The sequence below is a fragment of the Armatimonadota bacterium genome (assembly GCA_016869025.1).
Lineage (GTDB): Bacteria > Sysuimicrobiota > Sysuimicrobiia > Sysuimicrobiales > Humicultoraceae > VGFA01.
The window spans coordinates 56615-171597 of the sequence record VGFA01000002.1; the positions used below are offsets into that span (position 1 = coordinate 56615).

110 protein-coding genes, 3 tRNA genes, 1 other RNA gene and 2 pseudogenes (1 of these 116 cut by a window edge) are annotated in these 114983 nt (G+C 67.9%); 7 read left to right on the plus strand and 109 right to left on the minus strand.

All coding sequences use genetic code 11. The features are described 5' to 3' along the window. From FJX73_01600 to FJX73_01685, 18 genes are all read right to left on the minus strand, one after another. Positions 1–264: the 5' portion of a methyltransferase gene (locus tag FJX73_01600; GenBank protein MBM3469479.1), read on the minus strand. Its footprint begins 597 nt before the window's first position; only the first 264 of its 861 coding nucleotides appear in the window; the start codon lies at positions 262–264; its stop codon lies beyond the left edge, outside the window. 99 nt (positions 265–363) lie between these two features. After that, the gene (gene ftsY, locus FJX73_01605) at positions 364–1272 is read right to left on the minus strand and encodes a signal recognition particle-docking protein FtsY (protein ID MBM3469480.1); all 909 of its coding nucleotides are present in this window, start codon (positions 1270–1272) and stop codon (positions 364–366) included. Between the two features lie 6 nt (positions 1273–1278). Further along, a complete protein-coding gene (smc, locus tag FJX73_01610; protein ID MBM3469481.1) occupies positions 1279–4986 on the minus strand; it encodes a chromosome segregation protein SMC in 3708 nt (1235 codons plus the stop codon). Further along, entirely contained in the window at positions 4987–6255 is a 1269-nt protein-coding gene (locus FJX73_01615; GenBank protein ID MBM3469482.1) for a glycosyltransferase family 4 protein, read from the minus strand. It lies immediately after the preceding gene. A 98-nt stretch (positions 6256–6353) separates the two neighbouring features. Then, positions 6354–6431, minus strand: a tRNA-Pro gene (locus FJX73_01620). Between the two features lie 42 nt (positions 6432–6473). Further along, a complete protein-coding gene (locus FJX73_01625; GenBank protein ID MBM3469483.1) occupies positions 6474–7760 on the minus strand; it encodes a S1 RNA-binding domain-containing protein in 1287 nt (428 codons plus the stop codon). A 97-nt stretch (positions 7761–7857) separates the two neighbouring features. Next, entirely contained in the window at positions 7858–8898 is a 1041-nt protein-coding gene (locus tag FJX73_01630) for a histone deacetylase (protein ID MBM3469484.1), read from the minus strand. Continuing rightward, the gene (rpe, locus tag FJX73_01635; protein MBM3469485.1) at positions 8895–9545 is read right to left on the minus strand and encodes a ribulose-phosphate 3-epimerase; all 651 of its coding nucleotides are present in this window, start codon (positions 9543–9545) and stop codon (positions 8895–8897) included. The genes FJX73_01630 and rpe overlap by 4 nt, the downstream gene beginning before the upstream one ends. A 32-nt stretch (positions 9546–9577) precedes the next feature. Further along, positions 9578–11605 (minus strand): PASTA domain-containing protein, encoded by a 2028-nt coding sequence (locus FJX73_01640; GenBank protein ID MBM3469486.1) that lies wholly within the window; start codon positions 11603–11605, stop codon positions 9578–9580. Continuing rightward, positions 11602–12639, minus strand: coding sequence for a 23S rRNA (adenine(2503)-C(2))-methyltransferase RlmN (gene rlmN, locus FJX73_01645; GenBank protein MBM3469487.1), 1038 nt, complete (start codon positions 12637–12639; stop codon positions 11602–11604). The genes FJX73_01640 and rlmN overlap by 4 nt, the downstream gene beginning before the upstream one ends. A 70-nt stretch (positions 12640–12709) precedes the next feature. Beyond that, on the minus strand, positions 12710–14086 hold the full coding sequence (gene rsmB / locus FJX73_01650) for a 16S rRNA (cytosine(967)-C(5))-methyltransferase RsmB (GenBank protein ID MBM3469488.1): 1377 nt from the start codon (positions 14084–14086) through the stop codon (positions 12710–12712). Further along, on the minus strand, positions 14076–14759 hold the full coding sequence (locus FJX73_01655; GenBank protein ID MBM3469489.1) for a zinc metallopeptidase: 684 nt from the start codon (positions 14757–14759) through the stop codon (positions 14076–14078). The genes rsmB and FJX73_01655 overlap by 11 nt, the downstream gene beginning before the upstream one ends. A gap of 35 nt (positions 14760–14794) precedes the next feature. Next, positions 14795–15748 (minus strand): methionyl-tRNA formyltransferase, encoded by a 954-nt coding sequence (locus FJX73_01660; GenBank protein ID MBM3469490.1) that lies wholly within the window; start codon positions 15746–15748, stop codon positions 14795–14797. 11 nt (positions 15749–15759) lie between these two features. Beyond that, a complete protein-coding gene (gene def / locus FJX73_01665) occupies positions 15760–16266 on the minus strand; it encodes a peptide deformylase (GenBank protein MBM3469491.1) in 507 nt (168 codons plus the stop codon). Between the two features lie 79 nt (positions 16267–16345). Next, positions 16346–18472, minus strand: a complete 2127-nt coding sequence (gene priA / locus FJX73_01670; protein ID MBM3469492.1) for a primosomal protein N' — start codon at positions 18470–18472, stop codon at positions 16346–16348. Further along, positions 18469–19005 (minus strand): cytidylate kinase, encoded by a 537-nt coding sequence (locus tag FJX73_01675; protein ID MBM3469493.1) that lies wholly within the window; start codon positions 19003–19005, stop codon positions 18469–18471. The genes priA and FJX73_01675 overlap by 4 nt, the downstream gene beginning before the upstream one ends. Before the next feature lie 13 nt (positions 19006–19018). Beyond that, positions 19019–19285: a DUF370 domain-containing protein gene (locus FJX73_01680; protein ID MBM3469494.1), complete on the minus strand. Its 267-nt coding sequence runs from the start codon at positions 19283–19285 to the stop codon at positions 19019–19021. A gap of 22 nt (positions 19286–19307) precedes the next feature. Then, positions 19308–20189 carry a YicC family protein gene (locus tag FJX73_01685; GenBank protein ID MBM3469495.1) on the minus strand — a complete coding sequence of 294 codons (882 nt, stop codon included), beginning with the start codon at positions 20187–20189 and terminating at the stop codon, positions 19308–19310. Here FJX73_01685 and FJX73_01690 point away from each other — a divergent pair. Continuing rightward, complete coding sequence (locus tag FJX73_01690; protein ID MBM3469496.1) at positions 20155–21996, plus strand: fibronectin/fibrinogen-binding protein; 1842 nt, start codon at positions 20155–20157, stop codon at positions 21994–21996. The genes FJX73_01685 and FJX73_01690 overlap by 35 nt on opposite strands. Positions 21997–22178: 182 nt before the next feature. On the opposite strand, the gene FJX73_01695 is transcribed toward FJX73_01690, so the two are convergent. The 8 genes from FJX73_01695 to FJX73_01730 all read right to left on the minus strand — a co-directional run bounded on the left by FJX73_01695 (position 22179) and on the right by FJX73_01730 (position 31241). Then, on the minus strand, positions 22179–23783 hold the full coding sequence (locus tag FJX73_01695) for a hypothetical protein (protein ID MBM3469497.1): 1605 nt from the start codon (positions 23781–23783) through the stop codon (positions 22179–22181). Continuing rightward, positions 23594–24550: a CRISPR system precrRNA processing endoribonuclease RAMP protein Cas6 gene (locus tag FJX73_01700; GenBank protein ID MBM3469498.1), complete on the minus strand. Its 957-nt coding sequence runs from the start codon at positions 24548–24550 to the stop codon at positions 23594–23596. The genes FJX73_01695 and FJX73_01700 overlap by 190 nt, the downstream gene beginning before the upstream one ends. A 44-nt stretch (positions 24551–24594) precedes the next feature. Next, positions 24595–25137: a bifunctional pyr operon transcriptional regulator/uracil phosphoribosyltransferase PyrR gene (pyrR, locus tag FJX73_01705; GenBank protein MBM3469499.1), complete on the minus strand. Its 543-nt coding sequence runs from the start codon at positions 25135–25137 to the stop codon at positions 24595–24597. A gap of 8 nt (positions 25138–25145) precedes the next feature. Then, entirely contained in the window at positions 25146–26171 is a 1026-nt protein-coding gene (locus tag FJX73_01710) for an RluA family pseudouridine synthase (protein ID MBM3469500.1), read from the minus strand. A 5-nt stretch (positions 26172–26176) separates the two neighbouring features. Then, on the minus strand, positions 26177–26947 hold the full coding sequence (locus FJX73_01715; GenBank protein MBM3469501.1) for a hypothetical protein: 771 nt from the start codon (positions 26945–26947) through the stop codon (positions 26177–26179). 4 nt (positions 26948–26951) lie between these two features. Then, entirely contained in the window at positions 26952–27569 is a 618-nt protein-coding gene (gene lspA, locus FJX73_01720) for a signal peptidase II (GenBank protein ID MBM3469502.1), read from the minus strand. Continuing rightward, entirely contained in the window at positions 27449–27973 is a 525-nt protein-coding gene (locus FJX73_01725) for a hypothetical protein (GenBank protein ID MBM3469503.1), read from the minus strand. The genes lspA and FJX73_01725 overlap by 121 nt, the downstream gene beginning before the upstream one ends. An 85-nt stretch (positions 27974–28058) precedes the next feature. Further along, positions 28059–31241, minus strand: a complete 3183-nt coding sequence (locus FJX73_01730) for an isoleucine--tRNA ligase (GenBank protein MBM3469504.1) — start codon at positions 31239–31241, stop codon at positions 28059–28061. A 363-nt stretch (positions 31242–31604) separates the two neighbouring features. On the opposite strand from FJX73_01730, the gene FJX73_01735 reads away from it, so the two are divergent. Then, positions 31605–32609 (plus strand): glycosyltransferase family 4 protein, encoded by a 1005-nt coding sequence (locus tag FJX73_01735; protein ID MBM3469505.1) that lies wholly within the window; start codon positions 31605–31607, stop codon positions 32607–32609. Here FJX73_01735 and FJX73_01740 read toward each other — a convergent pair. The 33 genes and pseudogenes from FJX73_01740 to FJX73_01900 form a co-directional block, all read right to left on the minus strand. Further along, the gene (locus FJX73_01740; protein ID MBM3469506.1) at positions 32591–33940 is read right to left on the minus strand and encodes a glycosyltransferase family 2 protein; all 1350 of its coding nucleotides are present in this window, start codon (positions 33938–33940) and stop codon (positions 32591–32593) included. The two genes, FJX73_01735 and FJX73_01740, sit on opposite strands and share 19 nt — an antisense overlap. After that, positions 33937–34989 carry an S-methyl-5-thioribose-1-phosphate isomerase gene (mtnA, locus tag FJX73_01745; GenBank protein MBM3469507.1) on the minus strand — a complete coding sequence of 351 codons (1053 nt, stop codon included), beginning with the start codon at positions 34987–34989 and terminating at the stop codon, positions 33937–33939. Before mtnA ends, FJX73_01740 begins: the two co-directional genes overlap by 4 nt. Before the next feature lie 38 nt (positions 34990–35027). Beyond that, positions 35028–35429 (minus strand): cell division protein SepF, encoded by a 402-nt coding sequence (locus FJX73_01750; GenBank protein MBM3469508.1) that lies wholly within the window; start codon positions 35427–35429, stop codon positions 35028–35030. 89 nt (positions 35430–35518) lie between these two features. After that, positions 35519–36202, minus strand: coding sequence for a YggS family pyridoxal phosphate-dependent enzyme (locus tag FJX73_01755; protein MBM3469509.1), 684 nt, complete (start codon positions 36200–36202; stop codon positions 35519–35521). Between the two features lie 9 nt (positions 36203–36211). Further along, a pseudogene (gene pgeF / locus FJX73_01760) lies at positions 36212–36939 on the minus strand (peptidoglycan editing factor PgeF). Positions 36940–36991: 52 nt separating this feature from the next. Beyond that, on the minus strand, positions 36992–38158 hold the full coding sequence (gene phnE, locus FJX73_01765) for a phosphonate ABC transporter, permease protein PhnE (protein ID MBM3469510.1): 1167 nt from the start codon (positions 38156–38158) through the stop codon (positions 36992–36994). 55 nt (positions 38159–38213) lie between these two features. After that, the gene (gene phnC / locus FJX73_01770; protein MBM3469511.1) at positions 38214–38984 is read right to left on the minus strand and encodes a phosphonate ABC transporter ATP-binding protein; all 771 of its coding nucleotides are present in this window, start codon (positions 38982–38984) and stop codon (positions 38214–38216) included. A 77-nt stretch (positions 38985–39061) separates the two neighbouring features. After that, complete coding sequence (locus FJX73_01775) at positions 39062–40024, minus strand: phosphate/phosphite/phosphonate ABC transporter substrate-binding protein (GenBank protein ID MBM3469512.1); 963 nt, start codon at positions 40022–40024, stop codon at positions 39062–39064. A gap of 101 nt (positions 40025–40125) precedes the next feature. Continuing rightward, on the minus strand, positions 40126–40629 hold the full coding sequence (locus FJX73_01780) for a hypothetical protein (GenBank protein ID MBM3469513.1): 504 nt from the start codon (positions 40627–40629) through the stop codon (positions 40126–40128). 812 nt (positions 40630–41441) lie between these two features. After that, positions 41442–43238: pseudogene (locus FJX73_01785) on the minus strand (adenosylcobalamin-dependent ribonucleoside-diphosphate reductase). 27 nt (positions 43239–43265) lie between these two features. Next, positions 43266–43787, minus strand: a complete 522-nt coding sequence (gene nrdR, locus FJX73_01790) for a transcriptional repressor NrdR (protein ID MBM3469514.1) — start codon at positions 43785–43787, stop codon at positions 43266–43268. Positions 43788–43912: 125 nt separating this feature from the next. Continuing rightward, positions 43913–45130: an ABC transporter permease gene (locus tag FJX73_01795; GenBank protein ID MBM3469515.1), complete on the minus strand. Its 1218-nt coding sequence runs from the start codon at positions 45128–45130 to the stop codon at positions 43913–43915. Positions 45131–45139: 9 nt separating this feature from the next. Further along, positions 45140–46231 carry a site-2 protease family protein gene (locus FJX73_01800; GenBank protein MBM3469516.1) on the minus strand — a complete coding sequence of 364 codons (1092 nt, stop codon included), beginning with the start codon at positions 46229–46231 and terminating at the stop codon, positions 45140–45142. Positions 46232–46244: 13 nt separating this feature from the next. Then, a complete protein-coding gene (ftsZ, locus tag FJX73_01805; protein ID MBM3469517.1) occupies positions 46245–47300 on the minus strand; it encodes a cell division protein FtsZ in 1056 nt (351 codons plus the stop codon). Between the two features lie 42 nt (positions 47301–47342). Then, positions 47343–48581 carry a cell division protein FtsA gene (gene ftsA / locus FJX73_01810; protein MBM3469518.1) on the minus strand — a complete coding sequence of 413 codons (1239 nt, stop codon included), beginning with the start codon at positions 48579–48581 and terminating at the stop codon, positions 47343–47345. A gap of 60 nt (positions 48582–48641) precedes the next feature. Beyond that, the gene (locus FJX73_01815) at positions 48642–49418 is read right to left on the minus strand and encodes an FtsQ-type POTRA domain-containing protein (GenBank protein ID MBM3469519.1); all 777 of its coding nucleotides are present in this window, start codon (positions 49416–49418) and stop codon (positions 48642–48644) included. Between the two features lie 15 nt (positions 49419–49433). Beyond that, positions 49434–50354: a UDP-N-acetylmuramate dehydrogenase gene (gene murB / locus FJX73_01820; GenBank protein ID MBM3469520.1), complete on the minus strand. Its 921-nt coding sequence runs from the start codon at positions 50352–50354 to the stop codon at positions 49434–49436. Beyond that, the gene (locus FJX73_01825; protein ID MBM3469521.1) at positions 50351–51730 is read right to left on the minus strand and encodes a UDP-N-acetylmuramate--L-alanine ligase; all 1380 of its coding nucleotides are present in this window, start codon (positions 51728–51730) and stop codon (positions 50351–50353) included. The genes murB and FJX73_01825 overlap by 4 nt, the downstream gene beginning before the upstream one ends. Further along, entirely contained in the window at positions 51727–52869 is a 1143-nt protein-coding gene (murG, locus tag FJX73_01830; protein MBM3469522.1) for an undecaprenyldiphospho-muramoylpentapeptide beta-N-acetylglucosaminyltransferase, read from the minus strand. Before murG ends, FJX73_01825 begins: the two co-directional genes overlap by 4 nt. Next, on the minus strand, positions 52866–53969 hold the full coding sequence (ftsW, locus tag FJX73_01835; protein MBM3469523.1) for a putative lipid II flippase FtsW: 1104 nt from the start codon (positions 53967–53969) through the stop codon (positions 52866–52868). Before ftsW ends, murG begins: the two co-directional genes overlap by 4 nt. Before the next feature lie 17 nt (positions 53970–53986). Continuing rightward, complete coding sequence (murD, locus tag FJX73_01840; protein MBM3469524.1) at positions 53987–55519, minus strand: UDP-N-acetylmuramoyl-L-alanine--D-glutamate ligase; 1533 nt, start codon at positions 55517–55519, stop codon at positions 53987–53989. After that, a complete protein-coding gene (locus FJX73_01845) occupies positions 55519–56508 on the minus strand; it encodes a phospho-N-acetylmuramoyl-pentapeptide-transferase (protein MBM3469525.1) in 990 nt (329 codons plus the stop codon). Before FJX73_01845 ends, murD begins: the two co-directional genes overlap by 1 nt. After that, a complete protein-coding gene (locus tag FJX73_01850) occupies positions 56496–57917 on the minus strand; it encodes a UDP-N-acetylmuramoyl-tripeptide--D-alanyl-D-alanine ligase (GenBank protein ID MBM3469526.1) in 1422 nt (473 codons plus the stop codon). Before FJX73_01850 ends, FJX73_01845 begins: the two co-directional genes overlap by 13 nt. Next, on the minus strand, positions 57901–59373 hold the full coding sequence (locus FJX73_01855) for a UDP-N-acetylmuramoyl-L-alanyl-D-glutamate--2,6-diaminopimelate ligase (GenBank protein ID MBM3469527.1): 1473 nt from the start codon (positions 59371–59373) through the stop codon (positions 57901–57903). Before FJX73_01855 ends, FJX73_01850 begins: the two co-directional genes overlap by 17 nt. Positions 59374–59422: 49 nt before the next feature. After that, positions 59423–61240: a penicillin-binding protein 2 gene (locus FJX73_01860; protein ID MBM3469528.1), complete on the minus strand. Its 1818-nt coding sequence runs from the start codon at positions 61238–61240 to the stop codon at positions 59423–59425. Next, positions 61237–61710, minus strand: coding sequence for a hypothetical protein (locus tag FJX73_01865; protein ID MBM3469529.1), 474 nt, complete (start codon positions 61708–61710; stop codon positions 61237–61239). Before FJX73_01865 ends, FJX73_01860 begins: the two co-directional genes overlap by 4 nt. Further along, entirely contained in the window at positions 61701–62873 is a 1173-nt protein-coding gene (gene rsmH, locus FJX73_01870; protein ID MBM3469530.1) for a 16S rRNA (cytosine(1402)-N(4))-methyltransferase RsmH, read from the minus strand. Before rsmH ends, FJX73_01865 begins: the two co-directional genes overlap by 10 nt. Beyond that, on the minus strand, positions 62783–63205 hold the full coding sequence (mraZ, locus tag FJX73_01875) for a division/cell wall cluster transcriptional repressor MraZ (protein ID MBM3469531.1): 423 nt from the start codon (positions 63203–63205) through the stop codon (positions 62783–62785). Before mraZ ends, rsmH begins: the two co-directional genes overlap by 91 nt. Before the next feature lie 260 nt (positions 63206–63465). Then, positions 63466–64194: a hypothetical protein gene (locus FJX73_01880; GenBank protein MBM3469532.1), complete on the minus strand. Its 729-nt coding sequence runs from the start codon at positions 64192–64194 to the stop codon at positions 63466–63468. Positions 64195–64270: 76 nt separating this feature from the next. Continuing rightward, the gene (locus FJX73_01885; GenBank protein ID MBM3469533.1) at positions 64271–67843 is read right to left on the minus strand and encodes a hypothetical protein; all 3573 of its coding nucleotides are present in this window, start codon (positions 67841–67843) and stop codon (positions 64271–64273) included. A gap of 95 nt (positions 67844–67938) precedes the next feature. After that, the gene (locus FJX73_01890) at positions 67939–69177 is read right to left on the minus strand and encodes an HD-GYP domain-containing protein (GenBank protein ID MBM3469534.1); all 1239 of its coding nucleotides are present in this window, start codon (positions 69175–69177) and stop codon (positions 67939–67941) included. Then, positions 69174–70478, minus strand: a complete 1305-nt coding sequence (locus FJX73_01895) for an HD domain-containing protein (GenBank protein MBM3469535.1) — start codon at positions 70476–70478, stop codon at positions 69174–69176. Before FJX73_01895 ends, FJX73_01890 begins: the two co-directional genes overlap by 4 nt. Positions 70479–70778: 300 nt before the next feature. Continuing rightward, positions 70779–72296 (minus strand): MFS transporter, encoded by a 1518-nt coding sequence (locus tag FJX73_01900; GenBank protein ID MBM3469536.1) that lies wholly within the window; start codon positions 72294–72296, stop codon positions 70779–70781. Here FJX73_01900 and FJX73_01905 point away from each other — a divergent pair. After that, on the plus strand, positions 72295–73674 hold the full coding sequence (locus tag FJX73_01905) for a DUF1343 domain-containing protein (protein ID MBM3469537.1): 1380 nt from the start codon (positions 72295–72297) through the stop codon (positions 73672–73674). The genes FJX73_01900 and FJX73_01905 overlap by 2 nt on opposite strands. A gap of 40 nt (positions 73675–73714) precedes the next feature. Here the strand turns inward: FJX73_01905 and rnpB are convergent. The 5 genes from rnpB to FJX73_01930 form a co-directional block, all read right to left on the minus strand. Next, positions 73715–74083: RNase P RNA component class A (gene rnpB, locus FJX73_01910), an RNA gene on the minus strand. Between the two features lie 41 nt (positions 74084–74124). Next, positions 74125–75006: a hypothetical protein gene (locus tag FJX73_01915; protein MBM3469538.1), complete on the minus strand. Its 882-nt coding sequence runs from the start codon at positions 75004–75006 to the stop codon at positions 74125–74127. A 27-nt stretch (positions 75007–75033) separates the two neighbouring features. Continuing rightward, positions 75034–76344, minus strand: a complete 1311-nt coding sequence (locus tag FJX73_01920) for a reverse transcriptase-like protein (GenBank protein ID MBM3469539.1) — start codon at positions 76342–76344, stop codon at positions 75034–75036. Next, positions 76341–77045 (minus strand): hypothetical protein, encoded by a 705-nt coding sequence (locus FJX73_01925; GenBank protein ID MBM3469540.1) that lies wholly within the window; start codon positions 77043–77045, stop codon positions 76341–76343. Before FJX73_01925 ends, FJX73_01920 begins: the two co-directional genes overlap by 4 nt. A gap of 84 nt (positions 77046–77129) precedes the next feature. Further along, the gene (locus FJX73_01930; GenBank protein ID MBM3469541.1) at positions 77130–77840 is read right to left on the minus strand and encodes a hypothetical protein; all 711 of its coding nucleotides are present in this window, start codon (positions 77838–77840) and stop codon (positions 77130–77132) included. Positions 77841–78079: 239 nt separating this feature from the next. Here FJX73_01930 and FJX73_01935 point away from each other — a divergent pair. The 4 genes from FJX73_01935 (at position 78080) to FJX73_01950 (ending at position 82894) form a co-directional block, all read left to right on the plus strand. Then, positions 78080–78154: transfer RNA gene (locus FJX73_01935), tRNA-Val, on the plus strand. A gap of 34 nt (positions 78155–78188) precedes the next feature. Continuing rightward, entirely contained in the window at positions 78189–79733 is a 1545-nt protein-coding gene (locus FJX73_01940) for an efflux RND transporter periplasmic adaptor subunit (protein MBM3469542.1), read from the plus strand. Position 79734: 1 nt separating this feature from the next. Continuing rightward, positions 79735–80481 carry an ABC transporter ATP-binding protein gene (locus FJX73_01945; protein MBM3469543.1) on the plus strand — a complete coding sequence of 249 codons (747 nt, stop codon included), beginning with the start codon at positions 79735–79737 and terminating at the stop codon, positions 80479–80481. Position 80482: 1 nt separating this feature from the next. Continuing rightward, a complete protein-coding gene (locus tag FJX73_01950; GenBank protein MBM3469544.1) occupies positions 80483–82894 on the plus strand; it encodes an FtsX-like permease family protein in 2412 nt (803 codons plus the stop codon). 42 nt (positions 82895–82936) lie between these two features. Here the strand turns inward: FJX73_01950 and murA are convergent, their stop codons facing one another. The 45 genes from murA to rpoB all read right to left on the minus strand — a co-directional run bounded on the left by murA (position 82937) and on the right by rpoB (position 114878). Then, the gene (murA, locus tag FJX73_01955; protein MBM3469545.1) at positions 82937–84214 is read right to left on the minus strand and encodes a UDP-N-acetylglucosamine 1-carboxyvinyltransferase; all 1278 of its coding nucleotides are present in this window, start codon (positions 84212–84214) and stop codon (positions 82937–82939) included. Between the two features lie 30 nt (positions 84215–84244). Then, on the minus strand, positions 84245–84517 hold the full coding sequence (locus FJX73_01960) for an IreB family regulatory phosphoprotein (protein ID MBM3469546.1): 273 nt from the start codon (positions 84515–84517) through the stop codon (positions 84245–84247). 29 nt (positions 84518–84546) lie between these two features. After that, positions 84547–84622 (minus strand) — tRNA-Met (locus FJX73_01965). Positions 84623–84631: 9 nt separating this feature from the next. Then, positions 84632–85411 (minus strand): tRNA pseudouridine(38-40) synthase TruA, encoded by a 780-nt coding sequence (truA, locus tag FJX73_01970; GenBank protein MBM3469547.1) that lies wholly within the window; start codon positions 85409–85411, stop codon positions 84632–84634. 6 nt (positions 85412–85417) lie between these two features. Then, positions 85418–86254 carry an energy-coupling factor transporter transmembrane protein EcfT gene (locus FJX73_01975; GenBank protein MBM3469548.1) on the minus strand — a complete coding sequence of 279 codons (837 nt, stop codon included), beginning with the start codon at positions 86252–86254 and terminating at the stop codon, positions 85418–85420. Continuing rightward, positions 86208–87080 carry an energy-coupling factor transporter ATPase gene (locus FJX73_01980; protein MBM3469549.1) on the minus strand — a complete coding sequence of 291 codons (873 nt, stop codon included), beginning with the start codon at positions 87078–87080 and terminating at the stop codon, positions 86208–86210. The genes FJX73_01975 and FJX73_01980 overlap by 47 nt, the downstream gene beginning before the upstream one ends. Next, a complete protein-coding gene (locus tag FJX73_01985) occupies positions 87073–87939 on the minus strand; it encodes an energy-coupling factor transporter ATPase (GenBank protein ID MBM3469550.1) in 867 nt (288 codons plus the stop codon). The genes FJX73_01980 and FJX73_01985 overlap by 8 nt, the downstream gene beginning before the upstream one ends. Positions 87940–87952: 13 nt before the next feature. Next, positions 87953–88300 (minus strand): 50S ribosomal protein L17, encoded by a 348-nt coding sequence (locus FJX73_01990; protein MBM3469551.1) that lies wholly within the window; start codon positions 88298–88300, stop codon positions 87953–87955. Positions 88301–88323: 23 nt separating this feature from the next. After that, positions 88324–89286, minus strand: coding sequence for a DNA-directed RNA polymerase subunit alpha (locus tag FJX73_01995; GenBank protein MBM3469552.1), 963 nt, complete (start codon positions 89284–89286; stop codon positions 88324–88326). A 57-nt stretch (positions 89287–89343) separates the two neighbouring features. Then, the gene (gene rpsD / locus FJX73_02000; GenBank protein ID MBM3469553.1) at positions 89344–89967 is read right to left on the minus strand and encodes a 30S ribosomal protein S4; all 624 of its coding nucleotides are present in this window, start codon (positions 89965–89967) and stop codon (positions 89344–89346) included. Between the two features lie 9 nt (positions 89968–89976). Beyond that, a complete protein-coding gene (rpsK, locus tag FJX73_02005) occupies positions 89977–90363 on the minus strand; it encodes a 30S ribosomal protein S11 (protein ID MBM3469554.1) in 387 nt (128 codons plus the stop codon). Positions 90364–90380: 17 nt separating this feature from the next. Continuing rightward, positions 90381–90779, minus strand: a complete 399-nt coding sequence (gene rpsM, locus FJX73_02010; GenBank protein ID MBM3469555.1) for a 30S ribosomal protein S13 — start codon at positions 90777–90779, stop codon at positions 90381–90383. Positions 90780–90789: 10 nt separating this feature from the next. Next, positions 90790–90903 (minus strand): 50S ribosomal protein L36, encoded by a 114-nt coding sequence (gene rpmJ / locus FJX73_02015; protein MBM3469556.1) that lies wholly within the window; start codon positions 90901–90903, stop codon positions 90790–90792. Between the two features lie 27 nt (positions 90904–90930). Then, positions 90931–91149 (minus strand): translation initiation factor IF-1, encoded by a 219-nt coding sequence (gene infA, locus FJX73_02020; protein ID MBM3469557.1) that lies wholly within the window; start codon positions 91147–91149, stop codon positions 90931–90933. Then, a complete protein-coding gene (locus tag FJX73_02025) occupies positions 91149–91403 on the minus strand; it encodes an RNA-binding protein (protein ID MBM3469558.1) in 255 nt (84 codons plus the stop codon). The genes infA and FJX73_02025 overlap by 1 nt, the downstream gene beginning before the upstream one ends. A 39-nt stretch (positions 91404–91442) precedes the next feature. Further along, the gene (gene map / locus FJX73_02030; GenBank protein MBM3469559.1) at positions 91443–92174 is read right to left on the minus strand and encodes a type I methionyl aminopeptidase; all 732 of its coding nucleotides are present in this window, start codon (positions 92172–92174) and stop codon (positions 91443–91445) included. A gap of 47 nt (positions 92175–92221) precedes the next feature. After that, entirely contained in the window at positions 92222–92878 is a 657-nt protein-coding gene (locus FJX73_02035; GenBank protein MBM3469560.1) for an adenylate kinase, read from the minus strand. Between the two features lie 13 nt (positions 92879–92891). Further along, positions 92892–94148: a preprotein translocase subunit SecY gene (gene secY, locus FJX73_02040; GenBank protein ID MBM3469561.1), complete on the minus strand. Its 1257-nt coding sequence runs from the start codon at positions 94146–94148 to the stop codon at positions 92892–92894. A gap of 14 nt (positions 94149–94162) precedes the next feature. After that, complete coding sequence (locus FJX73_02045; GenBank protein ID MBM3469562.1) at positions 94163–94627, minus strand: 50S ribosomal protein L15; 465 nt, start codon at positions 94625–94627, stop codon at positions 94163–94165. Positions 94628–94685: 58 nt separating this feature from the next. Further along, positions 94686–95198, minus strand: coding sequence for a 30S ribosomal protein S5 (locus FJX73_02050; GenBank protein MBM3469563.1), 513 nt, complete (start codon positions 95196–95198; stop codon positions 94686–94688). Positions 95199–95216: 18 nt separating this feature from the next. Then, positions 95217–95585 (minus strand): 50S ribosomal protein L18, encoded by a 369-nt coding sequence (locus tag FJX73_02055; protein ID MBM3469564.1) that lies wholly within the window; start codon positions 95583–95585, stop codon positions 95217–95219. Between the two features lie 19 nt (positions 95586–95604). Continuing rightward, on the minus strand, positions 95605–96156 hold the full coding sequence (locus FJX73_02060) for a 50S ribosomal protein L6 (protein ID MBM3469565.1): 552 nt from the start codon (positions 96154–96156) through the stop codon (positions 95605–95607). A gap of 24 nt (positions 96157–96180) precedes the next feature. After that, positions 96181–96585 carry a 30S ribosomal protein S8 gene (gene rpsH, locus FJX73_02065; protein ID MBM3469566.1) on the minus strand — a complete coding sequence of 135 codons (405 nt, stop codon included), beginning with the start codon at positions 96583–96585 and terminating at the stop codon, positions 96181–96183. A gap of 13 nt (positions 96586–96598) precedes the next feature. Beyond that, positions 96599–96784, minus strand: a complete 186-nt coding sequence (locus FJX73_02070; GenBank protein MBM3469567.1) for a type Z 30S ribosomal protein S14 — start codon at positions 96782–96784, stop codon at positions 96599–96601. 21 nt (positions 96785–96805) lie between these two features. Next, the gene (gene rplE, locus FJX73_02075; GenBank protein MBM3469568.1) at positions 96806–97372 is read right to left on the minus strand and encodes a 50S ribosomal protein L5; all 567 of its coding nucleotides are present in this window, start codon (positions 97370–97372) and stop codon (positions 96806–96808) included. 25 nt (positions 97373–97397) lie between these two features. Further along, positions 97398–97739, minus strand: coding sequence for a 50S ribosomal protein L24 (locus FJX73_02080; protein MBM3469569.1), 342 nt, complete (start codon positions 97737–97739; stop codon positions 97398–97400). A 27-nt stretch (positions 97740–97766) separates the two neighbouring features. After that, on the minus strand, positions 97767–98135 hold the full coding sequence (gene rplN, locus FJX73_02085; GenBank protein ID MBM3469570.1) for a 50S ribosomal protein L14: 369 nt from the start codon (positions 98133–98135) through the stop codon (positions 97767–97769). A gap of 27 nt (positions 98136–98162) precedes the next feature. Then, positions 98163–98420 carry a 30S ribosomal protein S17 gene (gene rpsQ / locus FJX73_02090; GenBank protein ID MBM3469571.1) on the minus strand — a complete coding sequence of 86 codons (258 nt, stop codon included), beginning with the start codon at positions 98418–98420 and terminating at the stop codon, positions 98163–98165. 16 nt (positions 98421–98436) lie between these two features. Continuing rightward, positions 98437–98631 (minus strand): 50S ribosomal protein L29, encoded by a 195-nt coding sequence (gene rpmC, locus FJX73_02095; GenBank protein MBM3469572.1) that lies wholly within the window; start codon positions 98629–98631, stop codon positions 98437–98439. 2 nt (positions 98632–98633) lie between these two features. Continuing rightward, positions 98634–99047: a 50S ribosomal protein L16 gene (rplP, locus tag FJX73_02100; GenBank protein MBM3469573.1), complete on the minus strand. Its 414-nt coding sequence runs from the start codon at positions 99045–99047 to the stop codon at positions 98634–98636. Continuing rightward, complete coding sequence (rpsC, locus tag FJX73_02105; protein ID MBM3469574.1) at positions 99025–99789, minus strand: 30S ribosomal protein S3; 765 nt, start codon at positions 99787–99789, stop codon at positions 99025–99027. Before rpsC ends, rplP begins: the two co-directional genes overlap by 23 nt. Positions 99790–99818: 29 nt before the next feature. Further along, positions 99819–100160 carry a 50S ribosomal protein L22 gene (locus FJX73_02110; GenBank protein MBM3469575.1) on the minus strand — a complete coding sequence of 114 codons (342 nt, stop codon included), beginning with the start codon at positions 100158–100160 and terminating at the stop codon, positions 99819–99821. A gap of 27 nt (positions 100161–100187) precedes the next feature. Next, positions 100188–100472, minus strand: coding sequence for a 30S ribosomal protein S19 (gene rpsS / locus FJX73_02115; protein ID MBM3469576.1), 285 nt, complete (start codon positions 100470–100472; stop codon positions 100188–100190). Positions 100473–100496: 24 nt separating this feature from the next. Beyond that, the gene (rplB, locus tag FJX73_02120) at positions 100497–101321 is read right to left on the minus strand and encodes a 50S ribosomal protein L2 (protein ID MBM3469577.1); all 825 of its coding nucleotides are present in this window, start codon (positions 101319–101321) and stop codon (positions 100497–100499) included. 21 nt (positions 101322–101342) lie between these two features. Continuing rightward, on the minus strand, positions 101343–101636 hold the full coding sequence (locus FJX73_02125) for a 50S ribosomal protein L23 (GenBank protein MBM3469578.1): 294 nt from the start codon (positions 101634–101636) through the stop codon (positions 101343–101345). Further along, positions 101624–102250 carry a 50S ribosomal protein L4 gene (gene rplD / locus FJX73_02130; GenBank protein MBM3469579.1) on the minus strand — a complete coding sequence of 209 codons (627 nt, stop codon included), beginning with the start codon at positions 102248–102250 and terminating at the stop codon, positions 101624–101626. Before rplD ends, FJX73_02125 begins: the two co-directional genes overlap by 13 nt. An 8-nt stretch (positions 102251–102258) precedes the next feature. After that, on the minus strand, positions 102259–102873 hold the full coding sequence (rplC, locus tag FJX73_02135; protein MBM3469580.1) for a 50S ribosomal protein L3: 615 nt from the start codon (positions 102871–102873) through the stop codon (positions 102259–102261). A 12-nt stretch (positions 102874–102885) separates the two neighbouring features. Further along, positions 102886–103197, minus strand: coding sequence for a 30S ribosomal protein S10 (gene rpsJ / locus FJX73_02140; GenBank protein ID MBM3469581.1), 312 nt, complete (start codon positions 103195–103197; stop codon positions 102886–102888). A gap of 4 nt (positions 103198–103201) precedes the next feature. Beyond that, positions 103202–104419, minus strand: coding sequence for an elongation factor Tu (gene tuf / locus FJX73_02145; protein ID MBM3469582.1), 1218 nt, complete (start codon positions 104417–104419; stop codon positions 103202–103204). A 47-nt stretch (positions 104420–104466) separates the two neighbouring features. Further along, the gene (fusA, locus tag FJX73_02150; protein MBM3469583.1) at positions 104467–106545 is read right to left on the minus strand and encodes an elongation factor G; all 2079 of its coding nucleotides are present in this window, start codon (positions 106543–106545) and stop codon (positions 104467–104469) included. A 38-nt stretch (positions 106546–106583) separates the two neighbouring features. Beyond that, positions 106584–107057 carry a 30S ribosomal protein S7 gene (gene rpsG, locus FJX73_02155; protein ID MBM3469584.1) on the minus strand — a complete coding sequence of 158 codons (474 nt, stop codon included), beginning with the start codon at positions 107055–107057 and terminating at the stop codon, positions 106584–106586. 16 nt (positions 107058–107073) lie between these two features. Beyond that, positions 107074–107448 (minus strand): 30S ribosomal protein S12, encoded by a 375-nt coding sequence (locus FJX73_02160; GenBank protein ID MBM3469585.1) that lies wholly within the window; start codon positions 107446–107448, stop codon positions 107074–107076. A 309-nt stretch (positions 107449–107757) separates the two neighbouring features. Continuing rightward, positions 107758–108036, minus strand: coding sequence for a 50S ribosomal protein L7Ae-like protein (locus FJX73_02165; protein ID MBM3469586.1), 279 nt, complete (start codon positions 108034–108036; stop codon positions 107758–107760). A 47-nt stretch (positions 108037–108083) separates the two neighbouring features. Continuing rightward, on the minus strand, positions 108084–111524 hold the full coding sequence (gene rpoC, locus FJX73_02170; protein ID MBM3469587.1) for a DNA-directed RNA polymerase subunit beta': 3441 nt from the start codon (positions 111522–111524) through the stop codon (positions 108084–108086). A gap of 3 nt (positions 111525–111527) precedes the next feature. Continuing rightward, entirely contained in the window at positions 111528–114878 is a 3351-nt protein-coding gene (gene rpoB / locus FJX73_02175) for a DNA-directed RNA polymerase subunit beta (protein MBM3469588.1), read from the minus strand. Positions 114879–114983: the final 105 nt, after the last annotated feature.

A 114983-nucleotide genomic window follows, 5' to 3' on the forward strand; every position in this document is an offset into this window, starting at 1 on the left:
CGAACGCGGCACGCTCGTGGAGTAGTGATCCTGCCGCGCCGCGAGCCCCAGAGCCCCTTCCAACCGTTCCATCGCCACCAGCGCCCTGCGCAGGCCGTCGTGGATTGCCTGCCGCGTCACGCTCATCTCCGCGGCGATCTCGCCTAGCGAGAGGTCGTCCTGGTAGTAGCGGCGCAGGAGGTGCTGCTGCTGCGCGGTCAGCAGCGCCCCGTATGCGTCGAACATCCGGTTGGCCCGGTCGCGGTCGGCGAGTGCGCGCTCCATGTGGCTCCACCTGTCAAGGCAAACCCCTTGACAGCCCACCTACGATAGCGCAGGGGCGGGCGCGCCGTCAAGGACTGAGGGGCCTGCGCGTGGAGGGACCTACGCTGCCAGGAGCGCGTCAACAAAGGCGGCGGGATCGAACGGCACGAGATCCTCCAGACCCTCCCCGGTGCCGACGAAGGCGATCGGGACGCCCAGGTCCCGGGTGACGGCCACGGCGATCCCGCCCTTCGCGGTCCCGTCGAGCTTGGCGAGAACGACACCGGTCAGGCCCACCGCCTCGTGGAAGCGGCGCGCCTGGGCCAGGCCGTTCTGGCCCGTGCCGGCGTCCAGAACCAGCAGGCGCTCGACCGGCGATCCGGGCAGCGCGCGTGCCACCACCCGGTCCATCTTCTTGAGCTCCTCCATGAGGTTGACCTTGGTGTGCAGCCGGCCGGCGGTGTCCACGATGAGCACATCCGCACTCCTCGCCATCGCTGCCTGGGCGGCATCGAAGACCACGGCGGCCGGGTCTGCTCCTGCCTTATGCCGGATGACCGGAACACCCACCCTCTCGCCCCACAGTTCGAGCTGCTCGATGGCCGCGGCACGGAAGGTGTCTGCCGCCGCCATCATGACGCGGCGGTCTTCCTGGCGCATCCTGAAGGCAAGCTTGCCGATCGTCGTGGTCTTGCCCGAACCGTTCACGCCCAGAACCAACACCACAGCCGGAGGCGGATCGAGGCGCAACGAACCAGGCGTGCCCAGCAGGTCGCGCAGAACCGTTCCAAGCGCGGCGCGGACCGCCTCGGCGGTGCGGGCCCCAGGTTCGCGGCGCAGCCGCTCCACGACCTCGGCACTCAGAGCAGCGCCCACGTCAGCCTGAATGAGCACCTCCTCCAGGCCGGCGAAGAACGCGTCGTCAAGGGGTGCCAGCAGGAGGGCATCGAGACGCGAGGAGATCGCCTCGCGCGTGCGCCCAAGCGAGGTGCGCAGCCGGGCAATCCAGCCAGGGGTCTCGGACGACACGGCCGCCTACTCGCCCGGAAGGGCGACCGCCTCACGCTGCCGCAAGGGCTCTCGCGCGCCGAGGTCCTCGCGCGGCTCGGGCTCCCCCCCGTTCTGGGACGGCACCAGCCGCAACGAGACCAGCGACGAGGTGCCCAGCTCCTGCATCGTCACGCCGTAGAGCACGTCGGCCGCGGCCATGGTGCCCTTGTTGTGGGTGATGATGAGCACCTGGGTCTGCCGGGCCAGGTCCCGCAGAAGGCCGGTGAAGCGCCGCGTGTTCTCGTCGTCGAGGGCGGCTTCCACCTCGTCGAAGATACAGAAGGGGCTGGGGTGCACCCGCAGAAGCGCGAAGATCAGGGCCAGGGCCACGAGCACCCGCTCCCCTCCGGAGAGCGCGACCAGGGATCGGCGCTTCTTGCCTGGAAGCTGGGCGATCACCTCCAGCCCTGGCTCCGCGCCCAGCTCGTCCTCCACCAGCTCCAGTGAACCCTGTCCTCCGTCGAACAGCTGCTGGAAGAGCCGGCCGAACTCCCGGTCAACCTCCACGAAGGCCTGATCGAACCGCACGCGCAGCGCGGCGTTTATCACGGCGATCGAGTGCCTCAGCGCGTCCGCGGCGGCGCGGACATCCTGGGTGCGGCCGCGTAGTGCCTCCAGGCGCACCGTCAGGGTGGCGTGCTCCTCGATCGCGCGCAGGTTCACGGGCCCCAGTTCGCGCAGCGCGGTCCGCAGTTCGTCCAGCCGCCGCCGTGCCTCATCGCGAGACGCCTCGAGGCGGCGGGAAGCCGCCTCTTCAAGAGTGATGCCGTATTGCTCGTCGAGGCGAGAAGCGGCCGCGGCCAGTTCGGCGTCCGCCTGCGCGCAGCGGAGCTCGGCGCGATGCAGCGCCGCCTCCGAGGCCCGGGCTGCCTCGATAGCGGCGTGGAGTTCCGCTCCTTTGGCCTGAAGGCAGTCGCGCAGCCCTGCCCTCTCGGCGGCCAGGCGCTCCAGCCTGGCCTTCCCTGCGGCCTGTCCGGCGAGGACCGCATCGTGAGCAGCAGCCGCCTCACGCAGGTGTTCCTCTGCGGCACCCAGGTCTGCGGAGATGCGCTCCGCGTCCCGGGCCAGTCCCGCCCGGCGTGCCTCAATCTCATCCACCACGGCGGTACGGTCTCGCAGCCGCCCGCGCAGGGCCTCCAGGTTTCCGTCAACCTGCGCCATGGCGACCTGGCACGCGGCCACCGCCTGCGCCGATGCTTCCCGCGCACCACCCAGCCGCCTTGCCTCCTGTTGGAGTTCTGCCAGGCGGGTCTCCAGATACCCGGTCTCGTCCTCAAGCCGCCGCACGTCGCCTGCGAGGCGGTCCACCTCGGCACGCCTGCCGTGAAGCTCCAGGCCGCGCGACGCCGCCTCCGCGGCCAGCGCGGCCTCGTCCCCGGCCAAACGCGCGGCCTCGGCTTCCAGTTGTGCCAGACGCTGAGCGCGCTCCGTCAGGGCCGTGGCCGCTGCACCGCGGGCGGTCCTATGCGAGGAGAGCGCGGTCTCGGCGGCCGCCGCCTGCTCGGCGGCGGTCAGATACTGCTTCTGGGCCATCTCCCGGCGAGATGAAGCCCTTGCCGCGTCTGCCCGCAACGCGGCGAGCGCCTGGTTGCGTCCCAACGGCATGACGTCACGACCGCGCCGCCCGCGCAGCGACAGCACGCCGTCAGGGGAGAGGAGCGTGCCGTCAAGGGTGACGACCCGGCCAGAGAAGCCGGATCCGAACAGCCCCCAGGCGCAGTCCAGATCGGCTACGATCGCCACGTCGCCCAACAGGGCATCCACAGCAGTACTGATGGACGCGTCGGAGATCACCACCTCGGCCGCGCGTACATGGGCGCTGCCATCCATGACGGGTGCCAGAGGCCGACTGGCGCGGACCGAGTCCAGGGCCAGGATGGCGGCTCCTCCATTCCCCTCTGCCTCAAGAAAGCCGCAGATCACCGGGATCGCTGCCCTGCTGTCCACGACCAGGCAGTGGAGCCTCCTTCCCAGTGCCGCGGCAACGGCGGGCTGGTATTCACCCGGCACCTCTATCAGGTCGGCCACCGCGCCCCGCAGCCCCGGGAACCGGGCGGGATCGGCGCGGGCAGCCAGCAGCACACCGCGTGCGCCCTCCTCGAAGCCCGCGAACTGGGCGTGTGCCTCTTCCATGGAGGCCAGGCGGGATTGGAGCCCGTGCTCTTCCATTTCAGCGGCGCGCAGCCGTTCCGCGGAAGCATCCAGGCAGCGACGGCCCTCATCCGCCGTCCGCGTTGCGGATGCCAGGGCATCCTCCGCGTGTTCGAGCGTCGCTCGCGCCTCACCGCAGGCCTCGCGCGCAGATTCGAGGGCATTCGTAATCCGCGCCGCGGCCTCGCGAAGGTCTTCGACCCTCTTCTCGGCGGCAGCGGCCGACTGGCCCAGCACCTCGGCGCGCGCGGAGAGCGCGGCCAGATCGCTGCGCGCCTGTGCCAGGGTCCGCGCGACGCCCGCTGCTTCTGGGCGGGCAAGGGACAACCACGCCTCCACCTCGTCTGCCGCGGCCTCGGCCTCAGAGAGACCGGCGACCGCGGCCGCCATCTCGCGCTGCTGCACCTCACGCTGGTCCTCCACCGCCGAGGCATCCTGGCGCAGCACCTCTGCGTCTGCCGCCACGCGGGCCTGCTCCTCCAACAGGCGGCCGGCCTCGTCCTTCAGGTGCTGGTGTTGCGCGCGCAGGGCATCGAGCCGCCGCTCCGCCTGCTGAACCTCGGCCGCACGGACCGCGAGCTCCTCGGCCCGGCCAAGGAGCGCCTGTTGGCCCTCCTCCCACTGGGCGGTCAGGGAGGCAACCTGCGCCTCGACCTCTGCCAAGGCGGCCGCCGCGGCGTCCGCCCTCGCAGCCGCGGCTGCGGCCTGTTCCCTTTCAGCGACTTGCTGGGAGGCCAATCGGCGCGCGGTCCCAACCAGGCGGCGCGCCTCGTCCGCGTACAGCGCCAGCTCCAGATCGCGCAGCTCCTCGCTGTGACTGCGGTATTGAGCCGCGGCCTCGGCCTGCGCCGCCAGCACCAGCTGCTGCGCCTCCAGCTCGGAAAGCAGATCGCCGGCACGGTCAAGGTGGGCCTGGACGTGGCCCAGCCGGCGCTCGGCCTCGGTGCGCTGCCGCTTCTGCCTTGCCAGGCCTGCGGCCTCCTCCAGCCACTGCCGGCGCTCGAGTGGTGTGGCGCGCAGGACCGCGTCCACCTCGCCCTGTCCGATCAGCGCGTATGAACGACCACCTAGTCCGGTACCCAGGAACAGCATCTGGATGTCGCGCAGGCGGCAGTCCACACCGTTGATGGCGTACTCTCCTTCGCCTCCCCGCGTCACGGTGCGCGACACGGTAACCTCGTTGAACTCCAGAGGAAGATCGCCGGCGCCGTTTTCCAGGGTGAGCGAGACTTTGGCCAGGCTGTGGGGCCGGCGAGAAGCGGTACCGGCAAAGATGATATCCTCCATCCGGGCGCCCCGCAGCAGCCGGGCGTTGGTCTCGCCCAGGGCCCAACGGATGCTGTCCATGATGTTGCTCTTGCCGCTACCGTTGGGACCCACTATCGCTGTGATTCCGGGATGGAACTCGAGTTCCGTGCGGTCCACGAACGTCTTGAATCCTACGAGCTCCAGCCTCCGAAGCTGCACGCTCCGTCTCCTCCTCGACTCGGACCGCCTGCGCGGCCCGCCCGTTGTCCGACCGCCGCCAGGGGCGGCGAGAATCTAATCGGGTGCTGCGACGACAGGTGTAACCATTGCAGCCTGACGATACAACCCAACCAACCTCTCGGTAAGCGTTTCAATGGCGTAGGCCCGGGCCGCGACCCGACCGGCGGCGGCAAGGCGGCTCCGCAACGCATCGTCGCCCAGGAGCCGGTGAATCGCCACACCCAGCGCCTCGGCGTCCAGGCCGGTCAGGAGTCCGGTCAGCCCGTCGCTGACGACCTCGGACACCCCTCCTGCGCCCACCGCGGCGACCGGCAGGCCGGCCGCCATCGCCTCCACCACGACGAGCCCCTGCGTCTCCGTGGGCGACGAGAAAGCAAACAGGTCAGCGGCCGCGTAGCAGTCGAGGACCCGGTCGTGATCAAGCGGGCCGGTGAAGATCACCTGCCCGGCTATGCCTCGGTCCGCGGCGGCGCGCCGGAGGGCAGCGGCCTCAGGTCCGCCGCCCACCACCAGCAGGCGGGCCGGCGTCCCCTGGGCGGCCATGGCAAAGGCCGCCAGCAGCACGTCGAAGCGCTTCTCTCGCGCCAGGCGACCGACCGTGATGACCAGGGGCACGCCCGCAGGGATCCCGAGCCGGGGCCTGACCCAGAGAGGGTTTAGGCGATCGAACCGGTCCAGGTCGAACCCCGCGGTCGCGAGTACCTCGACCCGAGCGGATACCCCGCGCGCCAACAGCCAGTTCCGCACCGCATGGGAGGGCGCGACAACTAGCGAGCAGCGGTTGCAGTATCTTATCGTGTACCGCGTGACCACCTCACGGGAGAACCGTTGGGACACGATCGGGACGTAGTGCACGTACTCCGAGTACATCGTGTGATGCGTGAAGACCAGCGGCAACCCAAGGCGGCGGGCCGCGAACAGGGCGGCGGTCCCCATGAGGAACGGCGAGTGGGTGTGGATCACGGAGAGACGCCGTGCGCGCAGACCGGCCGTGAAGCGCCGGGCCACCGGGATGGCCAGCGGGAAGTCAGGGATCCCGGGCGCGCGAACCGAAGGAAACCGAACCACGTCGGGGTCGGCGTCCCTGTAGCCCGGATACGCGGGCGCGAAGATCGAGGCCTGATGTCCCTGGCGCCGGAGCTCCGTCACCAGGGCCTCGATGGAGCGCACGACACCGCTGATCCGCGGGAGGTAAGAATCGGAGAACACCCCCACGCGCACGGCGTCGCCCCCGCAGGGCATCCGCTTGATGTTCCACCTCCGCTCGCCACGAGAACGTCGGACGCCCGGGCCGGCCAATACACCTATCGTTCGCGACGTCACACCGTTCTCCTTCGGTCCGATCCGCCTGCCCGCGGCACCGTCAACGCGACGGGGCAGCGCTCGTGCGCCGCCCCGCGCATCCACGTTCCTAGGTTGTCTGGTCGGGGAGGGGGGATTTGAACCCCCGGCCTCAGCGTCCCGAACGCTGCGCGCTAACCAAGCTGCGCCACTCCCCGCTGCGCTCCATTGTAGTGGCGGGAGCGCCGACGGGCAAGTCATCACTCCTTCTGCTCGGACTCCTCCGCGGACTCATCCGGACCGGATTCCTCGACCGCGGGTGCTTCGGGCTCTGCCTGCTCCGCCCTGGCTTCCGCCGCCTGTCGGAGCAGGGCGCCCATGGCGTCACCAACCGCGTCGCCGATGGTGATCCGCCCTTCGTCTTCCTGCGTCCGCATGTAGTCCTTGACGCGCTTGCGCTCGGCCTCTCTGGCCAGACGCCGAAGACTGAGCAGCATCCTGCGCTCCTCGGGCCTGATCTCGGTGATCATGGCCTCGATCACCTGGCCGACCTCAACCACATCCTCCACCTTGCCGACGCGTCGCTCCGCCAGCTCCGCGATCGGGAGGAACGCATCGAGGTCGCGGAGACGCACGAACGCCCCGGACGGCACGATGCGCACGACCTTGCCCTTGGCGACCTCGCCCGCGCGATGCCGCTCGGACACCTCGGCCCAGGGATCGTCCAGGATCTGCTTGAGCCCCAGGGAGATCTTTCCGCTCTCCCGGTCCACCCGCAGCACCTGCACGCGCAGGTGCTGGTTCCGACGGACCACCTCGGAGGGATGCCGGATGTAGGTCCAGGCCATCTCGCTGATCGGCAGCAGGCCGTCCACGCCGCCGAGGTCCACGAACGCGCCGAAGTCGGTGATGCGCTTCACCGTGCCCTCGACGATTGCCCCTTCGACCAGACTGCCCAGGACCTCCTCGCGCTTGGACCTGCGGTCTTCCTCCACAGCCATCCGGTGAGACAGGATGACCCGGCCCTTGCCGCGGTCCACCTCGATCACTCGAAGAGGGATGGACTGGCCCACGAACCACTCAAAGCGCCGGCCCTTTGCCTGGGTAAGGTCCACGTGCGAGCCGGGTACGAACCCGCGCACGCCCAGATCCACCACGAGTCCACCCTTGACCTTGTCAACGACCATCGCGTGGAGGATCGCGCCCGATTCCTTCATCTGGGCGATCCGATCCCAGGTGTGAATGAAGTCGGCCCGCTTCTTGCTGAGGATGATGTTGCCTTCCTCGCCCTCCACCCGCATCACCATGACGTTGATCTGATCGCCCACCGATACCGCGTCCACTTCTTCCCCGCGACGGGTCATCTCTTTTGGCGGAATCAGCCCTTCGGACTTCGCACCCACGTCCACAAGAATGCCCTCGGTATCAATGCGCACGACCGTCCCCTTGACGATCTGCCGCTCCCGGAGTCTTGGTACGGCGTCTCCCAGGTCCAACGCTTCGCTCCCAGGAGTCTGATCGCCGTACACCATGATCTCTTCGCTCATGCCTGCCACGCCCTCTCACGCGAACTCCAGCCCGGGCCATTGATTCGTCCGGGCGTACCGTGCGATCTTCGCCGCGACAGCGGGGTTTCCTCCCACTCTATATCCGCCAGTAGTTCAGCAACTGGCGCCGCGCAGCCCTCAGCCGCGGGCGGATCGCCGCGGACGGGGCTTCTGGCGGCGGCTCCTCGTCTGGGATGCCCCAGGCCGCGCGACCGACCAGCGCCTCCAGCGTCGCCACGCAGGAAGCCCCCAGCGCCGCCAGATCGTAGCCGCCCTCCAGCGTAACGAGCAGTGGCGCCCCGGACGCGCTGGCTGCTTCATCGAGCAGCCGTGCCAGCCGGCCGAACCCCCGGGCGGTCACGACCATGCCTCCCAGCGGATCGGCGAAGTGGGCATCGTACCCTGCCGAGACAACCAGGAAGTCCGGGTTGTAGACCGAGCCGAGCGGCAGCACAACCTCTGTGAAGGCCTCCTCGTATCCGCCGTCTCCTGTATCGGCCGGAAGCGGCAGGTTCACGGTGAACCCCTCTCCAAGATCCTCGCCGACGTCGCCCAGAGCACCGGTACCTGGGTACCAGTATTCCTGGTGCAGAGAGACGAAGAGCACGCCTGGATCGCGCCAGAAGACGGCCTGCGTTCCGTTGCCGTGGTGGACGTCCCAGTCAACGATCATGACGCGCTTCCGGCCCAATCGGCGCGCCGCGGCCGCGGCCACCGCAGCGTTGTTGAACAGGCAGAACCCCATCCCCTGCTCCGGCAGGGCATGGTGACCAGGAGGACGGACCGCAAGGAAGGCGCGGGCGGCCCCTCCGGCGCACAGCACCTCTGCCGCATGCGCCGCGGCGCCGGCCGCATGGGCGGCGGCGACCGCCGAGTCCGCGCTGACGCGGGTATCCTGATCCAGCCACCCGCCCCCGCGTTGCGCCATTGCCTCCAACCCGTCAACGTACGCGGCCGAGTGAACCGAGAGCAGGAGATCCCTCTCAACCGGCGGGAACTCGGAGGTCTCCACCAGATCGGCCAGCCCGCTCTCTCCGATCGCCCGCTGGATCGCCGGGAGGCGCTCCGGTCGCTCGGGGTGTCCTGCGCCGGTAAGGTGCCGGGCACACGCGGGATGGGTGAGGTGGAGCACGCTCACGGTCGGGCGGCTGCCCGCAGGGCGGAGATGGCCGACTCGATCCCCACAGGGGCGCTGAAGATCGCGGAAGCGGCGATAAGAACGTCCGCGCCGGCGGCAACGGCAAGGCCTGCGGTCTGCGGCGATATGCCCCCGTCTATGCCCACCCAGCCGGACCAGCCGGCCAGAAGCGCTCTCAGGCGCCCGATCTTGGGCAGGACGCCCGGCAGGAAGGCCTGCCCGGCGTAGCCCGGGTTGACGCTCATGACGACCACGAAATCCAGGACGTCCCCCAGCTCGGCGCAGGCCTCCGGGGGCGTGCCAGGGTTGAGGGCGATCCCGGCCTGGACGCCGAGGGCCCGGATCTGGGACAGCACGCGGTGTGGGTGCGCGGTCGCCTCAGGATGCACGGCCAGGCAGGAGGCGCCGGCGAGGGCGAACGCCTCCAGGTGGCGCTCGGGCCGGCAGATCATCAGGTGGACGTCCAGCGGCAGGGTGGTGGCGCGGCGCAGCGCCTCAACGATCACGGGGCCCATGGTTATGGGCGGGACGAAGCATCCGTCCATGACGTCCACGTGGATCATGTCGGCGCCGCCCCGCTCGGCAGCGGCCACGGCCTCCGCGAGGTGGACCAGGTCGGCGCTAAGTATGCTCGCCGCGATTCGCACATGCGCCTGGTAGGCCGACGGCCGGGGGGCGGTCACGGCCGGATCTCCTGGACCAGACGGCCGTCCACGTAGACCTGGATGATCGTGTACCCCTGGCTGCGCACGGTCTGATCAACCCGGTCCCCAGGCGAATGTGGGGCCTGATAGGCGGTGCGCACGCCGGTCTCGTCAATGACCACGATCCTGACCTCCTGCAATCCGCCTTCCGGGACGATGACCTGCACTCGTGTGCGCCGTACCAGGCCCGGCGAAACCGCGGGCGAGGGCTGCGGCGACGGCAGGACGCGGGGGCCTGGTGCCGGTGTTGGCGCTGGTGGAACGCGTTGTCCGGGCGTCGGCACAGGCGTGGGCAGAGCGCGGGGTGCCTGCGTCGGAGGCCGCTGGGGTTCCACGATCTGAGGCTCGGCGGTGATGACCGGAGCCCGCGGAGGCGCGCTCTCCTCTCCGGGCCGGGCACTGACGGTTAGTATGATCTGGACCGCCCCCGGGCGCAGGGGCGTCGCGGCCGGCGGCGACTGCTCGAGTACCGTTCCCGGTTCGGCTGCCGTGGTCGCCAGCGTGCGGAGATGCGTGATCACCAGGCCCCGCTCCTCCAGGAGCAGCCTGGCATCTGCCAGCGCACGGCCCACGAGCGACGGCATCTCCACCTGTGGAGGACCGCGACTGATAACCAACAACACCGGCGTGTCCAGGGGCACGCGTGAGCCCGCCGGCGGATCCTGCCTGATTACCGTGCCTGCCTTCGCGATCTCGTCGTGCGCCTCCTGAAGCGTCCCGGCCTGAAGACCCGCCCCTTCCAGTGCAAGTTGCGCCTCCTGAAGCGTCCGCCGCACCAGGTCGGGCACCGTGACAAGCTGTGCTCCCAGGCTGAGCACCACGCCGATGCGCCGTCCCCGCTTGACGCGCTTGCCGGGTGGCTGGTCCTGCGAGAGGACGATGTCCTGCGAGACGGTTGGGCTGTAAGCCCGCTCTGTGACCGCGATCGTCAGGCCCGCCTGCTGCGAGATCAGCTCGGCCTGGGGCAGCGTCCGCCCCACCAGGTCCGGCATCTCGACCTCGGGGACGTTGAGGTAGCCGTTCACCGCCTGCCAGCCGGCCCATGCGCCCAGAGAGACGATGACCAACACGGCGGCGGCGATCCGGAGCGCGGCGCCTCCCGGTCGAGTCGGCGCCACTTCGCCGGGGAGCGCGAACCGGCGGGTGGTGCCCTCGTCGGTCGCGGCCGTCTCTCTCCACAACTCGGTTTTTCCCTCCAGGTCGCCTGCCATCTCGCGGGCCGAGCCGTAGCGGTCCTGGCTTGACTTGGCCATGGCCTTGAGGATGATCCCCTCGAGCCGCAACGGAATGCTGGGCTCGATCGCACGGGGAGCGGGAGGCGGTTCATGCAGGTGCTTGAGCGCTATAGCGATCGGGCTGTCACCGGCAAACGGCAGCCTGCCCGTCAGCATCTCGAAGAGCACCACGCCCAGCGCGTAGATGTCTGACCCGCGGCCGACGGCGGCGCCGCGCGCCTGCTCGGGCGAGAGGTAGTGAACGGTCCCTATCACCGTACCGGGCTGCGTGATCGTGCTGGTGGCCAGGGCCCGGGCGATCCCGAAATCGGCCACCTTCACGCTGCCGTCGGGAGCCAGGAGTATGTTCTGAGGCTTCACGTCGCGGTGGATGATTCCCTGGCGGTGGGCGTAGTCCAGCGCCTCGCAGACCAGCAGGGCTATGCGCTCCGCATCGGCCGGCTCGAGGCGGCCGACCCGTCGGAGGTAGGCCTTCAGGTCCGGGCCGTCCACGTACTCCATAGCGATGAAGTACGTGTCGCCGTCCTGCCCGCTCTCTAGAACGCGAACTATGTTCGGGTGAGCCAGGGCTTCCGCTGCGCGGGCCTCGCGGGCGAATCGCTCGATGAACTCGTGGTCGGCGGCGTACTCCCCACGCAGGATCTTGAGCGCCACAACCGCGCCGTCGTCCAGCCGGCGCGCGCGGCAGACCGTGGACATCCCGCCCTCGGCGATGCGCTCGGCCACCTCGTACCGTCCGGCGATGACGGCGCCGTGGTTTGCGCTCATGCCGGAACCCCCGCGGCCCGGGTTTGGTGGAGCTGCCCGCAGGCGGCCTGGATGTCCACGCCGCGGTCCAGGCGAACCGTGGCGGACGCTCCGCCCCGGCGCACCAACGCCGCGAAGCGGTGCACCGCGTGGGCCGGTGGCCGCGCGTATTGCAGCCCGTAGACCGGGTTCCAGGGAATCACGTTCACGTGCGCGCCACTCCCCGACAGCAACGCCGCCAGGCGGCTTGCATGGTCGTCGTGATCGTTGACGCCGTGCATGAGCACGTACTCGAAGGTAACCCTGCGACCCGTGGTGGCCGCGTAGTCGCGCGTGGCCGCCATCAGCTCGACAAGCGGCCACCGCCGGTTGACCGGCACGAGCTGCGACCGCAGGTCGTCGGAGGGCGCGTGGAGCGACACGGCTAGGGTGAGCTGCAGCCGCTCCTCTGCCAGGCGACGGATCTGCGGCACCAATCCGACCGTCGAGATGGTCATGTGACGCATCCCGATGTGCGGCCCGTACTCCTCGTTCAGGAGGCGCACCGCGCGCAGCGTCGCATCGTAGTTTGCCAGTGGTTCGCCCATGCCCATGAACACGACGTGGGTGATGCGATCGTCGGTCTCGCCGCTGATCAGCAGGACCTGGTCCACTATCTCCCCGGTGGTGAGGTTCCGCACCAACCCGGCCATGCCCGTGGCACAGAAGGTACACCCCATGCCGCACCCCACCTGCGTCGAAACACAGACCGAACGACGGCCGTCGTCGTAGCCCATCAGCACCGTCTCGATCGCCCGGCTATCGGGTAGATCAAGCAGGAACTTGGTGGTGAGACCGTCCGGGGAGTCCGAACGCGCGGCCACGCGCAGACGCGTCAGGGTTGCCCCCTCCCCCAACCGCTGGCGCAGCGCTTGGGGCAGGTCGGTCATCTCGTTGAAGTGGGCCGCGCGTCGCTGGTAGATCCAGCGTGCGATCTGGAGGGCGCGGTAGCGTGGCTCACCCATCGGCGCGAGCGCGCCCTCTATCTCCTTCAGTGTGCAGCCCACGAGTTCGATCGGCACCACCGTTCCACCGGCCGCCGCAACCGGCGGCCTCCTGATTATAGCGTCCTCCTGCCTGTCGCGTTCATCGCCGCCGCAGCCGGGCTATGTAGAAGCCATCGGTGCCGTGCAGGTGGGGCAGGAGATGGACCTCCCCTGCCTCCACGCCGTCTACAAGGCAACCGCCTGCCGACCGGGGAAAGGTGCCGGCGAACGGGGCAAACCCAAACGACGGGTGCTCTGAGAGGAATCCCCTGACCACGTCTGGGCCTTCCTCCGGCTCGTTGCTGCACACGCTGTACACGAGCGTGCCGCCGGGCCGGACCGCACCGGATACCCCGCGCAGGATTGCCTGCTGCACCTCGGCGCATCGGGCCGGCGACCGCTCATCAAGGCGCCACTTGATCTCTGGGCGGCGCCGGACGGTGCCCAACCCTGAGCAGGGCGCGTCCACCAGCACGGCGTCTGCCGCTTCGAGCCACCGCACTCCAATCTCATGCGCATCCAGGTTGTGAACCTCGACGCAGGTCGCGCCGAAAGCGGCCGCCCGTCGCGCCAGCGCCCGGGCCTTGCCCGGATGAACGTCCACGGCCAGCACGCGGCCGCGATTCGCCATCAGGGCCGCCAGGTGCAGCGACTTGCCACCGGGCGCGGCGCACGCGTCAATGACCGTGGAGCCGGACACCGCCACATCTGCGAGGGCATGGACCACGAGCATGGCACCCTCGTCCTGCGGGGCACACAACCCCTGGTCGTACAGCGGCAGGCGGCCGACGAGCGAACCATGGACGCGCATCGCCTCGGGCACGATCCCGGGGCCGGCATCCAGGCCCGCCGCACGGAGCAGACCCAACAGATCGTCCCGCGTTGTCCGCAGGGTGTTCACCCGGAGGGTCGCCGGCACCGGGCGCGCGTTGGCCGCCAGCAGCGCCTGCGCCTCTTCCATCCCCCACCGGGCCACCCAGCGGCTCACCAGCCAGCCGGGATGCGAGTGCACCACGGAGAGGTGCCCTACCGGGTCCGATCCGGCGTCCGGGGGTGGTGCCGGGCCTTCGGCGGCGAGGCGGCGCAGCACCGCGTTCACCAGCCCCGCGGTCCCGGCGTGTCCATGCCTGCGGGCCAGTGCCACGGCCTCGGACACGGCGGCAGGCGCGGGCACGCGATCGAGCTCCATGACCTCGAAGGCGCCCATGCGCAGGGCCGTCCGAATCGCGGCCGGCAGCGTGTCCAGGGGTCGCGCCAGCAAGGCGGCCAGCGCGTGATCGAGCCGCGTGCGGTGGCGCAGTACCCCCAGCACGATCGTCGTGGTCAGCGCCCGATCGGCATCGGACAATGACGAGCGGGCCAGGGTCCGAAAGAGCAGGGCGCCGACAAATGCTTCGGCCGCCTCCGCGCGGTACAGCACGGCGAAGGCGGCCTCGCGCGCGGGCGTCGCCGCCGGGACTGCCGGCCTACTCGTCACGCATGTTGCGCAGCAGAACCAGGCGCACGAGCTGCATTACCGCCATGGCTGCGGCGGCCACATATGTCAGCGCGGCCGCGTTCAGCACGGCGCGGGCTCCGTCGGCCTCGCGGGGCATCACCAGGCCCTCTCCCTGCAGCACGGCCACGGCGCGGCGGCTGGCATCAAACTCCACCGGTAGTGTGACCAGGGCGAACGCGATGTAGCCCAGGAACAGCAGGACGCCCAGGTCCATCAATGGGCGACTGCTCGTGAACATGCCGATCATGAAGAGTATCCACGCCGCGTTCGAGCCGATGCTCGCCACGGGCACGATCGCGGATCGCAGGGCCAGCGGTGCGTACTTCTCGTGATGCTGGAGCGCGTGGCCGCACTCGTGCGCTGCCACGCCAACGGCCGCGACCGAGTCGCTCCCGTACACCTCAGGGGAAAGTCGCAGCGTCTGGGTCCTGGGGTCGTAGTGGTCGGCCAGCATGCCCTCCACCGGCTCGATCTTCACGTGCCGCAGCCCGCGGCGCCGCAGCAGCTCCGCCGCCACCTCGGCACCGGTGCGACCGCCCGCGGTGCGCACCTGGCTGAACCGCCCGAAGGTGCTCCGAACCTTGAACTGAGCGTACGCCGCGAGCACCAGGGCGGGTATGAGGATCAGGAACGTGCCGTCACCGAAGAACATCTGCTTCCCCCCGTTGGATCTTGTCCTTCATTCTATCACAGGCCTCCTTGTGCTACTGTCTCGCCTAGCCGGTCGCCCTTGGCCACGCGGTGACCGCGCGCAAAGGCGGCCGCGGACATGCGCCGGCCTCCCTCGGGCTGAACCTCGACTAGCGCCACGGCACCCTCGCCCGCGGCGACCGTGATCCCGGCTTCGCCTGCTTCCAGCACCTGCCCCGGCAGGCCCTGTCCATCCATCACCTTGGCCCGCCAGATCTTGAGGACGCCGCCGCGCCAGGTCGTGTGAGCGCACGGCCAGGGGTTCATCGCTCGCACCAGGTTGATCAAAGTCTGGGCCGGGCGCGCCCACTGGATCGCGCCGTCGGCCTTCGAGAGCTTCCCCGCATAGGTCGCGCGCGTGTGGTCCTGCGTCCGGCGCTGCGCCTCGCCCCGGGCGATCTGGCCTGCGGACTCGAGGAGAAGAGCGGCTCCCTCCTCGGCCAGTCGCGCCTCGAGTTCGCCTGCGGTCTCCTCGGGCCCGATCTCGACCCGGCGCTGGAGGATGATGTCGCCGGCATCGAGATCCTCGGACAGGTGCATTACCGTGACGCCGGTGGCGGCAGCGCCGTCGGCTATCGCCCGCTGGATCGGCGAGGCACCCCGGTACTCCGGGAGTAGCGACGGGTGGAGGTTTATGCAGCCCATCGGCGGGAGCGCAAGCACTGCGCCGGGCACGAGCCGACCATACGCCACGGTAACCAAGAGGTCCGGCCGCAGTGCCGACAGATCTGCCAGCGCCTCCGCCGACCTCAGGCTTTCGGGCTGAAGCAGCGCAAGCCCCATCTCACGCGCCGCCACGGCCACCGGAGGCGGCGCCTGAACAAGACCTCGGCCCGAGGGACGGTCGGGCTGGGTCACGACGCCGACTACGACTGCGGCTTGGGCGAGCGCGCGCAGCGAGGGGAGCGCGAACGCGGGGGTGCCCAGGAACACCACCCGGAGGGAGTCCAGCCGCCCCACGGTCACTCGGCCGCCGGGGCGGCCTCGCCAGGAGCGGTCACGCTTCCAATGGTGCTGGGGTCGCGGACCCGGTCGAGGAACAGGATGCCATCGAGGTGGTCAATCTCGTGCTGCAGAACGCGCGCCAGCAACCCGGTGGCCTCGATCGTTACCCGGCGGCCGCGGCGGTTCTTGCCCCGCACCGAGATCGTAGCGGCCCTGGGAACGTCCCCGTACATGCCTGGGACCGAGAGACAGGCCTCGACGGCAGTCTCCTCGCCGGAGGACCGGATGACCTCAGGGTCTACCAGCGTCACGGTGCGGTCCTCGACCTGCGCGACTACCACGCGCACGCCCTCGCCTATCTGCGGCGCGGCAAGACCCAACCCGTTGGCGGCGCGCACGGTGTCCAGCATCGTCTCGATGAGCCGCTGGATTTCCCGCGTCACCCTGCCAACCGGGGCCGCACGCTTCCGCAGGACCGCCGCCTTGGGGTCCCAGACCGTGATGATGTCTCTTGCTGCTACGATTTCCACCACGCCCACCACGATAGCACGGGCAGGGCGATGGCTTCAACGCGTTCTCGAGCGCTCGGGCCTCCTTGCCGCCTCACAGGTCGTGCGGGTCAACATCGGCGCTGGTCCGCACGTCACGGGGCACGCCGGTTCCCAGCAACAGCGGCCGCACCAGGCGGTTCGCGGCCGACCGATCGGCGGCTTTGACGACGATCTCCCAGCGCGCCCTTCCCTCCAACGGCGCGCCCGCCTCTGGGATCGGGCCCAGGATCTCGATCTCCGGCGGCGCGGAGGCGGCGAGTCCGGCCGCGACTGCCTCAACGGCCGCCTGCGTCCGGGCGGTGATGCGGAGTGCCGTCAGGGACCGGAACGGTGGATACCCCAGCGCTGATCGCATTTCGAGCTCGCCGGCGTAGAACGGCCTGAGACTGGTGGCCGCGGCCGCGCGAACGGCCGGATGAGAGGGATCGGCGGTCTCCACCAGCACCAACGCCCGGGTTGCCATGCCCACGGTCCGGATCAACGCTAGCGCCCGCTCCGCGGCCCGATACTCGGGCCTGTGCAGCATCCGGTCGGCGGCAACGAAGCCGACGAGATCGGGCCGGAGCGCCCCCAGATAGGGCAACACGAGTGAGGTGGCGACCAGCACGCCGCCGCGCTCGCGAAACGGCGCAAGCAGCGCGGCCGGCTCGGCGCCCGAACCGAGCATATCGCTGTCGAACCTCCAGACGGCAGGGGTGATCCGGCGCAGGAGCGCGACGAGACGCTCGGAGCCCGCACCCATGGGCATCAGACGCGCGGCGCCGCACCGCGAGCAGACATGGGGCGCGGCCTCGGTCAGCGCGCAGAACCTGCAGCGCAGCCGGCGCCGACTGCGATCGTAGGGCATAGCCACCCCGCACCGGCGGCAACGTTCAACCGCGCCACACTCGCCGCACTGCAGACCTCCGGCATAGCCCTTGCGGTCGCAGAAAAGCACGACGCGGCCGGATTGTCGCACGGTCCTCCGAACGGCGTCGAGGAGCGGGCGGCTGATTTCCTGCCGCGGATCAGGGCGGCGCCTAAGATCAACTATACCCAGGCGGACGCGCGGCGACGGGAGCGCAAACAGGCGCAGGCTGCCATCACGCACCCTGGCGTAGGTGGCAACCGGCGGCGTCGCTGCCCCAATCACCAGTACGCCCGCGGCCCGAGTGCGCTCGGCGGCCACCGCGCGCGTCACGTACCGCGGCGCGCGCTCCTCCTTGTGGCCGCCGCCGTCCTCTTCGTCCACTATCGCGAGCACCGGACCGGCGAGCGGCGCGAAAACGGTCGCGCGCGTCCCTACCACCAGGGCCTGCCTCGCACCCTTCGCGCGGCGCCAGGCGCCAAGCCGGGCCGACGCCGGGAGATCTCCGTGCGACAGTACGGGTTCCAGACCGGCGTCATCCGCGGTCCGGGCGAACTCGGATGCGGCATCCACCGAGGCAAACGCCGCCACGGTGGACCACCCTGCCGTGCGCGCACACTCGATGGCTGCGATGTACGCGGGGGTCCTGTTCCATCCGGCGACCAAGATCTGGCGTGGCCCGCCTGTCATCGCCTCGCGGACCGCGAGCCCCAGGCCGCCTCCCACCTGTGGCTTTGCCGCGCCTTCCGGCTGAGCCGCCTCGACCCCAAGGGCGCCTTCCGCGGCCTCCGGCCAGACGACCTTCAGGGCGCCGCTCTCCGCAACTGGCCCCAGTGCCTCCCACGTCGCCGCGAGCAGGCGGGCCGCCCGCGCCAGCGATACAGGCTTCCGCTCCATTGCCTCCAGCGCGGCCCTGGCCGGGGCGGGCAGGTCCGCGGTCATCGGGCCCTCGCAGCGAATCCGCGCGCCTGACCACAGCGCGTCCCACGGCACTGCCGCGGCAAGGGCCTCGCCCACCGAGGAGAGGTATTCCTGCGCGACCCACTCAGCCAGTTCCACGACCTCGGGGGGAACGAGCGGGGCAGCACCTGCCAGCGCCAGCACAGGGCGAAGATCGTGACGCGGCGCGCCTTCTCCAAGCACGATGCCGGGCAGGAGCCGGCGGCCGAACGCCACGATGACCCCTGCCCCGCGCTGCGCGCCCGCAGCAACGCCGACTGAGAAGGTAAACGCCGCGTCCCCGGCACGCAGCGGTAGGTCTAGCGCTACGAGAACAGGACCTTCACCCGGCATCTGGCTGGCACCCGGAGCGCGGCCTGTGCCGCGCGTCATCTCGCTTCGGAGACCGCGCGCAGCCCGCGCGACAGCAAGACCAGGGTCTCGACAATGACCTCGGGGGACCAGCGGCTCGTGTCCACGATCAGGTGAAAGGGCGCGCGGTCGGCGAGGTCAATGTCGTAGAGGGCCTTGTATCGCGACCACTCGCTGCGTTCACGCACCAGCAACTCCTCGCGGGCACCCCCGACGTCCTTTCCTTCCCTTCCGGCCACGCGGGCCGCGCGGACCTCGAGGGGCGCGTCGAGCCACACCTTGAAGTCGGCATCTATCATCCACCCGGCCAAGCGCGACTCCACGACGCACGGCCCGGATCGGGCCAACTCGGCCTGCAGCTGGTCGAGGTCACGGTCTATGGACGGGTCGCCCTCGGCCAGGCGGTTGAGCTCTACTACCGAAACCCCGCGCCGGGCCGCCAGCTCCCGGAAGACGCCGCCGGCCGAGACGCACGGAATCCCCAGCCTTTCGGCCAGCCCGAGCGCCACCGTGCTCTTCCCCACACCGATGGGTCCACCGATGGCAACGATCACGACGGCCGGTGCCTCACTCGGCTGGGTCCTCGCCCGCCTCGCGCGCGGCGTAGCGGTTTGCCAGCGTCTCCGGCTGCACCGCCGATAGCACCACGTGACCGCTGTCCGTGATCACGACGGCGCGGGTGCGGCGGCCGTAGGTGGCATCTATCAGGCTGCCGCGCTCCCTGGATTCCTGGACGATGCGCTTCACCGGTGCCGAATCAGGGCTGATGATGGCCACGATCCGGTTGGCGGCCAGGATGTTGCCGTGGCCGATGTTGATCAGGCGGGTCTCCATCTCGCGTTGCCAGCTCCGTTTCTTACTCGATGTTCTGAATCTGCTCGCGCAGGCTCTCGATCTCGCCCTTCATCTCGATCACGGCGCGGGTGATCTCCAGGTCGTTGGCCTTGGATCCTATGGTGTTCGTCTCGCGGCCCATCTCCTGGAGGATGAACTCCAGCTTCCGCCCCACCGCGCCCTCTTCCGCGGTCACCACCTGGCGGAATTGCTCCAGGTGGCTGCGCAGCCGCGTCAGTTCCTCGGTGATGTCGCTCCGGTCCGCGAAGACCGCGATTTCGGCGGCGATCCGGGCTTCGTCCACCGGCGTCTCGCCCAGGAGCTCGGCAAGCCGCCCGCGCAGCCGCTCTCCGTAGGCCTGCGCCACCCCGCGGCTCCGCGCGGCGATCGCCTCGGCCATTCGCTCCACCGCGCCTGCGCGGGCCAGCATGTCCTCGGCAAGCCGCGCACCCTCGGTTATGCGCATCGCCACCAGCGCCCCAATCGCGGCCCGGACCGCTTCCTCAAGCGCGGGCCAGAGCGCTTCCACCTCGACGCGGTCCTCTTCCAGGCGCAGCACATCGGGTAGGGCGGCGAGCTGGGCCAGACTGATCTCACCGCTTACGCCCACGCTTGCCGCCAGATCCCGCAGGGCCTGCGTGTAGGAAGCGGCCAGGTCCACGTCGGCGCGAAACGCGCGCTGTCGGCGCGTGCCGTTGTCGCGCGAGATGATTGCCTCAACACGACCCCGGCGTATCTGCTCCATGACCAGCGCGCGGACGCGCTCCTCCAGAGCGCCGAGGTCGCGCGGCAGCCGCACCTGGGCCTCACTGAACCGGTGGTTGACCGACTTGATCTCCACGGCAAGCCGCCCGCCCGTCACATCGGCGGTGGCAGTCCCGAACCCGGTCATGCTGCGGATCACGCGCTTCACTTCGGCCCGCCCGCGGATCGTTCCTGCCCCCAGGAACCCGCACGGGCTTGCGAGAGGACGGCGGGGATTGTATCGTAGCACCGAAATGGCCATCCCCCATTCGTCCTTCGACAGCGTGGTCCTGGCTGCGGTCGTAGCCGAGTGCCAGGACCTGATCGGAGCGCGTCTTCATCAAGTGCTCCAGGAGGGCACGGACGGTCTTGTGCTCGCGCTGCGCCGCGGAGGCCGGGCCCGCAGGCTGCTGCTCTCGGTACACTCCCGCCTCGGCCGGGTTCACCTGGTTGAGGCGATTGAACCCGGGGCCCCTACCCCATTCGCGCAACTCGTGCGCGCACGGCTGGAGGGCGCGCGGTTGACGGCGATCGCATCGCCCGCGTTCGAGCGGATCGTCACCTGCACGTTCGAGACCCTCGAGGGTCCCTACGACCTGATCGCGGAGATCATGGGCCGGCACTCCAACCTGATCCTCTGCTCCGGCCGCATCATCGTAGGCGCGCTCAAGCAGATCGGCCCGGATCGGTCGCGCGTACGCGAGGTCCTGCCCCAGCGGCCCTACACGAGGCCCCCGCAGCCCCGTCCGACACCGTTGAGTGTCACCACCGCCGATCTGGCTGCTCCCAAGGACAAGGCCGCCTGGCGCGCGGTGTTCGAAGCGGTCTCAGGCATCGGTCCTGCCCTGTCGTGGGAAGTGTGCGTGCGGGCAGGTGCTGAGCCAGAGAGCCCGCTGGATGAGCGTGCCGCGAGTGATGTGGTCTCGGCGCTACGCGCGATCGGCGATGTTGTCACCGCGGCGCGGTTCGACCCGGTGCTGTACCGCGGTCCGGACGGCGAGCCCGCGGCCTATGCGCCGTTCCCGCTGGACGGCGTGAGACACCTCCTGCCCGAGCGGTCCTCGATGAGCGCTGCGGTAGAGGCGGTGGCACAGAGCGCAGCCAGGAGGGCACGCTTCGAGGAGATGCGCCAGGGACTCGCCGCAACGGTCCGGCAGGCACTGGATCGCGTTCACCGCACCCTGGCCGCCGTGGCCGAGGACGCGCGGGAAGCCGAAGGCGCCGACCAGTTGCGGGAGCAAGGCGAACTCATTTTGGCTTACCTCTCGCAGATCGCGCCCAGAGCCGCGGTGCTGGAGGTGCCGGGATTCGACGGCCGGCCGGTCAGCATTCCGCTCGATCCTGCACGGTCAGGCGTCGAGAACGCCCAGGCCTGCTTCAAGCGCTACGCGAAGGCGGCCGCGGCCCGCCGACGCCTTCCGGCGCGTCAGGCCGCGCTGGGAATCGAGCGCGCCTTCCTCGAGGAGTCTGCCACGGCTATCGTCCAGGCGGAGGACGCGGACGATCTCTGGGAGGTCGAGCAGGACCTAGTCTCGGCCGGGGTCAGGAAGAGGACGCGGCCTGCCGGACGGCCGCGCGCGGTCGCCTCCGGCCGCTCCTTCGACCTGCCCGGCGGAGGACGGGTCCAGGTGGGCCGCAGCGCTCGGGAGAACGACCACCTGACCTTCGAGGTCGCCGGCCCGGACGACCTCTGGCTGCACGCACGAGGCATGCCGGGAGCACACGTGATCCTGCTGGCCCCAGGCCGGCGCAAAGACGAGCCGATCCCTGAGGCAGCCGTGGAAACCGCGGCCCGGATCGCGGCCTACTACAGCGACGGCCGGTCTGCCACGCGCGTGCCGGTGGACGTAACGAAGCGCAGGTTCGTACGCCGCATCCGGGGCGGCCGGCCCGGTCAGGTACACTACAGCCACGAGCGGACGCTCACGGTCGTACCGGGTCTTCCGTCAAAGACGTCTCGCTCCTGATTCGGTTCTCCCTTCCGCTAACGGGAGCGCGACTTCATGCTTCCAGTCCCCTATTCACAGGGTCATAGCGTGCGACGTCTACAAACACGTTGAATCCCAATTAGTATAATCAGAATTAGATTAATTACGATTATACACTTGCCTCCTCGGCGAAGCCAGCCATCGCCCCGCAGCGAGCCGGCTCACGGCCGCTCCAGGCCCAGCTCCCCCCACATCCACCCGAAGTCATACGCCGGCCGCCCCTCGCGGCGCAGCCGCTCTGAACTGTTTTCGAACTCCTTGAGCAGCGCGATCAGCCGCGGGCGCATGGTCTTGAGACGGGCCGCGTGGCGGGGGGTCCGGTTTCCCAGCGCGGGTACCGTTTGGTCGAGCCAGTTTCGATAGTGCCGCTCGTAGTACTCGCCCACGATCTGCGCTTCCACTTCCGGAGGAACCCGCTCAGCGGGCGGGGGTGCGGGTGAAGCGCGGTGTTTCTCAAGCGCCCGCTCGACATCCTCGTAGCGGGTCGCCCGGAACCTGACCACGCCCCTTGCCGTATCTTCGAGCAGCCGGCGGCCGCGCTCGGCTCGCTCCCGTGACGTGGTCTCGAACACGACGCGCTCCCCCTTGAGGACGAATGTGCCGAGGCCCCGGCGGCCGGGCGGGGCGTCCTCCAGCCACGCGTAGGCGCCGTCGTCCTGGTCTTCAAGATCGGGGTGACTTGCCATCGCGCGTACGAGCGCGGGCCGGTCGAGCACGTCAAAGATCACGCGAGCGAACACCACCGGATCACCTTCTGGCGTCACGAAGGTGGGCAGCGACGGGAACACCACCCAATCCAGCCACCACTTGTGAAACAGCATCCCGGCCCTCTTGAAGAAGATCGTGAGGTCGGCGGCGGGGCTACGGCGTGCGAAGGTCCGGTGCGCCCGCCGCAGCTCCCTGAGCATCTCGGCCCGGGCGCCGGCCGGGTAGAGGTACGGCGCGCCGTCGAGGATCAGATCGCCTCCGGTCCCTGGCACGACCCTCGCAGCCAGCAGATCCCACCGCACGAGCTGATGAGTGGCCTTCCGCTCGCGGACCCACAGTCGCTCGTCAGACCATAGATCGACGAGGTGAAGCCCTTGCTCGGGCGTGACCTCCGCCACCTCATAGAGCCGCAGGTGGCTGTCGCGCATCGCCTCCAGGTATCGGCGTTCGGCGGCGGTGAGGCGGGCGCCCTCGCGCTCGAGAAAGAGATCGACGAGTGTCCGGTCGGGTTCAATCGGAAGGTCGAAGGCGAACCAGGCATCGTATGCCGCTTGGCTCTGCGGGAGCGCGAGCACTTCCCTGACCCGCTTGTCTGGACGCCCGGCCAGCCGGCTCCCCCAGAAAACGATCTGGGCGACCTGGTGGTCGGTCTCGAACTCCGGGCGGACTGCGAATCGCCCCAGCCTGGCCAGGGCGCTGTCACGGTCCGCGGATGTGTAGGTTCCGTCTCGGGGCGTGCAGGCCCCATCTCCGGACGTGTGGGGACCTGGGGTTGGCCGGGCCTTCTCCAGGCAGCACTTCTTGAACTTGCGGCCGCTCCCGCACGGGCACGGGGCGTTGCGACCGACGGCACTCACGGGCCTGTGCCTCACCGCATATCTCCCATGGAATACCGGCCATTCCCAAACACACAGTGCCTCCCCACATGTACTCCTTCCCCCGCCCACAGCAGCGGCAGCAACGGCCCTACCTCGCCCTCGTAGACCGCCTCGCCCACAATCCCACCGAATTTCATCGTGGTCTGCTGCCGGCTGCTGAACCGCTCCCAGTCCACCCACCTGACGTCGCTGCGGGCCAAGCGCACCTGCTTCGCGGTCCGGATGAGCCCTGGGATCTCCCTGTCCGGTGGCCACTTCGCGCCGCAGTGGAAGAGGCTGAGTGCCGTGACCCTGTGAATGAGGTTGCGAATCAGGATGCCCATCTCCGGGCGATCTACCAGCCGCCCATCACGGCGGAGCGTCGTTGGTGTGTGGAACCTGAGTGCCAGGGAGCGAGGATCGGATGGGAGTTCGAGGCGCGGCTGCAGGATGTGGTCAACGGTCACGGTGCAGTCGTGGTTGCGCACGAGGCGGTCGCGCTCGGTGTAGACCTCCACCGGCGAGCCGTCACCGTTGCGCGCCGTGATCTCCAGCGCCCCGAGACGTCCACGGCGGAACCCCAGGCCCTGCTCACCAAGGTCGCGCAAGGTCACGATGAAGTGCGGCAGGAAGTCGATTCCGCGGCCTATGAGGACCAGGCCGAGTTCGAACGGCGCCCCGGGCTCGTAGATCTCCGATGTGTCCTCTGGAGGCTCGAACACGAACGGGCGGGGAATGTCGGTCAGCTTGCGGAGAGCGACAGACCCTGGCAGGGGCGCGGTCTCAAAGATGTAGTGATAGGGGCAGCGGTCAGGGACCTTGCAGGGAGGGCAGAGGCGGCCGCCGACGCACGCCAGGCGGCGGAAAACGTGACCGAAAGCGCCGCGCAGGGCTGAGCCTTTCCAGACAGGAAGGCGCAGGCGCTCCAGCGCGGTGAAGCGGATCCAATACTGCGCGAATCGCAGCATGGGCTCCCATCATCTGAAGGTGCGGACCTATTCGTCTAATGACCCTAAACTCCTTCTGGCTCCTCGATTACCACCTCGTCCCGCCCATCCGTTTCCATTAGCCGCACGGCCACGTGCTCCCGCGCGCTCGTGGGCACGTTCTTCCCGACGTAGTCCGGCCGGATAGGCAGCTCGCGGTGGCCGCGGTCAATCAGCACAGCGAGCTGGATGCTGGCCGGCCTGCCCAGGTCAATCAGCGCGTCCATCGCGGCCCGCGCCGTGCGGCCGGTGAACAGTACGTCGTCCGCCAGCACTACGTGGCGTCCTGCCACCGGGTGTGGGATCGCAGCGGCCTGCGCCGACTGACTGTCGTCTGCGGGCCGGTCGTCCCGATACCGCGCAACATCGAGCGCCCCAGATGGCGGCCGCACGCCCTCGATCGCCGCTATGGCGTCTGCCAGGCGCGATGCAAGGTGCACGCCGCGGGTGCGGATGCCCAGCAGCACCAGGCTCTCAGGGGTCTTGTTGCGCTCCAGGATCTCGTGGGCCATCCGCACAACTGCCCTGCGGATGCTCTCGGCGTCAAGCACGCGTGCCTTCTCGCGCATCGGCGGGGTCATCGCACACATCCTGGATCTCCTGCTGCGGCGCGCAGCAACCCCAGGGCGACCCCGATGTCCGTGGGCAGGGGCGCGTCGAACGCCATCTCGTACCCGCCAACCGGGTGGGCAAATACAAGGCGGCGCGCGTGCAGCGCCTGCCGCCGCATCCCCCACTGGTTGGGCCGCCTGGCGTAGACCGGATCGCCCACCACCGGGTGGCCGATGTGCGCGCAGTGCACCCTTATCTGGTGGGTCCGGCCGGTTTCGAGCTGGATGTCGAGCAGCGTGGCCCCGGGAAAGCGCTCCACGGCCCGGTAGTGAGTGACGGCACGCCGGCCCGAGGCCACGACGGCCATGCGCGTGCGGTGTCGGGGATCTCGACCGATCGGTGCGTCCACCGTCCCCTCCGATCGCGCTACACTGCCGTGCACCAAAGCCAGGTACTCGCGCCGGATGCGCCTGGCCTGGAGCTCGGCCTGGAGACGTCGCATCGCGGCATCGTTCTTGGCCACGACCAGCAATCCTGATGTGTCCTTGTCCAACCGGTGCACGATCCCGGGCCGGTGCTCACCGCCGATCCCGGCCATATCAGGGCACCGGGCCAGCACAGCGTGAACCAGCGTGCCGGTCTGCCGACCTGCGCCAGGATGCACCGTCATGCCGGCCGGTTTGTCCACGACCAGCAGGTGCTCGTCCTCGTAGACAACCGAGAGCGGGATGGGCTCGGGCTCCAGGGCCGTGGGAACGACCGGCGGGATCACGACCTCGATCCGGTCGCCCGCGCGCACCCGATCCGCCGGCCGGGGGCGTGTCGCCGCGGTCTCCGCGGCAGCCGGCAGGTGCTGCGAACCCCCGATGCGCTGCCCCGCGGACTCTCTCTCGGCTACCGTAACGTGCCCGGTGGCTATCAGCCCCTGAAGGCGCGCGCGCGACACGTCTGGAACCCGCTCCGCCAGAAAGACGTCGAGACGCCGGCCCGCGGCCGCCGCCTCGACGAGAAACACGTGCCGCCCGGCGAAACCCGGGGCGGCCGATGGCACAGCGCCTACGCCGGCGCCTCGGCCGCAGGCTCGGGCGGAACCGCCGGCGCCTGGCGCTGCAACCGGACCAGCAGGACCGCGGTCACCAGCACGACGGCGCCGCTGGCCAGTTGACCGGCCGTCAGCGGGCCTATCACCGCGGGCGCTTCGACGAAGAAGTCCACCGCAAACCGGGCCACCGCCTGCAGGAAGAGGGCCAGGACGAACAGGGCCCCGGAGGCGAGCTGCTGTCCGCGCTGAGCCCGCAGGATCGCCAGGATCGCGACCGATGCCAGCATCAGGTAGATCTGCGTAGGGTGCCGCCGCTCCAGGAATAGCTCGATCGCCCAGGGCACCCCTGTCGGTCTGCCTGCAAACAGGCCGTGCAGGAGCGCGCCGATCATGGCGACGCCGTAGCCCAGCACAAGCGCGGGCGTGAAGGCGTCCAGCAGACCTGCGCACGATATCTGCTTGCTCCGGACCGCTCCCCGGATCAGCAGCAGGGCCGCGGCCAGTGCCCCGTAGTAGACGAGCCCGCCGTCGCGCCAGATCGTGACCATCTTCACGGGCTCTACGATGAACTGGCCAAGGTTGGCGGCTATGTAGCCAATGCGGCCGCCCACTATCCCAGCAATAATCGCGTAGAGCGCAAGGTCCAACGTCCAGTTCGGGTCGACCCCGAGCCGCCGCTGGGCGCTCCCGCGGGCCACGCTGATCGCCACCAGGAATGCCAGCAGCAGGAAGACGCCGAACGCCGAGATCGGGATGCCCCACAGGTCGTACAGGATTGGCCGCACTCGTTCACCTCCGGGATTGCGCCTGCCGGCCCTCGCGTGCCATCACCAGCACCAGGAGCCCGGCGCCAACAACTATTGCCACATCGGCCAGGTTGAACACCGGCCAGATGTGCAGATCAATGTAATCTACCACGTGCCCCAGCCGCGCGCGGTCGAGCAGGTTGCCGCAGGCACCACCCGCCATCAGCGCGAAGCCACAGCCCGCGGCACGGGTCGTCAACCAGCGGCCTCTATTGTAGAGAACCAGGAAGAACAGGGTCAAGGCGACGAGCGCTGCCGCGACCGGCGGGATCCCGCTCAGCAGGCCAAACGCCACACCGGGATTCTGTACATGGGTGAGGCTGAGCACTCCCGGGAGAACAGGAATGCTGGCCGAGGGAGGAAGGGCGCGGGCGACCAGCGCCTTGATCACCTGGTCGGCCGCGGCCACCAGCAGCGCGGCGCCCAAGAGCACAACCCGGGATTGGTGCCCGGCGCCCGCCCGGGATGGGCGCGCAGGCGCTACCTGGGGGCCGTTCGTTCCTCGCGCTCCTTGCACCGGATGCAGAGCATGGCGTAGGGCAGGGCGCGCAGGCGGTCGGGGTGGATGGGCTGTTCGCACACCTGGCAGATCCCGTAGGATCCTCCCTCTACGCGAACCAGAGCCTCCTCGATCTGATGCAGTAGTTGGTGCACGCTGTTCTCTATCGCGAGCCCCTTCTCGCGCTCGAAGGTGTCGCTCGCGACATCTACGAGGTCCTCGTCGTAGCTGCCGCTGGCGTCCAATCCCACCTGCTCAACCTCGGGCAGGCGCTCCTCGATCGCCTTCAGCTCCTCGTTCAGGCGCACCCTCTCGGCCTCTAGAAGACGGCGGAGTTCCTCCACCTCTCGCCGGGTGAGGGATCGGGCGGGCCTGTGCGCTGGCTTCTGCGCCGGCTTCTGCCTGGTGCCGCGTGTTGCGCTGGCTCGCACAGGGCTCTTGCGTACCCCGGCCTTTGCAGTCCGTCCCGGGTTCTTCTTGGGACGGCGGGCTGGTTTGGAGGCCATTCGCCATCTCCCATCAACGCGCTGGGATGAAAACCGGCCATATATTACCCGACCGCCATGGTGCTGGCAAGAGCACGAAACTGCCCTATGTGAAACGCGCCACCGCCATCCGGACGCGGAGACCGTCCAGCCGGACCTCCCGCGCAGGCACTGTCGCCGGCGCTGCTTGTACGACCTCTTGTGCGAGGGTCTCGGCCCGGACGTACTGCCCGTGCGCGGCCAGCAGGTCTTCGAGTTCTGGACCTCCTTCGAGGTACAGGACGATTCGATCGCTGACTTCCAGGCCTTCCTCCTTACGGAGCTGTTGGATGTGGTGCACCAGCTCGCGCGCCTGGCCTTCCCGCGCCAGATCCGGACCGAAGGCGGTCTCGAGGATGACGACCTGGCCGCCGGCCGCCTCTGCCGCGTAACCTGGCGCCGTGTGCAATCTGACCTCCACCTCGTCCGGCTCCACGACCAAGGGCTCGCCTTCCACCTGGAGCGTGAGGCCGGCGCCAGAGGCCAGCGCCGCGGCCGCGGCCTCCGGCGGCAGTGCCCGCAGGGCCGCGGCCACCGCCTGCACCCGACCGCCGTGCTTGGGGCCCAGCCGGTCGAACCGCGGCTTGACCTCGTGCCGCACATAGGCCGAAGCATCTTCCACGAAGCGGACCGCCTTGACGTTGAGCTCATCCGCCAGCAGCTCGATCAGCTCTGGCCGTTCAATCAGGTTCCGGTCGCGAGAGGCAATAAGGACCGCGGAGAGCGGCTGACGCACGCGGATCTTCGCGGCGCCGCGCGTTGCTCTCCCCAGACTGACGAGATCGCGCACGACGGCCATCGCGGCCTCCAGATCGGCGTCCAGGAGGGCCGGATCGGGCTCGGGGTAATCGCACAGGTGCACGCTCTCGGGCGCGCCCGCCTCCACGGTGCGGACGAGATTCTGGTGCATGGCCTCGGTAATGAAGGGAACGAACGGCGCCAGGACCTGCGCCAGCGTGCGCAACACCACGTACAGCGTGTGGTAAGCCGCGCGCTTGTCCGCGTCGTCCTCGCTCTTCCAGAACCGCCGGCGGCTGCGGCGGACATACCAGGTGGACAGCTCCTCCACGAACGCCTCCGCCGCGCGGCAAGCGCTCGCCGTATCGAAATCGTCCAGCCGCTCGCGCAACGTTGCCACCAGACGTGTCGTCCGGGAGAGTATCCAGCGATCGAGCAAGCCCGGAGGCGGAGGCGACTCCAGCATCGCGGTGAAGTCGAGGGTCTCCAGGGAAGCGTAGGTAACGAAGAAGGCGTAGACGTTCCACCAGGGCAGGACGAACCGGCGGCGAACCTCACCGGCGGGCCCGTACCCAAAGTTGACGTTCGCGGCAGGGTTCTGCGCCGCAAATACCCACCGTGCGACGTCGGCGCCGATCTGGTCGGCGGCTTCCTCGAACGCGATGGCGTTGCCCCACGACTTGTGCATCTCGCGGCCGTCCTCGCCGCGGACCATGGCATGGCCCAGGCACACCTCGAAGGGCGGCCGGTTCTCGAGCACGGTGCTCATCACGAGCAGCGAATAGAACCAGTTGCGGTACTGCCCTGGAAACGCCTCGGTGATGAAGTGGGCCGGGAACCAGTCGCGCCAGTACCGCTGACCGCCCACGTAGGAGACCCCACCGGTGTCGGGATCGGTGAGCGTTGAGAATGACACGATGCCGGCATCCAGCCACGGATTGCCCACGTCCGTGATGCGGGAGACGGTCGCCCCGCAGGAGGCGCATGCGATCCGCACCGCGTCCACCCAGGGCCGGTGTGGGGAGCGGCCCTCGAACGACTCCCACCCCTCCACGGCCCGCGCGCGCAGCTCTTCGCGCGAGCCGATGACCTCGAACTTGCCGCAGTCCCCACATTCGTAGATCGGCAGGACCAGTCCGTAATAGCGCTTTTTGCTGATCATCCAGTCGTGCATGTTGCGCAGCCAGTCAATCTCGCGGTCCAACCCGAAGGAAGGGATCCAGCGGATCTGCCGGGTCACGTCCATCATGGCCTCGCGCACGGGGTCCATGGCGATGAACCACTCATCCACCAGGCGGAATACCAGCTCGCTCCCGCAGCGCCAGCACACCGGATACCGGTGGGTGTAGGGCTCGACGCGGTAGAGCAGGCCGCCCGCGCGCAGGTGGGCCTCGATCGGTTCGGTGACCTCGTAGACAGATTGTCCCTCCAACCAGCCGTAGGGCCCTTCGAACACCCCGAACTCGTCCAGCGGAGCCAGGACCGGCAAGCCGTTTTCCTTCCCCAGGGCGAAGTCCTCGGCGCCGCATCCCGGCGCGATGTGGACGATGCCGGTGCCTTCCTCGGCACTGACCTCGCGCCAGGCGATCACCCGATGCTCCACCCCGGCCTGCGCCGGTAGATCGTCGAACGGGCCGCGGTAGCGCCGGCCCACCAGGGCGGCCCCCGGCAGCGTCTCGACCGTTTCGTACGGACCTGCAAGGGTGCCCAGCGCGCCCTCGCAGACGTAATACTCCTCGTCCCCCTGCCTGACGCGCGCGTAGGTCAGGTCTGGATGAACCGCGGCGGCGACGTTGCTGGTGAGCGTCCAGGGCGTCGTGGTCCACACCAGTAGCGACCGTCCGGGCTCGTCAACCAGCGGGAGTCTCACCGTCATCCCCGGATGCGTCAGCTCACGGTATCCTTCCGTCACGATCTCGTGTTCAGAGATACCGGTACTGCAGCGCGGGCACCAGGGCATCACGTCGTGGCCCTTGTGGATCATCCCGCGCTCCCAGCACTTCTTCAGGAAGTGCCAGATCGTGTAGTTGTTGTCGTCCGACAGCGTGTGGTAGGAGTGGTCCCAGTCCATCCAGTAGCCCAGCCGCAGGGACTGCTGGGTGATCAGATCGGCGAAGCGGTGCACGCGCGCCTTGCACTGCTCGACGAACGGCGCGATTCCGTAGACCTCGATGTCGCGCTTGGAGCGGAAGCCCAGCTCGCGCTCGACCTCCACCTCCACCCACAGTCCCTGTCCGTCGAATCCGTTCTGGTAGCGTTGCCTGAACCCCCCCATCGTCTTGTAGCGCTGGAACAGGTCCTTGTAGGTCCTGCCCCAGGCGTGGTGTATGCCCATCGGGTTGTTGGCGGTGATCGGGCCGTCCAGGAAAGAGAATCGGCGCGGCGAGTCCTCGTTGCGACGCAGGTAACGCGTCAGGATCCCCTGCTCGTCCCACCAATCTTGGACCTCTCGCTCGAGCGCGGGGAAGTCCGTCTTTGAAGACACAGCGGCGAAGCGTGGCATCGCAACCATCCCCCTGACAACAATAAAGCACCCCGCCCTCAAGGACGGGATGCGCCCGTGGTACCACCCTGATTCCGGTCGACATCTACCCAGCGTGTCGGCCGGCGCTCCAGCTCCTGATCTCGGCGGAGTCCCCGGCGGCGCCTACGCGAACGATCCGTTCGGGCCGCGGCTTGGGGGTGATGAGGATCGGCATCCGCGCCGCCGGGCTCCCACCGGCTCCCGGCTCGCTCGCGCGCGGGATCGCCGCCCCGTCCCCGTCATCGCCAAATGTGGCGGTAGTGTAGCACGGTCCGCAAGCGCGCGTCCAGCGGTAGGGCGGCCTTGCAGGGAGATTGAGGGCCGCGGCGAACACACCCACAGGACTGTCACGTGCGGTCGGGGAGACTCGTGAAGGTCTGCCTGTACCTCGAGCACAGCCAGGACTCCTCCTGGAGCGGCGGCATCCGCCAGGCCTACGAGAACCAGGTGCGGGCGCTCCTGGCAGAGGGCATCTCGGTCACGAGCGACCCTTCCGAGCCGTTTGACATCTTGGACCTGCATACAATCGGACCGCGATCGTTCTACCTGGCAGAGAAGTACAGCGGCCACCGACCGCTGGTCATCCACGGCCACACGACGGCCGAGGACTTCGCTAACTCCTTTGTCATGAGCGACGCGCTGGCCCCGATGTTGGGACGCCTGCTCACCCATTACTACAACAAGGCCGACCTCCTCATCGCACCATCGCAGTACACCGAGCAGGTACTGCGACGGCACGAGGTGGACCGTCCGATCGAGGTGGTCAGCAATGGCGTGGACCTGCGCCGCTTCGAGTCGTTGCGCCGGGCCCGGTCGCTGGGGCGGGGCCGGTACCGACTGCGGGGCACCGTGCCGTTCTCGGTGGGACTCGTGCTGCTGCGCAAGGGGGTGGATCTGTTCTGCGATACCGCGCGCCTTCTTCCTGACCTCACGTTCGCGTGGTTCGGCCGCATACACAAAGCGGTGAAACCCGAGACGCTGCGCATAGTTGAAACGGCACCGCAGAACGTGCGCTTCACCGGCTACGTGGAGAAGGTGGAGGAGACCCACGCATCCGGTGACATCTTCTTCTTCCCCAGCGCCGTGGAAAACGAAGGGATCGCGATCCTGGAGGCCGCGGCGTGCGGCCGCCCGCTGGTGCTGCGCGATGCTGAGTGCTTCGCCGGCCGCTTCAGGAACGGCGTCAACTGCCTGATGGCCAAAGACCCGGACGGGTTTGCTTCCCACCTGCGGCGCCTTGCCGACGATGTCGCCCTGCGGGTGCATCTGGGCGAGGAGGCACGGCGGTTCGCCGCGGCGCACTCGCTCGAGCAGGTAGGGCGGAGATTGCGCGAGATCTACGCCCGGCTGTCGTAGGGCTGCGAGCGCGCGCCCTCGTGGCTGGTCTTGCGCCAGTCCCGAGCGCCCGTCAGCGCGCCGTAGATGTACCGGCGGATGGCCAGCGGCACGATCACCATCGTGTGGAACGAAAACAGGGTCCACCGCACCAGGACGCCGGCCAGCCGCCACGGCGAGAACCCTACCTCGGCGGTGATCGCGGCGAGCATGCCGACCGTCAGCAGGCCTGAGGCGGCCGCCATGACCGCACGAGGGAGTTGGAGGTAGACAACCGCCTCGTACGCCAGGCCGATCATGGCGTAGATGTATCCCGTGAGGACCGCCAGCGCGCTCAGCAGGGCCCCCGATAGGAAGAACAGCATGTCCACCCGCCGCAGCAGCGGGACCCGGCCGAAGAGAATCTGTGGCAGGTAGTCGCCCAGACAGAGCAGGGCGCCTTCGAACCACCGCTCACGCTGCCGTATCAGGTCACGCAGCGCGACGACCCCCTCCTCCCACACCTGTGCCTCGTAGCAGTACCGGATCTCCCACCCGCGCAGCGCCAGCCGCACGCTGAGGTCAATGTCCTCGGTCAGGGCCTCCTCGTTCCAGCCGCCCACATCCTCCAGGGCCTCGCGCTTCACGATCAGGCCGTTGCCGGCCAGACAGACGAAGGCGCCCACGGCCTGTCGCGCCCGCTGCAGCAGCGTTTGGAACACGCGGTACTCGTCGGCCTGCACGCGCGTCAGCCAGTTGCGGCCGGGGTTGTGCACAAGCCGGCGGCCCTGCACCGCGCCCGTGCCCGGATCGGCCAGGTGTGGGACCATCTGCGCGACCACGTCCGGGCCCAGCCGCGCGTCGGAATCAAAGACCGCCAGGAGCGCGCCCCGGCTCTGGGCAATCCCAACCTGCAGCGCCGCGGCCTTGCCGATGCTACCCGGCACGGTCTGCACCACCTTCACGGGTAGCTCGGTCTGGAGCCCTTCGAGCAACTCGAGGGTGCCGTCGGTGGAGTGATCGTCCACGACGATCACCTCGATCTCGCCGTCGTAGGACTGTGCGCAGGCGGAGCGCACCGAGCCCTCGATGACGCAGACCTCGTTCTTGGCCGGGATGATGATGCTCACCATCGGTGCAACCGGCCACCGGCCGGGCGAGGGGCGGCGGGTTGCCACGCCGAGCAGCAGCACTGCACCCCCGAAGATGGCCAGCACCAGGAACAGGTACTGCAGCCAGACAAGGTCCACAACGTAGTAGCGGAACCAGAGGGCGTCCCGGTAGGTGATGCTCGCTGCCACCAGGGCGATCCAGCCCGCGGCCAGGCTGGCGAGCACCAGGTGCCGAACCGTAGCTGGCCGCATGCGCATCATCCGCTTCCCCTGACCCTGCCGGCAAGCGCGGCCAGGCTGCGGTCGAACGGTGGAGTCGCCACGCCGGCCTCGGTGACGATCGCGGTGACCAGGTCGTGGGGGGTTACATCGAAGGCCGGGTTCCGGACCTCGACGCCCTCAGGTGCGATTCGGGATCCCGCGACGTGGGTGACCTCGGCGGCGGCGCGCTCCTCGATGGGAATCGCGGCGCCGTCCGGGCAGGCCAGGTCCACGGTCGAGACGGGCGCGGCCACGACAAACGGCAGGGCGTGGGCCCGCGCCAGCACTGCCAGCGTGTAGGTCCCGATCTTGTTGGCGACGTCGCCGTTGGCCGCGATCCTGTCCGCGCCCACGATTACCCGGTCCAACTCGCCGCGGGCCATCAACGCGCCGGCCGCGTTGTCGGTAATCAGCGTGGAGGGGATGCGGTGTTGCAGCAGTTCCCAGGCGGTCAGGCGGGCACCCTGCAGCACCGGGCGCGTCTCGCACGCGAACACGTGTATCCCCTTGCCGGCCTCGCGTGCCGCCCGCAGGATGCCGAAGGCCGTCCCGTACCCTGCGGTCGCCAGCCCGCCGGTGTGGCAGTAGGTCAGGATGCGCTCGCCCGGGCTGATCAGCGCCTCGCCCAGCTGGCCTATCGCCCTGTTGGCGGCGCGGTCTTCCTCGGCAATCGAATCGGCCTCGCGGCGCAGCAGTGCCGCGAAGGCATTACCGTCCTCCTCTTGCGCCTCCCGCGCCGCCGCGAGCATCCGCTCCACTGCCCAGCGCAGGTTGACGGCCGTGGGGCGGGCCGAGGTCAAGATCGCCCCTGCTGCCTCCACCGCGTGAAGACGGTCGGCGCGCGGGAGCGTGGCGGAGCGGGCGGCGGCCAGGGCGACGCCGTATGCAGCCGCCATACCGATCGCCGGCGCTCCACGCACGCGGAGACCCCGGATCGCGCCGGCCACCTCTTCGGGCGTGGCGCAGGAGACCACCTGCACGTCGTGCGGCAGCAGCGTCTGGTCCACCAGACGCACAACGCGGTCGTCCAGCCATACGGTCTCAAACATGACTGCCTTCTGCGAAAGAGCGGGTGGCGGGCGTGACGTCAAGTCATGGGAAAGAGGGCGCGCGGCTCGTCGCGCGCACTCTCGGCCGTAACCGTAACGGTGTTGGGAGCAAACAGGAAGATCTCCTCGCCCACGCGCTGCATCTGCCCGTCCACGGCATAGGCAACACCGCAGACGAAGTCCACTATCCGCCTGGCGAGTTCGCGCTCGGCATCCTGGAGATTGACGATGACCGGCCGGCGGGCCTTCAGGCACTCCGCCGCGGCCAGGGCATCGTCGAGACTACGCGGTTCCAGCACGACAATCTCCATCTGCCGGTTCGCGTGCAGGCTCAGCACGGGCGCGCGGCGGGGCTTCGTCTCCCCGTCCTCGCCCGGTGCGGCGGCCGCGTCCTCCTCGGCAAAGCCCAGGAACGACCAGAACCTCTGCATCGCACTCACCTCACACCTCCCGCTCTCTCCTCCCTCCCTGGATCCGGCCTCTCCCGTGGCCTTGGACTATCGATCAACGAACCGGGCGCCTGAATGGACTACCGATCGCCGAACAGGGCGCGCCCGATGCGTACCATTGTCGCGCCTTCCTCGATCGCCACCTCGAAGTCGCCCGACATGCCCATCGAAAGATGGCAGAATCCCTCGCCGGCAACCCCGGCCCGCAGGCTATCCCGAAGCGCCCGTAACTCCCGAAAGACCGGCCTGACTGTCTCCGGGTCGCTGGCAAGCGGCGCCACCGTCATCAGGCCGATCGGGTCGAGGGACCTGCACGAGCGCAGCCGCCCTACCAGATCCACCGCCGCACCAGGAGCGAGTCCGTGCTTCGTGACCTCGCCGGCGACGTTCACCTCTACAAGGACCCGGATCCGCCGGCCGGCCTCACCCGCTGCCCGATCCACTGCCTCCGCGATCCGAAGGCCGTCGAGGGAGTGGATCACCTGAAACCACCCCACGGCCAGCCTCGCCTTGTTCCGCTGCAGGTGTCCGACCAGGTGCCAGCGAGGGCCTGGACCGACCGCCTCGATCTTGGGAACTGCCTCCTGGACCCTGTTCTCGCCCAGATCCCCCAGCCCTGCGGCTACGGCCTCGCGCACCCGCGCAGCGCCGACGCCTTTCGTCACTCCTATCAGCGTCACCGAGGCCGGGTCACGACCGGCCCGTTCGGCGGCGCGGGCGATGCGTTCCACGACCGCCCTGTACCGTTCCTCAATGCCAGTCACGCCACGGCGTTATTCGGCAGTAGGGAGGGAATCCCTGCGCTCGGGTGCGGCGATGAAGGCGGCCATCCTGCCGGTCCGCCCGGATCGGCGGTGCGAGAAGAACAGGGCAGGATGGCAGACAGTGCACAATCCTGCTCCGGCGATCGCCAGGGGCCGCACGCCGGCGGCCTCCATCTGGCGGCGGTTCGCCTCCCAGAGATCGAGGAACCATCGGCCTCTCGAGGACGGCCGCAAGACGGCATCGCGCCAGGGCCAGCAGGCAAAGGCCTCCGCGACGTCCGCGCCCACCTCGTAGCAGCAAGGGCCGATCGCCGGACCGATCGCTGCGGCCAGGTCCTCTGGCCTGCTGCCGAACGCGTCTGCCATTGCCCGGACCGCTGCCGGAGCAGCACCGACCGCGGTCCCGCGCCAGCCCGCATGGACCGCGGCCACGGCGCGACTGGTCGGATCAAGGATCAGGACCTGCGCGCAGTCCGCGGAGTGCACGGCCAGGACGACAGCAGGGTCGCAACGGCCACGTCGCGCCCGTGCACCTGTGAGGCCTCGACCTGGCCGGATGCGTCGCGGCCGAGGGCCGCCAGAGCCCGCGCCCGGTTCTCGCGCACGGCCTCTGCCTCGTCACCCGCGCCGCTGCCGAGGTTCAGGGTATCAAACGGAGGTCCACTGACGCCGCCAGCGCGGGTGGTGAAAGCGTGAAGCGCGCCCGCTGCCTCCAGCGCCTCCGAAACCAGCAGCAGCAGACCGCCGCGGCGCTCCCAGCGCCAACCCGGAGGCAGGTCGGGCAGCGTGCTAGACGACCTTCTCGCGCACCACGGCGCTGAGGTAGTCCATCGCGGCGACCACGAGCGTGATCGCCCAAACCGCTGTGGCCGCCTGCTTCCACTGCAGCAGGTTGATGTACTGCATCAGCAGGAAGCCGAGCCCGCCGCCGCCCACGAACCCGATCACCGTGGACATGCGCACGTTGATGTCCCACCGATAGATCGTGAACGCGATGAAGGGCGGCACGATCTGGGGCACGACCGCGTAGCGCACGACCTGCAGCATCGAGGCGCCGGTCGCGGTGATCGCCTCGATCGGCCCGGGGTCTATGGACTCGATCTGCTCCGAGTACAGCTTGCCCAGCGAGGCGATCGAGTGAATGCCCAACGCCAGTACCCCGGCGAACGGGCCGATGCCGACCCACACGGCGAACACCGTCGCCAGGATCAGGGGCTCGATGGAGCGGGCGATGTTGAAGACGGTTCGGATCATATAGTAGACGAAGGTCCCGATGGGGTTGCGTGCCATCAAGTTCTTGGCGCCCAGGAACGACAGCGGCACGGCGAGGACCACGCCCAAAGTGGTGCCCATAAGCGCCAGAAACACGGTCTCAACCATCCGGAACAGGGTCAGGCGCAGCGCGTTGCTGGGTCCCAGCGTCGTGCCTTCCAGGCCGACCTGGGCCATGATGTGGTGCGCCGCGCCTATGACGTTGGGCACCGTTACGGTCGCCTGGAACCGGCCCGAGGCATCGGTGCTCGCCTTGGTGAGATGCACCTTCACGCCGGATTGGTCGAACCAGATCACGTCAACCGGGCGCGACGGCGCAAAGCCCTCGCCTGAGACGGTCACGCGAGCGCCGATCGCCGCCTGCGTGGGACTAATGGTGATGCGACCGGGACCGCGGGTCTCCAAAGGAGCCGGGGCCGCGGCGCCGTCCAGGCCGATGCCGGTGTTCGCTACCTGCACGCGGGGCCGGCGTTCAATCAGGTCGGGACGGATCAGGTCGGTGAGCAGCGGCGTGATCAGGTAGGCCTTGCGTCCGAGCTCGCCCAGGTTGATCTGGGTGACCTGCCAGCCGTAGGCGTAGATCACGCCCACGAAGATCAACCACAGGATGACACGCAGGGCCCCGGCACCCGGCCGCGGGACCTCCGGCGCGCGCGGGGTCCGTGTCTCGGTGTTGGATCCCATGTCGCTCCCTCTCGCAGGCGTCTGCCAGGCGACCGGCGGGCCGGCCGATGCTGGCCTACGCTATCTCGACCTCTACCGCCTCTTCCCCGAAGATCTCCTTGAAGCGCTGCTCGTCAATATCCGCCGGCAGTCCCTCGAAGGCTATCTCGCCGGCCTTGAGGGCTATCAGCCGCGTGCCGTAGCGCCGCGCCAGACTCAGGAAGTGCAGGCTGCACATCACGGTAATGCCGTCCCTGCGGTTGAGCTCCTCCACGTACCTCAGCACCGAGTGCGAGGTCGCCGGATCCAGGCTGGCCACCGGTTCATCGGCCAGGATCAGTTTCGGGTCCTGCATCAGCGCCCGGGCTATCCCTACCCGCTGCTGCTGGCCGCCAGAGAGCTGATCGGCCCGCGTGTGGGCCTTCTCAGGAATGCCGACCGTGGTGAGGTGTGCGACCGCCTGCTCGCGCAGGTCGCGCGGGAAGTAGTTGTAGAAAGACCACGCCGGCGGCACGTACCCGAGCCGTCCGGACAGCACGTTGGTGATGACCGGGGAACGCTTGACCAGGTTGAACTGCTGGAAGATCATCCCGATCTGGCGGCGCATGCGGCGCAGCTCGTCTGGACGCAGAGCCGTTACCTCGACATCGTCAACGAAGATCTTGCCCGAGGTCGGCTCCACGAGCCGGTTGATGCAACGCATCAGCGTGGACTTTCCGGACCCGGAGAGCCCTATGATGATGAGAAACTCGCCGGGAGCTACCGAGAAGCTCACCCCGTCTAGCGCCCGCGTTCCGTCTGGGTAGATCTTTGTGAGGTTCTCGATCCTCACCGCTGCTCCACGCATCAGGCCACCTCACAGAACGGAGGAGAGCGGCGTACCCTCTCCTCCGTCTGATACCATTCGGTGCTTCGCTCGATCCGCTACCTGGGCCGTACCATCTGCTCCAGATCGAGACCAAGGAGCTTTGCCGCATCCCTCACCGACTGGAACAGGTCGTCCATGGACTTCAGTTTCGGCATCTTGTGGGCGGTCTGGAGCGCGGCCAGATCGGCGTACCCCTCGTGCTGGTAGAGGGCGAAGATCGTTTCCCGACCGGGCGCGGTGGCCGCGATGCGGAACAGCGCCTTCGTGGCCTTCTCCTTGACCTCATCCGGGAGGTCGCGGCGGAACGAGACCGTGTCGTTGGGAATCGGGTCCGTGTACATCAGGACCTTGACCTTGTCCCGTACGTCCGGGTACTGCGCGACCACGCGCTCGCGGGCCTCGAAAACCAGGTTGTCAGGATCCCCAAACGTGGCGCCGGCATCCACGGATCCGGTGTAGATCGCCAGCACCACCTTGTCGTGCCCGCCGGCGAAGAGAACCTGGCTGAAGAACCGGTCCGGGTCTATCCCGTTCTTCTTGAGAAGGGCGGCTGGGAAAAGGTAGCCGGACGCCGACGCCGGGTCAACGAAGGCAAACTTCTTGCCGCGCAGATCGGCCAGCGTCTTGGCGTTGAGGTCGGCGCGATAGAGGATCTGCGCGACGTAGAACGGCTTGTTCTGCCGGAGGCTGACCAGACGGGCCTCTGCTCCGCACCGACGGTTGGCCAGGACATAGGCAAACGTCGCGAAGAGCGCGATGTCCACCCTTCCCGCGCACATCGCCTCGATCACCGCGGCGTAGCTGGTCGGAACCTCGGCCCGGATCCGGTAGCCCGTGGCCACCTCCAGCATCCTGGCCAGCGTGCTGCCCGTGGCCAGCACCCGGCCCGCGTCCACCGAGGGCATGAACGCAACCACGAGACTGGTCTGGCCGGCGGCGGGCTGCGGGGACCAGACTCCCGTACCCAATGCCACTGCCATGATGAGAACAACGGTCAGGAATCGCACGGTTATCTTCACCTTCCATCCTCCTCCTGCGGGACGCCCGGCATGTGTCCCGGCTCTCTCGTTGCTGCTTCCACCTCGTCCAGGCCTAGAATAGCACAACGACCTGACGGCCGTTACTTGCGAGGAACCACCGTCATCCCGGTCACGCGTCCATCGCTGTCGAGCCTGAATCGGATGCCCTGCGCCTCATATGCAAGCACGACCGAGCTCCTGCCCCCACCCGCGAGACGGTCGGGCGCCCCGTAGTGTGTCAGGATGTCCTTGAACGTCGAGTTTGCGAAGGACACGCCCTTGCTGGTGACATAGCGCGGATTGTCGGTGAAGATGAAGTCCGCGCCGCCGGCCTCGCCGTGCCGCTTTGTCCAGGACACGACAAGAACGGATCGCTCGGTCTGCTGGTACGTCCAGTACACGTTGACGGAGCCGTCGCCCGCGCGATCGTTGGAGATCTCATCGGGCATGCCCAGCCGGTTCAGCACTTGCTGCTGGGTCATGCCGAGCTGTATGTCTCCGACCGCGTGGCCCGGGATCACTATCCAGTTCGCGGGCTGCGCTCCCGCAGGAGCCATGATCGCGAGCAGTGCGATAAGCACGACCGTTCCAAGCACAATCCGCACGTTGGACCCCCCTCTGACCGCGCCATGTCATGCCATCAGTCTAGCACGGCGCGGGAGGCTCCGGCTGGGCGCCCGGGCGCCCGTCAGCACTTGGCGTACCCGCACTGCCGGCAGGTCGCGCAGCCGTTCTCGCGGATCAGGGAGGCGCCGCAATCAGGGCAGACGCCAACGAACCCCAGCGCAACGCCCCTTTCGGCCGACCAGCCACCCTCGTGGCGACCGCCCTCCCCTCCTCCATTGCCACCTATCACCGGAACCAGAGCCGGCTCACCGGGGGGCGCGGGAACAACCGGCGGTGGAGCGAATCGGAGCATCTCCTGGCGAACCCGCGGGCCGGGCTTCGGCAGAACATCGGCGCGCGGGAAGACCTTGTCCGGCCGGAATCCATCGCCGTAGAGCGCCCGGCCCAGCGCCAGGGCCACCGCCTGCGCGATCGTCGAAACGCGCACCACCGTGCCGTCCGCGGAGCGGTCAAACGCCACCTCGGTGCTCTGGACGCGCCAGAGTTGCTCGATCACCTCCCTGGCGTCAATCCCTCCGCGCAGCGAGAGCGAGACCATGCGGCCGATCGCCTCCGCCTCGACGTCGAGCGAATGCACGAACACCTCGCAGATGCCAAGTTCGTCCTCGTTGATGACCACGTAGATGCGCCCGCGAGGCGTCTCGATGCGCTCGGTCCTCCCGGAGGTCACCTTGGGCCTTGCGCGCGGCGCGGCTCTCGATGACGCGGCCGGCGCCGCTGCCGCGGGTGGCCCACCTGCCGCGTGCTCCCCTGCTGCCGCTGGCATGCTCTTGGCCTGTCCCTCGGTGATGAGGATCCCGTCCCGGCTCCCTTCCCGGTAGACGGTGATGCCCTTGCACCCTGACTTCCAGGCCAGGAAGTAGACCTTCTCAACATCATCGGGCTGCGCGTCCTGCGGCAGATTCACCGTGGACGAGATCGCGTGATCAATGTGGCGCTGGACGGCGGCCTGCATCCGGACGCGCATCTCCGGGCGGATCTGGTGTGCGGTAACGAAGCAGTCGGGCAGGTCGCTCGCCCGCTCGATTCCGTAGCGGTCCATGAACTCCCGGACGAGCGGGTGGTAAACGGTGAAGAACTCCTGCGAGAGGGACTCCGACCGCCGTACGTACGACAGGTCGAAGATGGGCTCGATGCCGCTGGTGACGCCTGCCAGCGCCGCCCCGCTTCCCACCGGGGGAACGGTTAGCAGCCCGACGTTGCGCAGCCCGTGCCGGTGGATTCGCTCCAGAACCTCGGGGCTGAGCGCCCGAACGAACGCCTGGCTCGTATGCGATCCCGCGTCGTACCCGGGAAATTGGCCCTTCTCCATGGCAAGATTGACGCTCTCGTCGTAGACGACGTTCTTGATCCTGTCAAAGAGCCCGTCGGCAAAGGCGATCGCTGGCTCGGAATCATACTTCAGCCGCAGCATCACCAGCATATCGCCCAACCCGGTGAAGCCCACGCCTATGCGGCGCGAGTACAGACTCGCCTCCCGGTGCTGGGGCAGGGGATGCCTGTCGGAGTTGTAGTCGAGCACGTTGTCGAGGAAACGCACGGCATACCGCAGCGCCCGATCCAGTTGCTCCCAGTCCACGCGCGCCGATGATGTGAACTCGTCCCGCACGAAGCGGGGGAGGTTGACGCTACCAAGGCAGCAGTTTCCGTAAGGTTCAAGGGGCACCTCTGAGCAAGGGTTCGTGGTGACCACGCCCATGCCGTTGTATTCGGAGGTGGACCAGCGCTTGACCGCGTCCCAGAAGATCACGCCGGGCTCCGCGAAATCGCGGGCCCCGCTGATCAGATCCCGCCAGACCTCCCGGGCCCTCACGGTTCGCCGCATCGTGGCGCGCTCGTTCTCAAAGACGAGGTCGTGGGTGCCGTCATCCTCGACGGCGCGCATGAACGCATCGGAGATCCGTACGCTGAGGTTGGCGTACCGGACCTTCTCCAGATTGCGCTTCACCTTGATGAAGTCCAGAACATCGGGATGGTTGTCGGCGATGGTGATCATCAGTGCCCCACGCCGTCCCGACTGCCCGATCGTACCCGTGGTCAGCGAGAAGAGCTCCATGAACGACACAGACCCCGTGCTGCTGCGGGCGGCGTTGTTCACCGACGCGCCGCGAGGCCGCAGCACGGAGATGTCGGTACCCACGCCGCCGCCCAGGCTGTAGGTACGGGCCGCCTGCTTCATCCAGTCGAATATGGACTCTATCGAGTCGTCCTGGACGGGGATGACATAGCAGTTTAGCGCGGTAACGCGGCGCGAGTTGCCGGCGGCGTGCATGATCCGACCGCCGGGTATGAAGCGGAACTCGCCCAGCAGCCAGTAGAAGTTCTGCGCCCACTCCGCGCGGCGGTCCGGGTGCTCGACCGATGCAATCTCCCCTGCGATGCGGTGCCACATCTGGTCAGGGGTGCGCTCCACGACGTTTCCGTCGCGGTCACGGAGGGCGTACTTGTCATGGAAGACACGGGCGCGGAGCTCGTCACCCCCAAAGGCGGCAAGCGTTTCGGCAGGTATGTTCAATGCTGCGGGCGGCCCAGGCAGATCGTGGGACGGGGCCAGGGGCTGGGACGAAGAGGACGATGCGCCTTCCATGCAGGTCACCCCCGGGGGTGCGTAGTGTCATCGAGCGGTTTGTGTGTCGGTCAGCGAGATAAGGGGAACCTGGTCGCGGAGCGCATCCTCCCGGCGCTTGCGCTCCTTGAGGGTCTCTATCTCCTCCGCTATCGAGTCCACGTCGCGGAACCGGCGGTACTCAGAGGCAAACCGTACATAGGCGACGTCATCAATCCTGCGAAGGCGTTCCATTACGAGGTCTCCGATCGTGGCCGTCGCCACCTCGGGGCTGCCGGACTGGCGGACCTCGCGTTCCACCTCTTCTACCAGCGCATCCATCGCCTCTACCGAAACAGGCCTCTTCCCGCAGGCGCGTATCACGCCCCCCAGCACCTTGGACCTGTCAAAGGGCTCGCGCCGCCCGTCTCGCTTCACGACCATCAGGGGAGAAGGATCGGCCCGCTCGTAGGTGGTGAACCTTCTGCTGCAGCCCAGGCACTCCCGCCGCCTGCGTATGGACCGCCCGTCCAGCATGGGACGGGAGTCGAGGACCTTGCTCTCTTCGTGGCCGCAGAGCGGGCAGCGCATTACGACACCACCGGTAGAGGCAGCGTGATTCTAGAATCCCACATCTAGCGTGTCAATGCCCGGGGTAGCCGCCTTGCTCGCGCGCACGCTCCCGGACGGCCGCTTTCTCCCCCACGGGTGCCCATTCATCGAATCCGTCTTTCAGGGTCTTCCATCGCCCGGGTCCCCAGGCACAGGACCGGCACGGTCAGCACCGCCAGCGAGCCGGCGGTCCAGGCCAGGGCAGAGGCAGGGGTCGCGCCCACCAGAATGCCCCTGAAGGCCACCACGGCGTTCACCACAGGCACGAAGGCCACCCACGGCTGTGACAACTCCCCCAGGAGGGGAATCAGCATCACGGGCAGGGCAACCGCCAGGTAGAGGGCGGTGAATCCCTGCTGGGCCTCGCGCAGCGACCGGGCCCGGAGGCTGACCCAGAGCTGGCAGGCCGACAGGAACCCTCCCAGCATGGTCGCCACGAGCAGGAGCTCGAGCGCGGTCCCGGCCGGCAGAGAGACCTCGACCGGGGTGGTTGTGAGCAGGAAAGAGCCGAACCGGAGCGTGGCGACGCCTGCGGCCAGCATGAGACCCACCGCCATCACAGCGGGTGCCAGCACGGCCAGGAACTTCCCGGCAACGACCGCCGATCGGGGCGCCGGCGCGGTCAGCAGGGCGTCCAGGCTGCCCCGTTCCCGCTCGCCCACGCCCACGTCGAGGGCGGCGTACTGCCCTCCCAGGAGCAGCCACACCGCCAGGAAGAACGGCAGGGCAGCGGCCAGCAGCGCGCCTCCCATCCGCTCTGGCGAGGCCGCGTTCCGGGGTTCGATCACCACCTGCACCAGGGCCGCCGGGTCCACGCCCTGCCTGCGCGCCGCGGACTCCAGATCTCGCAGCGCGAGCCTGGCCGCCACCCCGGCAATGCGCTGGACCGCAGCACGGGAGGCCGGCCTGGACTCGTCGTACCACACGGTCACGACCCTGGGGCCGCGGCCAGAGGGTTGCTGGTCGGCCAGGACCGCCTCGATCTCGCCCCGGAGCAGCGCTGCCCTGGGCTCGGGCACCGCAATCAGGCGGAAGGTCCCTTCCCTGGAGCCGAGAGCGGCCAGGCCACCGGCATCCCCGCCTTGCAGGACCACGCGCACCGGCCGGTCGCGCAGGGCCTCCTGCTGGCGCGCTGCCAGGACCGGCATTACCAGCACGACCAGGGGCATGGTCAGTACCGGGAGCAGCACCGCGGCCACCAGGGTCCGGCGGTCCCGTAGCGTCTCGGCTGCCTCCCTGCGAAAGACGGCCAGGGCGGTGCGCCCCCAAAGGCCAGGGCGGCTGATGGAAGACCGGAAAGGCGAGTCGCCGGGGGTACCCATGGCCCGGCGCTAGAAGGGCGGCGGGAAGACGACGGCGCTCAGAACGAAGACGGCGATCAGGATCGCCCCGATCAGCCGGCGGGAGGAACTCAGGGGGGACAGGTCGTCCAGCGGTCCCACGTGCCCCCGGCGCATCAGCAGCGCTATGAGGATTGCCATCGGGTAGAAGCCCATCAGCACTGCGATGGCCACGCCCGCGTACGAAAGCAGGGCGTGGGCGCGGGGGCCAAGCGCAGCCCGCACGGCGTGCCCTCCGTCGAGCATCCCGGCCGGCAGCAGGTTGATGCTGGTTACGACCAATCCAATCCACCCGGCGAACAGCGCGGGATGCCCCAATACGACGTGGCCAGCAGGCGGGTCCAGGATCAGGCGTATCATGGCTTGAATCAGCAGCGGATCAGGAATGGAGACGGCTGCCCCAAGGCGCTCAGGATGCACGACGAACGATCGGCTGACCCCGTAGAGCAGCACCGGGATGGCAACCAGGAACCCGGCGATGGGGCCCGAGGCGCCGAGGTCCATCAGGCTGTCCCGATTGGGGGCCGGGGTGCGCGTCACGATGACGGCACCCATTGTGCCTATCGGGGGAGCCATCGGCAGGAAGTACGGCAGGCTGGCATCTATGCCGCGGCGCATGGCCACGAGCTTGTGACCCATCTCGTGGGCTCCCAGGATCACCAGAACTGAGAGCGAGAACGCGGCCCCACCTGCCACCGCGCTGTTCAGGAAGCCGGTCCGAACCAGCACCTCCGATTGCAGGTAGCCGGCGTAGAAGGTCGTGGCAACGGTCGCGAGCAGGAGCAGCAGGCTCGTCTGCCATGCCCAACGGCCCGGCGGCGGAGTGGGCACGAGCACGAGCGTCGGGCGGCCGGAGTGCGTGCGCAGCATCGGCGTCAGCCCCAGCGGCGCCAGTCGCCCCCGGAGGACCATGAACCGCCCACCCAGCCCACTGCCTGTTGGGAGTACGTAAAGCGGTTGCCGGCCTTCGGCTGCTACCGCCCCGGGCAGAACCGCCTCGATGTGCTGCCTGGCAAGGTCCAGCCTGGCGTCGAGGTCAGCCGGTTCCTGCAGCGATGCCCCGGGCAGGCCGCCGTATCCCACGCCGGGGACCGCCCTAGCGCCTGCGGAGGAACGCCGGGATGTCGAGGTCGTCAATCAGCTTGACCGGTTCCTTGACCCGGTCGTCCTGCGCCGCGTCGAACATCTCGACCCGGCGAGCAGCCTCGAATCCGGTTGCGATCACGGTGATGCGCACCTCGTCGCGCGCTTTCTCGTCAATCACGGCTCCGAAGAAGATGTTGGCATCCGGGTCGGCCGCGTCGCGCACGATCTGGGCGGCCTCGCTCACCTCGAGCAGGCCCAGGTCGAGCCCACCGGTCACGTTGATGAGCACCCCGCGCGCGCCGTCCATCGAGGTCTCCAGGAGCGGGCTGTTGATCGCGGACTGTGCCGCGCGGGTCGCCCGTTCCTCACCCGAGGCGACACCGATTCCGATGAGCGCGCTGCCGGCCTCGGTCATGATGGTCCGAACATCGGCGAAGTCTAGGTTGATCAGCCCGGGTATCGTGATGAGATCGGCAATCCCCTGCACGCCCTGGCGCAGCACGTCGTCGGCGGTGCGGAACGCGTCCACCACGGTGGCCTGCCGGTCAATGATCTGCAGGAGCCGGTCGTTGGGAATCGTGATCAGGGTGTTGACCTTTTGCTTGAGCGTGCGCACCCCTTCGTCGGCGGTGGCCGCGCGCCGCTTGCCTTCGAACCCAAACGGGCGCGTTACTACGCCGACGGTCAGCGCGCCCAGATCGCGTGCCACCTCGGCAACCACCGGCGCGCCCCCGGTACCGGTCCCGCCGCCCATGCCGGCGGTGATGAAGACCATGTCCGCGCCGACCAGGGCCTCGCGAAGATCCTCCTTGCCCTCCTCGGCGGCCTGGCGACCCACGATGGGGTCACCGCCGGCGCCCAAGCCCTTGGTGGTCTTCGCGCCGATGTGGATCTTCTTGTCGGCCGAAGAAAGGGCCAGCGCCTGGACGTCGGTGTTGACCGTTATGAACTCCACGCCGCGCAGCCCGGCGGAGATCATGCGGTTGACGGCGTTGTTGCCCCCGCCGCCCATCCCGATGACCTTTATCGCCGCATACCGATGAAGGTCCCGCTCCATCTTGGTCATCACCGTTCCTCCCAACCTGGCGTGGTATGCCCGGCTCCTGCCTCACCCACCCTGCAGCAGATCGCGAACCCACGCGCGGGTCCGATCCCATAGGGAACTCGTGCCGTTCCTGTGGGCGGCGCCCGCCCTGGTCCTGCCGCGCGCTCCGAACAGCGCGAGCCCGACCCCCGTGCTGAATGCAGGGCTCCGAACCGTCTCCACCAGACCGGTGATCTGGTCGGGCGCGCCTAGGCGGGCAGGAAGCCCAAGCCGAGCCTCGGCGTGCTCTATCAGTCCATCGAGAAGGGCGGTCCCACCCGTCACCACCACGCCCGCCGGCACCCGGTGCGTGTAGCCGCTGCGACGGATCTGGGCCTGAACGAGCGAGAAGATCTCGTCCAGACGCGGCTCGATGAACTCTGCCAGTATCCGGCGTGGGATCACGCGGGGCTCGCGGCCTCCCACGTTGAATACCTCGATCATCTCGCCCTCGGACACAGAGGCGGGCGAGGCCGCGCCCCAGCGGACCTTCAGTTTCTCCGCCTCGGCCATCGGAGTCCGCATCCCCACCGCTATGTCGCTGGTGATGTGGGCGCCGGCCACCGGGAGAATCGCCACGTGGCACAGGCCGCCGTTGGCGAACACCCCGATGCTCGTGGTGCCGCCGCCTATGTCCACCAGGACCACGCCTATGTCGCGCTCCGACGGCGTGAGCACGGCCTCTGCCGAAGCCAGCGGCTCCAACACCATCTCCGCGACCTCCACGCCTGCCAGTTGCGCGCACTTGGCCACGTTGGCCAGTGCCGTGGCAACGCCCGTAACGATGTGGGCCTCGACCTCCAGGCGGGTGCCGTACATTCCAACCGGCCGCTTGACGCCGTCCTGTCCATCAACGACGAAATCGCGCGGGAGGAGATGGATGATCTCGCGGTCTGAGGCCGGCAGCGCCGCCATCCGGGCGGCGTCCACGACCCGCGTTACGTCCGCGTCCGCGATCTCGTGATCCCCGCGCGCCACCGCCACCACGCCCCGGCTGTCGGACGAGGTGATGTGCTCGCCGGAGACCGCCACGAAGGCAGAGGTAATGCTGGTCCCGGCCATGCGCTCGGCGCGGTCGGTGGCCTCCTCGATCGCGCGGGCAGTGGAGTCAAGGTCCACGACCACCCCGCGGCGCATGCCTGAGGAAGGCACGCTGCCGGCGCCGACGATGTGGACATCGCCGTCCTCGTCCACTTCGCCCACAACGGCACAAACCTTGGTCGTGCCTATGTCCAGGCCTGCGACCGAGCCTCGGCGCGCCATACGCTACCCGTAGTGGATCATGGGTCTGTCTTCCCTACATCTTGTTCTGCCATTCCACGCCTATCGTCCATCTCCTGCTCCGTACGGTCTTACCACGACGGACCCTCCGTACCTGAGGTCCAGCGACGCGGGCGTCAAGCCCTTCGCCCGCAGCGCATCGAGAACCCGCGGGACCTGACCCAGCCGCTCCGACAGCCCCAACAGACCCCCGGCCCGGATCTCCAGCCCTGAGCGGGTGATGAGCGTCAGGTCCGGACCCTTCGCGACCACGATGCGCTTCAGGTCGACTGCCAGGCGCGCCTGAACCACGTCCAGCGCCTCTAGCGCTGCTCGCACCCCCTCTGAAGCCGCTGAATGGCCGGGGCGGGCCTCTGCATCGGGTCGGGTGCGGTCCTCGATCTCGGGCAGCCCGCCTGAGTCAGGGGTGATCGCCACCACCACGTGGTCATCGGCCACCATTGCGAACCCGGCACCCGTGATCAGGGCAGCCATCGGACGGCGTTCGGTAATCTTGATAGAAACGATCCTGGGCGGTCGTACAAGCACCGCCGCCTCCCTGATGCGAGGATCGGCCCGAAGCCGCCGCAACGCGGCAGCGGCGTCCACGGCGAACAGGCGCTCGGCGCGCTTCAGGCCGGAGAGCTCGACAACCTCGGCCGCCGGGATCATCCCGGCCCCGCGCACCTCGATGCGCTCAACGGTGAAGAACGCCGACTGCGGGAAGGCGGCCAGGGCGAGCAGCGTGGCCATGATCATGGCGAAGCGCGGCAGGGTCTCCCTGAGGGACGCGGCGTTGGGGCGCGTTGTGGGATCGGTCGTATCCACGGTCGTATCCACGATGGATGCCCGGGTTCAGAACTCGCCCAGCAGCTTGACCTCCAACTCCAGTGTGATTCCCAAGCGTTCCTGCAGGCGGGCGCGCACCTGCGCCGCCAGGGCCAGCACGTCGGCCGCGGTGGCGCCTCCCTCGTTGACGATGTAGTTCGCGTGGATCTCCGAGATGCGGGCGCCGCCGACGGCCAGGCCTTTGCCGCCCACCGCCTCTATGAGCCGTCCCGCGTGGTCGCCGGAGGGATTGCGGAAGAAGCAGCCCGCGCTCATCCGGCCGAGCGGCTGCGTCGCGCCCCGGCGTTCCAGCCACATCTCCAGGCGGGACTGAACCAGGTCCGGGGAGTCGGGGCGCAGCGCGAGCGTCACCGAAGCAACCACCCAGGGTCGTCCCTGGATGGCCGTGGCCCTGTAGCCAAAGCCCATCGCCTCGGGTCCCAGGCAGATGGGACCGTCCGGGGTCAGCACGTCTGCCGCCTCGAAGACCTCACCCATCGAGTGGCCGTAGGCACCGGCGTTCATCACTACCGCTCCGCCCACCGACCCCGGAATGCCGGCCGCGAACTCAAGCCCGGCGAGTCCCTTCCGCGCCGTGCGCAGCGCCAGGGCCGGGAGTCCGGCCCCGGCCTCTGCGATGACCTTTGCACCCTTGATGCGAACGCGACCCACACCCTTTCCGATCTTGACTACGGCCCCGCGAATCCCCCGGTCCCCAATCAGCACGTTGGATCCGTTGCCCAGTATCACGGGCCGGTGGCCCTCTTCGAACAGCACGGATGCGGCCGCCCGCAACTCACCGATGCTCCTTGGGATCACCATCAGGTCCGCCGGACCCCCGATGCGGAACAGCACGTGCCTGGAGGTCGGCTCGTCGCGGCGCACATCTGCGACGGCCTCACGCAACCGCCGTTCCAGGCGGGACAGCGCGGTCGGGGGGGCCTTCACCGGGCACCCACCGACAGCCGCCGAAACAGGGCATCTGCCGCAGCACCGATGTCTCCTGCCCCCAGCGTGAGCACGATGGTACCCGGGGAGGCAATCTGCTCTACCAGGTCCAGGGCGGCCTCGGTGGTCGCCCGGAAGTGCACAGGCCGGTGTGGGGCTACCGCGTCCACGATCAACTGGGCAGTCACGCCCGGCTGCGACGGCTCGCCCGCCGCGTAGATCTCGGTCACCACCACCTCATCCGCGGCATCGAACGCCCGGCCGAACTTGGCGTGGGTGGTGCGCGTGCGCGAATAGCGGTGCGGCTGGAACAAAGCAATCACCCGGCGCTCTGGCCAGCCCTCGCGCGCCGCGCGGAGCACCGCGTCTATCTTGACCGGATTGTGCGCGTAGTCGTCCACGACGAGCACGCCGCCGACCTCGCCGCGGATCGCGAAGCGGCGGGCAACGCCCCGAAAACCGGCCAGCGCACCCATGGCCGCATCGGCCGGCACGCCCATCGTTACCGCGGCGGCTATTGCGCCCAGCGCGTTGCTGACGTTGTGCCGCCCGGGCACGCGCAGCACCATCTCGCCGGACGGCCTGCCCTCGATCCACAGTTCGGTCCGGGTCTCCTCCCCGTGAATCGCGCGAATCTCTCCCCGAACCGCGGCGGCCCGGTCAAAGCCGTAGGTCAGGAAAGGCCGGTCGAGGCCGCGGGCAAGCGCGATCGCGCCGGCGTGGTCAAGGCAGACTGCGATGAAGCCCTCCTGGGGAACCGCGCCCAGGAACCGCTCGAACGTCTGCTCGAGATGGCCGGGTGCAATGTAGTAGTCGCAGTGGTCGGTGGCATCCAGACTGGTCAGCACGGCTGCGAACGGGCGCACGTGCAGGAGCGAACCGTCGCTCTCGTCCACCTCGGCTACGATCCAGGGTCCGCGTCCGGTACGCGCACCGCCGCCGTATTCCTCGACACCGGCCCCGATTATACCTGTCGGGTCCAGGCCTGCTCGTGCCAGCACGCGCGTGAGCATCGCGGCCGTGGTCGTCTTGCCGTGCGTCCCGACCACGGCCACGCCGCGGCCGAACGCCATCACCTTGGCCAGGAGCTCGGCCCGATGAAGAACCGGCAGGCCGAGATCTCGCGCGGCACCGATCTCGTGGTTCTCGTCCGGGACCGCCCTCGAGTAGACCACCACGTCCGCCTCGGCCAGATGATCAGGACTGTGGCCGACGAACGTTGCCCCACCGAGATCACCGATCCGCCGGAGGGAGGCGGAGTCGCGCAGATCGCACCCCGACACGCGAACTCCGCGGTGCAGCAGCACTTCGGCCAGCGCGCTCATGCCTGCGCCGCCTATCCCCACGAAGTGTACCCGCGACGAGCGCTGGATCACGCGCGGACCTCCGTCTCGCTGCCAGGCGTGCCGCCAGAGGTGCCGAGACCGAGCACCAGGTCGGCTACTGCGCCGGACGCGTCCCGGCGCCCCAGCCCCCGGCTGGCATCCGCCATGCGCTTGCGCCGGCCCGAATCGGCCAGGAGCGCCTGCACCACCGCGACCAGCGCCCCTCCGCCGAGGTCGGCGTCCGGCACCAGGACAGCAGCGCCGGCGCGCACCAGGACCTCGGCATTGTCCTCCTGGTGTCCTTCCGCGGCACTGGGATACGGAACCAGGATCGAGGGCAGCCCCCACGCGGTCAGCTCGGCCAGCGTGCAGGCGCCGGCCCGGCTGAGGACCAGATCGGCGCAGGCATAGGCGTCGGCGATGTCGTCGAGAAACGGCACCGCGACGTGGCGCAGCGCGGGCGGACCGATGTGCTCGCGGTGGCCGATCTCGCGTCGGACCCAGTGTCCGTGCTCGGTTCCGGTCTGGTGCAGGATCTGCAGCCCTGGCTCGAACATGAGGAGATCGCCCAGCCTGCAGACTGCCTGGTTCAGGCTCAGGGCGCCCTGGCTACCGCCCAGCACGAGCAGGGTGAGCCTGCCCGGGTCAAGACCCCACCTGCCCAGGCCTCGTTCCCGATCGCCCTCCATTGCGCGGCGCCGCAGTGGGATGCCCGTGACCTCGGCGCGGCGCGCCTTCAACCGTGCGGCTGCCTCGGGATGGGGAATCGAGACCCATCTGGCCCAGCGTGCGATCAGGCGGGTCGCCAGGCCCGGGCGCAGGTTCTGCTCCTGCACGCCCAGCGGCACGCCCAGCAGCGCGGCCGCGCATCCGACGGGCACGCACACGTAGCCGCCGGTGGCAACGACCGCGTCCGGCCGCCACTGCCTCAGGAGCCGCAACGCCTGGAGCGTTCCCATCGCGGTGGTCGCCAGCGCGGACGCGGCCGCCAGGCCCGGACGCCGCGGCAGGCCCCGCGCGCGGATCCGCGCGAACGGCCAGCCCTCCGCGGGCACGACGCGGGCCTCGATGCGGTCGCCGCCTACGAAGAGGATCTCCACCTCGGGCCGCCGGCCCCGGAGCGCCTCGGCTATCGCCAGCGCCGGGAACAGGTGGCCGCCGGTGCCGCCGCCAGTGATAATGATTCTCACTTCCCCTCCCCGGCGGCGTACTGCGAGATGTTCAGCAGGATGCCTATCTGTATCATCGTCATTACCAGCGACGAGCCGCCGAAACTGACCAGCGGCAGCGGCACGCCCTTGACGGGCAACAACCCCGTGGCAACGCCCATGTTCATCAACGCCTGGCCCACGACGGCCGCGGTGATCCCCCCGGCCAGGAGCGAACCAAAGCGGTCGGGTGCAGAGCGGCTGATGCGGTAGCCGCGGTAGGCCAGGAACGCGAACAGAACCAGCAACCCCATGGTGCCCAGCAATCCAATCTCCTCGCCAACGATGGCGTAGATGAAATCGGTGTGGCGCTCGGGCAGATAGAAGAACTTCTGGCGGCTCTCCCCCAGGCCGACCCCGATCAGGCCGCCGGACCCAAATGCCAGCAGCGACTGTATGATGTGAAACCCGCTGCCCTGGGGATCGCTCCAGGGGTCCAGGAAGGACAGGAAACGCCGGAGCCGGTAGGGTGCGGCTGCCACGGCCAGGGCCCCGACCGGAAGCGCCGCCAGCACGACCAGCCCCAGGTGCGCGATCCGCGCACCTGAGAGAAACAACACCGTCATCGTGATCACAACCAGCACGACCGCGGATCCCATGTCGGGCTGCAGGAGGACAAGGCCCGCGAGAAACGCGGTGACCAGGAGCGGGGGCACCACGCCGCGGTGGAGGTCGCGCACCTCGGCGCTGCGGCGCACCGCAAACTGCGCAACGAAGAGGGGCAGCGCCAGCTTGGCCAGCTCCACGGGCTGGAAGCCGGCAGGCCCGGCGACGATCCACCTTCGGGCGCCTCCGGCGACCCTACCGATCCCGGGGATCAGCACCGCTACGAGTAGGACCGCGGTGGCGAGCAGCAGCGGCACGGCGTACACCCGGAGCCGCTGGTAGTGCACGCGGCTGGCGATCCACATCGCGGTCAGACCGATCCCGATCCACGTCGCCTGCCGGCGCAGGAAGTACGCGCTGTCGGCCAGGCGGTCAAAGGCAACGATGCTGCTCGCGCTGTAGACCATCACCAGCCCGACCCCGAGCAGCGCCAGCACGCAGACGAAAAGGAGCAGGTCACCGGACCGGCGGTGCAGCGCGGGCGGGGGCGCGGTCACGGTAGCACCGGAGGGCCCGCGCGAGCGGGCAGCGCATCAGCCAACCGGCAGAACAGGTCGCCGCGCTCCCGGTAGTCTGCGAACTGGTCGAAGCTCTCGCACCCCGGGGAGAGCAGGATCGCGTCCCCGGGCGATGCGGCGTCCCAGGCCGATGCCAGCGCGGCGTCCAGGGTGCCTGCCTGCGAGACGCTCGGGGGCTTGGCCATCCCACCTATCGCATCTGCCAGCAGGGCGGCGGTCGAGCCGATCAGATAGACCGCCTTGGCGGGCGAGTCCTCCAGCGCGCTGACCATCGGTTGAAAGTCGCGCGCACGGGCGTCCCTGCGCAGTCCTCCTGCGATGAGGTGGAACGGCCTGACCATGCTCCTTATGGCGGCGGCGGCTGCTGCGGGATTGGTTGCCAGCGAGTCCTCGTAGAAGGCGACGCCCTCGCGCTCCGCGGCCAGGCGGAACCTGTAGGGTAGGCCGCGGAACTCGCGCAGCACCGACGCGATCGTCCCGGGCTCGACGCCAACGAGCGCCGCGGCAGCGGCGGCAGCCAGGGCGTTCTCCTGCATGTGGGCACCGGGCACGGAGAGGTCGCACACAGCCATCACCGGGCGCGGAGGCGCACCGGCCGGCGCGATCCGACCGCCATCCATGTACGCCCCGGCCAACACGATTCGCCCGCCCTCGAGGTACGCCCCGGCCGCGACGGGCCGGTGACGGCTGAACCAGCGCACCGAAGACGCGGCGCCGTCGGTCATCCCAGCCACGAGGGGATCGTCGGCGTTGAGCACCGCCAGGTCCGCCGGGCCCTGGTTGCGGACGATCGTGCGTTTCGCCTCGACGTAGGCCTCCAGCGACCCATGGTCGTCCAGGTGGTGCGGCGCGATGTTGGTCACCACCGCAACGTGGGGGCTGTAGGGCAGGCCGAGGAGCTGCCGGTTGCTGATCTCCAAGACCAACCACGTCGCGGCGTCCGCACCGTCAAGGGCGTAGAGCGCGGGCACGTGCGTCCGGTCGTTCCCAGAGACGACGAGAGGCAGTCCGGCGGCCTCCATCATCGCGGCTATCAGCGTTACCACGGTAAACTTGCCGTTCGTGCCGGTCACGCCGAGAATCGGCCCGGGCCATGCCTCGAAGAACAGGTGCGTAAGACTCGACAGCCGGACGCCGCGCGCAGCGGCCGCGCGCACGGGCGCGTTCTCCTGGTGGCGGAACCAGGACTGGGGAACGAAGATGACCCCGGCCTCCTCTATCCCCTCCAGATAGCGGTCGTCCTGCCGCCAGGCGATGGGCGCGGCCCGCAACCGGGCTGCCAGCCGCGCCTGTCCCTCTGGATCCAGCCAGCAGTGCGTGCGCCGCAGCGTCTCCTCGAAGCGCGCGGGCGGCTCCAGATCGTGCACGGTGATTTCCCCTATGCCGTGGTTCAGGAGGAACTCGGTCACGGTGGAGCCCTCGGTGCCCGACGGGCCCAGAACGTGGATGGGCCGCCCCCGGAGCTGATCCAGGACGGCCCTCACCCGCGCTGGCGGGTGCGAAGTCATCAGCCGGCGACCAGCAGGCCGATCAGGAGACAGACCCAACCGGCCATGTGGAACCGGCGCACGATGACCGGTTCCGGCCAGCCCACGAGTTCAAAGTGATGGTGCAGGGGGCTCATGCGGAAGATCCGCCGGCCGCCAGTGAGCTTGAAGTACGCCACTTGAAGGATGACGGACGCGGCTTCGGCAACGAACACGCCGCCGATGAAGAGGAGCGCGATCTCCGACTTCGTGACGATGGCGAGCGCGGCCAGCACCCCACCAAGGGCATTGGATCCAACGTCGCCCATGAAGATCCGCGCCGGGTGGGCGTTGTACTTGAGGAATCCTGCGCAGGCCCCTGCCACGGCCGCGCCCAGCACCGCGGCAGAAGGCAGCAGCGCGGTCAGCGCCACAACTGCCAGCCCGAACGCGGCCACCGCGACGAGCCCGGCGGCCAGGCCGTCCAGGCCATCGCTCAGGTTGACCGCGTTGGTGAACCCAACGTAGAGCAGCGCCGCGAAGATCACGTATCCCCATCCGAGATCGAACGGGCCCACTCCTGGCACGATGATCTCGGTTCCCAGCCAGGACTGGCGGGCGGCCAGGTATCCCAGGGCCAGGCCCAGGATGATCTGCATCGCCAGCCGCTCGCGCGCACGAAATCCGAGGTTCCGATCGTGCTGGGCCGCCAGGAGATCGTCCAGCAATCCCACGGCGCCGAAGGCGCCCATCACGGCGAGTGCGAACAGCACGCGGCGGTCCGGGCCTGCCACGAGCAGCACGGCGGCGACGATGGCGGCAACAAGCAGCAGCCCGCCCATGGTCGGAGTGCCGGCCTTCAACTGGTGCCGGGCCGGCGCGTCCTCGCGGATGCGCTGGCGCTGGCCCCACGCTGCGAGCGCCGCTATGGTTCGGGGGCCCGCGAGCACGACGATGCCCGCCGCCAGCGCCGCGGCGGCGACCACCTGAACCAGCAGGGGTATCGCAATGAACTCGTTCACGGCGACAATACCTCCATTCCGGCCCTCAGGCCCTCCAGCACCCTTTCCATCTCGATACCTCGCGAACCCTTGATGAGCACGATGTCACCTGGCCGCACCGCCCGGCGCAGCAACGGGATCGCTTCATCTGTGGTCCTGGCCCAGGCAGCGGCGCCGGGCGCGAGACCAGCATCGGCGGCCCCCCCGAGGTACCAGCGGGCATTGGGTCCCACCGCGAGCAGCAGCGCGGGCAGCAGTTCCGCCGCCTGCCGGCCCACCCGGCGGTGGAACTCTTGCGAATCCGGTCCGAGCTCGAGCATCTCGCCCAAGGCGAGCACGCGCCGTCGGGCCGGCCCTGCGAGGACGATCACGTCGAAGGCGGCCTGCATGGACTGCGGACTGGCATTGTAGGTGTCGTCCACAACGAGCATCTCGCCGAGGTGGATGATCTCCTGCCGCATCTTGGCCTGGCGGGCGCGGGCAAGCCCTGCTGCGATCTCGCGCAGCCCGAGCCCGAGCGCATGCCCCACGGCCGCTGCGACCAGCGCGTTGCGCACCTGGTGAGTGCCCGGGAGCGACAGGGTCACTTCTCCCTGCTGCCCTCCGACCTCCAGCACGAAGGCGCAGCCGTCAGGGGTGCACCTGATCTCGGTGGCGCGCACGTCTGCCTCAGGAGAGAAGCCGAACCGGACCACGGGACACTGGACGGCCCGGACCAGCCGCTCTGTCAAGGGCTCGTCGGCGTTGACGATCGCGGTGCCGTCAGCGGGCAATCCCTCCAGCAGTTCGGCCTTGGCCGCGGCGATGTTCTCGCGCGTTCCCAGCAGCTCCAGGTGGGTGTCGCCTATGGTGGTGACCGCGCCGATGCGGGGAAGCGCCATCTCGACGAGTTCTCGGATCTGCCCCAGACCGCGCATTGCCATCTCTATGACCGCGACCTCGACTCCCTGATCCAGCCCCAACAGCGCGAGGGCCACGCCCAGCTCCGCGTTCCACGACTCAGCAGAGCGCGCCGCGTTGAAGCGCACGGCCAGGACCTCTGCGCACAGGCCGACCGTCGTGGTCTTGCCCACGCTGCCGGTAATGCCGACCACGGTCACCGGCAGCGTGCGCCGGTGCAGGGCGGCGATCGCGCCCAGCGCGCGCAGCGGGTCCGCCACCACCAGCGCCGGGCTGGCTGCTCCCGGGAGGGCTGCTCCCGAGCCGGCTGCCGCCGGCTCTGCGGCGACCACTGACAGCACCGCGCCGCGCGCGAGCGCATCCCCCACGAACAGGTGCCCGTCGGCATTTGGGCCCCGCAGCGCAACGAAGAGATACCCGGGCGCGGCCTTCCGGCTGTCGGTTGTGACCCCGCAGACCGCCGTGGGAACAGGCGCCCCCGGCGGCAGCACGAGGCGTCCGCCGGTCGCCGAGACGATGTCCCTAACCGCCAGATGCATTCAGGACCTCCCGGACTACTTCCCGGTCATCAAACGGATGCCTCACCCCGGCGATCTCCTGGTAGGTCTCGTGGCCCTTGCCGGCAATCAGCACGAGATCTCCGGGACGCGCCTCTGCCACTGCCGCGGCAATCGCGCGGCGCCGGTCGGGCTCGATCTGCACGCGCACGCCGCGACGGGCGGCGGCGGCCTCGACGCCCGGACGGATCTCGTCAATGATCGAGCGGGGATCCTCGGTGCGCGGGTTGTCGGAGGTCACCACCACGAGGTCGGCCCAACTCGCCGCGATGCCGCCCATCACTGGGCGCTTGGGCCGGTCGCGATCACCTCCGCATCCGAAGACCGCGATCAGCCGGCCGCCGGTCACCTCGCGGGCGCTGCGCAGCACGTTCTCCAGGCCGTCGGGCGTGTGGGCGTAGTCCACGACCACCGCGAAGGGCTGCCCCTCCTCGATGCTCTCAAAACGCCCCGGGATGCCCGGCATAGCGGCCAGGGCATCGGCCATCGCCTCAAGAGGCAGTTCTTGCGTGATGCCCACGGCAAGCGCCGCGAGCGCATTTGCGACGTTGAAGCCGCCGGCAAGCCGGAGCTCGACCGGAACGCTGCCCCCAGGCGTCTCGGCGGTGAACGTTGACCCGCGCAGGTGCAGCCGGAGGTCGCGCCCGCGCACGTCGGCGGGCATGCGCACGCCGTAGGTCACCGCCTGCGCCAGGCTGACCGCCCGCATGATCCGCGATGCGGGGTCGTCGGCGTTCAGGACCGCCCACCCATCACAGGGCAGCATCGCGAACAGCCGCGCCTTGGCGGCGCGGTAGGCTTCCATGCTCCCGTGGAAGTCCAGGTGGTCCCGCGTGAGGTTGGTGAACACCCCGACCTTGAACCGGCAGCCGGCAACCCGCTCCAGCGCCAGCGCGTGGGAGGCGACCTCGACCGCGGCGTACTGCCGACCCGCGCTCACCATGGCCGCCAGCGCGCGCTGCAGATCGGGCGCCTCCGGGGTCGTGCGCGCCGACGGCAGCACACCATCGTCAATGACGATCCCCATTGTTCCGATGATGCCGCACGGCCGCCCGGCCGCGCGCAGGATCGCTTCGATCAGGTAGGTGGTTGCGCCCTTGCCGTTGGTCCCGGTGACGCCGATCACGCTCAGGCGGCGCGAGGGATGCCCATAGTACCCCGCGCTCATCTGCGCGAGCGCGCGGCGGGTGTCGGAGGTCCGCACCACCACAACGCCTGGAGGCACGGCGACCTCGCGATCCACCAGGATCGCGGACGCGCCGCGGGTGACGGCCTCTCCGATGAAGGCGTGCCCGTCGTGGACCGCGCCGCGGAGCGCGGCAAACAGAAACCCGGGACCACTCTCCCGGGAGTCGTAAGCGAGCCCGCGAATCTCCACGCCGGGGTCGCCCACCACCGACGGCGCGTCGAGCTCCGTCAGCAGCGCGCGCAGATGCATCCACCCACCTCCGCGGAATCTCCGTTCATTATAGCAGGCACCCGCGGCCTTACGGCGCGGCGCGCGGCGGCAGGCGGCCCAGGGCCGCCGGCTCCGAGGGAGGCAGCCGCATGTGCCAGAGAACCTGCGTGGCAATTGCCTGGAAGACCGGCGCTGCGACCGTGCCCCCGTATTGTTCGCCCTTCACGCCGTCGAGAATCACCAGCACCGCCAGGCGCGGGTTGTCCGCGGGCACCAGGCCGACAAACGAAGCCAAGACCGCATCGGGCATGTAGCCGCCTCCTGGAGCCGGCTTCTGGGCCGTGCCGGTCTTGCCGGCGATCCGGTATCCCTCGACGCGGGCCAGCGTCCCGGTCCCCTTGTTCACGACGTCCTCCATCATGGCGACGACCGCTCGGGCGACCTCCGGAGTAGTCGCCTGGCGTCCGGGCTCCGGCGCCGCCACCTTGATCACGCGGCCTTCGGGGTCGCGCACGGCGCGCAACACGTGCGGGCGGACCAGACGTCCCTCGTTGCCCAGGGCAGAGGCGGCCACCAGCAACTGCAGGGGCGTTACCGAGATGCCCTGACCAAAGCCAATGGTCTCGAGCCCAGGGCCCAGCCACTGCGTCGGCGGCGGCACCAGACCGGCGAGCTCCCCGGGAAGATCAATTCCGGTGGGCGCGCCGAATCCAAAGCGGCGGATCGCTTCGTGGTACCGCTCCTTGCCAAGCCGCATCGCCACCATGGCCGCGCCCACATTTGACGACTGGCGGATGATGTCGCCCAGCGTCTGCCTGGGGAACTTGCGGCCGCGGGCCTCCCGAATCACGTAGCCGCCCGCGACCCGCAGTTCCCCGGTGCTCGTGAACACTTCGTGTGCGGTCACGGCGTCGGCTTCCATAGCGGCCGCCGCCAGGATGATCTTGAAGGTGGATCCCGGTTCGTAGACTGCAGAGATAGCGCGGTTGGCCAGCAGCGGGTTCTCGGCGCGACCGACGGCGTTGGGATCATAGCGCGGATGGGCGGCCATCGCCAGCAGCTCGCCCGACCTGGGATCCATGACCAGGACGGTGCCCGAGGTTGCGCCCGTGGAGGCCGCTGCCCGATCGAGCTCGCGCTCGGCGATGTGCTGGATCACCTGGTCTATGGTAAGCATCACGTCGGCGCCCGGGGCTGGCTCTCGCACGACTGCGCGCGTGTCGAACCGCGGACGGCCCATGGCGTCCCGCTCGATGCGGGCGGAACCGGGCCGGCCCCGCAGTGTCTCTTCAAACGCCAGTTCCGCGCCCTCCAGGCCCTGGTTGTCAACGCCGGCAAAACCGATCACGTGGGACGCCAGCGTTCCGTTGGGGTAGCTGCGCTTGGCTTCGGTGAGGAAGCCGATCTGGTCGCCGAGCCGCATCGCGCGCAGCGACGCCACAACCGCGGGCGAAGCCCTCCTGGCCAGCCAGGCGAAGTGCCGGTCCGGGACCAGCTTTCGTTCGAGGTCCGCCGGTCGCTGCCCGACCACCGGCGCGACCGCGTGGATGAATGCCTTGTGATTGTCGATCTTGGACGGCAAGGCGAAGGCCGACTCGGCCTCGACGTTCACGGCCAGCGGCCTGCCCAGGCGGTCCAGCAGGCGGCCGCGGCTGGCCTCGATCTGCACGGTGCCGAGCTGCTGGCGCTCCGCGATTCTCTCGAGTTCTGGGGCCTGAACGACGTGAAGCATGACCAGGCGAAAGCCGACCGCGGTCAGCGCCGTCCACAGCACCGCAAAGAGCACCGCCGTGCGCAGCCGGATCAGCCGGAGGTGGTCGAGCTCTGCCTCGGCCGCGCGGAGAAAAGACCGCCGCCCGGGGGGTTGACCCCGCCCGGGCGGGCGGCGACGACGCGGGAGGGTCATCTGTGTCGCTCTCGGGCCTCGGCCTCGCTCCTCCCAAGCCACGCCGTGAGCTGGCGAAGGACTCCACGGCGCTCGGCAGGCACCTCGACTTCCGCGATGGCCGGCCCGGCGGTGATGGCGGCGAGCTGGTGATGGCGGGGCGGCGCCATGCCCAGCTCCGTTGTGGCATAGTGCTCGATGCGCTGCGGCGATTTCAGGGCCGATGCGAGCGAGGATAGGCGCGCGTGCTCCGCGCGCAGGTGGGTGAGTTCGCGCTGCAGCCGCAGGATCGTGTACCCCGCCTCTGCGCGGTGCGTGCGCTGCGAAACGTAGAGCAGAGCAGGCAGGGTGAGAAGAACCGCCACCACCATCGCGCCGGCCATCGGGTGCAACCGAGAGCGGCGACGGGCCACGGGCTCCCCGCGGGAAGGCCGTTCGGGGAGCCACACCGGGAAGACCTTCGTGCGTCGGTCGGCGGCGATCACGTGCACGGCCTCGCCGTTGAACTGGAAGAAGATCGGCGCCGGAAGCCGGGTGCCGGAGGGAGGACGTCAGGCACGACGGAGGGGAGGGTGGTATCAGCGCTGGATTGCCCGGCTTCCGACGCACGCTCGGTCTGGTCGCTCGCGCGCTCTGCCACGCGCATCTTGGCGCTGCGCGAACGGGGGTTGGCCGCTATCTCGCGCAGCGATGGGGTAACGGGCCGCCGCGTCAGAACGCGCACGAGGCGACGGCCGCCGCAGACGCATTGGGGGCTCCCGGGAGGACAGGTGCAATCACGGGAGAGGCGGAGGTAGGTGTGCTTGACGATGCGGTCTTCCAGGGAGTGGAAGGTGATGACGCAGAGTCGCCCACCCCCCCGGAGAGCCCCCATTGCTTCCGGCAGTGCCTGCTCGAGCGCTTCCAGTTCGCGGTTGGTGGCGATGCGCAGCGCCTGGAACGTGCGCGTCGCCGGATGGATGCCCCGAGGCCAGGCGCGGCGCGGGATGGCCGCACCTACAACGGAGACAAGTTCATCGGTCGTGCGAAGAGGCCGGCGCTGCACGATCGCCCGCGCGATCCGGCGCGCCCATCGCTCCTCACCGTACGCCCAGATAATCCCCCGCAGTTCCTCCTCGGGCAGGGAGTTGACCAGGTCGGCGGCGCAGCGCGGCTGGGTGCGGTCCATCCGCATGTCGAGCGGACCTGAATGGGTGAAGCTGAACCCGCGGAGGGGTTCTTCCAGTTGCAGCGACGAGGCTCCCAGGTCCATCACGATGCCGTCTACCGCCTCGAGTCCGGCTTCGGCCACCACAGTGCGTATGGCCGAGTAGTTCGCGTGCCGCAGTGCAACCGATGCCCCGTAACGAGCCAGCCTTCGCGCCGCAACCGCCAGCGCCTCGGCGTCGCGGTCTATCCCTATCAGCCGCCCAGACGGGGCGATCCGCTCCAGGATCGCCTCGGCGTGCCCGCCGGCGCCCACCGTGGCGTCAACGTACGTGCCGCCGGGCCGTGGTTCCAGCCAGGCCAGCACCTCGTCGAGCATCACCGGGATGTGCCCAGCGGCTTCTGCCTGAGAACCGGCTATATTCGCAGCTCCTCGATCTGCTCCGCGATCTGCGGAGCCGACAGCTTCGCCTTCTCGATGTAGGACTGCCAGCCGGCGTAGTTCCATATCTCGATCCGGCTGATCAGACCCACCACCACCACCTCGCGCTCGATCCCGGCATGCTGCCGCAGGTGAAGCGGCAGGGTTATCCTGCCCTGTCGGTCGAGCTCGATGTCCACGGCGCCGGCAAGCAGATAGCGCATAACGTCGCGCTGCTTGGTGGAGAGCTTGAGCAACGCGTCCGCGACCTTGGCCCATTCCGCGGGCGAGTATACGCTGATGCAGGGATCCAGTCCGCGGGTGGCTACGACCTGATCGCCCAGGACGCGCCGGAACCTGGGAGCGATGACAACCCGCCCCTTGTCGTCCAGCGCGTACTGGAACTCACCCTTGAGCATCCCCACAACTCCCCACTCTGTCCCACGCTATTCTCCATGTTCCCACAAACTCCTTCTTGTAGACCTGCGATTTGGAAAAGATCTTTGGAGGCCGGCGGCCAGAAGCCTCACTGGGCGCGGTCTCTGGCTTTCACTACCGGCGCAGGGGGGCAGATATGGTGGGTCGGAGCTGCTCACCCACCACATCTTGTGGGAGAGCGGCAATGCACCCGAGGTCCGGGACTACTGCCGACGCCCGGGACTACTGCCGATGCTCGGAACTACTGCCGTGGCGTGGGAGGTTTCCGCCTCACGCGTGGAGTGCGCGCAAGAGCACCCTGGTCCAGCGCCTTGTCGCCCAGGACCGCGCCCAGGCAGTCGCGCAGGTCCAGGGCCTCTTCGATCTGTAGCCGGGCGGACCGCGCTCCGGGCTCAGATGCAAGATCAGGCGATGGATGCGTGACCAGCATGATGCCGCCGTCCGGTAGGATCTCGACGATGAACGCCATTGAGGTGAGCAGGCGGGCAGGACCGAGCCGGGATACGGCCTGTGGCCCGAAGAAGTTGGCCCAACCCAGGCAGGTTGGATCAGGAAGATCGTCTACTCCCACCGTGCCCCACGGAGCTTCCAGGAACAGATAGAGGCCCTTGCACACGCCGAGCACCTGCTCGATGTCCTTGCTCGTCGCCAACGCCTCGCGCGGTATCGTCAGCGTGACCGTGCTTGGGCGAGATCTGGGAACCTCGCTCACCGAGAGGGTCAGCACCGGCCGCATCAGCCCTTCGGAGACGCGCAGGAACGTGCTCTGCGTGCCACCCTCCTCCGCGTCCTCCAGCAGCCGGACCGGCCTCGCGGGTATGATCCGCCGCAGGCTGTCTTCCGGCAGGCGGCGCACAAGATGCGGCTCGTAGGCCCCTCCCTGAGCCACGAGCGTGTCCAGAATCGCCCTCACGGTTCCCGGCCGGAAAGGATGGTCTACCAGGAAGCGCGCGACAACCTGCCCTTCCATGTTCGTCACCCCTGTACAAGAGCCGCCGCTGCTCAGGATGAGTCGGATAGTAGAAGGGGGCTCTCTCGCAGGGCTCTCACGAGGCGAGCGGGGGGGCGGGCGGCTCGCAGGTGTGCCCGTGGCGTTCCCAGGCCGCCAGGATCTCCCGGTTGAGAGGGACATTCCTCCTGAGGCGCACCTGCTGCGCCGGCGAGAGCGTCGCGGCCTGGGCGGCGATAAACTCCACAGCCCTGCGAAGGAACGGCAGGCGGGGTTCAAGGTTGAACTCCTCCAGGACGCGGAAGTGGTGCCAGAAGATGCGCTGGGGCTGGGGATTGGCGTGGCCTATCTCGGCCAGGGATCTGAGCGCCTCGTTGGAGGTGGCAAGCGCGCGGTCAGCGTCCCTCAACCCGGCATAGGCCAGCGCGAGATAGCTGAGGGTGTCCGGGAGCATGAGCCGCTCACCGACGCGGGCCTGAATGTCTCGCGCCTGCTCCAGACCTGCAATGGCCTGTGCGTGGTTTCCCCGGTGGAGCGCGATGATGCCGCGCTTGGCAAGGGACTCGAGGAAGGGGCCGTAGGGGTCTGCTGAATGACCCTCGCGATCGAAGAGGTGTAGAACCTCGTTTACCAACTCCTCCGCGCCATCCACGTTGTGATGGTCCAGGTGCAGTTGGGCCTGCGAGTCCTTGCAGACGGCGATCAGGAGGCGGTTACCCGAGGTAATGGACAGTTCCAGCGCCCTCCTGGAAGCATCCCATGCCCAGCGGTAGTTCCCTATCTGGCGTCCGACGCTGTTGGCGATCTCGTTGCGGCAGGCCATGACCGTGCGGGGGTGTCCGGTGGCCTGAGCCGAGACGCGCGCCTTCCTGAGTCTCCGGACAGCGCTGCCCAGACTGGCTTCCAGAGCATCCAGCGTTGCGAGCTGCAGGGTAACCCTGGCGGCGGTAGTGGGGTCATGGATCTCCTCGGCGAACCGCAGGCCTTCGAGCAGGTTCGCGCGCGACGCGGTCAAGTTGCCGGTCCACTTGAGAACAATCGCCTCCGTCATTGAGACAAATCGGGCCTCGCTGCTATCGCCTGATTCAGCCGAAATGCCCCTTGCAGACTGAAGGCACGCGGAGGCAGCCGCGTAGTTGCCGGTCTTCGCGTGGACAGTCGCCGCCTGCCTCAGGATGGCAACCCGAAGCGGGGCATCGGCATTGCACGTCCGCCTCAGGGCCAGTTGGGACACTGCCAGCGACCGCCTGTGACGCCCGGCCCTGCTCAACATCCAAGCCAGGACGCGGAGCGCCTGTGCCTCATCGCCCGCGTTGCGCGCAGCGCGCAAGTTGACCCATGCCCGACGCGCAAGACCGGCCGCAAGGTCGAACCTGCCGAAGTGCTCTTGAAGAAGCGCGCTGCGCGTGAGCCATACCGCTAGTATCCGGGGTTCGGGATTCCTGCGGCAAAGCGCACCCATTCGACCCAGAAGCACCACACGGTCATCAGGTCTTCCCAGCATTTCGAGGACCTCGTCGGTCTTGGCCAGGAGCAGCGCCTCGTCGAGGATCTTCTCCGCGGAACCCCTGGTGATATCCCTCCGAACGCATGCGATGGAGGCCTTGTAGGCCAAAACGGCCTCCTCGTACGCGTAGAGACCCCTCGCCTGGTCGCCTGCCTGAACCCAGGATGCCGCCGCGGAGTTCCACTGACCTGCGGAATGCTGGTGCCACGCGAGGCGATGAATCGGAACGTCGGACCATTGCAGCAACACCGCCGCCGCCCGGCCGTGGCACATGCGCCGGAGGTGGGCGGGAAGGCTCTCGTAGCATATCGCGCGTATCTTGTCGTGCGAGAAGCGGTAGCCAGTGTGCTCGCGCTGAAAGATCCCGTGCCTCAGCAGACACGCAATACTCCTGGACAGACGGTTCCTGCTGCCCTTGCTGACCATGGCAAGGAGTTCCTCGTCGAAACTCCTCCCCAGGACAGATGCCATCTCTGCTGCCTGGCGAGCCGTGGGGTCAAGAAGGGCCAGCCGCTGCTGAACCGCGGTGCGCACGCCGTCGGGTATTGCCATCTCCGTCCCTCGGGGGCTTTCGGGATCTAGCCCTGGAAACGAGCCGGCCAGCGATTCGCGCGGTCGCTGTTGGAGCAATCGAAGTGTCTCAATCACGAACAAAGGGTTCCCCTCAGACTCGGTGAAGATGCGCGCCACCAGATTCGAGGATAGGGAGTGCCCTTCGAGCAGCATCCGAATGAGCTCCCCTGTCTCCACCTCCGAAAGTGGGCCCAAGCGGAGCACCGCCGTACAGTGACGCGCGAGTCTTTCCAAGATCGAGTCGTGCACAGGACGGGTTCCCACAGGGCGCGCGGTCAGGAGAACGACTACCCGCATGTGCCTGGTGCGCTCCAGCAGATGCGAAAGAAAATCCACCGTGCCTGTGTCGGCCCACTGCAGGTCCTCGATCACTAACAGCATAGGCCGCTTCCGGCTCGCCTCCTCCAGTGGGGCCTGAAGCCAGTTGAACAGGCGAAGTTTGCCAGGAGGCCCAGGTGATTGATCGCCCGTGCTTCCTGCCGGATCATCAAAGGACGATGTGGGACGCATGCTGCCATCTCGGCCGAGAAGCCGCGCAACGTCGCTGCTATCGAAGAAAGCGCTGAGCGCGTCGAGCACCGGCTGGTACGGAACCGGCTCATTGAACTCGATGCTGCGCCCACGAAGGACAGCCCCGCCGCGCACGGCCCACTCCTCCGCCACCCATTCGGCGAACTTGGACTTCCCTATGCCTGCCTCGCCCACAAGCAGGAGCCCTCCTCCACTGCCGGCTACTGCTGCATCAAGGAGGTTGGCAGCAACCTGCCGTTCGTCACTCCGTCCCACTAGATGTGCACTGTCAGGCTGAATCGCCGGCGCTGCCGAAATCCGCGCATCGCCAACGATGCCACCATGCGCGGGGCGCCTTGTCACTTCAAGCAGCGATATCGTCTCCGCGTCCGGCTCTACGCCCAGTTCAGATCTGGCAAGGCGGGCGAAGCGCCTGAACTGGCTCGCAGCAGCCGGCTTGTCGCCGGCCCGAATGAGAAGCTTCATGAGACTGCGCTGCGCCTGCTCGTTGAACGGATCGGCCTCTGCGGCCCGGCGCGCATACTCCACCGCGAGATCCTGCCGCCCCCGACGGGCAAACCCCTCGGCCAGGGCTTGGAGCGAAGACACGAGACACCGCTTCAGATTCTCTCTTTCAAGCTGGCACCACTCGACATCCCAATCCTCCAGCAGGTCCCCTTTGTAGCGCCGGAGGGCATGGATCGCTCGGGAGAGGTGCTCCAGCCCGGCTTCGGTCTGACCGGGTCGCAGCACACCTTGTCGGAACTGCTCGACATCTACGTCGCACAGATCCATGTTGAGCCCCACAGACGTGGCCGTTGCCACGAGCACATCTGTTGGAAGACCATGAGATCCCAGCACGCCCTTGAGACGCCATGCTACCGTGCTGAGATTGGCTCTGGCCCGTTCCTCTGGTAGATCCGGCCAAAGGGCGCCGGCTGCGCGTGTTCTCGGGATGGTCCGCCCGCCTGCGAGTGCCAGGTAGGCGAGCAACTGCGCGGGCCTGGGTTTGAGGTCAACTGGACCTGTCTCCGAGACGACCGCGAAGCGGCCCAGGAGATGGATCTCCAGCTTCGCCATGAGTCACCACCCTGCGATACCCGAATCCGTGGGTCGCCATACAGGCGCTGCTGGTTCAGACCGTGTGAGGTAGGGTGCGATGCGCGGCGTGATGTCTACAGGAGAGCCGCTACCCGCCGCAGCGCGTCCACAGCGGCCCGGTCGAACTGCGTTCCGGCGTTCTGCTGCAGTATGGCGACGGCCGCGGCGCGGCCGACGCCCTTCCGATACGGCCTGTCTGTCGTCAGCGCGTCAAGTGCATCGGCGACAAGGATGATCCGGGAGCCCACCGGGATCTGCTCTCCTATCAGCCCGTCGGGATACCCGGCTCCGTCCCATCGCTCGTGATGGTGGCGCACCATCTCTGCCGACTCGCCGAGGATGTCCAGGGGCTCGATGATGTTCGCGCTCACGGATGAATGATGCATCATGGTGACGTGCTCGTCGGGCGTGAGCTTCCCCGGCTTCCGGATGATGCGCCCACTGACACCGATCTTGCCGATGTCGTGCATGAGCGCACCAATCCGGATGCGCTCAACCTCGGCCTCCGGCAGATCCATCTCCCTCGCGATGCGGACCGCATACCGCGCCACGTTCTGGGAGTGGTTTGACGTGTATGGATCCTTCAGGTCAACGGCCTGCGCCATCATCTGCAGGCTGGTGAGAAGAACTCCGCCCTGGTCTCCCAGGAGCTTCCACGGATAGTAGGCCTCTATGAGAACGACCGAGGCGATGCCCATGACGACCAGGCCGAAGCTCGCCTGGATGTAGCTCAGGAAGATGGCCGCTACAGACAGCGACGCCACGTGCGTCCACCCATTCCGGATCAGGTGTCGAAGGACCGACCTGAACCGCATGCCTTCCCTGAGGTTGAGGTCGAGCGCTTGATGTGGGATCTGCACGCACCAGAAGGTGAACATGCTGCCGACACGAGCAGTTAGTTCGACCATCTCGAAGCTTCCCCATTGCTGCCCCAACCCCAATCCGAGGCCTGCGTACGCCAGGTACCCGGCCCAGAGGCCGATTGCCTCTCCCCCGGACTGAGACAGGGCGTCGCCCACCGGGAGCCGTCGCGCAGGAATCGTTACCAGGAGGATGGGCAGAAGTCCGGCAAGCATGAGAAGGGCCGGTCCACCTATCCAAAGTCCCACAAAGGCCGCGACCGGTCTCAGCGTGAACACGCCCTGCGGGCCGAGCCGCACTGCGAGCCACTCACCGACACCCGCCATAAGAACGAGAACGATCACGGGCAGGATGTTGTACCGGTGAACCGTTGAAAGACCGAGGCCCAGAGAGAAGGCCGCGATCAGCACCAGCAATGGCCTGAAACCCATCAGTCGGCCGATGGCCCTCATCTGGCCGGTATCTCCCCAAGCCGTGGCACTTCCTGCTTCGACTGGTCGCCAACTCCTATGTCGCTAACGGGGAAAAGGCCCCTCTCGACGAGCCTGCCGAAGGCGTCTGCAACCTCCGGGTCAAAGGCGCCCCCCTTCTCTCTCTCGACACTCAGCGCTATCGCGTCCAGGGAGGCATCTCCCGCAAACGGAAAGATCCCGGACGCCATGCTGTCCACCGCCTCTGCCAGGGCGATGATCCTGGCGCCCAGGGGAATCGCTTCGCCCTGCAGGCCCCTGGGGTATCCTGCGCCGTCGAACCTCTCGTGGTGGCACAGGATCATCGTGGCTATCTCCCTGCGGGGCAGCTCTCGCGCCAGCTCTGCGCCGATCAGCACGTGGTCCCGCAGGCCGTCGGCGTCCTCAGGGACCAGAACAGGCCGGTCCAGCAACTCGTCCTTGCCGATCATGCCCACGTCGTGCATGAGGGCCGCGAACTGGACCGACTCCACCGTGGCCTCGCTCAACCGCATCTCGCGCGCTATCGAAACGGCCAGTTCGGCCACCCGCCTGGCGTGGCCCCTGCTGAGAGGGAAGTTCACGTCCGTTGCCACAACCAGGCCGTCCACGATCTGCGCGTATAGATGGCGGCGCTTGATGTAGAGCCGAAGGGCCAGCCACTGAAGAGGCAGCAGCATCAGGTAGAGAAGAACAGCGGCGGGGTTTACATTGGCATAGAGAATCGCCAGGAGAATCGCAGTGGGAATGCTAAGAAGGTTCGGCCAGAAGAGATCGCGCGTGTTGCCAAACCACGTGCTGAGGAAAGGCGTCCCTCTCCACCTGCTCACGCCATATGCTACGAAGAAGTTGTTAGCAACTTGGCTTGCCAGTGGGGCGAACGCCAGCGCCGGCCAGGCCGACGTCAATTCAATCTCCGCGGGCACGCCGCCGAGAAGCGCAAAGACATATGATCCCGCGGCAACACTGAGCGCGATCTGGGAGCCGTTGAAGAGCGCGCGCCAGGGAACCCATCCCCTCGCCAAAGCGAAGGCTATGGTTCTTCCGGCTCCTACAACAAGAACCGCGGTCGGGGGGCTAAGCAGGTAGATCACGAGGTAGGAAAGGACCGTGCTGGGGGTGACGGAACCCCCACGAGGGTCCGGAATGCGGATTGAGTAGGTAACGATTGTCAGACCGAAAAACAGGAGCAGCCGCGGCCACTCGTGCCAGGGAATCGCGTCCGCAAGCAGGACCACCACTGCCGTGGCCGAGGCAACTACCATCGGCACGAAGAGCCGGACCTCTCGGGTTATCGTCTGCATGAAATCCGGGAAATGAAGAACCAGACCGACAGACTACAGTTCTCTCTCGCCGCCGAGCAATAGCCCTCGAGCAATCGCGTTGCCGATCGCACGAACGACCTTCACCTGGTCTCCTAAGAAGCACTGCTGCACCGCGCTCTGCTGCCTTCGGAGAATGACAGGTGGCCCTCTGCCTGCAGTCCGCAAGGCGTCCCTGAGGGCTTCGTATTCACTTTGCGACGTGGAGTGTCGCGCTTGCTATGCTGTCGGTCCGGTAAACGCTCTTATTCGCCTCCTTCCCTGGTTTTCCTTCTGCCCCGTCTAGGAAGCCGGCCCTGACCCCCGGCGCTCCCGCTCCTCCATCATTGGCTTCAGATGCTGTGCGGCGGCGCGCACCAGGCCGGCCCCACCGATGGCCCCGGCAACGGCGGCCGCGATCCCCAGCGCCTGGACGGGCATGGTGACCAGCAGCGCCACCCACCCCACGCCGACTATGAGCAGAGACGCGGCGTTCAGCCACCGCTGCTCCGCGACCACGAACTCGGAGTCGGTGTGGGCTTCGAGGTAGTGCACGACGAGTCCGGGGGGGGCCGGCGGTGCGGGCCGGCGGACGACGACGCCTTCCTCTGGAGGCGGCGCTGTCGGGGACCGATACCGCCACAGCTCCGGGAACTTGATGGTGGCCGCCAGGGTGCCTACAAAGGAGACACCGGCCATCATCAGGATCGCCGGCCTCACGCCGATCACATCCGCCAGCCACCCAAACCCCAGGAGGGCTATTACCCGTATGAGCGCCACCATGACCTGCCGCGTGGTGATCACGCGTCCGATCTTGTCTGGTGGCGTGTGCTCCATCAAGATGGTCGAGACGTTCACGAAGAGCAGCATGTTGGCGAAGCCGACCCAGAACCCGGTCACCACGAGCACCCCGTAGTTGGGGCTCAGTCCCATCACGCCTGCGGCCGCCGCCCACAGTAGATAAGCGAACACGATCGCGTGGCCTTTGGGAAACCGGCCGCCGTACCAGCCCAGCAGCAGTGACGATCCGATGAAGCCGACCCCCCAGATGCTTTGGAACCAGCCGAACTGGTCGTCGGTGATGCCGAGCACGCCCTTGGCCAGCGGTGTCTGAAGCGAATTCAATCCGGCGACCCAGAACCCGGCCAGGAGAAACCCCAGCAGGGCAACCTGCACCCGGTCTCCCCGGATGTACCTCAGGCCCTCCCGGATGGACCGCAGCGTTCCCGGGCGGGCTGCGGTCCGCGCATCGCTCGCACTCGGCTCCTGCCTCGGGAGTGACAGCCCCGAGACGAACAGGGCTGACACGAGGTAGCTGACCGCATCTATGTACATGGCCGAAGCGTACCCGAACTTTGCCACCACCAGCCCGGCCAGCGCAGGCCCGAATACCTCTGTGCTCGAGTCCATGGAGGCAAAGAAGGCGTTCGCCTGCAGCAACCGCGGCCTGGGCACGGACTGAGGGATCGCGGCGAACATCGCCGGCCTGAAGAACGCCGACGCCGATGAGATGAGAAACAGGTCAAGGTACACCCACGCGATTCCCTGCTGCATGAGCCACGGAATGGCGGCGACAAGGCCGGCGCGCACCAGATCGGCCGCGATCAGTATCCTGCGGCGGTCGAGACGATCAACCACCGTTCCGGCATAGAACCCGACCAGTGCCGGCGCGACCATCAGCGCGGTGATCGCGTAGGAGACAGAGAGAGCCGACCCTGTCTGCGCGTACACCCAGAGGGAAATGGCCACCCAGTGGAACCGGTCTCCCACCTGGGAGATGAGCTGACCGCTCCACAGCAGCCCGTAGTTACGGTGGCGCATGAGCGCCAGGAACCCGCCCCGGGACTCCTCGCTGCTAGGGGGTGTCGTGGCCCTGGACACAGGTCCGCCTCAGAGGTGGCGGACTGCCGGCCCAGCCCACCGGTGTATCGAATCGCGGGGCCGCCAAGGAATCGGCGCCCCGGACCCGAATTCTAGGACGACCATGCGAGAACACGCGGCCGTCCTCTTGATCTTGCTGCTCCTACTGGTCGCTCCCTCTTACACCGGGCACACCGAAGCGCAGCCGGCAGGCCTGACGCGGCCCGGCGTGGATGTTCTCCTGGACACGCCGGGGCTCCTGCAGGGACGCCGCATCGGGCTGGTAACGCACGCCGCCGGCCTGACAAGCAGCGGGGAGTCCACCTCGAACGCGCTCCTGCGGGACCCGCGGTTTACGGTCAGCGCCCTGTTCGCCCCGGAGCATGGGGTCTCCGGAACGATCCCGGCCGGCCACTCGGTTCCGGATCTTGCCGGCCGTGTGCCGGTCTACAGTCTCTACAACGCGACGCGCCGGCCCACGCCCGAGATGATGGCAGGCGTGGATACCTTCGTGATTGATCTTCAAGACGTCGGCGCGCGGGCCTACACCTACGCCTCCACGATGGCGTTAGTGTTGCAGGCGGCGCGTGAAGCGGGCAAACCCGTTGTGGTCCTCGACCGGCCCAACCCGCAGGGAGGCCTGCAACTCGATGGGCCGGTGCTGGAACCCGCCTACAGGTCGTTCATTGGCATGTATCCGATACCGCTGGTGCACGGCATGACGATGGGGGAGCTGGCCCAGCTCTTCAACTGGATGTTCGAGATCAACGCGCAGCTCACCGTGGTGCCGATGCAGGGCTGGTCGCGCCGCACGGTCTGGGGAGAGACCGGCCTGCCTTGGGTGCGGCCGTCGCCCAATATCCCGACGATGACAACCCCGTTCTACTACGCTGCCACGGGCGTTCTGGACGGAACGAACCTCTCCGCCGGCATCGGCACTCCACACCCGTTTGAGGTCGTGATCAGCCCCTGGCTGCACGCCGGGCGGCTGGCATCGCGGTTGAACGCCGTCGGACTGAGCGGCGTGGCGTTTGAGCCGTACGAGTTCGTGCGGGGAGAGAGTACGCTGCGCGGGGTCCGCCTAGTGCTGACCGATCCGCTCCGCTTCAAGCCGGCGACCACCGCGGTCCACATCCTCTACGAGATCAGGCGGCTCCACGGCCCGACACTGCAGTTCGTCCCGCGGGGCGGCAGGTACATGTTCGACTTCGTGTGGGGAACCAGCAGCGTGCGCAAGGCCATCCTGCGGGGCGCTCCGGCGACGGCGATCGCAGCGCGATGGGAGCCGCATTTGCGGCGGTTCCAGATGCTGCGGAGTCCGTACCTGATCTATCCGTAGTCGCCACGGACGTGTCCCCGCGGCCGGGGGAACCGATAATCAGGGGAGCAGGCCTGTAAGCCGGGTTCTGTGCGCCGGGGTACCTCGCGGTGCCTCGGCGCGGCTGTCATCTCTCTGGGATCACCGGTTGCCCGGGACCTCGAGCGGCCTACCCGGGGATCAGCGGGCCGCCTCATCTCCCCCTATCTGGCCTTGCTCCGGGTGGGGTTTGCCTGGCCGGCCTGTCACCAGGCCGCCGGCGGGCTCTTGCCCCGCCGTTTCACCCTTACCCGACGGACGTAGCCGTCAGGCGGTATGTTTCTGTGGCACTCTCCCTGGGGTCGCCCCCGCCGGGGATTACCCGGCACCCTGCCCTGCGGAGCCCGGACTTTCCTCGACGCTCACGCGCCGCGACCGCCCGGCCTGCTCCCGGCTTGATCGTAGCACCGGTCCTGGGAGGGGGTCAAACCGCTACTTGCTCAGCAACTCCCGAATGAACCGCATGAACTCAAGCGCATAGTCCGGCTCGCTTACGCCGAAGACGCGCTCGAAGGAGGCCCAGCGCCCTTCGGTGCGGGCAGAGAGGCAGTAGGCGTCCAGCGATTCGCGTCCGCCGCCTCGCTCGATGAGCCGCTCGACAGCCAGGAGCGATGCGCCGTAGGTCGCTGAGGGGCCCCTGGCCTGCGCCAGCCGCGCCCATTCCTTGCGATCCAGCTGGACAAGGGTGGGAAACAGCGTGCGGTCGAATGCGGCGCGCATGACCGCGATCCGCTCGGCGCGCTGCTGTGCGTACGGCCGCAGCCCTTCCAGATTGACTGCTCTCAGGCCGGCCCACTCTGCCCAGCCCTCCGTGACCCACGAAGGGACCACCGCGGGACACCACTTGACCGCTCCCTGAGCGACGTGCGCGAGCTCGTGTGTCACGTGGCGGAGGATGGTGGCGCGATCCGGTCCGGACCGTCCGAATCCGTCCAGGCGGGTGACCACGAAGTTGCCGGTCCGGTGCCTGATGACGCGCCCCGTGGCCCATAGCATGGGCTCCGCCTGCTCCCGCGTCAGACCAAGTTGCGCAACATACCACTCGAGGAGCGCGGGCTTGTCGGCGACGAGCACGTAGCGGACGGGAACGCCCGCCAGCCCCAGGCCCAGATGGCTGTCCATCAAAGGAAGCGCGGCCGCGACCGCTTCCCGAAACTGTAGGGCGATCGCCCTGTGGACACCCTGCCCTACGTCGAAGAAGACCTGCCCCTGGGCGAAGAGGGCCGGAGGGAGGGCCAGGGCCGCGCACAGCGCGAGGGCGGTGAGCGCCCAGGGCAGGCGCCGCGTCCGGCCAGAACCAACCGGGTCTGTCACGCGTCGGTCCCCAATAGCGCGGCGCGCTCAGGCGAGGGCAGCATGCACCAGCCGGCCGACCTCGGCAACCGCGGCTGCTCCGGCCTGGTCGTCCGCTAGATCGCGGGTGAAGGCGCAGACCAGCACCGGGCCGCGTGCCACGAACAGTATCCCGGCGTCGTTGCGAACCCCGGCGATCGAGCCGGTCTTGTGGGCGATCTCAGTACCCGGCGGCAGGTGCAGCGGCAGCCGGTCGCGTACCTGCTGGCGTCCCATGAAGTGCAGGGCCCGCTCCTTGACGCCGGCGGAGAGCGGCCCGTCGGACACCAGCATCTCGAGCAGCCGGACCATCTCGCGGGGCGTGGTGAGGTCGTTGTCGAAGTCGGAATAGGCGCGGCCGACAAACGACCGCTCGCGCGACTTTAGGATCTGCTCCACCTCGAGACGCGCCTCCGGCGTGAAGGGGCCTGCCGGGCGCCCTGCCAGCTCAAAGAGCAGCTCGCGGCAGCTCATGGGCACGCGCGTCACCGAGAATCCCCACGACGCCAGCCGCTGATTGATGGCCTCCTTGCCTACCAGATCTACCAGGATATCGGTGGCGGTGTTGTCGCTGATGATGACCATCAGCATCGCCAGGTCCGCAACGCTGAGCGCCGGGGAAGAAGTCAGTTCCTTCAGGACACCGGAGCCCGGGGATTTCATCTCCTCGGCAACGGTCACCGTATCGTCGAGGCGGAGGCGTCCCTCCTCTGCCTGCAGCAGCAGCTCGATCAGCACCGGGATCTTGAACACGCTGGCCGTTGGGAAGGGCCGGTCGGGCTCGAGGAAGATCTCCTGGCCGTCGCAGACCGTCTTGACGCCTACGCCGAGCACCCCGTCCAGCCGGCCCGAGAGGCGGGCGAGCTCCGAGCGCAGGCCTGCTGCAGCGTCCGGGGCACAGGGCAGAAATCCCTGCGGCGTAAGGCCGTCGAGAGCGCGATTGGCCAGGGCATCGGCCGCGGTGTTCCGGCCGCGGGGGATGTGCGTGACGTGCCACTTTCGGAAGCCGGCAAGCGCGCTGAGCGCAGCCCTGTGCAGGGGCGCCAGATTGGCACTCCTCACCTTGTAGGTGCCGGCGACCTGCCGGACCAGCAGGTCGCTGTCCGCCAATATCTCGACCTCGTCCGCCCCTCGCGCGCGGGCTTCCTGGAGAGCACGGAGCAGCGCTTCGTATTCTGCCACGTTGTTCGTGGCCTTCCCCAGGGCCTCGGCAACCTCGGCAACCACCCGGCCCCGGCTGTCCTGCACCACTATACCGATGGCCGAGGGACCGGGATTACCTCGCGAGGCGCCATCAATGAACAGCCGGAGCTTCTTCATGTCCGAACCACGAGCAGCCGTCCACAGCCGTCGCAGGCCGCGAGGGCATCGGGATCCCCGGCGATCCGCTGCAGCCGCCCCTCCGGAATAGCAACGTGGCAGCCGTCACAGATCCCGCGGGTGACCGCCACTACTGCCAGGCCCGCCTTGTGCTCCCTCAACCGCTCGTATCTCCTCAGTAGGAATTCGTCAATCTGAGCCGCGAGCGCCGACCGCCTGGCCACGAGATCCGCAATCTCGCCGTCGGCCGCTGCCGTCGCCGCGATGAAAGCGGCCTCTTGCTGGGCCAGCGCGGCCTGATTTGCCACCAGGGTGGCCTCGGCCCTGCGCGCCGCGGGCTCGGCCTGCTCGACCTGCTCCATTACCGACAGCGTCTCGTCCTCGATGCCGGCCTTCAGACGGTCCAGCGCGCCTATCTCTTCCTGAATCGCGGCCAGCTCCTTCGGATTGCCAATGCGACCGCTGTAGAGTTCGGCGTCGAACTTGCCGCGCTTCGCCAGCAGGGACCGCAGTTCGAGGTCCAGTGCGCGCAGCCGTGCATGGCAGGCGGCCAGCCGGCTCTCCAGGTCAACCAGTTCCTGGGCCGCCGCGGCAACCGTTGCCCGCTGCGCGGTGCCGTCATCAAGGCCTGCCCTAAGGGCAGTGGTTCGGACGATGGCCGTATCGAGCTGTTGGAGGTCATAGAGCTGGTATACGGCCACACAACACCCCTGCGGAGTCTGGCGAGGAGCGCCCTATCGCGCCGTTGTCGCCGCCGCTGCCAGATGACAGCAACGGCCGTGTCGCTATCTCTTTCTTGCCTGCGCGGCCTTGGGACGTGCCTTCGGCTTGGATTGCTGGCCCCTCCTCTCCTTGCTGACGATCTTGACGGGCTTGGAAGGGGTCTTCACCCTGAGGGTCTTCGGCTTCTCCTCCACGGCCCTGGCTGGCGCCACCGGGAGCGCGGGCTGCGGTGCGCGGCCCGTCGCAGGAACCGGTAGTCCTGCTCGGGAAGGCGGGGCAGGGCGGGGAGGCGGGGCCGGCCTGGCTGGGACCGGCGGCCGCGGCTTAGCCAGGAGCAGGGACCGGGGGACGCCGCCCAACTCGGGCGAAGCAGGCGGGACGTTGAGCCGCTTCCGCTTGGCCTCCCACCACTTCATGTATTCGCGCCCCAGACGCTCGAAATAGTCGAAGGTGTCCGGCCAGTCTAGATCCTTGCGCATGCCCTGAATTACCGGCTCAACCTTCGCCCAGGGGATGGGGAACAACTCGAAGACCGCCTCGCGGTCCACCACGCCGGCCTCCACCAGGAACCCGACGTTGTCGCAGAATACGGCCATCCTGAGCAGGTTGTTGAAGCGGATGCTGCCCGGTGGGCACTCAATGATGAACTGATCGAAGTCCCTGAAGTCGAACTGGAACACCACGTACTGCATGGCCTCGAGGTTCTGCGGGGTGTCGGCCATCTGCATCAGCCGCTGAATCGCTTCGAGCTGAGCGGGCGTCTGTTTCTTCACCAGGGTTCACCTCGGCTTGGTCGGCACCGTCCGGCGGGACCCCCTTTCTGGGATCCCTTCGACCGTGCCATGGTGCTTGTTGAGGGAAATTCGCCCTGCGACCGGGTTTCCCCTGCGAACTGGGGCCCTAAGGCCCATCCGATCCAGAAAAGTGAGGGATATTTGACTTCATAGGCCGTCTGGGATGCGCATGCCAGCAGCTTATCCACAGGATATCCGGCATGATATACTGGCGCAGCGGGCGAGTAGCTCAGCGGAAGAGCGCCTCTCTTACACAGAGGAGGTCGGGGGTTCGAGACCCTCCTCGCCCACCACGATCGTCGCCTGATCCCTGCAGGCCCCTGCAACATGCCCCGCGAATCCAGACACAGACCGACCGCTGCGGCCCTGGCGGCGCGCGATTCAGCCCGCAGATGCGCTGGTTGGAGGGCTCCCATTGCCGCAGATACGAGGTGTCCGATGAAGCGCTGGAAGGTCGTTGTCGGCATCGTTCTGGTGATCTCAGTCCTGGTGGGCTACTCCATGTGGTCACGATCAGGCGGACCGGCCCAGGTGGAGGTGGCCAGGGTCATCCGAGGCCCCATGACCGCGTCGTTCACTGCCGACGGCGTCGTCAAGGGAAAGACCGTGAACATTGCGCCCAAGATCGCGGCCCGGGTCGAGGCGATTCCTGTCAGGGAGGGCCAGCCGGTCAAGTCCGGGGGGATACTCCTGGAGCTCGACGACCGTGACCTGCGCGCCGGTCTCAGCGAAGCCGCATCCGCGCTGCGCGCCGCGCGAACAGGAGTGAAGCAGGCAGAAGCCGCGGTGGCGCTCACCCGACAGCAGATCGAGGCCCGGGAGGCGCAGGCAGAGGCCCTGCTGAGAGCGGCTCAGGCTCAGCTCCAGCAGGTGCTCTCCGGGGCCCGGCCCCAGGAGGTGGCCCAGGCCCAACAGCAGGTGGAGCAGGCGCGGGCAAACCTCACGGCCGCGGAAGGGGCACTCAGGCGCGCCCGCGATCTGCACGCCCGGGGAGCGATCTCCCGGGCGGATCTCGACGAGGCGGAGGCGCGCCATGAGGTGGCGCGTGCGCAGTTCCGCGCGGCCGGTGAGGCGCTTGACATGATCAAGGCAGGAGCGCGGCTCGAGGAGCAGGCCGCGGCCAGAGCCCAGGTGGAGGCGGCCAGGGCAGGGGCTGAAGCGGCAAGAAGCGCCCGCGGCGAGGTTCTCCTGCGGGAGGCCGATGCCGAGATGGCCCGTGCCAGGGTGGCGCAGGCAGAAGCCGCGGTGGAAGCCGCCACCGCCCTGCTGGCCTCGGCCACCCTGCGGGCACCGTTTGGCGGCGTTGTCAGCCGCGTTGCCGTGGAGGTCGGGGAACTGGTCTCACCGGGCCTTCCGGTCGTTACGCTGTTCGATCCGGCCGATCTTTGGGTCACGTCAGACGTGGCCGACGAAGACGCTGCCAAGGCCCAGAGATCCAAGGAAGTCACGATCACGGCACCGGCCTATCCGGGCCGCCGGTTCCGCGGGCGCATCGAGGAGCTCGCCCCGCAGGCGGAGCTGAAGCAGGATGCGGCACTGCGCACTCGGATCGTGAGGATCAAGGTCAAGCTCCTGGAGGGCTCGGACGTGCTCAGGCCCGGGCTGGAGGTGGACGTGGAAGGAGAGGGCACGATCGCGACCGCGGCGCTCTCGGTGCCCGCCGATGCGCTGCTCTTTCGCGAGAACCGCAACATGGTCTTCCTGGTGGAAGACGGCACCGCGCGCCTGCGCGAGGTCAAGATAGGGTACACGACCCACGACGCCGCGGAGATACTGGAGGGGTTGAAAGAAGGAGATCACGTCGTCGTCAAGGGCAAGGACGGCCTGCAAGATGGCCGGCGCGTTCGGGTCACGCGGAGCGGGGGCTCCTGACATGCCGCTGGGTAACACGCCGCTGGGTAACGTGGCGCAGGGTGACGCGCTCCTGGTCAGGCTGGAACGGGTCTCCAAAGTCTACCGGATGGGCGAGGTCGAGGTCCACGCCCTCCGCGAGGTTGACCTTGATGTCCACCAGGGAGAGCTTGTGGTCATACTGGGCCCGAGCGGATCAGGCAAGACGACCGTCCTGAATCTCGTGGGAGGCATTGACGTCCCCACCTCCGGCCGCGTCCTGGTTGGGGGCACGGATATCACGCGGTTCGGCGACTCCGAGCTCACGGCGTACAGGAGGGACCGCATCGGCTTCGTGTTCCAGTTCTTCAACCTCATCCCCACGCTCACCGCACGAGAGAACGTGGAACTCGCCGCCGAGCTCGTCCGCAATCCCAGGGACACCGATGAGGTCCTCGACGCCGTAGGCCTGGGCGAGCGTGCAGCCCACTTCCCCGGGGAGCTGAGCGGCGGAGAGCAGCAGAGGGTCGCGATTGCCAGGGCCCTCGTGAAGAACCCCCCGATTCTTCTCTGCGACGAGCCCACCGGAGAACTCGACCACGAGACAGGCCGCAGGATCCTCCAGGTGATCGGCGAGATAAACCGCTCCGAGGGCCGCACCGTGCTGCTGGTCACGCACAACTCGGCGATCGCGTCAATGGCCGATCAGGTGATCCGCCTGCGCAGCGGCGCCGTGGACTCGCGACAGGAGAACCCTGCGCCGATGGATCCAATGGAACTGAAGTGGTGAGATGTCGCTGCTCGCGCTGAAGCTGGTCAGAGACCTTTGGCAGTCGCGCTGGCAGTACCTTGCCGTGGGCTTCACGGTGATGCTGGGCGTCACCTTCTACGGCGCCGCGTACATGTCGTACGGGAACCTGGACGCTTCGTACCGGTATTCCTACGATCGTCTGCAGTTCGAGGATTTCGGGATATCGTTTCACGCCGCACCGGAGCGGGTCACGGACCGGGTGCGGCGGATCCCTGGCGTCAAGGCGGTCGAGGGACGGCTCGTCGAGGACGTCGTGATCAAGATCCCCGGGCGGTCCACGAAGAAGCTGATAGGAAGGCTCATCTCCGTCCCGGCCGATCGCCGGCCGTCCGTCAACAACCTGTTCATCGCCCGGGGACGGTATCTCTCCACCCGGACCGCGCGCGAGATAGTACTGGAGAGCAGCTTCGCGAAGCACCACAAGCTCCGCCCCGGAGACACTATTGAGATCGAGCGCGCAGGGGCCCGGGTGAGGTTCCTGATCGCCGGGATAGCCATGAGCCCGGAGTACCTGTATGTCGTCCGCAGCAAGCAGGACCTCATGCCCTTCCCCGAGTCCTTCGGGGTGATGTTCGTGTCCGGCGATGTCCTCGGGCCGCTCGTGGGCAAGCCGGGGCTGGTGAATCACATCGTGGCCACCATTGCTGATCCTCAGCGCGGGCCTGCGATCATGCGGGAAGCGAAGAGGCTGCTCGACGTCTACGGGGCCGAGGAACCGGTGCCCCGAGAAGACCAGCCCAGCCACCAGCTCCTTGAACAGGACCTGCAGGGGTTCCAGGCCTACTCCGTCCTGTTCCCGTCCCTCTTCCTCAGCGTCGCCGGTCTCACGGTCTACACGCTGCTGACGCGCATGGTCCACATGCAGCGACCCGTTATAGGGATGCTGATGGCGATAGGCTTCTCGCGGCAGAGGGTCGTCCTGCACTACCTGTCTGCCTCGCTGCTCATCGGCGCGCTGGGAAGCCTGCTGGGCAGCGCATTGGGGTTCTGGCTCTCAGGGTGGGCCACCCGCGGTTACGCCTCGTTCCTGTCCCTCCCCTACGTCCTGCTCGTGCCCCGCTGGGGTGCGCTGCTCTTCGGGTTCCTCATAGGAACCGGGGTCTGCCTGGCGGCCGGCGTCCTGCCCGCCCGCGCGGCCGCGCGGATCAGTCCGGCCGAGGCCCTCCGAGCCGCGGTGCCCGCCACAGGACGCGTCGTCCCGCTCGACAGGGTAATACCGGGGCTGGGGACGATGGCACTGGCCTGGCGCATCCCGCTGCGCAACGTCTTCCGCCACCCACGGCGGACCGTATCCACGGTCTTTGGCGTCGCGGCGGGGATATCGCTGATCATGGTCTCCCAGGGGTTGCTGGATTCATCTGAAGAGGCAATGAACCGCTGGATCCACGACACCCTCTACGACGACATCCGGGTCGAGTTCGCGCTCTACCAGGACCGGGGTGTGGTCAACACCGTGCGGAGCTGGCCTGGGGTCATCTGGGCCGAGGGCGCGCTCGAGATGCCCGTGGAGTTCAGGAAGGGAGACCGCACCTACTCCGCGCTGCTCGTGGGCCTCGAAAACGGAAGCCGGCTCTACCGTCTGCGATCTGAGAGCGGGGAGAAGATGCTCCCGGACGATGCCGGTTTCTTGTTTGGCCAGGTGCTCCGGTCGAAACTGGGGGTCGAGCAGGGTGATACGATTCTCGTCTCTCTGCCGCGCACGCGCGCGGAGCAGGAGCCGGTGCAGCGCACGGCAAGGGTGGCCGGGTTCGTGTGGGAGTCGATCGGGACGGTGGCCTACCTGCCCCTGGACCGAACAAGGCAGCTGTTCCGGGAAGACCTTTCGCTCCCGCCCGGCGCCATCACGGGCGTGCGCGTGAAGGTTGATCCGCTCTACCTAGCGGAGGTGAAAGAACGCCTGCTGAACCTGCCCGGCGCCGCCGCAGTGAACGTCCTCGCCGACCTGCGCAAGATGCTGGACAGCATGATGGCCCTGGCGCGAAACATCTTCGCGATCATGCTCCTGTTCGGAATGGCCCTGGCCTTCTCGATGGTCTTCAACATGATAACCATCAACGTGTTGGAACGGAGCAGCGAGGTGGCCACGATGCGCACGCTGGGCATCGGCCGCTGGAAGATCCTGGGGATGATTACGCTGGAGAACATGCTCACGGCGGCGATGGGGGTGTGCCTGGGACTGCCCGGTGGCAGGATGCTTGTGGACGCCTTCATCAAAGCGGGGTCAACAGAGAAGCAGATGGAGCTCTTTTCGTTCCAGGCGGTGGTGTTTCCCCGGACCTACGTGATGGCCGCGGTTGCGATTGTCATCGTGGTGCTGATAAGCCAGTTGCCGGCCATCTCATACGTCAACCGGCTCAATCTGGCCCGTGCCACGAAGGAACGCGTGACGTAGTCTCCCCGGACGCTTGATGTGGTCGCCCGGAGTGGGCCTACCCTACCCGGCCTCCCGCGACTCGACGGAACCGGCGCGCGTGATCTGCGCGCCCAACAACGCGAGCTTGCGCTCTAGCCCCTCGTAGCCGCGGTCCAGGTTCTCGACCCGGCTGATCTCGGTTACTCCCTCGGCGGCCAAGGCCGCGATCAACACGGCCGCGCCCCCCCGGATATCCGGCGCCTCGACCGGCGCGCCGGTGAGCCGCTCGACCCCGGTGATGTGAACGCTGTCGCCCTCCGCCTTGATGTTCGCGCCCATCCGGCGCAGTTCGTCGGTGTAGGCGAACCGCGCCTCGAACACGGTCTCGCGAATGGTGGACGCGCCTCGGGCCATGGTCAGGAGCGCCGCCATCTGAGGGTGAAGGTCGGTGGCGAATCCAGGATACGGGGCGGTGTCCACGTCTACCGCACGCAGGTCGTCGCCGGCGCGCGCCCGCACGCCGTCGGTGTTGCGGATGATCTCTATCCCGGCCTCCTCCATCTTGGCCAACAGGGCGGTTATGTGCTCGGGGATCATGCCTTCTACGAGCACATCTCCGCCGGTGGCGGCACCGGCCATCAGGTAGGTCCCGGCCTCAAGGCGGTCCGGGATGATCGCATACGAGTTGCCGTGCAGCTCCCCTATCCCCTCGATGGTGATGGCATCCGTGCCGGCTCCCTTGATTCTCGCACCCATGAGATTCAGGAAGACCGCGGTGTCCACCACCTCCGGCTCCCGCGCGGCGTTCTGGAGAACGGTGGCGCCCCGTGCCGTGCTGGCAGCCATCATCAGATTTATGGTCGTACCGACGCTGCTGCGGGGCACGTAGAAGGTGTTGCCCTTCAGCCGCCGCGCCGAGGCCTTCATGTACCCGTGCTCTGTCACGACGCGGGCGCCCAGCGCGGTGAAGCCCCGCAGGTGGAAGTCCACGGGCCGGGCGCCGATCGAGCAGCCGCCAGGCAGCGGGACCTGGGCCCGGCCCATCCGCCCGAGCAGGACCCCGGCGGTGTAGAACGAGGCCCGCATGCTCCGGCAAAGGTCGTAGGGTGCCACGTGGCCGTTCAGCCCGCGCGCGTCAATCGTGAGGCGCCCGCTCTCCAGCGATGCGCGGGCGCCCAGTGCCTCCAGTATGTTGAGCAGAGTCATGACGTCCCGGCAGTGCGGCACGTTCTCCAGGGTCGAGACGTCGGGCGCGAGAGCCGAAGCGGCTATGATGGCCAGCGAGCTGTTCTTCCCCCCGGCCACCCTCACGGCGCCGCGCAACCGGCGGCCGCCGTTGACAATCAACTCCACTGACATGATCCTCCTGCGAGATTCGCGCGTACGATGCTATGACGTTGCCGTGCGCAGCTTGGCTCCCACGTAGGCCTTGACCAGTTCCTCGAGAAGCAGTATCCGGTCCACCTGGCGAATGGCCTTCCGCGCGTCGCCGTGGCTGGTGATGTAGGTCGGATCTCCCGACAGGAGGTACCCAACGATCTGGTCCACGGGATCGTAGCCCCGCTCCTCAAGCGCGCGGTATACGAACCTCAGGATCGCCTCCACGTCCTGCGCCGTGAGGTCGCCGAAATGAAAGACGCCGGTGCTCTCGCGCTCTTCCAAGGACTTCACCCCTACGGCCAGGCGTGCTGTGGTGGGCCCGCCTGGCTTCGATCCAGGAACCGGCGCCTTATGAGGGCGCTGCTCTGCCACTTGAGCTACGGGCCCGCCCGACGATTATAGCACAGGCCCTGCCCCGCTCAGCGCGGGGCCGTGCTCCGGTCCATAGACAACGCGCAGGAGGTAGAGACCGCAGGGCGGCAGCGGGGGGCCGGCGTGCCGGTTGTCCCCGGACCGCAGGATACCGGCGATCGCCTCGGGCGGCCGCGCGCCGCGCCCCACCGTCACCAGCGACCCCACGATCAGCCGCACCATCTGCCTCAGGAACCGGTCGGCGGCCACCGTCACCGTGACCAGGTCCCCGCGGCGCTCCACGCGCACGGCGTACACGGTGCAGGCCGCAGACGCCGTGGCCGTTCCCACGACGCGGAACGCGGTGAAGTCATGCCTGCCGGTCAGCGCCGCGGCGCCGGAGCGCATCGCCTCGAGGTCCAGGGGCACGGCGATGTGGTGTGTGTATCGACGCAGCAGCGCCGAGGGCCTGGTACGGGCCAGGAGCGCGTAGCGGTAGATGCGCAGGCGCGCGTCATGGCGCGCGTGAAAGGTCGGCGCCACTTCCAGCACGTCGCGGATCACGATGTCGTCGGGCAGCAGCGCGTTCAGGCCCGTCCGGATGCGCTCCACCGGCAGGGCGCTGCGGGTAGAGAGGTGCGCCACCTGCCCAAGCGCGTGGACCCCTGCGTCGGTGCGGCCGGAGCCGACCACCCTGCAGGGCTCATCCAGGATCGAGCCGGCCACGGCCTCGATCGCGCCCTGGATCGTGGGGGTGGAGCCCTGGCGCTGCCAGCCCGCGTATCGCGTGCCGTCGTACTCGATCAGCAACGCGAGGGTTCGCACGTGAGATTACCGCAAGCTCACCAGAGCGGCCGAGACGGCGATCACGAACGCGCCGGCCACCAGATCCGCGATTCGCCAGCGCAGCTCCTTCATCCGCGTGCGCCCATCTCCCCCCCGGTAGCAGCGCGCCTCCATCGCCAGCGCCAGCTCTTCGGAGCGGCGGAAGGCGCTTATCAACAGCGGCACGAGCACCGGCACGAAGGCGCGGGCCCGTCGGAGTATGGAGCCCTGACCGAACTCCGCGCCCCGCGCCATCTGGGCCTTCATGATCTTCTCGGTCTCCTCCAGCAGGGTCGGGATGAAGCGGAGCGCGATGGACATCATCATGGCCAGCTCGTGCGCGGGTACCCCTACGCGACGAAACGGGCGCAGCAGCCACTCCAGGCCGTCGGTCAACTCCACGGGCGAGGTAACGAACGTCAGCAGCGTGGCCGCGGTCACCAGCAGGATGAACCGGGACCCCACGAAGAGGGCGCGCCTGAATCCCTCCTCGGTCGCAACCAGGGGGCCGGCCTGGAACAGGGTGCGCCCCCCGTCTCCGCCAAAGAAGGTGTTGAGGAAGACCGTCAGCAGCAGCAGCACGGCGATTGGCCGCAGACCCCGCAGCGCGTACCCGAGCGGGATCTGGCCCAGCACAAGCAGCGCGATCAGCCCCGCGGCCAGCAGCCCCAGCCCCGCGAAGGAGGGGATGAGGAACAGGGTGACCATCAGCGCCGTCGTCGCCAGGATCTTCGTGCGTGGATCCAGGCGGTGCAGCGGCGATGATCGCGGGAGGTACTGCCCGACCGTGATGTACCTAGTGAGCTCCACGGCCCATCTCCTGCACCGCGGCCAGTATGGCATGCCGCGCCTCTGAGATCGTCATCGCATCAGCAACCGGCATCCCGCGATCGCGCAGCAGCCGTATCAGGCGCGCGGCCTGCGGCAGCGCAAGTCCGATGCGCCGGAGATCGTCTTCGTGGGCGAAGACCTCGTGCGGAGAACCGTCCAGCATCACCCGGCCGGCGTCCATCACGACGATGCGGCCGGCCAGCAGGGCGGCCTCATCCATGCTGTGCGTAACCAGCACCAGCGTCAGGCCCTTCCGGTGAAGCGCGGCTATGCGCTCGAGCAGCTCTTCTTTGCCCCGCGGGTCCAGCCCTGCGGTGGGCTCGTCCAGGACCAGGGCCCCGGGGCGCATCGCCAGGACGCCCGCAAGTGCGACGCGCCGCATCTCACCGCCCGAGAGCGTAAAGGGAGAGCGGTCGCCAAACCGGCTCGGATCGAGCCCAACCGCCCGAAGGGCCTCCTCCACCCTCGATGCAATCGTCTCGGCGGGCAGCCCCAGGTTCTTGGGTCCAAAGGCGACATCCTTGCGCACGGTCTCCTCGAAGAGTTGATACTCGGGGAACTGAAAGACCAGCCCTATCCGCTGCCGGGCCCGGCGCCGGTCGGCGCGCGGCGCCCACAGATCTTCCCCGGCGACCCTGATCTCACCGGCAGTCGGACGCAGGAGTCCGTTGAAGTGCTGTACCAGCGTGGACTTGCCGGAACCGGTCGGGCCGATGATTGCCACGATCTCGCCGGGACGGATCTCAAGCGTAACCCCGTCCAGGGCCATGGCTTCCATCGGCGTCCCCCGCAGGTACGTGTGGCAGAGCCCGCGGCAGGCGATCAGTGGATCAGACATCGCCCTGGGTCCGGGGGGCAGCGGCAGCCGCCACCGCTTCCGCGAGGGCTTCCACCGTGTGAACTCTCTCTGGGAGTCGGAGGCCGTCTTCTCGGAGCCAGCGCGCGAGCTTCACCATGGGCGGGGCGCCCAGCCGGCCGCCTGGGATCTCCTCGGCGCGCGCCATGACCCTCTCCGCGGGACCGTCAAGCACGATGCGGCCGCGGTCCATCGCGATGATGCGCTCCGCGTCGGAGAGGTCTTCCATGGCGTGGGAGATCAGCATGATGGTTACCCCGTCGCGCCGGTTGAGGACGGAGAGGGTCTCCAGTACCTCGGCTCGGCCAGCGGGGTCAAGCATCGTGGTCGCCTCGTCCAGCACCAGGCATGCCGGCCGCATGGCCAGGATGCCCGCGATCGCCACGCGCTGCTTCTGCCCGCCGGAGAGGAGGTGCGGGGCTCGGCGGCGGAACGCGGTCATGCCCACCGCCGCGAGGGCTTCGCCCACGCGCTCCCTGATCACCGCCGGTGGCAGGCCGAGGTTCTCGGGGCCGAAGGCCACATCTTCTTCTACGACCGTGGCCACGAGCTGGTTGTCGGGATTCTGAAAGATCATGCCCACACGGCGGCGGATCTCCCAGACGGCCATGCGGTCGCGGGTGTCTAGGCCTCCCACGCGTACGCGTCCTGACGTGGGCAGGAGAAGCGCGTTGAGGTGCTTGGCCAGCGTGGACTTGCCGGAGCCGTTGCCGCCGACGATTCCCAGGTACTCGCCGGGCTCGACCGAGAACGACAGGCCGTCGAGCGCCACGACGGCCTGAGGGGTACCAGGATGGTAAACGTATCGGAGGTCGGCTACTTCAATGAGGGGCTCGCGCACGCGGCGAACCGCCTTACTTGACCAGTTCGACCAGCGCCATCTCCGCGCCGTCACCCCGGCGGGTGCGCGTCTTGATGACGCGGGTGTACCCGCCGCGACCGGCCTGCAGCTTGGGCACCACGTCCCCGAAGAGCCGGTTCAGCACGGTTCGATCGGTAAGGAAGCGGCGAACCTGCCTCCGCGCGTGCATGTCGTTGCCCAGCGCCGTTGAGATCAGCGTGTCGGCGATCTTCTTGGTCTCCTTGGCCTTGGCGCCGGTCGTCTCGATGCGCCCGTGCATGATCAGCGCGCCGACCAGATCCCGGAACAGCGCCCGGCGCTCGCCCGTGTCACGGCCCAGCTTGCGGCCCTTAGCTCCCATGCCCATGGTATCGCTCCCTACGCCTACGACGGCTCCGGCTGCCGCAGACTCCATCCGTGAAGGGCCAGCTTCTCCCTCACCTCGTCCAGCGACTTCCGGCCGAAGTTCTTGACCGCGACGACCTCGTCCTCGGTCTTCCGGATCAGGTCACCCACGGTGTGAATACCAGCGCGCTTCAGGCAGTTGTACGGCCGCACCGACAGGTCGAGCTCCTCAATCGGCATCGTCGCGGCACGGGCATGATCCGGATCCTCTGTCCCACCGAAGGGAACCCCGGGGCCCGCCTCATCCGCAATCCCCGCGAACAGGCGGAAGTGATCTATCAGGAGGCGCGAGGCCTCCTGCAGGGCCTCCTCGGGCCGGATGGACCCGTCGGTCCAGACCTCCAGCACCAGCCGATCCAGATCGATCGCGTGGCCTACCCGCGTGTCCTCCACGGTGAAGTTTACTTTCTGCAGCGGCGAGAAGATCGAGTCCACCGGGATCACGCCGATGACGTGCTCGCTGCGGCGGTGGCGCTCGGCCGGGACGTAGCCCTTTCCGCGCTCAACGACGATCTCCATCGCCAGGTGCGCGTCCTTTCGGTCCAGGGTGGCCAGGTGCAGACCGCGGTTGATGATCTCCACCTCCGGGTCTTCCTGGATGTCCGCCGCGGTGACTTCCCTCTTGCCCCGGACATCGAGGCGCAGCAGCTTGGGCTTGTCCGTGTAGAGCCGGAGCGTGAGCTCCTTCAGGTTGAGCACGATCTGGGTAACGTCCTCCACGACCCCCGTGATCGTCGAGAACTCGTGAAGCACGCCGTCTATCTTGACCGATGTCACCGCCGCGCCCGTGATCGCGGAGAGCAGCACGCGGCGCAGCGCGTTGCCAAGCGTTACGCCAAACCCGTGGTCGAGCGGCTCCAAGACGAACTTGCCGTACGTATCGGAGAGCTCGGCCTGCTCCACTTTGGGGGTTGGAGCCTCCCACACTATGCCCACAGCCATGGTCAACCTACCTCCTGCGTCCCTGCAAGCACCCCTGCAAGCGCTCCCGGGGACTCATCACCGGGAATAGTACTCGACGATCAACTGCTCCTGAACAGGCACATCTATCTCCTCGCGCGCGGGAAGCGCCAGCACGCGGGCCTCCAGGCGGGAGGGGTCGAACTCCAGCCAGGACGGGGGTTTGCGCCCAGGCAGGGCGGCCAGCTCCTTGACCCTCGGGGGCAGGTCGGCCGGATCGGCCGCCGCCACCCTCTGTCCGGGCCGGACCTGATATGATGGTGCCTTTACGCGCCCGCCGTTGACGGCCAGGTGCCCGTGCGCCACGAGCTGGCGGGCCTCCTTGCGGGACGCGGCCAGGCCGAGACGGTAGACCACGTTGTCCAGCCGGGTCTCCAGCATCTGCAGCAACCGGGTGCCGGTGACTCCCTTGGACTTGGAAGCACGCTGGAAATACGTCTTGAACTGCGCCTCGTAGACCCCGTAGATGCGGCGAAGCTTCTGCTTCTCGCGCAACCGGACCCCAAACTCGCTGAGCTTGCGTCTGGAGACGCCGTGCATCCCGGGAGGCGCCGGCCTCTTGTGCACCGGGCACTTCTCGGTAAAGCACTTGTCACCCTTGAGATAGAGCTTCATGCCCTCTCGCCGGCAGAGCCGGCAGACCGATTCCGTGTAGCGTCCCATCCGCTCCCCCTACACTCGCCGCCGCTTCGGCGGGCGGCACCCGTTGTGCGGCACCGGCGTCACGTCCTTGATCAGGTTGACTTCCAGCCCGGCGGATTGCAGCGACCGGATGGCCGCCTCGCGCCCCGCTCCCGGACCTCGCACGAAGACCTCCACCACCCGCAGGCCGTGTTCCATCGCCTTGCGCGCCGCGGTCTCCGCCGCCACGCTGGCGGCGAAGGGCGTGCCCTTTCGAGAACCCTTGAAACCGGAAGTTCCCGCGCTCGACCAGGCAACTACGTTGCCGCGCGGGTCGCTGATGGTCACGATCGTGTTGTTGAAGCTCGACCGGATGTGGGCGATCCCCACGGGCACGTGCTTGCGCTCGCGCTTCCGGCCCCTCGCCTTGTTTGCCATCTCGATCTCCCTCGCGCCTACTTGGTTGCCGGTGCCGATGTGGCCGCGGCCTTGCGGCGGACCCCCACGGTCCTCTTGGGTCCTTTCCGGGTGCGTGCGTTCGTGCGCGTGCGCTGGCCGCGGGTCGGCAGGCTCTTCTTGTGCCGCAGCCCCCTGTAGGAACCAATCTCCACGAGCCGTCGGATGTCCATGGCGACGTCGCGGCGCAGGTCGCTCTCCACCTTGTAGTTGCGCTCGATGAAATCGCGCAACCGTGTTGCCTCGTCCTCGGCCAGCGCCCGCACCCGCGTGTCCGGGTTCACCCCGGTCGCCCGGCAGATCGCCCGGGCGCGGCTCGGCCCGATGCCGAATATGTACGGGAGCGCCGCCTCAATGCGCTTGTCTCGCGGCAAATCCACTCCGGCGATCCGTGCCATCCTCGGCCTCCTATCCCTGCTTCTGCTTGTGCTTCGGGTTCTCGCAGATGACGAGCACCCGACGCCCACGCTTGATTATCTTGCACTTCTCGCACATCGTGCGAACCGACGCCCGAACCTTCATGCTTGCCCGCTCCCTCTGCCAGGATCCCTAGCGGTACCGGTAGGTGATCCTGCCGCGCGTAGGATCGTACGGCGACAGTTCCACCTTCACGCGGTCACCGGGGAGGATCCGGATGAAGTGGATGCGCATCTTGCCCGAGATGTGGGCCAGCACCTTGTGCCCGCTGGCCAGGGTTACGCGGAACATCGCGTTCGGAAGCACTTCCGCGACCGTCCCTTCGACCTCGATGGCATCCTTCTTTGTCATCAGCCCTCCGTGGATCCGGTCAGTACCGCCCGAAGATCCTCGTCGGTCACGGCCCGCCCCTCGCGCAGCCGCTCCGCGACTGGACCCGCGGGACCGTGCACGGCCAGGTGCTTCACGTTCTTGCGCTTTGGGCGGCCGGCGCTCCGGCGCCGACCGTCGGCCACGAGCACCATGTCATCCCCTGCCGCGCCAACAACCACATAGCGATCACCCGCATCACGGCCCGCCCGCGAGGTAACCACCATGCCGACCATCTCTTCCAGGAACCTCTCCCCCACTTGATCCACAAAATACTAGTATAGAGCCCCTATTTCTTCCAGTCCAGTCAAGATCATCGGGCCGTCAGGCGTTACGGCCACGGTGTGCTCCTCGTGCGCCGACCGCGTGCGGTCGAGGGTGCGCACCGTCCACCCGTCGGCCTCAAGTGTCACGCCTGGCGCTCCGGCGTTGACCATCGGTTCTATCGCCAGCGTCACGCCGGGCCGGAGGGCGATGCCCGTCCGGGGCCGGCCCACGTTGGGCACCTGCGGGTCCTCGTGCAGCGCCCGGCCGATCCCGTGTCCGGCGTAGTCCCGGACCACGGAGAATCCCGCGGCCTCCACCACCGACTGCACGGCCCACCCGATGTCCCCCAGGAAACCGCCCGGCCTGGCCGCGGCCACACCGGCTTCGAGCGCCCTGCCGGTGACCGCCAGCAGCCGCCGAACCTCGGGCTTCACCTCGCCCACGGGCACGGTCAGCGCCACATCCGCGTGGAAGCCCTCCAAGAACACCCCGAGGTCAACTGAGACGATCGAACCTTCCACCAAAACTCGGGGGCCCGGGATGCCGTGCACAACCTCGTCGTCCACCGATGTGCAGATGCTCGCCGGGTATCCCCTGTAGTCCTTGAACGACGGGACTCCGCCGCCGTCGCGAATGTACGCCTCGGCCGTGCGATCAAGCTCTCCCGTGGTGACACCCGGCGCCACCGCCCGCGCCACCTCACGGATCGCGCGCGCGGCCAGACGTCCTGCGCGCCGCATGCACGCGATCTCGTCCGCGGCCTTGATCACGGCCGTGCAGACCGGCTTCACCCGCGCACCCGCGGGGCCGCGGCTGCCAGCAGGGCCTGGTAGATCTCCTCTATCTCGCCCTCGGCGCTGATCGCCACGAAGACGCCCCTTGCCTGGTAGAAGGCGACCAGCGGTTCGGACTGCTCACGGTACACCTGCATCCTGCGCCGTATCGTCTCCGGACGGTCGTCGTCACGCTGGTAGAGCGGGCTCGCGTCAACGTCGCAGACCCCTGGGGTGACCGGGGGATTCGAGTCCAGATGGTAGATGTGGCCGGACGCCCGACAGATCCTCCGGCCGCTCATGCGGCGGATAACCGTGTCCTCGGCCACCTCGAACGCGATGACCCGGTCGAGCCGGCGGCCCATGCCGGCCAGCACGGCATCCAGGGCCTCGGCCTGAGGGATTGTCCGCGGGAAGCCGTCCAGGACAAATCCCGCCGCCGTGTCCGGGCACTGGAGCCGTTCCGCCACTGCCTCGATCATCACCGCGTCTGGAACGAGGTCACCCCGGCTCATGTAGCGGTCGGCCGCCTCGCCAAACGGGGTCTTGCTTGCCCTCGCCGCTCGAAGTATGTCGCCCGTTGCGATCTGCGGGATCTCCATCCGCTGCTCGATCAGGCGCGCCTGCGTGCCCTTGCCGGCGCCGGGCGGGCCGAGGAAGATCAGGTTCATCACGCCCGGCCGCTCACTTCATGAACCCCTCGTAGTGGCGCATCAGCACGTAGGCCTCGAGCTGCTTCATCGTCTCGAGCGCCACGCCGACAACGATGAGCAGCGAGGTTCCGGCGAGATACAGGGTGAGCGCGCCGGCGCCCCGCGCCATGTATACAGGGGCGATGGCAATTGTGGCCAGCGACAGCGCTCCCACGAACGTCAGCCGCTCGGTAACGCGTCCAAGGTAGTCGCTCGTCGGCTTTCCCGGCCGGAGGCCGGGGATGAAGCCGCCGTACTTCTTGATGTTGTTGGAAACATCGTTTGGATCAAACGATACCGCGGTGTAGAAGTACGTGAATATGATGATGAGCACGAAGTAGAGCAGGTCGCCCATGGGCTGACCAGGAAGGATCCGCTGCCCCAGCCGCTGCAACCACTCCCAGCGTGAGAACTGCGCGATCGTCCCCGGGAACTGCAGCACCGAGACCGCGAAGATGATGGGGATGACGCCTGCCTGGATGAGGCGCATGGGCAGGTGCGTGGACTGTCCACCGTAGACCCGCCGCCCCACGACGCGTTTGGCATACTGGACCGGGATCTTGCGCACCGCCTGGGTTATGAAGACCACCGCGACAATGCTGGCCAGGATGATCGTGAAGTCCAAGAGAACCTTCCAGATCGCCACCTCGCCCGCACGCACCAGCGTAAGCGTCTGGGCGCTCTGCGCGGGCAGCCGCGCAACGATGCCGCCAAAGATTATCAGCGACACGCCGTTGCCCACCCCGTACTCGGTCATGATCTCACCCATCCAGGTGAGCAGCATGGTCCCGGCGGTAAGGGTGATGATGATCGTGGCCATAATCAGCGGCCGGGGATCCAGGACGGCCCCCTGGCTCCGGATGAGATAGACCTGCCCGACGCCCTGCAACACCGCCAGGACCACGGTCAGGTACCGCGTGTACATCCCTATCTGGCGCCGGCCGGCCTCGCCCTCCTCCGTGGCCATCTCCTTGAGACGCGGGAAGACCACCTGCAGCAGGCTGAAGATGATGGAGGCGGTGATGTACGGAAAGACGCCCAGCGCGAAGATGGCGAAGTTGGAGAGCGCCCCGCCGACGAACAGGTCCAGGAAGCTGAACAGGCTGCCCTTCTGCTTGAACAGGTTTTCGATGGCGGCGACGTTCACGCCGGGCACCGGCAGATGGGCCCCAAGCCGGTAGAGGGCCAGCATGACCGCCGTGAAGAGCAGCCGACGCCGCAGATCAGGGATCCGCAGCGGGTTGGACATCGAGCGGACCTGGATCACCGGCCGATCACCTCGGCGCGGCCGCCCGCGGCCTCAATCGCCCGGCGTGCGCCCGCCGTGAAGGCCTGCGCCCGTACGGTCAGCGGATGTCCCAGCCGGCCTGTGGCCAGGACCTTGACGCGCCCGGCGCCCACAATCCCGGCACGTCGCAGCAGGACCGGCGTGACCTCGCTCCCCGCCGGGAACCGGTTGAGGTCGCGCAGCCGGACCTCCTGCATCGCTGGCCTGGGCCCGCCGCCGGTCATGTTGCTGCCGGCACCACGCACGCCGCGACGGAACGGCAGACGCTTGATCAGCGGCGTCTGTCCGCCCTCGAACCCGGGGCGCGGCCCTGAGCCCGAGCGGGCCTTCTGCCCCTTGCGGCCCTTGCCAGAGTACACCCCACGACCGGAGCCCAATCCCCGGCCCACCCGACGGCGGCGCCTGTGCGCGCCGCGCGGTGGCTTCAACCCTCCCAGCATCGGCTTCGTACCCCCTTGCGGTTCCTGCCCGGCGGCCCGGCCATCCACACGTGCCACCCTAGGCCCTCCGGGCCGCAGACTCGAGCGACCGGCCGCGCAGGCGCGCCGTCTCATCCGAGAGACGCAGCGCGTCCAGTCCGGCCAGCGTCGCGCGGGCCACGTTGACGGAGTTGGTGGAGCCCAGTGCCTTGGTCAGGATGTCCTTGATCCCCGCGGCTTCCAGCACAGCCCGCACCGCCCCCCCGGCTATGACCCCGGTACCCCGCGAGGCCGGCCGCAGAAGAACCCGCGACGCTCCGTAGGCACCCACGATCTCGTGTGGAATCGTGGTGCCGTCCCGGCGGATCTTCATCAGCCCCTTCTTGGCGTCCTCGACCGCCTTGCGGATCGCGTCGGGAACCTCGGAGGCCTTTCCCAGGCCCACCCCGACGTGCCCGTCCTCGTCACCCACGACCACAAGAGCGCTGAACTTGAATCGCTTCGCGCCCTTCGTCACCTTGGCGACGCGGTTGATGAAGACCGCCTTCTCAACGGTCAGGTTGACGGACGATGGATCTATGCGCTGCGGCACGTTACGCCTCCAGAGACATTAGAACTGCAGCCCGGCCGACCGCGCCGCCTCTGCCAGCGCCCGGATGCGACCATGGTATAGGTACCCGCTGCGGTCGAAGACCACCGCGGCAATGCCTTTGGCCAGCGCGCGCCGGGCCAGCACCTCGCCCACCACCGCGCTGGCTTCCGTCTTCTTCTTTGCGGCGACCTGCGGACGTACCTCGGGATCCAGTGTCGAAGCCGACACCAGCGTCCTGCCGGTCCGGTCGTCAATCACCTGCGCGTAGATCTGCTTCAGGCTGCGAAAGACCGAAAGACGCGGGCGGGTGGCTACGCCGGTCAACCGCCGCCGGGAGCGCATGTGCCGCCGGCGTCGAAGGGCGTTGCGATCGGGTAGAGTGTACATGGCGCTCTCTCTGACCTCCCTACGCCTTCCCGGCCGTGCGCCCGGCCTTACCGGCCTTCAGGCGCAACCGTTCTCCGGCGTACCGGATTCCTTTGCCCTTGTAGGGATCTGGGCGCCGGACCGCCCGCAGGGTGGCCGCGAACTGCCCCACCGCTTCCTTGTCGTTGCCGGTCACCGAGATCCGGTTGGGTTGCGGGATCACCAGCTCCACTCCATCGGGCGGGGTCAACTCAACCGGGTGGGAATACCCCACCTGCAAGACCAGCCCACGCCCCTGCTTGGTTGCCCTGTACCCGACGCCGTGGATCTCCAGGTCAATCTTGAAACCCTCCACAACGCCCTTCACCATGTTGGCGATCAGCGCGCGGGTAAGTCCATGCAACGCGCAGTGGAACTTCTGCTCGGTCGGCCGGGTGACCGTCACGGCACCGCCCTCGACCGAAACCCGCATGTCGGGGTGAACCTGGCGGACCAGGTGCCCCTTGGGGCCCCGCACCTCGACGCTGCGGCCGCTCACCGTAACGCTCACGCCCGCGGGCAGGGTGACGGGCATGCGCCCGATGCGTGACATGGCTACTCCCTCCCCGCCCTGTTACTACCAGACATAGCAGATGACCTCCCCGCCCACGCCGCTCTGGCGGGCTTCCTTGTCGGTCATGATCCCGCGGGACGTAGAAAGGATCGCCACGCCCAGCCCTCCCCTCACACGGGGAACGGCCAGCCGCTTCGCGTAGAACCGCAGTCCCGGCCGGCTTACGCGCCGGACACCGGTCAGAACCTGTTGGCGCTTGGGACCATAGCGCAGGAGCAGCCGCAACTGGTTTTGCGGCTGGCGCTCGACGACCTGGTAGTCGGCGATGAAACCCTCCGCCTTCAGAATCCTGGCGATCTCCAGCTTCACCCGGCTTGTCGGAACGAGGACATTGTCGTGCCTGGCGGCGTTCGCATTCCGCAGCCGGGTCAGCATGTCCGCTATCGAATCCGTGACCACTCCACCCACGGTGATACCCTCCTTACCAGCTTGCCTTCACCATCCCAGGGACCTCGCCCCGGTACGCCAGCTGCCGCAAACACAGCCGGCATACCCCCAGGCGGCGGTAGACGGCGCGTGGCCGACCGCACCGGCGGCACCGGCTGTACTTGCGCACGGCGAACTTCGGCGTGCGCTTCCATTTCTCGAGCATCGACTTCTTCGCCACCCGCGGACTCCCCCTCCGGATCTATGCGCCCGATACAGTCTGTGCGGCCTCCCTGAGGGGGAGGCCCAGATGACGTAGCAGCTCTCGCGCCTGCTCGTCCGAACGCGCGGTGGTTACCACCGTCACATCCATCCCGCGAATCTTGTCAACCTTGTCGTACTCGATCTCGGGAAAGATCAACTGCTCCCGGAGACCCAGGTTCAGGTTGCCGCGGCCGTCGAACGCACGCTCGGAGACGCCCTTGAAGTCCTTGATCCGCGGCAGCGCGATGTTCAGGAGTTTGTCCAGGAAGTAGTACATCCGGTCGCCGCGCAGCGTCACCTTCACGCCTATGGGCATGCCCTGGCGCAGCTTGAACGCCGCGATGGACCTGCGGGCCTTCGTGACCACGGGCCGCTGGCCGGCGATCGCCACCAGTTCCTCGACAACCTTGTCGATCAGCCGCGGGTCGGCCACCGCGCCGCCCACGCGCACGTTGATGACTACCTTCTCGAGCCGTGGGACCTCCATGCGGTTGCGATACTGGAACCGCTCGAGCATCTTGGGCACGACATCCTTCTGGTATCGTTCTTTCAGCCTGGTGGCCATCTATCTCCTCGCTCCTGCCCGCAGCCTACTTGTCCATCTGCTCCTTGCACCGCTTGCAGTACCTGACCTTCGTCCCGTCCCCAAGGTACCGGTGTCCCGCCCGTGAGGCCTCCCCGCACCTGGAGCAAACGATCATCAGCCGCGCCACCGGAATCGGCGCCTCCTTGGGCACTATTCCGCCCTGGGGCGTCTTGCGGCTAGGCTTCACGTGTCGCTTCACGATGTTGACGCCCTCGACGATAGCCCGCGCGTCACGGGGCGCGACCCGGAGCACCTTGCCCCGCTTTCCGCTGAACTTGCCGCCGGTAACCTCCACCATGTCGCCCTTGCGAAGGTGAAGCCGCGCATGCACGGTTGCTGTCGCCATCGTCCCTGCCTCCGTCCAAATCCTCTACTACAGCACTTCAGGCGCGAGCGAGATGATCTTCATGAACTGCTTCTCGCGGAGTTCGCGGGCAACAGGCCCGAAGATGCGGGTGCCCCGGGGATTGGCGGCATCTGACAACAGCACCGCCGCGTTGTCGTCAAACCGTATGCAGGACCCGTCGTGACGCCGCAACTCTTTCCGCGTGCGCACGACGACCGCCCGGACGACCTCCCCCTTCTTGACGGGGCTGTTGGGGATGGCCTGCTTCACCGAGGCCACGATGATGTCCCCCACGCTGGCGTATCGCCGGTGGGATCCTCCCAAGACCCGGATGCAAAGCAACTGCCGCGCGCCGGTGTTGTCCGCCACCTTCAATCGGCTCTCTTGTTGAATCATCGCTCCACCTCAGTCCCGCCCGCGCGGCTACCGCGCCCGCTCGAGGATCTCAGCAACCCGCCACCGCTTGTCGCGGGACAAAGGACGCGTCTCCACTATCCGGACGCGGTCACCCACCTGGACCGCGCCCTGCTCGTCGTGGGCCTTGAGCGTCTTGGACCGCCGGACAATCTTCTTGTAGAGCGGGTGGCGTGTCACGGTCTCGATCTTCACCACCACGGTCTTGGCCATCTTGTCGCTGGTCACAACACCCACCTGGCTCTTGCGCCTCGCCCGCTCCACCATGCTCAGCCCTCCAACCCTACTTCTGGCCCGCGGCCATGCGGCCGGCCAGCACCGTCTTCATGCGCGCGATGTCGCGCCGCAGATCGCGGATCCGCGCCGTCTTGCGCTGCTGGGACACCTTGATCCGCAGCGACCACAACTCGCGCTCGGCCTCGTCTAGCTTCTTCTCGATCTCCGCCGGGACCATCTCCCGCAGCACGCTCGCCTTCATCTTCAGGCCACCACCCGGGAAATGAACTGGGTCTTGATCGGCAGCTTGTGCGATGCCAGGGACATCGCCTCGCGGGCCTGGGGCTCGGCCACGCCGGCCAGCTCGAACAGGATACGACCCGGCCTGACAACGGCGACCCAGAACTCGGGGTTCCCCTTACCGCTGCCCATGCGCGTCTCGGCCGGCTTCTTCGTGACCGGCTTGTCGGGAAAGACCCTGATCCACAGCTTTCCCCCGCGCTTGATGAACCGGGTAATCGTGCGCCGGGCCGCTTCGAGCTGAGCGCTGGAGACCCAACCGGGGTCGAGCGCCTGAAGACCGAATTCGCCGAACGCCACGGAGGTGCCGGCGCGAACCTTGCCGGCCATGCTCCCCCGGTGCGCCTTCCGGAACTTAGTCCGCTTGGGCATCAACATTGGTGCCCTGCCTCCTTACGCTAGCCGGCGCCGTCCGGCTAGGAATCACAACGGGCCCAGTGCCTGCTGCCGGCTCATGGCGCGGCGGCCGGCGATGCTCGGGCTCGTGCCGGCGGCCCTCGGGAAGGATGTCTCCCCGGTAGATCCAGACCTTGACCCCGATGCGGCCGTACGTGGTGAGCGCCTCGGCCACCCCGAAGTCAATGTCGGCCCGCAGCGTGTGCAGGGGCACGCGCCCCTCCCGATACCACTCGTAGCGCGCGATCTCGGACCCACCGAGCCGCCCGCTGCACGCGATGCGGATGCCCTTGGCCCCCGCCCGGAGACTGCGCTGGACCGCCTGCTTCATGGCGCGCCGGTAGGCAATCCGACGCTCCAGCTGCTGCGCCACGTTCTCCGCGACGAGCTGTGCCTCGATCTCCGGCCGGCGCACCTCGTTCACGCTCAGCATGATCTGCCTGCCGGTCAGGGCATCCAGCTCCTTCTTGAGGGCATCAATCCCGGTGCCGCCGCGCCCGATGATAATGCCGGGCCGCGCGGAGTGTATGACGACTCGGACGCGGTTCGCGGCCCTCTCGATCTCGACGCGCGAGATCCCGGCCCGGTGGAGCTTCTTCTTGATCATCTGCCGGATCTTCTGATCTTCCTCGATCAGGTCCGACATGTTCCGGGCGTACCATCGAGACTCCCAGTCCCGAATGATCCCGACCCGCAGTCCGATTGGGTTGACCTTTTGCCCCACCTCGCACCTCCGGAACTACGCTACCCGGCCTACCGGCCCGCGCGCTCGCCCACCACGACGGTAATGTGGCTGCTGCGCTTGGTGATGATGTCTGCCCGCCCGCGCGCCCGCGGCGTCACCCGCTTGGTCACAGGCGCTCTGTCGGCATAGGTCCGCACAACGATCAGGTCATCCGCATCCATCTCGTGGTTGCTCTCGGCGTTGGCTACCGCCGACTTCAGGACCTTGGCCACCGCCTTGGAGGTCAGGTCGGGTGCGGCCCGCAGCCGGGCCTCGGCCTCTCGGACCGGGAGCCCGCGCAGGACCGCCATCGCCCGCCTTGCTTTCAGGGGCGATATGCTGACGTACTTGGCGATCGCCTTGACTTCCATGCTGTTCCTCCCGTCGTCCTCCGCGGCCTACTTCGGCGTCGTTGCGCGCTCGGTGTGGGCGCCGTGCCCCTTGAAGGTGCGCGTCGGCGCGAACTCGCCGAGCTTGTGCCCCACCATCTGCTCGGTAACGTACACGGGAACGTGCTTCCGGCCGTCGTACACGGCGATCGTGTGCCCGATGAAATCGGGTAGCACGGTCGACCGTCGCGACCAGGTCTTGATGACCCGCCGCTCACGGGATCGGTTCAGGCCCTTGATCTTCTCGACCAGGTGCTCGTCCGCAAACGGCCCCTTCTTCTTCGATCGTCCCATGGCTCGTGCCCGACCTCCCTCGCCCTACTTGCGCCGTTTCACGATCAACGCGTCGGAGCGCTTGGCCTTGCGCGTCTTGTACCCAAGCGTGGGCTTACCCCACGGGGTGACCGGTCCCGCCATCCCGATCGGGGACCGCCCTTCCCCGCCCCCGTGCGGATGGCTGGACGGATCCATGGCCACGCCGCGGACGGAGGGCCGGCGACCCAGCCACCGGGATCTCCCGGCCTTGCCGAGCTTGGTGGCCTCGTGCTCCACGTTGCCGACCTGGCCGATGGTGGCACTACAGTCCAGCGGCACCAGCCTGACCTCGCCCGAAGGCAACCGGACGTGCGCCACCCCGCCTTCCTTTGCCATGACCTGCGCGCCCGCGCCGGCGGCCCGCACCATCTGCCCGCCCCGTGAAGGCATCAACTCAATGTTGTGAACCACGGTGCCCACCGGAATCGCCCGCAGCGGCAACGCGTTGCCGGGGCGGATGTCGGCCTGCATGCCGGAGGACACCGTGTCCCCGACGCGCAGGCCTACCGGTGCTAAGATGTAGCGCTTCTCGCCATCGGCATAGTGCAACAGCGCGAGGCGCGCCGACCGGTTGGGATCGTACTCCACCGCCGCCACGCGGGCGGGGACTCCGTCCTTGTCGCGCTTGAAGTCAATGACCCTGTAACGCCGCTTGTGGCCCCCGCCCTGATGGCGCACCGTTACCTTGCCCTGCCCGTTGCGGCCCGCGCGCGGGCGCACCGGCTCCAGCAGCGACCGTTCCGGTCTCGTCTTCGTGATTTCCTCGAAGCTCGAGACGGTCGCAAACCGCCGCCCCGGCGTCGTTGGTTTGAACTTCTTGATACCCATCGTGGCCTCCCAGCCGTCGGCCTACGTCATGCTCTCAAGGTCTATCTTGCTGCCAGGGGCCAGCGTTACCACGGCCTTGCGCATGCCGGGTGAGACGAACTCGTACCGGCCCCTCCGGCGCGTGCGCCCTGGGATGTTGATCACGTTGACCTGACGCACGCGCACCGAGAAGATCGCTTCCACCGCCTGCTTCACGGCGATCTTGTTCGCGCCGCGCGCGATCTCGAACGTGTACTTTCCGCCCTCGTTGCCGCGCAGGCTCTTCTCGGTCAGAATCGGGCGGCGGATGATCTCGCGCGGGTTCACGATCCCCATGCCTCCTGCAACACGGCCAGAGCCGATTGTGTGATTACCAGGGGGCGCGGCGCCAACAGGTGGCGGACCGCAAGGCGCCGGGCAGAGAGCACGCGGGCGCCCCGCAGGTTGGCCGCGGCCCGCGCCACGTCCTTCTCGGCGTCGGCCACAACGATAACCGCCGGGGGACGCACCCCCACCGTCTCCAGCAGCGCCGCCAGGAGTTTCGTCTTGGGCTCGCCGCTGGTCAGACGTTCCAGGATCACGATGCGGCCCGCCTGGGCCTGGGCAGACAGCGCCGATCGCAGGGCCAAGCCCCGCTCCTGCCTGGACAGCTTCTGCGCGTAGTCGCGGGGCTGCGGGCCAAAGGTGATCCCCCCGCCCGTCCAGATGGGCGAGCGCCGGCTTCCGGCGCGCGCCCGCCCTGTGCCCTTCTGGCGCCAGGGCTTGCGGCCTCCTCCCCTGACGTCACCCCTGGTGCGGGTCGCGTGCGTACCCGCACGGGCGTTGGCAAGTTCGGCGAGGACCGCGCGGTGTAGCAGGGCCCGGTTTGGCCGCAGGCCGAAGAGCGCCGCGGGCAGCTCGATCTCACCGGCGGGCGCGCCGGTCGGGTCAAAGGTGGTGGCCTTGGGCATCATGGTCGTCATGCGCTCCTCACCATCAGCAGCGCCCCACGCACGCCCGGCGTGGCGCCGCGCAGCAGCAACAGGTTGTTCTTTGGGTCCACGCGGACCACGCGGAGCCTCCGCACGGTCACCCGCTTGTTACCGTGACGTCCGGCCATCCGCTTGCCGGGGAACACCCGGGCGATGTCCGACGACCCGATGGAGCCTATCGCGCGGTGCATCAGGGAAACGCCATGCGAGTCCCGCTGGCCGCCGAAGCCGTGCCGCTTCATCGCGCCGGCGAAACCGCGCCCTATGCTCGTACCGGTCACGTTCACGATCTGCCCGGGGGAGAATCCCTCGACGGTGATGACCTGGCCCGGAGCCGCCCCCCCCTCCGGCAGGGGCAGTTCCCGAATCACCCGATGGGTCGCCATCTTCCGCTTGGCGAACACTCCCTTCATCGGGCGGTTCACCTTCCGGTCGGGCACGGGCTCAAAGGCCACCCGCATCGCGGCGTAGCCGTCGCGCTCGGGCGTGCGGGCGTCCACGACGACGCACGGGCCTGCCTCGATGACCGTTACGGCGATGCTGGCCCCTTCGTCGTCGAAGATGCGGGTCATGCCGAGCTTCCGTCCGAGGATGGCAGTCATCTCTTGCAACTCCTACAACTTGATCTCGATGTCAACGCCCGCGGGTAGGTCGAGGTGCATGAGCTCATCAACCGTCTTCTGCGTGGGATCCAGGATATCGATCAGGCGCCGATGGGTTCGGATCTCGAAGTGCTCCATCGAGTCCTTATCGATATGCGGGGAACGGATGACACAGAAGGTGTTGCGGTTGGTCGGCAACGGGACCGGGCCGCTGACGCGTGCCCCGGACTTGCGGACAACGCTGACGATCTTCTCAGCCGACTGGTCGAGAACCTTGTGGTCGAAGGCCCTGAGCTTTATCCGGATCTTCTGCGCCACCGCCATGCCTCTACTCCTCCACCTTCACAACGACGCCGGCGCCGACCGTCCGTCCGCCTTCCCGGATCGCAAACCGCAGGCCCTCCTCCAGCGCCACCGGGGTGATCAGCTTCACCCCCATCGTGATGTTGTCGCCCGGCATCACCATCTCTACCCCTTCGGGCAGCACTATGTCCCCGGTCACGTCCGTCGTCCGAAAGTAGAACTGCGGCCGGTATCCCGTGAAGAACGGCGTGTGCCGTCCCCCCTCCTCCTTGGCCAGTACGTATACCTCCGCCTGAAAGTCCGTGTGCGGCTTGATTGACCCGGGCTTCGCCAGCACCATCCCGCGCTCTACCTCGTCCTTCTCTACCCCTCGCAGCAATACGCCCACGTTGTCCCCGGCCAGCGTCTCCTCCAGCGACTTCCGGAACATCTCCAACCCAGTCACCACCGTCCGCCGCGCCTCGGGCCGCAACCCTACTATCTCCACTTCCTCCCCTACGCTCAGCTTCCCACGCTCCACTCGCCCCGTCGCTACCGTCCCCCGCCCAGTGATCGTGAATATGTCCTCTACCGCCATCAGGAACGGCTTCTCTACCTCCCGCTGCGGCGTAGGAATGTACCGGTCCACCGCGTCCATCAACGCCCAGATCCCGTCTACCCACTCGTTCTCCCCACGCTGCGTCTTCGGGTTCATCTGCAGCGCCTCCAGCGCACGCAGCGCCGACCCCCGGATCACCGGCAGCTCCTCACCCGGAAACTGGTAGGCGCTCAGCAGTTCCCTCACCTCTACCTCCACCAGCTCCAGCAACTCAGGATCGTCTACCATGTCTACCTTGTTCAAGAACACCACCACGTACGGTACGTTCACCTGCCGCGCCAGCAAGATGTGCTCCCGCGTCTGCGGCATCGGCCCGTCCGCCGCCGATACCACCAGGATCGCTCCGTCCATCTGCGCTGCCCCAGTGATCATGTTCTTGATGTAGTCAGCGTGACCAGGACAGTCTACGTGCGCGTAGTGCCTCGCCCCTGTCTCGTACTCTACGTGGCTGATCGCTATCGTGATCCCACGCTCCTTCTCCTCCGGAGCGTTGTCAATCTCGTAAAACCCCATCGCCTTCGTCTTCCCCACCACCGCCAGCGCGTGCGTCACCGCCGCCGTCAGCGTAGTCTTCCCATGGTCTACGTGACCTATCGTCCCTATGTTTACGTGCGGCTTCGTCCGCTCAAACTTCTGCTTGGCCATCGTCGGTGACTCCCTTCGTCCGCTCTCTCCCAGATCTGCCCGAAGGCCTACGCGCTTGTGCCCACGCCTGAACGGGCGCGGACGGCCTCGGCAACGCTTCCGGGGACCTCCTCGTAGTGCGAGGGTTCCATCGAGTACGTGGCGCGTCCCTGGCTGGCAGAACGCAGCGTCGTCGCGTACCCAAACATCTCCGCCAGCGGGACAATCGCCCGGACGACCCGCAGCGGCCCTTGGGCCTCCATGCCCTCTATGCGCCCGCGCCGGGAGTTGAGGTCTCCGATGACGTCACCCGTGTACACCTCGGGCGTCACGACCTCGATCCGCATCATGGGCTCCAGGAGCACCGGCTTGGCCCGCAGCGCCGCCTCCTTGAATGCCAGCGAACCGGCGATCTTGAACGCCATCTCGCTGGAGTCCACCTCGTGGAACGAGCCATCCACCAGGGTGGCCCGGAAGTCAATGACCGGGTAGCCGGCCAGCACGCCGCCCTCGGCGGCTTCACGGATCCCGACCCCCACCGGGCGTATGAACTCCCGGGGAATGTCGCCGCCGGTGATCTTGTCGACGAACTCAAAGCCGCCACCGCGTCCCAGCGGCTCCAACTCCACGACCGCGTGGCCGTACTGCCCGCGGCCGCCGGTCTGCCGTACGTACCGGCCCTCGCCCGCCGCCGCCTGCCGTATGGTCTCCTTGTACGCGACCTGCGGCCTGCCCACGTTGGCTCCCACCTTGAACTCGCGCAGCAGGCGATCCACGATGATTTCCAGGTGCAGCTCGCCCATGCCGGAGATGACGGTCTGGCCGGTCTCGGAGTCAAAGCGCACCCGGAAGGTCGGATCCTCCTCTGCCAGGCGTGCCAGCGACGCCGTGAGCTTCTCCTCATCGGCCCTTGTCTTGGGTTCCACCGCCACAGAAATGACCGGGTCTGGAAAGTGCATGGACTCCAGCACCAGCGGCGCGTCTTCATCGCACAGCGTGTCGCCCGTAGCGGTAATCCGCAGGCCCACCGCCGCGACCACGTTGCCCGCCGACACCTCGGGGATGTCCTCACGATGGTTCGCGTGCATCTGCAGGATGCGGGAGATCCGTTCTTTCTGGGCCTTGTTCGAGTTGAGCACGTACGATCCGGCGCGGAGCGTTCCCGAGTACACACGGAAGTATGTAAGCTTGCCCACATATGGATCGGAGATGATCTTGAACGCCAGCGCCGCCAGGGGCCCGGAGGGATCGGCCGACCGCTGGACCGCCTGCCCTGTCTTCTTGTCCACTCCCGCCACGGGGGGCATGTCCAGGGGGGACGGCAGGTAGTCAATCACGGAGTCCAGCAGCGGCTGCACTCCCTTGTTTCGGAACGAACTGCCGCACAACACGGGTATGATGCGTCCCGCGATCGTGCCCCGCCGGAGGGCGGCGCGCAACTCTTCCTCGCCGATCGGCGCTCCCTCGAGGTACTTCGCGGCGATGGCATCGTCCAGGTCGGCCGCGGTCTCGATCAGCCTCTCGTGGAACTGCTCGGCCATCTCGCGCTGTCCCTCGGGTGTGTCGGTCTCGTCTGATCGCGTGCCCAGGTCGTCCAGGTAGATCGTGGACTTCATGCGGATGAGGTCAACCACGCCCTGGAAGCCGTCCTCGGCGCCGATCGGGAGTTGCACGGGTACCGGCACAGCCCCCAACCGCTCGCGAATCATCTCGACCGTTCGGAGGAAGTCGGCCCCGGTTCGGTCCATCTTGTTGATGTAGATGATCCGGGGTACCCTGTAGCGTTCGGCCTGGCGCCAGACGGTCTCCGACTGTGGTTGCACACCCTCCACCGCGGAAAGCAGCACGACGGCGCCGTCCAGCACGCGCATCGAGCGCTCGACCTCCATGGTGAAGTCCACGTGGCCGGGAGTGTCAATGATGTTGATCCGGTGATCCCGCCACTCGCAGGTTGTGGCCGCGGAGGTAATGGTAATCCCGCGCTCCCGCTCCTGGATCATCCAATCCATGGTCGCGGAGCCCTCGTCCACCTCGCCCAGACGGTGCACCCGGCCCGTGTAGAACAGGATGCGCTCGGTGGTTGTGGTTTTCCCGGCGTCAATGTGGGCGACGATGCCGATGTTCCTAATTGTTGCGAGCGCGGCCATGTCCACCGTACCCACTCCCGCCCGCGGCGAAACCGCAGTTACCATCGATAGTGTGCGAAGGCCTTGTTGGCCTCTGCCATCCTGTGTGTGTCTTCCCGCTTCTTCACCGATGCGCCCTGTCCAGCCGCCGCGTCGAGGATCTCGGCCGCCAACCGATCGGAGATGGTCCGGCGGTCCTTGCGAGCGCGCGAATACCCCACCAGCCAGCGAAGCCCCAGCGAGAATCGGCGCTCGGTCCGCACCTCAATGGGCACCTGGTAGGTCGCGCCGCCGACGCGGCGGGGACGGACCTCGAGCACCGGCATCACGTTGCCCAGGGCCTTGTCGAACACCTTCACCGGATCCTGCCCGCTCTTCTCCTGGACGATCTCGAATGCGCGATACACGGCGCGCGCGGCCAGGCCTTTCTTGCCCCGCGTCATCACCTTGTTGATCAGCCGATGTACGGCCACATTCTCGAAGACCGGATCCGGACCGATCTCGGGCCGCGCGACGCTTCCCTTTCTAGGCATCCCAGTTCCCCCCGGTCTACTTCTTGGGCCGCTTGGCCCCGTACTTAGAGCGGCTGCGCATGCGATTCGCAACCCCCGCCGAGTCCAGCGAACCCCTGACGATGTGGTACCGGATGCCAGGGAGGTCCTTGACGCGGCCGCCGCGGATCAGCACCACCGAGTGCTCTTGCAGGTTGTGACCGATCCCCGGGATGTAGGCGGTCACCTCCATGCCGTTGGTCAGCCGGATGCGGGCGATCTTGCGCAGGGCCGAATTCGGCTTCTTGGGCGTCGTCGTCTTGACCTGGATACAGACACCGCGCTTCTGCGGGCACTCGCCCAGTGCTGGCGACTTGCTCTTCTCCCGAGCCTGGTGGCGCCCAACCCGGATTAGCTGACTCACGGTCGGCATGCATTTCCTCCTTGACCCGCATCACACAGCATACCCCCGCGACCTCCGGAGGGAAGCCCGTGCGCGGGGCGCGATGCCTCGACCGTTACCCGCGCGGGCGGGGGCGGCCGGGTTATCGCAGTGCTAGTCTGTCTTCAGTTGACGCTGCGCCATACGAGATACGCCATCGTTGGAGCCTCGCCCAACCGCACGAGGCCGGCAGTACCCTGCGGCGCAACCAGAGGGCTCTGGAGGATCGAGGGAGCGCAACGACCAGACGAGCCCCGATTCACTCCGGCCGGAACCACACCGGCCGGATCGTACCCGGCACTACGAAGGATCCGGGCTGACAATCAGAACCGCCGCGGCAGTGGCGCCCACGGCAATCCCGCAGGCCCGCCCCAGGGCGGTCATTGACTCCACCTCGACGACGGCGACCCCCCGCTCGGCTGCCGCGCGCACGATCGGCGCGACCACCTTCGGCTCCGCGTCGGCTGCGACGAAAACCTCCACCGCCGCCCCGCGCGTGATCGCCTTCATCGTTTGATGCGCACCAACCGCACGAGCCGGTGCGCCGCCAATCCGCGCAAGAGCCCCAGAGGCGCTCATGCGCGCCAGCCGATTCTAGCACCGGCCCCAAGGGGTGTCAACACGACCTAGAGCTCCGCGTGCACCTTGAGCTGACGGTACCGGGCCATGCCCGTGCCGGCCGGGATGAGCTTGCCGATGATGACGTTTTCCTTCAACCCTATCAACGGATCCACCTTGCCGCGCGTTGCCGCGTCGGTCAGCACGCGCGCCGTTTCCTGGAACGAGGCGGCGCTCAGGAAACTCTCGGTCGCCAGCGACGCCTTGGTTATTCCCAGCAGCGTTGGTCGGGCCTTGGCCGGCTCTCCGCCGGTGGCCATCACGCGGGCGTTCTCCTCCTCGAAGGCGAACCGATCCACCAGCTCGCCGGGCAGGAACTCCGTGTCCCCTGCTTCATCAACCTTCACCTTGCGCAACATCTGGCGGGCGATGATCTCGATGTGCTTGTCGTTGATGTCCACGCCCTGCGACCGGTAGACGGACTGTATCTCCTGGACCAGATAGCCCTGCAGATCCTGGAGACCCTTGATGCGGAGGATGTCATGCGGGTTGGCCGAACCCTCCGTAAGCTGGTCGCCCGGATCCACCTGATCGCCGGCGGCAACCCGCAGGCGGATGTTGAACGGCACAGCGTAGGACCGCTCGTCGTTCCTGCCGGTGATGGTCAGGCGCCGCACGCCGCGGGACTCGCTGATCGCCGCGGTTCCCCCGATCTCGGCGACTATGGCCTGGCCCTTGGGCTTGCGCGCCTCGAACAGCTCCTCGACTCGGGGCAGCCCCTGGGTGATGTCGAAGCCCGCGATCCCGCCGGTGTGGAACGTGCGCATCGTCAGCTGCGTGCCCGGCTCGCCAATGGACTGCGCGGCGATGATCCCGACGGCCTCGCCTATCTCCACCGCCTTGCCCGTGGCGAGGTTGCGGCCGTAGCACTTGGCGCAGACCCCGTACCGGCTCTTGCACGTCAGCACCGAGCGAACCACCACCTGGTCTATTCCCGCCTCCTCGATCCGCTCCGCGGCCTCCTCGTCAACCTCGGCGCCGGCCTCCAGCAACGGCTTGCGGCGCGGTGCCCCCGCGTCCTCGGCCAGGGTCCTGCCCACGATCCGCTCGCGCAGCGGCACGACAACGTCGTTGCCCTCCTTGACGGCCGTCATGGCCACGCCCTCGGTCGTCTTGCAGTCCACCTCACGGATGATGACATCCTGGGCCACATCCACGAGCCGGCGGGTCAGGTACCCGGATTCGGAGGTTCGGATGGCTGTGTCGGCCAGGCCCTTGCGCTGGCCGTGGGTCGAGATGAAGTACTCCAGGACCGTCAGCCCCTCGCGGAAGTTGGCCTTGATGGGCAACTCGATGATCCGGCCGCTGGGGTCGGTCATCAGGCCGCGCATGCCGGCGAGCTGGCGGATCTGCTGTATGTTGCCGCGAGCGCCCGATAGCGCCATCATGTACAGCGGGTTGAACGGCTCGAACTGCTCGAGCATCGCGTCCGTGATCTCCTCCGTGGCCTTCGTCCAGACGTCAATCGCCCGCTGGTACCGTTCGCCGTCCGTGATGAGGCCCCTACGGTACTGCTGCTCAATGGCATCAATGCGTTTGTCCGCCTCTCCCAGCACCTTCTTCTTGGCGTCGGGGATCACGATGTCCGTTATCGCGATGCCCGATCCGCTGCGGGTGGCGTACTTGAAGCCCAGGTCCTTGAGCGCGTCCAGGAGGTGCACGGTCTTCGTTGAGCCCAGTCGGTTGTAGGACTCCGATACGATCTGGGAAAGCACCTTGCGGTCACACACGTCGTTGACGAAACGCAACTCCTCGGGGATCGCCTCGTTGAATATCACGCGACCCGCCGTGGTAACGATCGGTTCTGGGTCCTGGTAGCGGACCCTGATCCGGGAGTGAAGGTCCAGCGCGCCGCTCTCCAGCGCCAGGACCACCTCGCTGGGGGAGGAGAAGGCCTTGAGGTCCTTCACGGGTGTGTCCTGATCGGCGGGATCGTCCATCGTCAGGTAGTAGCAGCCAAACACTATGTCGCGGGTCGGGCTGGTGATGGCCTTCCCGTAGGCAGGCGAGAGGATGTTGTGGGCCGAGAGCATCAGAAGGCGCGCCTCGGCCTGTGATGCGGCGGAGAGCGGCACGTGCACCGCCATCTGGTCGCCGTCGAAGTCCGCGTTGTAGGCCGTGCAGACGAGCGGGTGAACCTGGACCGCCTTCCCTTCGATGAGGACCGGCTCGAACGCCTGGATCCCCAACCTATGGAGCGTGGGCGCGCGGTTGAGCAGCACCGGGTGTTCGCGCACGACCTCCTCGAGGACGTCCCAAACCTCGGGGCGCGCGCGCTCCACCATGCGCTTGGCGCTCTTGATGTTCTGGGACAGATTGCGGTCCACGAGCTTCTTCATGACGAACGGCTTGAAGAGCTCCAGCGCCATCTCCTTGGGCAGGCCGCACTGGTAGAGCTTGAGCCGCGGGCCTACCACGATCACGGAGCGGCCGGAGTAGTCCACCCGCTTGCCAAGCAGGTTCTGCCGGAAGCGCCCCTGTTTCCCCTTGAGCATGTCGGACAGCGACTTGAGAGGGCGGTTGTTCGGCCCGGTTACCGGCCGTCCGCGCCGACCGTTGTCGATCAGCGCGTCAACGGCCTCCTGCAACATTCGCTTCTCGTTGCGCACGATGATCTCGGGCGCGCCCAAGTCTAGCAGCCGCTTGAGGCGGTTGTTGCGGTTGATGACGCGGCGATAGAGATCGTTGAGGTCGCTGGTGGCGAAACGGCCGCCGTCGAGCTGCACCATCGGGCGCAGATCAGGAGGGATGACCGGGACCACGCCGAGGATCATCCAGTGGGGCTGATTGCCGCTCTTGCGGAAGGCCTCCACGACCTCCAGCCGCTTGAGCACCTTCAACCGCTTCTGGCCCGTGGCGGTCTTGAGGTCGGCGCGAAGCTGGCGGCTCAGCTTCTCGATGTCCATCTCGTCAAACAGCTCTCTGATCGCCTCGGCGCCCATGGCCGCGCGAAACGCGTTCCCGTACTTCTCGCGCATGTCGCGGTAGTCGCTCTCGGAGAGCAGCTGGCGCTTCTGGAGCGGCGCGGTTCCAGGATCCACCACCATGTAGGCGGCGAAGTAGACCACGCGCTCCAACGCCCGGGGGGACACATCGAGCAGCAACCCGATCCGGCTCGGCACGCCCTTGAGGTACCAGATGTGGCACACCGGCGCGGCCAGCTCTATGTGCCCCATGCGCTCTCGCCGCACCTTGGCCCGGGTGACCTCGACACCGCAGCGGTCGCAAACGATCCCCTTGAATCGGATCCGCTTGTACTTGCCGCAGTGACACTCCCAGTCCTTCGTCGGACCGAAGATGCGCTCGCAAAACAGGCCGTCCCGCTCGGGCTTCAGCGTCCTGTAGTTAATCGTCTCCGGCTTCCGCACCTCGCCGTGCGACCAGCTCCTGATAACCTCGGGGGATGCCAGCCCGACCTTTACCGCGTCGAAGTTGTTTACGTCCTGCATCGCCTAGTAATCCTCCACCAGGGCTTCTTCGCCTTCCAGGTTGATGCCCAGAGCCCGCGCGGTTTCCGCGATGTCTTCCTCGATTTCCTTGAGCTCGATCTCCTTCTTGTCCTCGCTGAGCACCTTGACGTCCAGGCAGAGTGCCTGCATCTCCTTGAGGAGCACCTTGAAGGACTCTGGAACGCCCGGCTCCTGGATGTTCTCTCCCTTGACGATCGCCTCGTAGGTCTTGACCCGTCCAACGACATCGTCGGACTTCACGGTAAGCAGCTCCTGGAGCGTGAAGGCAGCGCCGTAGGCCTCGAGCGCCCATACCTCCATCTCCCCAAACCGCTGCCCGCCGAACTGGGCCTTCCCGCCGAGCGGCTGCTGGGTGATGAGGCTGTAGGGTCCGGTGCTGCGCGCGTGGATCTTGTCCTCGACCAGATGCAGCAGCTTCATCATGTAGATGGAACCCACCGTGACCTCCTGGTGGAAGAGGCCTCCGGCCCGGCCGTCGCGCAGCCTGACCTTGCCGGTCGGCGGAAGCCCTGCCACTTCCAGCATCTGGCTGATCTCTTCCTCCCGTGGCCCGTCAAAGACCGGCGACTCCACCCAGAGCCCTAGCCTCTCGGCCGACCAGCCCAGGTGCGTCTCAAGAACCTGCCCCACGTTCATCCGCGAGGGCACGCCCAGGGGGTTGAGGACGATGTCAACCGGAGTTCCGTCCAGCAGGTGGGGCATGTCCTCGTCGGGGAGGATAACCGAGACCACGCCCTTGTTGCCGTGTCTGCCGGCCATCTTGTCGCCCACGGCCAGCTTTCGCTTCTGGGCCACGTAGACCCGCACGAGGCTGTTCACCCCTGGCGGCAGCTCGTCGCCTTCCTCGCGGTCGCCCTTCTCCCTGGTGAACATCTTGACCGCGACTACCTTCCCGCGCTCGCCGTGAGGCACCTTGAGAGACGTGTCGCGCACTTCCCGCGCCTTCTCCCCGAAGATGGCTCGGAGCAGGCGCTCCTCGGCGGTCAGCTCGGTCTCGCCCTTGGGCGTGACCTTGCCCACCAGGATGTCGCCGGCGCGAACCTCTGCCCCGATTCGGATGATGCCGTGCTCGTCCAGGTCCCTCAGGGCTTCCTCGCCAACGTTGGGGATGTCCCCAGTGATGTCCTCGGGCCCGAGCTTGGTGTCGCGCGCTTCCACCTCGTACTCCTCGATGTGGATCGAGGTGTAGAGATCCTCGCGAACCAGCCGTTCACTCACGACGATCGCGTCCTCGTAGTTGTAGCCCTCCCAGGGCATGAACGCGACCAACACGTTGCGCCCCAGCGCGAGCTCCCCGTTGTCGGTGCACGGACCGTCGGCGAGCACGTCTCCCTCGTCGACCTCGTCCCCGCTCCGAACAACGGGTACCTGGTTGATGCAGGTGCCCTGGTTGCTGCGCTGGTACTTGATCAGCGAGTACTCGTCCACCTCGCGACCGACCCTGACGGCCACGCGGTCGCCGGTAACCTCCTCGACCACCCCGGCCCTCCGTGCTACGACCACGGCTCCGCTGTCAATGGCGGCCCGATACTCGACTCCCGTGCCCACCCTGGGCGCCTCGTTCTCCAGCAGGGGCACCGCCTGGCGCTGCATGTTGGATCCCATCAGCGCGCGGTTGGCGTCGTCGTGCTCTAGGAACGGGATCAGCGCGGTCGCCACCGAGACGATCTGCTTGGGCGAGACGTCCATGAAGTCCACGTCCTCGGGCCGTGCGAGCTTGACCTCCGGACCCTGGCGGGCAGTCACGCGGTGACCGACCAGCCGGCCCCGCTCGTCGAGGAGCGCGTTGGCCTGAGCGATCACGTGCTGATCCTCAACGTCGGCGGTAAGGAAGCGAAGCCGCCGGCTAACAACGCCGTCCTTCACCTCGCGATAGGGAGTCTCTATGAACCCCAGGTCGTTGACCGCGGCGAAAGTCGCCAGCGACGAGATCAGCCCGATGTTCGGGCCCTCCGGCGTTTCAATGGGGCACATGCGACCGTAGTGGGAAGTGTGCACGTCACGGACCTCGAAGCCCGCGCGCTCCCTGGAGAGCCCCCCCGGGCCAAGCGCCGACAGCCGGCGCTTGTGCGTTAGTTCCGCCAGCGGGTTCGGCTGGTCCATGAACTGCGAGAGCTGGCTGGAGCCGAAGAACTCCTTGATCGCTGCCACAACCGGGCGGATGTTGATCAACTGCTGGGCGGTGACCTGCCCGGGATCCTGGATCGTCATCCTCTCGCGGATTACGCGCTCCATCCTCAGCATGCCAATGCGGAACTGGTTTTGGAGCAGCTCGCCCACCGACCGGACCCGCCGGTTGCCGAGGTGGTCAATGTCGTCCACCACGGCGGCGCCGTCGCCGGCGGCCAGACGCATGAGGTATCGGACGATCTCGACGATGTCCTCCGGCGTCAGGATGCGCTGACCGGCGTCCACCCGGAGGCCGAGCTTCTTGTTGAGCTTGTGGCGGCCGACCCGGCCCAGATCGTAGCGGCGCGGCTCGAAGAACAGCGTTTGGAGCAGCGTCCGCGCGCTCTCCACGGTCGGCGGGTCTCCCGGGCGCAACCGCCGGTAGATCTCGATCAGCGCCTCGTCGCGCGAGCGCGTGGGGTCCTTCTCTAGCGTGGCCTGCAGGAACTGGTCGTCGCCATAGAGCTTGCGCAGTTTCTCGTCGGTCTCGTATCCCACAGCCCGGAGCAGCGCCGTCGCAGGCAGCTTCCTTGTGCGGTCAATCCGGACGTGAACGACCTGTGCCGCGTCCACTTCGAGTTCCAACCAGGCCCCCCGGTGCGGGATCACAACTGCCACCGGAAGGGACCGGCCCGCGCTGTCCGGGGCGAAGCTGAAGTAGGCCCCTGGCGAGCGAACAAGCTGGCTCACCACCACACGCTCCGCGCCGTTGATGATGAACGTTCCGCGCCCGGTCATCAGGGGGAAGTCCCCCATGAACACTTCCTGCTCCTTGATCTCACCGGTCTCCTTGATGACCAGCTGGACCTTCACCTTGAGCGAGGCGCTGTAGTTGTAGTCCCTGTCCCGGCACTCCTCCTCGGAGTACTTCAGCCGCTCGAACCGGTACCCGCCGAAATCAAGCACCCCACCGCCGTCGAAGATGCTGCCCGGCGGCGGCGGCTTGCGCCGTCCGCTCTCAACGGCGAAGCGCAGCTCGAGGTTGCCCGTGAAGTCCTGAATCGGTGAGATCTCGTCGAAGACCTCGCGGATGGCTTCGCGCAGGAACCAGTCAAAGGAGCGACGCTGGACCTCCACGAGATCGGGTATCTCCAGGATCTCGGGGAACTTCGCGAAGCTGACCCGGGTGCGACGCCCGCGGCGCACCTGGCGGGTACCCTCAATGGCCAAGCGGGCTCGGGTTGATCTACTTGCTTCCAGCCTGGTCTTCGTCTTCACGGTGGAGCGCGTCACCTCCGCGAGAAGTAGGCACCGCGCCGGGTGGCACGG

Coding starts and splice junctions, on each gene's coding strand:
- FJX73_01625 (MBM3469483.1), bottom strand. CDS start 7,760: ATGAGCGAAGAGATCATGGTGTACGGCGATCAGACTCCTGGGAGCGAA.
- FJX73_01640 (MBM3469486.1), bottom strand. CDS start 11,605: ATGAGCGCAAACCACGGCGCCGTCATCGCCGGACGGTACGAGGTGGCC.
- FJX73_01655 (MBM3469489.1), bottom strand. CDS start 14,759: ATGTTCTTCGGTGACGGCACGTTCCTGATCCTCATACCCGCCCTGGTG.
- priA (MBM3469492.1), bottom strand. CDS start 18,472: ATGACGCGCGGCACAGGCCGCGCTCCGGGTGCCAGCCAGATGCCGGGT.
- FJX73_01680 (MBM3469494.1), bottom strand. CDS start 19,285: ATGGAGACCCGCCTGATCAACATCGGCCACGGCAACATCCTGGCCGCC.
- FJX73_01700 (MBM3469498.1), bottom strand. CDS start 24,550: ATGCTGCGATTCGCGCAGTATTGGATCCGCTTCACCGCGCTGGAGCGC.
- pyrR (MBM3469499.1), bottom strand. CDS start 25,137: ATGCGCGAGAAGGCACGCGTGCTTGACGCCGAGAGCATCCGCAGGGCA.
- FJX73_01725 (MBM3469503.1), bottom strand. CDS start 27,973: ATGGCCTCCAAACCAGCCCGCCGTCCCAAGAAGAACCCGGGACGGACT.
- FJX73_01730 (MBM3469504.1), bottom strand. CDS start 31,241: ATGGTTGCGATGCCACGCTTCGCCGCTGTGTCTTCAAAGACGGACTTC.
- FJX73_01740 (MBM3469506.1), bottom strand. CDS start 33,940: ATGATGCGCATGCGGCCAGCTACGGTTCGGCACCTGGTGCTCGCCAGC.
- mtnA (MBM3469507.1), bottom strand. CDS start 34,989: ATGTTTGAGACCGTATGGCTGGACGACCGCGTTGTGCGTCTGGTGGAC.
- phnE (MBM3469510.1), bottom strand. CDS start 38,158: ATGGGATCCAACACCGAGACACGGACCCCGCGCGCGCCGGAGGTCCCG.
- phnC (MBM3469511.1), bottom strand. CDS start 38,984: ATGCGTGGAGCAGCGGTGAGGATCGAGAACCTCACAAAGATCTACCCA.
- nrdR (MBM3469514.1), bottom strand. CDS start 43,787: ATGCGCTGCCCGCTCTGCGGCCACGAAGAGAGCAAGGTCCTCGACTCC.
- FJX73_01795 (MBM3469515.1), bottom strand. CDS start 45,130: ATGGGTACCCCCGGCGACTCGCCTTTCCGGTCTTCCATCAGCCGCCCT.
- ftsZ (MBM3469517.1), bottom strand. CDS start 47,300: ATGACCAAGATGGAGCGGGACCTTCATCGGTATGCGGCGATAAAGGTC.
- ftsA (MBM3469518.1), bottom strand. CDS start 48,581: ATGGCGCGCCGAGGCTCGGTCGCAGGCCTGGACATAGGCACGACCAAG.
- murD (MBM3469524.1), bottom strand. CDS start 55,519: ATGACTTCGCACCCGCCAGCGCGGGTGAGGGCCGTCCTGGATCAGCTC.
- FJX73_01850 (MBM3469526.1), bottom strand. CDS start 57,917: ATGCATCTGGCGGTTAGGGACATCGTCTCGGCGACCGGCGGACGCCTC.
- FJX73_01855 (MBM3469527.1), bottom strand. CDS start 59,373: ATGCATCTGCGCGCGCTGCTGACGGAGCTCGACGCGCCGTCGGTGGTG.
- FJX73_01860 (MBM3469528.1), bottom strand. CDS start 61,240: ATGACCCTCCCGCGTCGTCGCCGCCCGCCCGGGCGGGGTCAACCCCCC.
- rsmH (MBM3469530.1), bottom strand. CDS start 62,873: ATGGAACTACGCCGGCTGGCAGTCCTACATCGAGAAGGCGAAGCTGTC.
- mraZ (MBM3469531.1), bottom strand. CDS start 63,205: ATGCTCAAGGGTGAGTTCCAGTACGCGCTGGACGACAAGGGGCGGGTT.
- FJX73_01880 (MBM3469532.1), bottom strand. CDS start 64,194: ATGGAAGGGCAGGTTGTCGCGCGCTTCCTGGTAGACCATCCTTTCCGG.
- FJX73_01885 (MBM3469533.1), bottom strand. CDS start 67,843: ATGGCGAAGCTGGAGATCCATCTCCTGGGCCGCTTCGCGGTCGTCTCG.
- FJX73_01890 (MBM3469534.1), bottom strand. CDS start 69,177: ATGAGGGCCATCGGCCGACTGATGGGTTTCAGGCCATTGCTGGTGCTG.
- FJX73_01895 (MBM3469535.1), bottom strand. CDS start 70,478: ATGCAGACGATAACCCGAGAGGTCCGGCTCTTCGTGCCGATGGTAGTT.
- FJX73_01905 (MBM3469537.1), top strand. CDS start 72,295: ATGAGCGCCAGGAACCCGCCCCGGGACTCCTCGCTGCTAGGGGGTGTC.
- FJX73_01900 (MBM3469536.1), bottom strand. CDS start 72,296: ATGCGCCACCGTAACTACGGGCTGCTGTGGAGCGGTCAGCTCATCTCC.
- FJX73_01920 (MBM3469539.1), bottom strand. CDS start 76,344: ATGAAGAAGCTCCGGCTGTTCATTGATGGCGCCTCGCGAGGTAATCCC.
- FJX73_01940 (MBM3469542.1), top strand. CDS start 78,189: ATGCCCCGCGAATCCAGACACAGACCGACCGCTGCGGCCCTGGCGGCG.
- FJX73_01945 (MBM3469543.1), top strand. CDS start 79,735: ATGCCGCTGGGTAACACGCCGCTGGGTAACGTGGCGCAGGGTGACGCG.
- FJX73_01950 (MBM3469544.1), top strand. CDS start 80,483: ATGTCGCTGCTCGCGCTGAAGCTGGTCAGAGACCTTTGGCAGTCGCGC.
- murA (MBM3469545.1), bottom strand. CDS start 84,214: ATGTCAGTGGAGTTGATTGTCAACGGCGGCCGCCGGTTGCGCGGCGCC.
- FJX73_01975 (MBM3469548.1), bottom strand. CDS start 86,254: ATGCCATACTGGCCGCGGTGCAGGAGATGGGCCGTGGAGCTCACTAGG.
- FJX73_01980 (MBM3469549.1), bottom strand. CDS start 87,080: ATGTCTGATCCACTGATCGCCTGCCGCGGGCTCTGCCACACGTACCTG.
- FJX73_01990 (MBM3469551.1), bottom strand. CDS start 88,300: ATGGGAGCTAAGGGCCGCAAGCTGGGCCGTGACACGGGCGAGCGCCGG.
- FJX73_01995 (MBM3469552.1), bottom strand. CDS start 89,286: ATGGCTGTGGGCATAGTGTGGGAGGCTCCAACCCCCAAAGTGGAGCAG.
- rpsD (MBM3469553.1), bottom strand. CDS start 89,967: ATGGGACGCTACACGGAATCGGTCTGCCGGCTCTGCCGGCGAGAGGGC.
- rpsK (MBM3469554.1), bottom strand. CDS start 90,363: ATGGCAAACAAGGCGAGGGGCCGGAAGCGCGAGCGCAAGCACGTGCCC.
- rpsM (MBM3469555.1), bottom strand. CDS start 90,779: ATGGCACGGATCGCCGGAGTGGATTTGCCGCGAGACAAGCGCATTGAG.
- rpmJ (MBM3469556.1), bottom strand. CDS start 90,903: ATGAAGGTTCGGGCGTCGGTTCGCACGATGTGCGAGAAGTGCAAGATA.
- infA (MBM3469557.1), bottom strand. CDS start 91,149: ATGACAAAGAAGGATGCCATCGAGGTCGAAGGGACGGTCGCGGAAGTG.
- FJX73_02025 (MBM3469558.1), bottom strand. CDS start 91,403: ATGGTCGGCATGGTGGTTACCTCGCGGGCGGGCCGTGATGCGGGTGAT.
- map (MBM3469559.1), bottom strand. CDS start 92,174: ATGCGGCGCGCAGGACGTCTGGCCGCGCGCGCGATCCGTGAGGTGGCG.
- FJX73_02035 (MBM3469560.1), bottom strand. CDS start 92,878: ATGAACCTGATCTTCCTCGGCCCGCCCGGCGCCGGCAAGGGCACGCAG.
- secY (MBM3469561.1), bottom strand. CDS start 94,148: ATGTCCAACCCGCTGCGGATCCCTGATCTGCGGCGTCGGCTGCTCTTC.
- FJX73_02045 (MBM3469562.1), bottom strand. CDS start 94,627: ATGCTGGGAGGGTTGAAGCCACCGCGCGGCGCGCACAGGCGCCGCCGT.
- FJX73_02055 (MBM3469564.1), bottom strand. CDS start 95,585: ATGTACACTCTACCCGATCGCAACGCCCTTCGACGCCGGCGGCACATG.
- FJX73_02060 (MBM3469565.1), bottom strand. CDS start 96,156: ATGTCACGCATCGGGCGCATGCCCGTCACCCTGCCCGCGGGCGTGAGC.
- rplE (MBM3469568.1), bottom strand. CDS start 97,372: ATGGCCACCAGGCTGAAAGAACGATACCAGAAGGATGTCGTGCCCAAG.
- FJX73_02080 (MBM3469569.1), bottom strand. CDS start 97,739: ATGGCGACAGCAACCGTGCATGCGCGGCTTCACCTTCGCAAGGGCGAC.
- rplN (MBM3469570.1), bottom strand. CDS start 98,135: ATGATTCAACAAGAGAGCCGATTGAAGGTGGCGGACAACACCGGCGCG.
- rpsQ (MBM3469571.1), bottom strand. CDS start 98,420: ATGGTGGAGCGGGCGAGGCGCAAGAGCCAGGTGGGTGTTGTGACCAGC.
- rpmC (MBM3469572.1), bottom strand. CDS start 98,631: ATGAAGGCGAGCGTGCTGCGGGAGATGGTCCCGGCGGAGATCGAGAAG.
- rplP (MBM3469573.1), bottom strand. CDS start 99,047: ATGTTGATGCCCAAGCGGACTAAGTTCCGGAAGGCGCACCGGGGGAGC.
- FJX73_02110 (MBM3469575.1), bottom strand. CDS start 100,160: ATGGAAGTCAAGGCGATCGCCAAGTACGTCAGCATATCGCCCCTGAAA.
- rpsS (MBM3469576.1), bottom strand. CDS start 100,472: ATGGGACGATCGAAGAAGAAGGGGCCGTTTGCGGACGAGCACCTGGTC.
- rplB (MBM3469577.1), bottom strand. CDS start 101,321: ATGGGTATCAAGAAGTTCAAACCAACGACGCCGGGGCGGCGGTTTGCG.
- FJX73_02125 (MBM3469578.1), bottom strand. CDS start 101,636: ATGGGGATCGTGAACCCGCGCGAGATCATCCGCCGCCCGATTCTGACC.
- rplD (MBM3469579.1), bottom strand. CDS start 102,250: ATGCCCAAGGCCACCACCTTTGACCCGACCGGCGCGCCCGCCGGTGAG.
- rplC (MBM3469580.1), bottom strand. CDS start 102,873: ATGACTGCCATCCTCGGACGGAAGCTCGGCATGACCCGCATCTTCGAC.
- rpsJ (MBM3469581.1), bottom strand. CDS start 103,197: ATGGCGGTGGCGCAGAAGATCCGGATAAAGCTCAGGGCCTTCGACCAC.
- tuf (MBM3469582.1), bottom strand. CDS start 104,419: ATGGCCAAGCAGAAGTTTGAGCGGACGAAGCCGCACGTAAACATAGGG.
- fusA (MBM3469583.1), bottom strand. CDS start 106,545: ATGGCCGCGCTCGCAACAATTAGGAACATCGGCATCGTCGCCCACATT.
- rpsG (MBM3469584.1), bottom strand. CDS start 107,057: ATGCCTAGAAAGGGAAGCGTCGCGCGGCCCGAGATCGGTCCGGATCCG.
- FJX73_02160 (MBM3469585.1), bottom strand. CDS start 107,448: ATGCCGACCGTGAGTCAGCTAATCCGGGTTGGGCGCCACCAGGCTCGG.
- FJX73_02165 (MBM3469586.1), bottom strand. CDS start 108,036: ATGAGCGCCTCTGGGGCTCTTGCGCGGATTGGCGGCGCACCGGCTCGT.
- rpoC (MBM3469587.1), bottom strand. CDS start 111,524: ATGCAGGACGTAAACAACTTCGACGCGGTAAAGGTCGGGCTGGCATCC.